The organism is Sphingorhabdus lacus (assembly GCF_009768975.1).
GTDB classification, from domain to species: Bacteria; Pseudomonadota; Alphaproteobacteria; order Sphingomonadales; family Sphingomonadaceae; genus Sphingorhabdus_B; species Sphingorhabdus_B lacus.
This window is the reverse complement of sequence record NZ_CP035733.1, coordinates 631,699-744,328: the sequence shown is the minus strand read 5'-3', so window position 1 is coordinate 744,328 and position 112,630 is coordinate 631,699. Positions and strand designations below refer to the sequence as shown.

The window sequence follows — 112,630 nt, the reverse complement described above, 5'->3', positions numbered from 1 at the left end:
ATTTTCATCGGCCCTTCATAAGCTGATTGTTTGTCCCACACATATTGGCCAGGCTTGAGAGAATCCGTCGGCCCCTTTTTCTTCACGACCTTCGGGGCGACAGGAGCCGCAGGCGCTGTCGTCGCTTTCGGCTGGTCAGCCGACACAGGATTTGTCGGTTGTGGCGCTGTCGCTGGTGGATTTGTACCAGGCACCATTGCCGGTGAAGATGGTGCCGGCGGCGTTTGGATTGTGGGCGTCTGGGGAACTGGCGCGTTTACAGGCGCCCCGGCTGCGGCTTGTGCCCAAAGGGGTGCTGATATCGACAGCAAAATGGTAGCCGATAAATTGCGAACACTCGCGCGGAACTGCATGTAAATGCCCCATGAAGAAAATTAGCTCGTTTCCACCAACGGTGGTTCGGTCTGATATAGCAAGCATTGAACGTAGTTTCGACAGGATTTTACCAATAGCCTAAAGGCAACATGGAAATAATCGCGCTTAACTGCCTAGTATTTGCGCCCAAACGCTCCGCGTAAGTCTTTTGGCAACTTACATCAGCCATTATCTAGAATGTTATGACACAGATGGGGCGCAGACAATTTTTTCATACGGCAGTCGCGGGGCTCGCAATGGTTGCCACGCCGTCGACGGCCGGGGATATCATCTTTCGCGCCGGTACCGGTCACACATCTGGTGACTCCCCTTCCCCGATATTGCTCAGCCGCGCCAAAGCTGCGCTAGACACGCATAAAGCGAGGGTCCGCAACCACGACCTTCTAGCGATTGCGGATTTCTCAAAGCCGTCGCGCGACCCACGTTTCTATCTGGTCGATTTGCGCAATGGCCATTCGACCTCATTTCTTGTTGCACATGGCAAAGGATCAGATCCTGCACATAGCGGCTGGGTACACAATTTTTCGAACACGCATGGTTCGGAAGCAACATCGGCTGGTGCGTATGCGGTGGGTGAAACCTACATCGGACAATATGGTGAGTCCCGCCGCCTGATAGGCCTCGAGCCTCAAAATGATCAGGCCGAGGCGCGCGCGATTGTCATTCACCCCGCGTGGTATGTAAACCAGACACTCATTCAGGAACAGGGCAAGATTGGCCGTAGCCAAGGCTGTTTTGCGTTCGCCCAGTCAGATATCGCTCAGATATTGCAGCGGGTAGCGCCGGGCACATTGCTTTACGCTGACAAAGTCTGACTCAGATCCGGTTTCCGGATTTGAAAACGCCGCAGATAATCCGCTTTCCGCTGTTTCCGCTGGGATCAGTTTTATAGTCGTCGGCTTTTTCATGGATGATGATTGAACCGCCATCATTGTCCAAAAACCCGCCTTCACCTTCGAGTTGCATATCCTGCAGCTTATATTCCAACGTCAACTTCTTGTCTGACCCCGCCACAACATTAGGCAGGTCACCGCTATGTGCACCCATCGGATTGTCAGCTCCGTGCTGCTTCATGGACGGGTTCCAGTGGCCGCCAGCACTCGCGAAATCAGGTGCTTCACATTTACCAACGGCATGCAGATGCATTCCGAAAGTACCCGGCTGAAGCGATTGTCCCTCAAGACTCAGAAATATCCCGTCGCTTCGTTTAGAAATTGTCGCAACACCGGCCCATGACCCATCAGCTCGTGCCAGATCGGCAGAAATAACTTCAGAAACCGTCTTTCCCGCCGAAGGAGTCATGCCCGCACAACCGGCCATGATAGGAACAAGAAGGAGGGGAAGGAATTTCTGCATGATATACTCCTGTTTATTCGCTGGCCGCTATGTGGTGAGATAACCTTTAAAGACGAAATTTGTTTCGGGGGTCAATATATCCATTCTGCGCGGGGAACTCCCTGTGCGTAGAGCAGTGCGGTCAAATCATTATGGCGCACCGCAAAGTTTACCTGTGCCGCTAGTAAGGGTCGCGGATGGAAGCCTACGCCCAAGCCACCTTGCTCAACTGCGGCAACTATCATGGGTATGTCATTAGCGCCATCACCAACTGCCAATACATTATCGGATGCGATGCCTTTGACTGTACCCGCGGATTGCAGAACATTACGCTTCGTGGTTGCGTCCACAATATCACCGACCAAAGCGCCCGTGAGCGCGCCATCGCGAATTTCCAACACATTGGCGTGAACCTCGGAAAAGCCCAGTATTTCGGCGACGGGGTCCGTAAAACGCGTAAATCCGCCTGACACCAAAACGGCGTGCGCGCCCCACCCGTTCATGGTGCGCACCAATATATCCGCACCAGGCATCGTGCGAACACGCTCAGCTAGACATTGGGCAATGACCCCTTCATTTAAACCTGCAAGCAATGCAACCCGGGCGGTCAATGCTTGTGCAAAGTCGAGCTCACCTGCCATTGCGCGCTCTGTAATCGCAGCGATCTCTGGCTTTATTCCGGCATAGTCGGCAAGTTCATCAATGCATTCCACCATGATCATAGTGCTATCCATGTCCGAGACCAAAAGCATCTTGCGGCGAGTGTCCGAGGATTGCACCGCAATATCATAGCCAGCCTCTAGCGGGCTCAATGCAGCACGGGCGTCAAACAATGGCCCTTGGAACTGTATATCGACAGCCTTGCCTGGCTCTATCCAAGCGACGTCACCGGTCACGCACCCACCTGACACCAATCGGTCGCAGGCTTCGGAAATTACTCCGCTTTCTGTCGAATCTGCTGCTATTAACGTGGCGATGGGCATTTCGAATCCTGAAAACAAACCGAAGCTCGCGCTTATTGCGGGTCCGACCGCAAGCGGCAAGACCGCACTCGCGTTGCGTTTGGCAAAAAAGCAGGATGTTTTCATCATCAACGCGGATAGTGCGCAGGTATACTCCGATTTGCCGGTGCTGAGCGCGCAACCCACTCCGGGGGAGATGGCAGCGGCTCCGCATCGTTTGTTCGGATATCTGGATGGCACCACTGCCTGCTCGGCCGCACGCTGGGCCAATGACGCAAAACGCGCCATTACGGAGGCGCATGACGCTGGTGCTCTACCCGTTTTGGTGGGCGGTACTGGGCTATATGTACGCACTTTGCTCGACGGGATCGCGCCAATACCGGAAGTGGATGCGCAATTGCGCGCGGCCGTCCGTGACTTGCCCGTGGCCGACGCCTATGCCGCCCTCACAAAAAAAGACCCGGAAGCTGCGGCCGCTTTGGCGCCCACAGACAGCAGCCGGATTTCCCGCGCTCTCGAGGTAATCGAATCTACAGGGCGCAGTATCCTGAGTTGGCGCCGTGACAAGGTTGGCGGGATTGGGGGCGATGTTAGCTTGCTACCCATTATATTGCTGCCCCCAAGGGACTGGCTTTATGAACGGTGCGACCGGCGATTTGACTTGATGGTCAAAAACGGCGCTGTGGAAGAGGTCGCGGCTCTGCTTGAACGGAAGCTTCCTGCCGATGCACCTGTGATGCGGGCCATTGGGGTGCGCGAAATAGCAGCAATGTTGGCAGGCTCGCTGGCGCGCGATGAAGCGGTTGCATTGGGCAAGATTGCTACGCGTCAATATGCAAAGCGGCAGTATACCTGGTTTCGCAACCAAGCCCCCGCGACTTGGTCGCGATGTGATGGCGATATTAATGGCGTAAAAATCGACGATATTGTAATATAATTTCAATCATTATGATTGACACAGTATATTCTAACAACTAACGACGCCGCTCTTGCCAAACCCCCTGTCGCGCAGCATGGCCCGCAAACCACGCTTCGCGGCGAATTCGACAAAATGGAACAGGACAAAAAAGTGCCCGAAAAATCCGGTGCAGAGATATTGATAGACTGCCTTATCGAACAGGGCGTCGATACCGTATTCGGTTATCCCGGCGGTGCGGTTCTGCCGATTTATGACGCGTTGTTCCAGCAGAAGAAAATCAAACATGTGCTCGTCCGTCACGAAGCTGGCGCCGCCCATGCGGCGGAGGGCTATGCGCGGTCGACCGGAAAACCAGGCGTCGTCCTTGTGACCTCCGGTCCTGGCGCAACAAATGCCGTTACGGGCATTGCCGATGCTTTTCTCGATTCCATACCAATGATCGTCCTGACCGGTCAGGTCGCGACGACGCTGATCGGTACCGACGCTTTTCAGGAAGCGGACACGGTTGGTATCACCCGTCATTGTTCCAAGCATAATTACCTCGTTAAAGATCCGGCAGATTTAGCCGCAACGGTTCGCGAAGCCTTCACCATTGCAACCAAGGGCCGGCCCGGGCCGGTCGTCATCGATATCCCGAAAAATGTGCAGGTCGCGACCGCACCGACGAATGTGGTCAACAACGCGCCCAAGCGGTTCCACCCGGCGGGTGAAGCTGACTATATCGCCATCAACAAGGCTGTTGAGTTGCTGGCCAATGCCAAAGCACCTATTTTATATACCGGTGGCGGCATCATCAATTCCGGTCCCGATGCCAGCGCTGCTCTGCGCGAATTGGCCGAGCTTAGCGGTGCGCCGGTCACATCAACATTGATGGGTCTTGGGGCCTACCCCGCCTCGGGATCAGCTTGGCTTGGAATGCTTGGCATGCACGGGACCTATGAGGCCAATATGGCGATGAACCAGTGCGACGTCATGCTCTGCCTTGGTGCGCGGTTCGATGACCGGGTTACGGGCCGTCTGGACGCCTTTTCGCCGAACAGCATCAAGGTTCATGTCGACATCGACCGCAGTTCGATCAACAAGACAATCCGGGTGGATTTACCCATCGTCGCCGACGTAGGCACTGCCATCCGCCAGATGGTCGATGTATGGAAAGGCCGAAAATACAAGGCGCAACCGTTGGATGAGTGGTGGTCGCGCATTAAGGGCTGGCGTGCGGTTGAATGCCTTAATTATCCGGCTAGCACAGCCGAGATCATGCCGCAGTTCGCCGTCGAGCGCCTGTTTGCCGCAACCAGGGATAAGGCGCCCATCATCACTACAGAAGTTGGCCAGCACCAGATGTGGGCGGCGCAGCATTTTCATTTCGACGACCCCAACAAATGGCTGACCAGCGGCGGCCTTGGCACCATGGGTTACGGCCTGCCTGCCGCAATTGGCGCTCAAATGGGTAATCCCGACGCATTGGTCATCGATATTGCCGGTGAAGCGTCCATTCAGATGAATATCCAGGAAATGGGCACCGCAACACAGTACCGCCTTCCGGTTAAGGTCTTCATCCTCAACAATGAATGGATGGGCATGGTCCGCCAGTGGCAGGAACTAACCTATGAAAGCCGCTATTCCGAAAGCTATTCCGACAGTCTACCAGATTTCGTCGCCTTGGCCGAAGCCTATGGCTGGAAAGGCATCCGTTGCGAAAAACCGGAAGAACTCGACGACGCCATCGCCGAAATGCTAGCCTATGACGGACCGGTTATGTTCGATTGCCGGGTTTCCAAGACCGCAAATTGTTTCCCCATGATCCCGTCCGGCGCCGCGCATACAGAAATGATCCTGCATTCGGATCAGGTTTCCGGCACCATGGATGACGAAGCGAAGGCGCTGGTCTGATGCATATCAAAGAAGAAATCTCCGAACGGCACGTCCTGACGCTGACTGTTGATAACGAAGCGGGGACCCTCGCACGGATTGCGGGCATGTTCACCTCGCGCGGATATAATATCGACAGCCTTACCGTGGCCGATATCAGCGAAGACCATACGACAAGCCGGATCACGATCGTAACCAAAGGTCCGCCACCCGTCATCGACCAGATCATTGCCCAATGCGAGCGTCTTGTACCGGTGCACAAAGTGACTGACCTCACGGAAGCGGGCCCGCATGTCGAACGCGAACTGGCGCTGGTAAAGGTCAACGGTACTGGGGACCAGCGCGTCGAGGCAATGCGCTTGGCCGATATTTACCGCGCCCGAGTCATCGACGCGACGGTCAGCAGCTTCATTTTTGAAATTACCGGCGGACCGGACAAGATCGACACATTCGTCACTTTGATGCGCGAAGTCGGCCTTGTCGAGGTTGGCCGCACCGGAATTGTTGGCCTGATGCGGGGCAGCGAAGCGAGTTAATATCAAGGGAAAGCTAATATCATGAAGGTTTATTACGACGCCGATTGTGACCTCGGCCTCATCAAGGACAAAAAGATCGCGATTGTCGGCTACGGCAGTCAGGGTCACGCACATGCGCAGAACTTGCGCGATAGCGGTGTAGCCGACGTTGCAATCGCGCTCCGCGCTGGTTCGGCGACTGCGAAGAAGGCTGAGTCCGCAGGCTTCAAAGTCCTTGCCAACGCCGATGCGGCTGCTTGGGCAGACATCTTAATGATCCTTGCTCCCGACGAGCATCAGGCCGCCATTTATGCGGACGATTTGCACGCCAATATGAAGCCTGGTGCGGCGCTTGCCTTCGCCCATGGTTTAAACGTCCATTTCGGCCTCATTGAACCGCGTGCGGACGTCGACGTCATCATGATCGCTCCCAAAGGCCCCGGCCACACAGTGCGTAGCGAATATCAAAAGGGCGGCGGAGTCCCCTGCCTGATCGCCATTGCGCAAAATGCCAGCGGCAATGCCCATGACATCGCCCTTGCTTATGCCAGCGGCGTTGGCGGCGGCCGCAGTGGCATTATTGAAACCAACTTCCGCGAAGAGTGCGAAACCGACCTGTTTGGTGAGCAAGCTGTTCTGTGCGGCGGCATCACCCATTTGATCCAGGCCGGGTTCGAAACCCTCACCGAAGCAGGCTATGCTCCTGAAATGGCCTATTTCGAATGCTTGCATGAAACGAAGCTCATCGTCGACTTGCTCTACGAAGGCGGCATCGCCAATATGCGCTATTCTATCAGCAACACCGCCGAATATGGCGACATCACCACTGGCCCACGTATCATCACCGATGAGACCAAGGCCGAGATGAAGCGCGTTTTGGCCGACATCCAGTCGGGCCGTTTCGTCAAGAATTTCGTCCTCGACAACCGTGCGGGACAGCCTGAGTTGAAAGCGGCGCGCAAAGCGGCGGCTGCGCATCCGATCGAGGCGACCGGTGCGAAATTGCGCGCCATGATGCCCTGGATTGCCAAGAACAAGTTGGTCGACCAAGAGAAAAACTAAACGCTTTCAGCGCTTGACAGTTTGAGGGGAGGCATCGACATTGATGCCTCCCCTTTTTTATCAGGAGCATCCCCCATGCGTAAACTTTTACTCGCCCTTCCCCTATTGGCGGCGGTGCCGTTGATGGCCCAAAGCGCACTGCAGTTGCCCGGCGTCGCTGATGTCAGCCGTGTAACTGCGGGCACCTACCAAACCGATCCCGGCCATACGTTAATAGGTTGGCGCGTTAGCCATTTCGGCTTCAACGACTATTTCGGAATCTTTGGTGACTCGACCGGCACCTTGACGCTCGACCCCAAGAATCCCAACGCCGCCAGCGTAGACATCACTATTCCGGTCGGGAAAGTCACAACCGCCAGCGCCGGCCTTACCGGCCACTTGCTGCGTGCCGGCAAGGATGGCGGTAACGCCGACTTTTTTGGACCCGCTCCTGCGGACGCCAAATTCGTATCAACGAAAGTTGAAGCCAGCGGAACTAAAGCCAAAATCTCCGGTAATCTGACGCTAAACGGCGTTACGAAACCGGTCGTGCTCGACGCGACGTTCACTGGTGCGGGTAACAACCCGTTCAACAAGAAGGCCACCGTCGGTTTCCATGCCACGACAACCATTAAGCGCAGCGAATTTGGCGTGTCCTATGGCATTCCGGTCGTGTCGGATGAAGTAGCACTCGACATTTCGGTGGCTTTCGAAAAAACGTCCTAACAAAAATGGGGGCAGATCCTTTCCGAACTGCCCCCACTCTAATCTCTTGATAACAATCGCGTGTGGGAGAACTTATCCCCGATACACCTTGTCCAAATGCGCTTTTGCCGCGCGATATTCGCTTTCGAGCTGGTCGACAAATTCACCCGCCGTCTGAACCTCTTTAATCGCGCCAATACCTTGACCCGACCCCCAAATATCCTTCCACGCCTTGGCTTCGCTGTTACCTCCAGAACCAAAATTCATGGTTGAGATATCGCCTTTGGGCAGATTGTTAGGGTCCATGCCAGCGCGCTCGATCGACTGGCGTAGATAGTTACCGCTTACGCCAGTGAACAGGTCGGAATAGACAATGTCTGCGGCCTTCGCTTCGACGATATTGTCCTTATATCCATCCACGGCATTGGCTTCCTTCGTGGCGATGAATGCGCTTCCAATGTAGGCAAGGTCGGCACCCATGGCTTGGGCTGCCAGAATGGACGCGCCATGTGCAATTGAACCAGAAAGCGCGACCGGACCGTCAAACCATTCGCGGATTTCACGCATCAGGGCAAAGGGCGAGGTTACGCCAGCATGGCCACCAGCGCCCGCAGCGACCGGGATCAGGCCATCAGCTCCCTTTTCAATAGCCTTATGTGCGAAACGGTCGTTGATAACGTCATGCAGGACGATACCGCCCCAACCGTGCACAGCCTTGTTCAATTCTTCCTGTGCGCCCAGTGAAGTGATGGTGATCGGCACCTGCCATTTGGCGCAGGTTGCAATATCTTCCTGCAGGCGGTTGTTTGATTTGTGGACGATTTGGTTGACTGCATAAGGTGCAGCAGGACGGTCTGGATTGTCGCGATTATGCGAGGCCAATTCTTCGGTTATCTGGTGCAACCATTCATCGAGCTGGCTAGCCGGACGGGCATTGAGAGCAGGAAAGGACCCGACCACACCTGCCTTGCATTGGGCGATGACCAGTTCCGGCCCCGATACGATAAACAGCGGTGAGCCGATGACAGGAAGACGTAGATTGTCAAAAATCGGTGGAAGGGCCATAGGTCGAATCCTCTTTTAACTGCGTATTTAAATATCGGTTAGCCACAGGCAATTGGTCCTGTCAAATGGCGGCTGCATGGGCCGCCATGACGTAAGGTCAAACTGCGCTACCGAAACCGTTATGCGCCATTTGCCGCGCTCAAGATCGCCCGGACGCTGGCCGTAGCGACGTCGCGGCTGATGCCAACCCCGAATAGCACAGGTCCGTCACCTACCCGGCATTCAACATAGGCCGCGGCGCGGGCGTCTGTGCCATGGCCGATGGCGTGTTCGCTATAGTCGATAATATCAAGCTGCCCGCCCAGTGCGCTTTCCAGTGCGTTGGCAAGGCTGGAAATCAGGCCATTTCCACGGCCACTGACACTTTGCTCCACGCCGTCGATGCGAATTTTGCCCGCGAATATGCGTTCGTCCTGTTGCTTAGGGCTTTGGCTTTCCTGAAAATCAATGAGTCGGAACCGACCATCTCCTTTCAGGTGATAGCGCTTCTCGAACGATTCCCAGATATCGGTGCTGGTCAACTCGCGGCCCGTGCTGTCAGAAAGCTCCTGTACGGTGGACGAGAAATTGGCCTGCATCTTCTTGGGCAATTTAAGACCATGGTCTTGTTCGAGAACCCAGGCAACGCCGCCTTTGCCGCTTTGCGAATTCACGCGGATCACCGCTTCATAGCTTTGGCCAAGATCTGCTGGGTCGATGGGTAGATAGGGCACCTGCCACAACTCGTCATTGCGCTGCGCCTGAGCGGCGAAGCCCTTTTTGATAGCGTCCTGATGCGAACCTGAAAAAGCAGTGAAGACCAGTTCGCCAGCATAAGGGTGACGCGGATGGACTGGCAATTGGTTACAATATTCGACGGTCTTGATCACTTCGTCGATATCGGAAAAATCGAGACCGGGGCTCAGCCCTTGGGTGTACATATTAAGCGCGACGGTGACTAAATCGACGTTGCCTGTCCGTTCACCATTGCCAAACAGGCAGCCTTCGACCCGGTCAGCACCCGCCAGTAAACCCAACTCCGTCGCCGCGACCCCGGTGCCCCGGTCATTATGTGTATGCAGTGAGATTATCACGCTGTCGCGGTTCGGGATGTTCCGTCCGAAATATTCGATTTGGTCAGCATAAATGTTGGGCATTGCGGCTTCGACAGTGGCCGGCAGGTTGAAAATGATAGGATGATCAGGCGTTGGCTTCAATATGTCCATCACGGCGCTGCACACCTCCAAACTAAAATCCAGCTCAGCAGTGGAGAAGGTTTCCGGGCTATATTCGAAATGCCAGTCGGTATCGGGCTGTGCGGCCGCATTATCGCGCAGCAGTTTTGCTCCTTCAATCGCTATCTGTTTGATCTCAGGCATGGTCATGTTGAACACGATTTGCCGCCAGGCAGGCGATACCGCATTGTATAGGTGTACAATCGCCGCGCGTGCGCCGCGCAGGCTTTCAAAGCTGGTATCAATCAGGTCTTTACGCGATTGGGTCAGCACCTGCACCATGACATCGTCAGGGACACGGCCAGTCCGCACGAGGCCGGAAATGAAGTCAAATTCGGTCGCGCCCGCGCTCGGAAAACCGACTTCAATTTCCTTGATGCCGACCTTAACCAAAAGGTCGAAGAAACGTTGTTTCTTTTCCGCGCCCATCGGATCGATAAGCGCCTGATTACCGTCGCGTAGATCGGTGGACAGCCAACGCGGTGCTTGCGTGATCGTTCGGCTGGGCCACTGGCGGTCAGGCAAATTCACTTGCGGAAAAGGTCGGTATTTACGGCTTGGGTCGGATAACATCATGATTTGCAACTTCGCTAAGACACGCAAGTCTGCGTGCTGTGGGGTTTCTTGGGCTGGCTGTAAACCCTTAGGCGGGTTGTTCCGGGCACGACCGGACTATTCACACGCCTAAGGGCGTGTAAGTCGTAGAAGAAGCAGGCAAGAAGCAGTCTTTGACATTATGTTGCGTCGATAGACGTATTGCGCAACATTCGTCCAGCCTTAATTTTGAAAGGCACTTATTTCCTTGCTCGAGATGGCCTTTAAATCTCGACCTGACTGCCCAGTTCGACCACGCGGTTGCTCGGTAGCTTGAAAAACTCCATCGCATTTGCGGCGTTACGCAGCATCCAGGCGAAGACTTTTTCGCGCCATATTGCCATGCCCGGAATTTTCGAAGCAATCAGCGTCTGCCGTGACAGGAAGAAACTGGTGTGCATCATTTCGAACTTCGGTCCACACAAGTCCACTTTGTCGAGCGTTGCCGGGACGTCGGTTTCTTCCAGAAATCCGAAGCGTAATTTCACGCGGAAGAAACCCTCTCCCAAATCCTTGCAGAACACTCGGTCCGCCGGATCGACAAAGGGCATATCTTCAATCTGCACCGTTAAGATGAGGACTCGCTCGTGCAGTATCTTGTTATGCTTGATATTGTGCAGCAACGCCGATGGAACCCCACTGGCAGATGATGCCATGAAGATCGCGGTGCCGGGCACGCGGGTCGCACTGTTAGCGGCCGATTTGATAAAGATTTCCATCGGCATGGTACTTTCTGCCATCCGCTCGCGCATCAATGCCCTGCCCCGCGACCACGTCGTCAGAAGGGTAAAAATTACGAGCCCGATCAGCAACGGCACCCAGCCACCCGATGGGACCTTAAGCAAGTTCGCGCCGAAATAGGCAAAGTCGACGATGAAAAATAGCGCAAGGATCGGCAAAGCTTTCCATTTCGGCCATTTCCAGAGTGTGACGAGAACAACAGCGATCAAGCAGGTATCGATGAACATCGCGCCCGTAACCGCAATACCATAAGCAGCTGCAAGATTGGACGATGACTGGAAGAACAACACGAGTAATAGAACCATGACCGCAAGGCCCCAGTTTATCGCGGGGATATATATCTGCCCCGCAGCTTTCTCACTGGTATGCTGGATACTCAGGCGCGGCATGAAGCCGAGTTGGATAGCCTGCTGCGTCAACGAGAATGCGCCCGAAATCACAGCTTGGCTGGCAATGATGGCGGCAAGGATGGTGAGTATGATGACCGGCGTGCTGATCATGTCGGGGACCATAAGGAAGAAAGGATCGCGGATCGCTTCCTGAGCCTCTGCCGGGGTCATAGTGAGGATCATCGCCCCCTGCCCCATATAGTTGAGCATTAGCGCGGGCAGTACGAAGAAAAGCCAGCTAAATTTGATTGGCCGGCGTCCGAAATGCCCCATATCTGCGTAAAGTGCCTCGGCACCCGTAACTGCCAGTACGACGGTACCCATCGCTACAAAGGCTGTAAAGCCATCGACGTAGAAGAAATAAAGCGCATTAAGAGGGTTCAGAACATCGAACACGATCAGCGGCATCTTGATCAGATGCATGATGCCAAGTCCGGACAAAGTCGCAAAATAGAGCAACATGATCGGACCAAACCATTGTCCGACTTTAGCTGTCCCGCGCGATTGGAAAGCAAAAAGCGCGGCGATAATTGCTATAGCGATCGGCACGATCCACGGATCGAAGCCGGTGCTGACATATTTCAGACCCTCGGCCGCCGACAGGATCGACATAGCAGGCGTAATCATGGAATCGCCGTAAAACAACGCCGTGGCAAAGACGCCGAGCATGACGATAGGCGCGGTCCATTTTGCGCCTGCCGTCTGCCGGTTAATGAGTGCGAGCAACGCAAGGCTGCCCCCTTCACCTTTGTTGTCAGCCTTCATGATGGTGAAGACATATTTAAACGTCACCACGATCATCATCGACCAGAAGACGAGGCTCAAAACCCCTTTAATATGCATGGGATCGGGGTCGATCGGATGGTGCCCGGCAAAGGTTTCGCGAAACGCGTATATCGGGCTGGTACCGATGTCGCCAAAGACGACGCCGATAGTTCCGACACAAAGGGCAAGAAGCGACCCCTGAGGGGCGTGGCCGTGATGCTGGTCCTGGTCGCTGTGACCAAAATCATCTGCTGCTTGCGAAGCGACCATTTAAAACCCCTGACACAAGGCCCGAAAATGCAATGAATATATAAGCACGGGCGGCGGGCGATAGCACGGCCTGCACCCCTTAACAACTGCGCATTAGTTCGTGCATTTAACGCATATTAAATATATAAATCAGTTAGTTGCTTTATCAACTTGCGGCACTGTCAGGGCCTGTGCTTGTAAAGCTTTCGCCGCCTGCAATTGCGACTCAAGCCGTGGCTTCCACTTCGCCTTCGGAGTAGCCAGCGTCAGAGCCTTTTCCCACAGCAAAATCGCTGAATTCAGATCACCGTCAAAAAGCCGCGATAGCCCTGCAAAATAATAAGGTGCCGGATAATTCGGCCGTATTTCCCTTGCTTTGTCGAAAGCCAATTGCGCGGGCGGGGGCATCTGCCCCTGACTTGCCAGCATCAACTGCAGGCCCAAAGCCGACCATAGATCGGGATCATTCGGGTTTTGCCGCAAACCGGCTTGGATATAGGATGCGGACAACTGGTAATCCCCCTGCTTTGCAAAAGAATCCGCCGTCACTAGCCAGCGCTTTGCGCCACCAAAACTCTGGTCCATATCCGCACGCATTTCGACCAACTGGACAGCTGCGTCCTCTTTCCCGCCCAAGGATTTGGCTGGTGAAGCTGGTACCGCGGGTCGGCCTTGCAAGGCATAGCCCGTCATACCGAGCAAAATAGCTGCAGCCGCAATCTGCCACAGTCCACCTTTAAACCGACCGATCGCCAACAAAGCGCCAAGGCTGAGAACCGCCAGCAGGCCAAGACTAACCCAACCGCTCATGATTTCCTCCGGAACAGACCGCGCGCCATAAACAGGCCAAGAAACAGCAAAAGTAATGGGGCCGCCCACAGCAGCAATCCCGAGCCCTTCATATCAGGTTCAAAGCTCACCCACTCACCATAGCGCTCAATCATCCATTGGCGGATGGCATCTGGCTTTTTACCATCCGCGATTTGCTGCCGCACTTCAGCACGCATGGTCGCCGCCATTGGCGCGTCGCTGTCAGCAATAGATTGTCCCTGACACTGTATACAGCGCAAGGCGTGCATCACTTGGGTCGCCGCCTTTTCCTGTGCTGGGTCGCCTAATTGACGATTGGCAAGTTCGGGCGTGGGACCACTGCCCTGACCAAACGACATTTGCGGGACCGCCGCTAATAGCAATGCACAAGCCACGAAGAACGAAAATCGCATCACTGCGCCTCCCGCAATTTTTCCAGAAGCATCGGTACGTGCTCGGCACGAATATCGCCGATATGCTGGTACAATATCGTCCCGTCACCGCCGACGACATATGTTTCCGGAACACCAGAAGATCCAAGTTTCAACTGCACCGCCATTTCACTGTCGGAACCGATACGCCGGAACGGATTGCCGAATTCCGCTAGAAATGCCGCCACGTCTTCTGGCTTGTCACGAATGGCAATGGCGTCGATTTCCGCCCCAGATTTCTTGAGCGCCTCCAGATAGGGGGCTTCCGCCTTGCAGGGGATGCACCAACTTGCGAAAATGTTCAGGAGTCGCGGTTTTCCATCTGCAAGATCACGGTTCGACAGCCCCTCAATCCCCACAGTAGCGGGCGGCAGCGCAAATTCGGGGAGCTTGCGGCCGACCATTGCACTGTGCACCATATCGTCTTTCGGAACGACTAATCCATAGATGGCAAGACCGCCAATAAAAGCGACCACGGTCAAAGGCAGCCAAAGGAGCCAGGGCCGGTTCATGCCCGCGCCCATTTATTAACAGCGGGCTTTTTCGGGCGGCGAAACATTCGGCCCAACAAAGCAATCGCGCCTCCAAGTGCGACGAGCAACCCACCGAACCAAATGAATGTCACAAAAGGCTTCCACCAAAGGCGAACTTGCCAGCGCCCATCACCATTTTCATCGGGCTGGGCAATGACCGCATAAAGTTGACCATTCCAGCGTGTCAGCAACGCCGCTTCGCTCGTTTGTTGTTCGGGGCGGTAAAATTGACGCGATTGCGGACGGAGCGTAAATTTCTTGCCACCCTTGCGGGCAATCAACTGCCCTTCAATAGCCACCCAATTGTCGCCCACAACAGGCCGCACATCATCCAGTTTGACTTGCCAGTCGGCGACCTTGGCGCTTTCACCAGGCGCGAGCGCCGTCAGGGTTTCACGGGAAAAACCGGATTCGGCAGCCATGCCAAACACGCTGACTGCAAGTCCAAAATGCGCGATTACCATGCCGAAGACCGGCAGAGGAGTGCGCAGCAACTTTCGGCCTTTGAGCGGTACCCAAGCGGCAACTGCCAAGGCCAGAGACAAGGCCAAACCCAAAATTGGGAAGATGCCAACACCGGGAACAAAGCGCCAAATGGCAACGCCGGTCCACAGGCTAATCGCGAAAAATCCCACAAGCCAATATTTATGCCGCTTCAAATCATCGCGCCGCCAGCGCAACATGGGTCCCAACAGCAAGGCGACCATTAAAAGCAATGCAATTGGCGCGGTAGCTTTGTTGAAATAGGGGGGGCCTACGGAAATCTTGTCCCCCATTGCCTCGGCCGCCAGAGGGTAGAGCGTTCCTATCAGAACGATAGCCAGTATGACGCTCAAAAAAATGTTATTGGCAACAATGCCGCCCTCGCGGCTGACGATCTGGAACGGTTCACCCTGCTTTACGGTGCCGATGCGGGTGGCAAAGACCAGAAAGGCAAGGCTGGTATACATCAGCATAAGTGCAAGAATGAAGGACCCACGCTCCGGGTCGACCGCAAAGGCGTGTACGCTGGTCAAGATACCCGAACGGACGAGGAAAGTACCAGCCATCGACATGGCGAACGCTACCAACGCCAGCATGATCGTCCATGCCCGCAATGCGTTGCGTGTGGCCAATACGCTGACCGAATGCAGCAGGGCTGTCGCGGCAAGCCACGGCATGAGCGAGGCATTTTCAACCGGATCCCAGAACCACCAGCCACCCCAGCCCAGTTCATAATAGGCCCAATAGCTACCCGCTGTGATACCGACAGTCAGGAAAATCCACGCACCCAGCACCCAAGGCCGCATGGCACGTGCAAAAGCTGGCCCGACCTGCCGGGTCAGCATCGCAGCGACGGCAAAGGAAAATGCGACCGACAGTCCTACATAGCCAATGTAAAGCGTTGGCGGATGGAATGCGAGACCGATGTCTTGCAGCAGTGGATTTAGCCCAGCCCCTTCGACCGGCGCGGGGACCAAGCGCTCGAACGGATTGGACGAGAAAAGCAAAAAGGCAAAAAAGCCAAGCGCTACAAAGGCCTGCACGGCCAACGTGGCGTTCAACGTGCGCGTATCAATCCGCTTTTCCAACAACGCAATCGCCGCACCCGACAGCGACAATACCGACACCCACAGAAGCATCGAACCTTCATGATTGCCCCAAGTTCCGGCCAGCTTGAAAATCAGCGGCTTGTCGATATGGCTGTTGCTGGCGACCAACAACACCGACAAGTCGGTGACATAAAATAGCCACATCAGCGATGCGAACGACACCACACACAACGCACCCTGCACAAGCGCGGCGGGCTTGATGAGCGGCGTCAACTTCCCTTCCCCACGCAATAGCGTCAAACCGCCAACCAATTGCAGCATCGCCATCGCGGCCGCCAGCCATAGCGCTGCCAATCCGGTTTCGGCGATCATTTCGAAAGGGTGTCCTTGGTGTGCTCGGCGGTGTTCATATCGATATCGGCCAATTCTTTGGGCACGTAATTTTCGTCATGTTTGGCTAAAAGGCTGTCAGCTACAAAAACGCCGTCCGGTCCAAGACGGCCATCGGCTACTACGCCCGATCCCTCGACGAACAGATCCGGTGTTATGCCGCGATAGGCGACCTTCTGCGTTGCGTCGCGATCCTGCACTATAAAGGTTATCGACACTCCGTCGGCGCCGCGTACGATCGATCCCTTTTGGACCATCCCACCCAGGCGGATGGCTTTACCCGGCTCAATCTTTGCCTTGGCCATGGTGGCGGGGGTGTAAAAATAGGATGCCTCTTCTTTCAGGGCAGCAGCGGCGATAAAGCCTGCCCCGATTAAGGCGACGAAAGCCACAAGGGCTAGCACCAGTCGTTGATGTTTGGGTTTCATGGTTGCTGCCTCAAATCATCAGCCAAAGCTTCTGAACGGCGCATGGCTAGATAGCTCGACACGGTCAGCCATAGCATGCCGACTCCCGTGACGGAAAAAGCGGCGATGATGAAAGGCAGATGGGGCATCAGTCGTCCGCCATGCGGCGCATTCGCGCATCGATACGCATTTCCGCGAGCGCTGCGCGCATCCGCATCAAAACTAACGCGCTAAACAACAGGCTGAAACCAGCTACCGCCACAAATAGGGGCGTCAGATACGCACCGTCGATTGATGATCCGCCCAGCGTAATGCTGGCCTTTTGATGCTGGCTTTCCCACCAAATGACGGATCGGTTGATAATCGGGATATTCACTGCGCCGATGATACCGAAGACGGCGGCTACTCGGCTCGTGTCGCCTTTCTCGCTGCTCGCATTGGCGAGCGCAATATAGCCGAGATACAAGAAAAACAGGACTAGCATCGACGTCAACCGACCATCCCAGACCCACCAAGTTCCCCAAGTGGGCCGCCCCCATATCGACCCGGTCATTAGGCAAATGGCGGCAAACGTCGCACCGGGAACAGCAATGGCACGCGCCGCAATACCTGCTAGCGGATGGCGCCAAACAAGCTGAACGAGACTGGCAATCGCAATACCCATCCATCCCCCCATGCCAAGCCATGCGGCAGGAACGTGAACGAAGATGATCTTGACCGTATCACCCATCAGCCGTTCGGTCGGCACCGCGAACAAGCCCCACAAACAGGCCCCGAGCGCCAAAACGAGACCCGGCCAGAACAGTGCAGGCGTCAGAGGCTTTGCAAGGCGCAGGAAACGGGCAGGATTGGCGAAGCGGTGCATATTATTTCCCGCCTCTAGCACCGCTTATGCGTTACGCCAATGGATTCACATCAACGGCCAATAAGCTTTTGCGCCATTTTGTCAGCGACTTCCGCAGGTGTGGAACCGCTGGCATCGCTTTCCTTCCAGATTTCTGAAAGACGGCCCGGAATCGCGTCGATGCGACGGTTGATTTCCACATCATCGGCGGAATCAATATGCCGCAAGACATTGATGATTCCACCTGCATTGATGACATAGTCGGGCGCATAAAGGATCCCGCGGTCTGCCAACATCCGGCCTTCGATTCCCTTCGCGAGCTGATTATTCGCGCCACCCGCTACGGCTTTTACGTTCAGTCCAGCGACCGAATCTTCCGTCAGAATTGCACCCAGCGCGCATGGGCTGAATATATCGGCCTCGACGCTCATGATCGCATCGGCAGCAACAGATACACCGCCAAGTTCGTCCGCAAGCGCCGCAGCACGCGCGGCATCCACATCGGCAAGCGTCAGTTTCGCGCCCTGCTGCGCCAGATAGCGGGCCAGTCCGCCTCCGACACTGCCCACGCCCTGAATGGCCACATGCACACCCTGCATATCTTCCGTACCGAACACATGTTTAGCCGCTGCCCGTACGCCCAGATAAACGCCGCGCGAAGTATAGGGTCCGGGATCGCCGCCTTGGTCGGGCAGGCCTGCAACATGGGCTGTTGTTTTCGAAAGGTGCACCATGTCGGCCTCGGACATTCCGACGTCTTGCGCTGTTATATATTTGCCACCCAGCGAATCAACCGCACGCGCAAAAGCATCGAGCAGTTCCGCTGGCTTGGCTCGTGACGGATTGGCAAGAATTACCGCTTTTCCGCCACCTGCGGAAAGACCCGCCATTGCATTTTTATAGCTCATTCCACGCGACAGACGCAGCGCATCCGTGATTGCCGACTGGCTATCGGCGTAATGCCAAAAACGAGTGCCGCCCGCAGCGGGTCCCAAATGGGTCGAGTGAACCGCAATGACAGCCTTAAGGCCGGTCGCACGATCTTCGAAAAGATGCACGGCTTCGTGCGAATCAAAATCAGGCAAATCCCAGATTGCGGGCATCACTCATTCCCCTTGTGGTCGCGCAGCCGGAGCCGAGAGACGGAATCAAATTGCGAAGCCGCGTAATAATATTACGCAAGCTGTTTGTCATCCTGAAATTCGAAGGAAAAATGGGGCGACCGAGGGGATCCGAACCCCCGACCTCTGGTACCACAAACCAGCGCTCTAACCAACTGAGCTACGATCGCCATAGCGCCACTAAGGCAGGCGCGTTCCTTAGGGGGTGCTCGCGTCCGGCGTCAAGCCTTGTCGACGAGTGCCCCATGGGGAACGGTCCCGAAAAGGACTTTTCCCTATGATGTGACGCGGGGAATAATCCCCACGCCCCCTTATTTCTTAAGGCTGAGTCCGCCGAAACGCTTGTTGAACTGTGCAACGCGTCCGCCGGTATCCAGCATACGACCCGAACCACCGGTCCAAGCGGGGTGCGAGGTAGGATCAATGTCGAGCGCCAGCGTGTCGCCTTCCTTGCCCCAAGTGGAGCGGGTTTCGAAGACAGTGCCGTCGGTCATCTGCACTTTGATCATGTGATAATCGGGGTGAATATCGGCTTTCATGTGTAATTCCTTTGTTCAGCCGCCGGTTTCCGACCGGAAGCCCTAAAATTCGGAAGCGCCGCCCTTAGCGGCACGTACCGCGCTTGGCAAGGTTGAAAAGCCCTGTCCCAGCGCAAACACTAGCATATGCTATCAGGCGGGCGGGTCGGCGATCATCGCCATAAACTCCGCTTCGGCAGCGACTGTCTCGCCCATCAGCGCACGCCCGGCAAATTTACACACTCGGGGACGCTTCTGAATAAAAGTTACATCAAGATGCAGGAGGCAGCCGGGTTCCACCGGAGCCCGGAATTTAGCATTATCGATGGCCATGAAATAGACCAACTTACCCGAACCGGCCAAGCCGAGGCTTTCCATTGCCAGAATACCAGCAGCTTGCGCCAGTGCTTCGACAATCAGCACGCCCGGCATGATTGGCCGTCCGGGAAAATGCCCCTGGAAAAAGCCCTCATTAATTGTGACTGCTTTGACCGCGCGGATTCGCTCGTCGACGACAAGCTCCTCTACGCGGTCAACCAAGAGCATGGGGTAGCGGTGCGGAAGCACCGCCATGACCCGGCGGACATCATAATTGCTGAAATCTGCCCCCGACATAGGGTTTAGCGGCTGTCGGGCTGCTGCGCAGGTGCGGCAGGCGCTGCAGCAGGCTGTTGCTGGCCAGCGGCGGCCTGTGCGGCTTGCAGGCGGGCTGCATTATCAAACAGTTGCTGGATTTGCTGGTAAAGCGCTGCGACCTGGCGCGAAGGACGCCAGTCAGCGGGAGGAGTGGTATTCGCCACAGGGATCGCCTTATCGAGTTCAGCCGTGATCGCCGACGTCACGTCAACGGCATCGGGTGCCCAGACAAAGGCATCGGGTGCGAGGATAACGTTGATCTTCTTTGCGGTGATGACTGCCTGCTGGGCGGCTTCATACTTCAGGGCGATCTGTTCGACCGTATACAACTGAGCCTTTATGATCGGGTCCTGAAGCTGGTTGATTTCCTTCTGCTTCGTATCGATCTGCGTGAGCAGCGGGCTTTTCGCCTTGATCGCAACATCAAGCTCAGCTTGCGTCAGCTCTTTGTCCTTATTGGTATCAAGTTGCGTATTGATATCGTTGATTTCTTTACGCTTTTGCTGGATCTGCTGTGCGAAGGAAGCATATTGCGTGCTGATCGACTGATATCCTGCACCAAGCGCCTTGGAACGGGCGATGGCAACCGAGGTATCTGCCGTGGCAATGCCGGCAACTTGTGCGCTAGCAGGTACGGCGATTGCGGTTGCAGCCAAAAGGGCAGCCGCAATTGCGGAGTTACGAATTTTCATTAGAATTGAGTCCCTACGTTGAATGTAAATAATTTGGTATCGTCGCCCGTCTCTTTTAATAATGCGCGGGCTATGTCGATCCTGAACGGACCAAATGGGGAGTTCCAGTTTACGCCGAAACCGACCGACAGACGGGGTTTCCACGTATCACCGAGGAAGCGCTCTTCAAACTGAAGGGCTGGCGTGCGTGCCGAACCGTCGGGATTAGTTGCTATTGTGCTGGTTTCCAACGTCGTCGTCGTTATAGGCGTCCCGCCAGGGGTTGTCGGCGGGTTCACCACAAATGCCCCGGTGTAGAACAACGGCGCGCCCGCAGAGAGGTCGGGTAAAACTTCGCGCCGTGGAACTGTTTGAAGAAGCGGCTTCGTTACGCCAAATACAGACCCGACATCCATAAACACCGAAGGACGGAGCCCCAGTTCTTTCGCACCGCTACCCAGCGGAATCTGGACCTCGGCACGGCCAAGATAATAGAAACGGCCACCGATCGCGTCATCCTGGATGCGGTTGCGCTCCAGAACAGGCACGTTAACTACTACGCCATTCTGCAACTCAGCATTGAACGTAACTCGCTGCACACGAGGTCCAATGCCGCGAATATCAAAGCCGCGCATTTGCGGTTCACCGAGATAGAAACGGTCGGTAAGACGAATATCGTCAATACCCAGCGCCTTCGATCCGCGATTTTCCAGCGGGTGGATGTAACCACCTTCTGCCGAAAGCCCCAGAATGAAGTTCGTGCCAAACAATCGCCAATATTTATCAGCATTTACACGCGTTTTGATATATTTTACACTGCCCCCCAGGCCAGCGAAATCTTGGCTGATGCCGAAACTTTGGCCACGGGTCGGTCGGATGCGGTTATCTCGGTTATCGTACAGCAGGGTATAGCCGACCGATGAGGTCAGACGGTTACCGATAGCATCACACAAGAAGCGTCCTGCGATAACGGGGTCACAGGCTGAAGGTAACGGGCCGGTGCCGTCTGGATCAGTGAAGAACTGGTTCCGATCGAGCGAAATATCGTCTTGGCTGATGCCATAGCGCCCTTGGAAATACAGGAATTCGTTAATCGGAACACCAACACGAATTTGCGCACCGGTGGTCGCTTGTTCGTAGGTGGTATTGCGTTGGTTATTAAAGAAGTTGAAGCTATTGAGATCGCGGCGGAAGATATCGCCGGAAATCGCAATCGAGCGGTCAAATAGATAGGGCTCGGTGAAGCCAATTTCTGCAGACTTGGAATAGGATGAATAGGAAATATTCGTCCGCAGTTCCTGACCCAAACCACGGAAGTTCCGCTGCTTGATCGAGCCTTGGAAAATGAAGTTTTCGATCGAGGAGAAGCCAGCGGATAGCGACAGTTCGCCGGTCGCCTTTTCCTCAACATTGGTGGTGAGCACGATCCGGTCGGGCGCGCTGCCTTGTGCCTGTTCGACTTCCAAATCTTCCTGAAAATAGCCCAACGACTTGATACGGTCCGCGGTACGCTTAACTTGGATGCTGTTGAAAGCATCTCCTTCATTCAGACGGAATTCGCGGCGCACAACCTTGTCCTGCGTCAGCGTATTGCCGTTAATATCGATACGCTCGACGAACACGCGCTGGCTTTCCGCAACGTCAAAGGTAATGCCCATGGTGAGCGTTTCTTTGTCGCGGTTAAAGTTGGGGTTCACATCGGCAAAAGCATAGCCAAACAGTCCGGCGGTTTCAGACAGGCTTTCCACCGTGTCTTCGACCATCTTCGCATCGTACCAATCGCCCTTTTTCATGCGAAGCGTGGCCGTGAGCTTTTCGGAGTCGAAATCGCGGATCTGGCTTTCGACCTTCACATCGCCAAACTTATAGCGGTCACCTTCTTCGACCACATAGGTGATGATGAAGTCCTGCTTGTCCGGGGTCAGTTCAGCAACGGCAGAGACCACACGGAAATCGGCAAAGCCTTGCGTCAGGTAGAATTGACGCAGTTTCTGCTGGTCGAAGGCGAGACGATCAGGGTCGTAGCTGGTGCCCGAGCTGAAGAAGCGGTAAAAACGCGCTTGTTTCGTCACCATTTCGCCGCGAAGGCGGTCATCGGAGAATTTGTCGTTACCGATGATGTTGATTTGCTGAACCTTGGACTTGGGCCCTTCCGTAATTTCAAAAACGATATCAACGCGATTCTGATCGAGCTGGACCAGCTTGGGTTCAATCGTGGCCGCAAAGCGACCTTGCCGCTTGTACAGCTCAACGATACGCGCCACATCGGCACGCACCTTGGACCGTGAATAAATCTGGCGCGGTGCGAGCTTGATTTCGGGCTCAATCTTGTCGTTCTTGAGCCGCTTGTTTCCTTCGAGGATAATGCGGTTCACAACGGGGTTTTCACGTACTTCAACAACAACCGCGCCGCTGTTGTTGCGGATTGCCACGTCGGCAAATAATTCGGTCGCGTACAGGTCCTTTAGCGCTTGGTCAGCGGCCACCTGGCTCCAATTTTGGCCAACCCTCAAACGCATATAAGAACGCACGGTATCGGCTTCGAGACGCTGTGTCCCTACCACCGTTATCGACTGGATCTGTTCGGCCTGAACCACGGGCGCAGGCTGAGCCGCTGCGGGCGTGCCTTGAGCAAATGCAGGCGTGACCAGCGTCATAGTTCCGGTCGCCGCCAAAGCGGTGGACCCCATCAAATATATGCCGAGAGCTTTGAAATTCATTGTCATCCGATCTGATGTCCGGCCCCCACCGGTGATTGGGCGCAGCGCCCGCTAGAGTAGATTGCGTCCCTGCCCCAAGCAGCCGCCGCAATCAAGTGTGCAGTGACCTCTATCCACCACCAAATAAGCCGAAGGATGCAAGGTCGTTGAACGTCACCATAATCATAAAGCCCACCAACATCGCAAATCCGGCCCGAAACGCCCATTCCTGCACTTGCGGTGTCGCAGGCCGCCTGCGGACCGCCTCAATCGCATAGAGCAGCAGATGGCCGCCATCGAGCATCGGAATTGGCAGGAGGTTGATGAACCCCAAGTTAATCGAGATGAGCGCGGCCAGGCTGATAAACGTCAAAATCCCCATGCTCATAGCTTCGCCGGAAACCTTGGCGATTTTCAGCGGTCCGCCGAGCTCCGATAACGGACGTCGACCGGATAAAATCTGCCCTAGCCCGATCATCTGCTGCCGCAAAATATTTCCCGTCTGGACCACAGCGGCCCAAGGTGCCTCCAAAAGGCCGACTTCCCGAACCTCGACCTCTGTGGCACCTATGCCAATGCGGCCAACGCGATATTCATTGCCGAAACGGTCGACTTCCTCGACAACGGCAACATCGGTTTCTTTTATCAACTTCTGGCCGTCACGTTCAATTTCCAGCACGGCACGCTGGCCAGGTATCATCACAATTTCGTTGGCCATCTCATCGAATGTCTCGATTTCACGGCCATTGAACGACAAGATGCGGTCGCCTTTTTCGATGCCTGCAATAGCCGCAGGACCGTTAGGCTGGAGAATATCCACGACCGGCGGCGTTACCGATTTTCCAAAGGCCAACAGAAACGCCATCGCAATCAGGATTGCCAGAAGGAAGTTAACTGCGGGCCCGGCGAAAACGATCAGCGCGCGCTGCCACAACGTCTTAGACTGGAAAGTCTGGTTCCGCTCGGCTTTCGGCAGGGATTTCCAGCTTTCGTCGGCTTGGCTCGACGGGTTCATATCGCCTGCAAATTGGACATATCCACCAAGCGGAAGCGCGCCGACGCGCCACAAAGTGCCTCGCTTATCGGTCCGTCCATAAATCTGCGGGCCAAAACCGATCGAAAATTTTTCCGCTTTCACCCCGAACCAGCGACCGACAAGATAATGGCCAAGCTCATGCACCACCACCAGCGTGCCGATCAGAATCAGAAACGCCAGCAAGGTGAGGAAAATATTGGGAGTTTCAACTTCCATATGCGACCTTTTCTAGTTGCTCCTGCGCGTAGCGCCTAGCTTCTGCATCAATGCTGAACAAATCATCAAGCGAGACCGGTGACGCGGGAACATAGGTCGTCATGGTCTGCTCAACCAACGTTACAATATCGAGAAACGCGATCTGTTCTTTCAGGAAGGCCGCAACCGCCACTTCATTTGCCGCATTCAGGATTGCGGGTTTTGCCCCGCCTTCGCCGATCGCTGCACGTGCAAGCCGTAGCGCCGGGAAACGCACGAGATCGGGCGCCTCAAATGTAAGTTGTCCAATGGTTGCCAAGTCTAAAGGCTGGCAGTTGGTGGCAATCCGTTCCGGCCAAGCTAACGCGCTCGCGATCGGAATTCGCATATCAGGCGAGCCGAGTTGCGCCAGTGTCGAGCAATCCTGATATTCGACCATCGAATGGATCACCGACTGCGGGTGCACCAAGATGTCCAAACGGTCGAGGCCAACGGGAAACAGATGATAGGCTTCGATCAGCTCAAGACCCTTGTTCATCATAGTCGCCGAATCGACACTGATTTTCGCACCCATATCCCAATTGGGATGCGCTACGGCCTGCGCAGGCGTAACATGGCGCATCGCGTCGTAGGACAGGCTGCGAAATGGCCCGCCACTTGCAGTCAGGGTGATCTTGCGTACATGTTCCAGTTTGCCACCGGCGAGGCATTGAAAAATGGCATTATGTTCGCTGTCCACAGGCAATAATGTGGCACCGGAACGCTCGACTGCAGCCATCATCAGATCGCCCGCCGAAACTAGAGCTTCCTTATTGGCAAGTGCGACTGTCCGGCCCTGTTCAATGGCCGCCATCGTCGGGGGCAGTCCGGCACAGCCTACAATTGAGGCCATGGTCCAGTCCACATCACGTTGTGCCGCTGCAACCAGTGCGTCAGCCCCTGCCGCCGCCTCGGTCCGTGTACCTGCGAGTGCCGACTTGAGTGCCGGATATGCTTCCTCTTCGGCGACTACCGCCAGATCGGCGTCGAATTCCTGTGCGAGTGCCGCAAGCTTTGCAGCATTGCCATTGGCGGTAAGCGCCACGACCCTGAACGAATCGCGATGCTGGCGAACAAGGTCGAGTGTGGAAAGGCCGACGGAACCGGTTGCGCCAAAGATCGAAATGGAGCGAGTCATGGCTGGCCTGTCATCTGTAATATCACGACAAGCAAGGCGGTCATGCACAAAACGGCGACCAGACCGTCCGCGCGGTCAAGAAGGCCACCATGGCCAGGAATCAGATTACCCGAGTCCTTGACCCCTGCCCGTCTCTTCATCCAGCTTTCGAAAAAGTCGCCTGCCTGCGCCACAACCGCTAGCCCCGCACCGGTCAGCGGCTGCCACAAGGCAAAGCCTTCGGTGTTGTGACCCAAAATGCTAAGAAAAAGCGCCGATGCCGTCATTCCACCCAACAGCCCAGACCAGGTTTTGGATGGGCTGATGGCCGGTGCGATTTTCGGTCCACCGAAAGTACGGCCCGCAAAATAGGCGCCTGTATCGGTCGAGATAACAAGGCCGATTAGCCCCAAAAGAATATAGATTTCGGCAAATTCGCGGAGAAAAACAAGGAAAGCTGTCGCCAGCCCCACATAGGCCAGACCACCCAATATCCAGAAAAACCGCGCAACAGGGTTAGGTGTTAGTTCTAGGACCAATTTAGTCCATTCGAATAATAATCCGACGGTAATCAGGGCTATGAAAATTGCAAAAACCGGTCCGCCGATCCAAATTGCCCCTGCGGCCACCAGCATCATTACCACGCCCGAAAGCGTGCGGATGCCGAGGTCGGAGCGCGGCTTTGGAATCGGCGCTTGAGCTTCGTTCATCGGCCGCCAAAACGCCTTTCGCGGCCGGCAAATTCGTCAAGAGCCCGTGCCAGTTCCGCTTTGGTGAAATCAGGCCAAAGCGTTTCAGTAAACCAGAATTCGGCGTAAGCCGCCTGCCACAACATGAAGTTCGACAGGCGTTGTTCGCCGGAGGTGCGGATCAAGAGATCTAAAGGCGGCATATCGGCAGTGTCGAGATTGGCCTCAATCGACTGAGCCGTAATTGCCCCTTGTGCGGCGGCAGCTTGCGCCGCGCGCACTAACTCGTCCTGTGATCCGTAGTTCAACGCCACTGCCAATGTCGTTCTGCTGTTCTTCGCTGTACGTTCCAGTGCATCGTCGAGCATATCGACAATATCAGGGGCCAACGCACGGTAATTGCCGATAATCTTTAGACGAACGTCGTTAGCGGTAAATTCGTCTATGTCGGATTTGATAAAGCTGCGCATCAGACCCATTAAATCACTAATTTCGTCCTCGGGCCGCTTCCAATTCTCACTGGAAAAGGCATAGAGGCTCAGCGCTTCCAAACCAAGTTCACCTGCCGCACGGACGATATTGCGCACGGTTTCGACGCCCTTTTTATGCCCCATAGCACGAGGCAACATCCGCTTTTTGGCCCATCGGCCATTGCCATCCATGATGATCGCGACGTGACGCGGCATCTGGCCGGTGCCTGCTTCAACGCGGGCCGTGGTGGTGGCGGCAACGGCGCCCATTACCCGGCCAGGCGTCCAAAAAAAGAGGAAGTTGAAGCCAAGATCACTGGCTCATGATTTCCTTTTCTTTGTGCGTCGCTGCATCGTCGACCGCTTTGATCATTTCATCAGTCATCTTCTGCACTTCGGTTTCGAGGCGCTTGCGCTCATCCTCGCTGATTTCCTTCTTATTCTCGTCGGTCTTCAGGCCGTCATTGGCGTCGCGGCGCACATTGCGGATCGCAATTTTCGCCTTTTCCGCATATTGTCCTGCGAGCTTTGCCAATTCACGACGGCGCTCCTCGGTCAGATCGGGAATCGGCAGGCGCAGCGTTTGGCCGTCGGTGATCGGGTTCAGACCCAGGCCAGCGGAGCGAATTGCTTTTTCGACTGGTGTGATGTTCGACCGGTCCCACACTTGGACGGTCAACATGCGGGGTTCCGGCGCGCTAACCGTAGCTACTTGGTTCAACGGCATGTTGGAGCCATAAACTTCAACGACGACTGGATCGAGCAGGGTCACATTGGCGCGTCCGGTCCGCAGACCGCTCAGATCGCTCTTTAGTGATTCGACTGCGCCCTTCATGCGACGTTCGACATCGGTTTTGTCATATTGCGGCATGATTTACTTTCCTTCGCTTTCTACCACTGTGAACGTGCCACTTCCGTCGAGCACTTTCAGAATATTGCCTTGCTCGCGGATCGAAAACACAACAATCGGAATGTCATTGTCCCGGCACAAGGCGACCGCGCTGGCGTCCATCACTTTCAGATTGTCTGAAAGCACGCGGTCGTAAGATAATGTTTCATAACGGGTGGCGGTTGCAACCTTCTTCGGATCGGCGTCATAGACGCCGTCGACCGATGTGCCCTTGAACAAGGCATCGCATTTCATTTCGGCTGCGCGCAAGGCAGCGCCGCTGTCGGTAGTAAAATAAGGTGCGCCGACACCGGCGGCAAAGATCACAATCCGCCCTTTTTCAAGATGGCGTTCAGCACGGCGGCGGATGACAGGTTCACATACCTTGTCCATCTCGATTGCCGATTGCACTCGCGTGGGAACGCCCAGCTGTTCCAGCGCATTCTGCATCGCGAGTGCATTCATCACGGTCGCAAGCATGCCCATATAGTCAGCTTGTGCCCGGTCCATGCCTTTGGCGGCGCCGGCCATACCACGGAAGATATTCCCTCCGCCAATCACAAGGCAAAGCTGCAGACCTGTGTCTTTGGCCGCCTTGACCTCTTCGGCAACACGCGCAACGGTGTCTGGGTCGATGCCAAAGGACTGCTCGCCCATTAAAACTTCGCCCGACAATTTCAGCAGGATGCGGCGATAGCCGGTTGCGCCCATATGATCCTCAATCCCCGATACGATAATGGCGTACAGCTATAGGAGCCGCACGCCACATCGCCAAGTGTATAAACCACCCAAATGCAAAAGGTGGACAGCCCTTGAAGGGACCGTCCTTATCCTTGCTTAGGCTCCAACAGCGGCTGCAACTTCGGCAGCAAAGTCGGAAACTTCCTTTTCGATGCCTTCGCCAAGCTGGAAGCGGACATAATCCTTCAACACGATCGGCTTGCCAGCTTCCTTGCCGGCTGCAGCAACAACTTCGGCAATCGCGGTCTTGCCGTCGATAACGAACAACTGGCTGAGCAGTGCGTTTTCTTTAGCAAACTTCTTCACGGCACCTTCAACCATCTTTTCGACGATATCGGCAGGCTTGCCGCTTTCCGAAGCCTTTTCGCGTGCAATCCCGCGCTCACGCTCCAGAGTGTCTACATCGAGGCCGCTTTCGTCCAGCGCCAGCGGGAATGCCGCGGCTATGTGCATCGCGAGTTGCCGACCGAGAGCATCGAGTGCCGACGCGTCAGCTTCGCTTTCAAGTGCCACAAGAACGCCGATACCGCCCATGCCGGGAGCCGCTGCGTTGTGGACATAGGAAACAACGCGGCCATTGCTAACCGACAGCGACTTAACCCGACGGATGACCTGGTTTTCACCGATGGTCGCGATATTGTTGGTCAGCTTTTCCTGAACAGTTTCGCCATTGCCATAAGGCGCAGCGAGAACGGCTTCGGGATCATTGGCACCCAGACCAAGCGCAACGCCGGTCACGGTGGTGACGAAATCCTGGAACTGTTCGTTCTTGGCAACAAAGTCGGTCTGGCTGTTGACTTCAACCGCGGTACCCTTTGTGCCTTCTACAGCAACGCCTACGAGACCTTCAGCGGCCGTACGGCTCGATTTCTTTGCAGCAGTGGCGAGGCCTTTTGCGCGCAGAAGGTCGACAGCGGCTTCCATATTTCCGCCGGTTTCTTCAAGCGCCTTCTTGGCGTCCATCATGCCAGCGCCGGAAAGCTCACGCAGTTCCTTGACGGCAGCAGCAGTAATTGCAGACATGGTTTTGTCCTTTCAAATAGGTGTAGCGGAGCACAAGGCCCCGGCTTTTAACACGTCATCCCCGACCGGGCGGGGTCCTTGGCCTGAAGACCAGCCTAATGCTGCCACTTCAGGCTTTGGGTCGCCGCACATGCGGCAATGACAAATTCGTGTTACGCTTCGGTTGCAGGTGCTTCTTCAGCAGCTGCTTCGGCAACGGGTGCTTCTTCGACCAACGCAGGTTCTGCGTCCGGTTCGACTTCCGCACCCAGATCAACGCCCTTGGCAACCTTAGCACTGACATTGCCCTTGCTCGATGCGGTGGCAATAGCTTCGCAATAAAGACGGATGGCCCGTGCCGCGTCGTCATTGGCAGGAACAGGGAACGCAATGCCGTCCGGCGAAACGTTCGAATCGAGGATCGCGATCACGGGAATACCCAGAACATTTGCTTCCTTGATGGCGAGTTCTTCCTTGTTGGCGTCGATTACGAACATCACGTCGGGAATGCCACCCATATCGCGAATACCGCCCAAGCTCATTTCAAGCTTGTCACGCTCGCGGGTCATCTGAAGGATTTCCTTCTTGGTGAAGCCATGCGTGTCGCCGGAGAGCTGCTCTTCAAGCGTTTTCAGCTTTTTGATCGAGTTGGAGATGGTCTTCCAGTTGGTGAGCATGCCGCCCAGCCAGCGATGGTTGACGAAATGCTGACCCGAAGCGCGTGCTGCGTCCGCGATCGGACCCTGCGCCTGACGCTTGGTGCCGACAAACAGAACCTTGCCCCCTGAAGCGACGGTCTGTGCGACGAAGTCGAGCGCGCGTGCAAACAAAGGCACAGACTGCGACAGGTCAAGAATGTGGATGCCGTTGCGCGCGCCGAAGATATACGGCTTCATACGCGGGTTCCAACGGTGTGTTTGGTGGCCGAAATGGGCCCCAGCTTCAAGCAATTGCTGCATGGTAACGACAGGTGCCGCCATGGTACTTCTCCTTCCGGTTGAGCCTCTGGGGGACGAGAACATCACACAACCCTAAAAGGGTGCGATCCGCACCGGTATGGTTGTCCCCCATGTGGAATGAGCGGGCCGTTAGAGAGCAATGCGGGATTCGTCAAGCGTTAAAGCCGATTAATAGGAGGTTCACCACCCGCAGCTACCTGCTGTTACCCCACCAAAAGGAGAATCACGATGGCCGTTTTAAAGTCCTTTCTAATGGCCAGTGCCTTTCTATCTTCGGGTTACGCGCTCGCTCAGGATGAGGTCGTTCCTTCCCCATCTGAAATGCCAGAGCGGATATCGTTTCTGGTCGCCATTGGAGACGAAAAATGCCGCGAACCGGAAGGTGATGAAATCGTCGTCTGTGCCACTGTACCGGAAAACGAACGTTACCGTATACCTGTTGCTCTACGTAGGAAGGAGCAAGTCGTCACGGACCGGTCCTGGTCGTCAGCGGTGAATGCACTTGACTCGTTTGCTGCAGACCTTCGGCCCAACAGCTGTTCGGTGAATGGATCGGGCGGATTTACTGGCTGCACACAAAAAATGTTGCAGCAGTGGTTTGCCGAGCGGCGGTCGAAACAACGTGCGAATTGAACCTTTTCCGTCGAACTTAGTTATCCACAGGTAATCCACATATTATTCCAGAGGATTACCGGGACATAATAGCGCTTGACAAAAAAGAACATATAGAGAACATAGAACGCAAGTCGTTCATAAAACAGCAAGCTAACCCCCTTTATAGACGACATGGGGGACAGAAAGGACCAGTGCCATGACCCTCATTGCTTCCCTCCTATTTGCTATCGCCCTTATTGCATCGGTAGCTGTAATCGTCCTCACCTTTTCGAAGGCAATGCCGCGTATAATCGAGGTGATCGATATGGAATTCGCTCCCTCAGTTGCCATTGAACGCCGCATTACATTCGGTGAAATCAGGGGCCGCAAGCCTCAACCAGCTGCAGAGGTAATTGCCTTTCCGCGCAAGGCAACCATGCCTGCGGATATTCTTCTCGCCGCCTGAGCGGGTACATTCCGAATTTTAAAAGAAGCGCCTTCGGGCGCTTTTTTTTATGCCCGTACGCCGCAGCACCATAAAGAAAAGGGCGGAAGCTTACGCCCCGCCCTCTTCTCCAAAAACAAAAAGTGAAGCTTAGTTCACTGCGTCCTTAAGAGCCTTGCCAGCCTTGAATTTGGGCTGGGTCGATGCCTTGATGGTCATCGGCTCACCCGTACGTGGGTTGCGGCCGGTCGATGCCTTGCGTTTTGCTACGCCAAAGGTACCGAAACCAACGAGGCGAACTTCTCCGCCTTTCTTCAGAGCACCGGTGATGGCGTCAAAAGTTGCTTCAACAGCTTTACCTGCATCCGCTTTGGTCAAACCGCTTGCGTCGGCTACTGCATTTACGAGATCTTGTTTGTTCATACTGGGAACCCCCCTCTCAAAAAGAATATGTAATAGACTCATTTATTGTTTAATTGAGTCGCGGCGTGGGCCGGTGGCGGGATAATGATGAGAATGTGCGCGCTGTCAAAGGAAATATCGGCATAAAACCGTCATTTTCTGTGAAAAACACGACGTTCTGACGTCACTTGCACTTCTACACCCCGGGAAGCGCCCTCAATGCGTTACCGATGCACCATTTTCGCCACCAATTGCCGGAGGCAAAGCCGCCGCCAATTCGTCTGCTTCGGTCCATTCGACAGCAATCAAGGGCGATACAAGTGCCCGTGCAAGCACCTGATCGACATGGCTTACGGGAATGATTTCCAGACCTTTCTTTATATTCGCAGGAATATCTGCCAGGTCTTTCTCATTTTCCTGCGGGATAAGGACGGTTTTGATACCACCCCGCAAGGCCGCAAGCAGCTTTTCCTTCAATCCACCAATGGGCAGCACCCGTCCGCGCAGAGTGACTTCGCCCGTCATGGCAACGTCACGGTGGACGGCAATACCCGTTAGTGTCGACACAATACAGGTCACCATACCGACACCAGCAGATGGTCCGTCTTTTGGCACAGCACCTTCGGGAAGGTGGATGTGCACGTCCTTGCGGCCAAACAAGCTGGGCTTAATCCCATAGCTTGGCGCGCGTGCCTTTACATAGGACAATGCAGCTTGAATTGACTCGCTCATCACTTCACCAAGCTTACCAGTCGTCTTGATCTGGCCTTTACCCGGAACGGTCACCGCTTCAATCGTCAGCAGTTCACCGCCAACTTCGGTCCATGCCAATCCGGTCACGGCACCGATCTGGTTTTCCTCCTCGCCAATACCATGGCGGTATTTCCGTACTCCTGAAAAATCGGCGAGATTATCCGGAGTAATTTCAACCTTTTCCGCCTTGCCTTCAAGGATACGCCGCAACGCTTTACGCGCCAGCTTGGCTATTTCACGTTCCAACGTACGTACGCCCGCTTCGCGAGTATAAAAGCGGATCAAGTCACGAAGCGCATCGTCGGTTACAGAGAATTCGTCGGCCTTCAGGCCGTGCGCTTCAACCTGCTTATCCAGCAGATGCCGCTTTGCGATTTCCAGCTTTTCATCCTCGGTATAACCTTCCAGACGGATAATCTCCATGCGGTCCAACAACGCCTGCGGCAAGTTCATGCTGTTCGCTGTTGTCACGAACATGACATCGGACAAATCCAGATCGATTTCCAGATAATGGTCGTTGAATTTGTTGTTCTGCTCCGGATCGAGCACTTCCAACAGTGCGGAGGCCGGATCGCCGCGGAAATCCTGTCCGAGCTTGTCGATCTCGTCGAGAAGGAAAAGAGGGTTCATCGTCCCCGCCTTTTTCAGATTGGCGGCAACCTTACCCGGCATCGAACCGATATAGGTACGACGGTGACCACGAATTTCAGCTTCATCACGCACGCCACCCAAAGACTGGCGGATGAATTCACGTCCGGTCGCCTTGGCAATTGATTTGCCGAGCGATGTTTTACCTACACCCGGAGGACCGACGAGACACAAGATCGGCCCCTTCAGCTTATTAGTGCGCGCCTGCACTGCCAGATATTCAACGATCCGGTCCTTGACCTTTTCGAGAGCAAAATGGTCCGCGTCGAGCACATCTTGTGCCTTTGCGATATCCCGTTTCAACTTGGACTTTTTACCCCATGGAATACCGAGTAGAGTATCCAGATAGTTGCGGACAACGGTCGCTTCAGCGGACATCGGCGCCATGCCACGCAGCTTCTTCAACTCCGCATTGGCTTTGGCCTTGGCTTCTTTCGACAACTTCAATGTGTCGATCTTCGTCTGAAGCTCGGCAATCTCGTCGCCGCCTTCACCTTCGTCATTGCCGAGTTCGCGCTGAATCGCCTTCATCTGTTCATTCAGATAATATTCGCGCTGGGTCTTCTCCATCTGCCGCTTTACGCGACCACGGATTTTCTTCTCGACCTGGAGTACGCCCAATTCGCCTTCCATGAAAGCAAAGGCCATCTCTAGACGACGCAGCGGGTTTGCTTCGACCAAAAGGGACTGCTTATCCGACACTTTCAGTTGAATATTGGCTGCCACCGCATCAGCCAGCGCCGATGGCGTTTCGATTTCCGACAGTTGCACCGCCGTTTCTGCAGGCATTTTTTTGTTCAGTTTTGAATATTGCTCGAACTGCTCGGTCACTGACCGCATCAGGGCGGTAGCTTCTGGACCTTCGGCGATCTGCTCTTCAATCAGGCGCACACCTGCTTCAACATAATCGCTGCCACGCTCGACGACATCGCGCAGTTCGGCGCGGCTTTTACCTTCGACCAGAACACGAACAGTACCGTCCGGCAATTTGAGAAGCTGCATGATGGATGCCGTTACACCGATGTCATACAGATCGTCCTTGCCAGGATCATCTTCGGCAGGGTCGAGTTGCGCAACCAGAAAGATTTCTTTGTTGGCGGCCATCGCTTTTTCCAACGCGACGACAGATTTATCCCGACCAACAAAAAGCGGCACAATCATGCCAGGGAATACTACGATATCGCGCAGCGGCAATAGCGGGAGATTTAGTTCCATATTAACTCCAATGAGCTGTCCCGAATGCGGCAACAAGCTGTGTTGAGGTGCAATATGTGCGCTTTTCCTCTGCTTTCAATGAATTTACGTTGAATGCCGCCGATTTGTTGGGGAAAAGCTTGGTTCTGCGCTAAAATTTGGCGCTGTCCAACTCTGCCGCCCACGAAATGTTGCAAGCGGCAGAGGGAAACTTCCGATCAAAAGGGCAATTTGAACCCCGCCGGCAACGGCAATCCACTCGACATCTTGCCCATTTCTGCATTGCTGGCGGCGTCTGCTTTATCACGTGCATCGTTGAAGGCAGCGGTGATGAGATCTTCAAGCATTGTTTTGTCGGCAGGTACGATCAAACTATCGTCAATCGCCACACCTAATATGCGTCCCTTGGCGGTCGCACGCACCTTGACGAGGCCGCCACCCGAGACGCCTTCGACTTCGATTGTATCGAGAGTTGCCTGCGCTTGCTCCATTTGTTTCTGGATATTCTGCGCTGCTTCCTGAGCAGCCTTAATCATGTCTTCCATGCTCTTCATGCACGTTTACTCCATTGTGATTCACTCTCGTCGCTGTCGAGCAGTTCAGCTTCGGGAAAAGCTGCAAATGCAGCCTTTACCAAGGGGGATTCCAATATTGCACGTCGGCCTGCTTCGGCTACCGCCTGTTCCTGCTCCAGCAGGCTAGGCTGGGCTTCGCCGCTTCTTTCTTCCAAATCCCACCGAGTGCCTGTAACCTTAGCTAAAGCGTCTCGTAGCTCCGGAACGAAAGACGGAGGTACTGGCCCCGCCAATTGATATGCGAGCAACGGCGGAGCATATTCGACCAACCGAATTACATCGCGCAAAGTCATTTCCAGACTGACAAATCCGTCGCGCGCCAAACGGTCCAGTAGCGCCGGAAAGTCGGCGGGTATCAGAGATGTCACATTAGGTGTCGTAGGGATATCGAGAGCGGTAGGGGCAGACGCCGGAGGCGCGGACGTAAAGCTGCCATGCGCCACCATTTTAGCAAGCTCACCCGGATCTGGAAGCGTAGCTGCGTGAATCACGCGAAGCAGAGCCATGTCGGCTGCATCCAGAGGAACAGCAGCCCGTGCCACCTCCTCCTGCCCCTTCAGCAATAATTGCCACAATCGGTGAAGAATCGGAAATGAGAGGCGGTCGGCCTGATCCTCGGCCAACGCGGAAGCCTCGGCGTCTAGTGCACCGTCGTGCGGCGTGCCGACCTTTGCCAAGGTCAACCGATGCACTTCAGATAAAAGCCCCGCAAACATCGCAAGCGGTTCGACGCCCAAATTATACTGGTTCTTTGCTTCCGCCAGCATCGCCTGTGCGTCGCCCGCCAATATCAGCGCAAACAGACGACGGATCGCACCTCGGTCCGAAAGGCCTAGCATGTCACGCACCTGTGCGGCGGTCACTTTACCGTCGCCATCCATATCGGCATGGGCAATTGCCTGATCCAATATCGACAAGCCGTCGCGCACCGAACCTTCGGCAGCCTGCGCAACTAAGGTCAGGGCATCTACCTCCGCCTCAACAGATTCCTTTTGCGCAATATCTGCAAAATGGCTGGCGAGCAGTTCTGTTGGAATTCGCTTCAGGTCAAACCGCTGGCAACGTGACAATACGGTGATTGGAACTTTGTTCACTTCGGTCGTCGCAAAGAGAAACTTCACATGGCCCGGCGGCTCTTCCAACGTCTTAAGTAACGCGTTGAACGCGTTTTTGGATAGCATGTGGACTTCGTCGATGATGTAAATCTTGTAGCGCGCGGACACAGCCGAATAGCGCACCGCCTCGATAATCTCCCGGACATCGTCAACGCCAGTATGGCTTGCCGCGTCCATTTCGATAACGTCGATGTGGCGCCCCTCTGCAATCGCGACACAAGGTTCACATTGGCCGCATGGGTCAATCGTGGGACCTCCCTGACCATCGAGGCCAATGCAGTTCAAGGCCTTGGCAATCAGGCGCGCGGTCGATGTTTTGCCTACCCCGCGCACACCGGTCATCAAAAAGGCATGCGCCAGACGGTCGCGCTTAATCGCGTTGCCCAGCGTTTGCACCATTGCATCCTGACCGATGAGTTCGGCAAATGTCTGTGGCCGGTATTTACGGGCTAGTACCCGGTATGCAGCGCCACCCATCGCCGCTGGCTTCTCAGGGGCAGGCACATCGAGCCCCAGACCCAAGGCATCATCGGGCATATCCGGGTCGCGCGCGGCGAGGTCAGGGGTGGTGGAATCAGGCATCGAAATAATGTTAGGCCGCTCTTTGCGGATTGTCGAAATGTTCTCAAGCGATTTGGAAAAATAGGAGCCGAATGACCCGCAGCGAATTCGTTGTGGCTGCTTCCGTCAGGATCTGACCAGGTTGGCGAGTGCCACGTCCATCCGACTCCCGCGGCGCATATGGCGGCAGATCGTCCGAAATGCAAGCGCGGCCCGCGCGAAAGATGGTAAATGGAGACTTTACCTTATGCCGGAACCCCTTGTTCACCCTGCCCGTCTATCGCCTATTATTCACAATGGGAGATTCGGATATGACCATCTCGCAAATATCGGGTCAAAATTACATGCGTTATGAAGACGCTGCACAGGAAGATCGCAGCGCGCCCCGCGTCAAACTGCACATTCCAGCACAAATGCGTCCTTCGGGGTCGCCGTCCTTCTCCGTAATTGTGAAAGACCTATCGCTTTCCGGCGTTGCCTGTGAGGCGCTGACCGGGATGTCCGCCGGCACTCGCATTTGGCTAACTTTGCCAGGTCTTTCGGCTTTGCAGGCGAAGATAGTCTGGAACGACGGCACCATGGTCGGTTGCGAATTTGATACGCTGTTGAACCTTGCCGTGATGGAAAATGTCCTCGCCCGTTTTCCGGTGCAGGGCTAACCTTTTCACTTGTTTCCAGCAGGGCTGTTAGGCGTTGCGGAGATACCAGTCATAGTCAATCGACGGCACTTGACCGAAATAACGGTCCTGTTCAACACGCTTGACGATCGTGTACATGTCGACGAACCGCTCCCCCAGATAGTCCCGCATCAGCACGGAACCATGGAACCGGTCCACGGCCGCAAACCAGTTGCTGGGTGGTTTGTCATCACCTGAACTGTCCCGGTCATAACCATTACCGACCACCGCAGGGCCAGGATCGATCTGGTTGGTTATACCGTGATGAATGCCGGCCAACACGCCAGCCACCGCAAGATAAGGGTTCGCGTCCGCTCCGCAGGCGCGATGCTCTACATGGCGGCTAGACGGAGGGCCTGCAGGAATGCGGAAGGACACGGTGCGGTTGTTGACCCCCCATGTTGGCGCAACCGGCGCATAGCTGTTCGCCTTAAACCGGCGGTAGCTATTGGCATGTGGCGCAAAAAGGGCAAAGCAGTCGCCCACAGCACCGATCATCCCGCCAATGGCGTGGCGCAACATCGGCGTGCCTTCGGGGTCTTCGGAAGCGAAAAGATTTTTGCCTTCGGCGTCATTCATCGACACATGGATATGCATGCCGCTACCCGCTTGCTCGGCAAAAGGCTTCGCCATGAAGGTTGCTTCCAGCCCATGCGCCTGCGCGACAGCTTTTACGACGCGCTTGTACATGATGGCATCGTCACACGCGCGCAGAACGTCCGGCTTATAGCGGAGGGTCAATTCGCATTGCCCTGGGGCGAATTCCGAAATGGCGGATTCGAGCGGCAGGCCCTGAATATCGCAGGCTTCATAAAGTTCGTCGAAAAAGGGACGGAAGTCGTCAAGTTCGCGGAGGCCATAAACCTCGACCATCTGCGGCGTGCTGCCGCTATATTCTGGCCGCGCAGGACGTACCGAGCCATCACGGGCGCGTTTTGGATCAAGTAGATAAAATTCCAGTTCCACTGCCAACGCTGGGGTCAGGCCCATTTCGGCAAAGCGATCGACAACCAATCCCAGCACATGGCGCGGATCCAGGTCGTGCGGCTGGCCATCCAACTCGTAAAAATCGACCATGAATTGTGCGGCATTGTCGCCTGCCCATGGGGTCCGCACCAAGGTGCCGGGAATAGGCTTCATCGAACGGTCGGCGTCGCCATCTTCCCAGACCAGTCCGGTTTCGACAGTATCCTGACCAGTGATGTCTACCACAGCTATCGAGCCAGGGAAGAAACGACCGATTTCATAAACCGAAAGCACTTCATGCTGCCGCAAACGCTTGCCGCGCGGCACACCGCCCATGTCCGTGTAGATCATCTCGACGGAATCGATATCCGGATTTTCCGCAAAAAAAGCTTCTGCCTCACTACGCTGGGCGATCTTTGCCGATGAAATGGCGCGTTTTGTCATGCTTTTATCTCCAAAAGCTCGCCTACACAGGAATCCAGCGCGTGCAAGAGGCGATCCACTTGCTCCGACTGCGTCACCGGGCTCAGCAGCATCATATTATGAAAGGGCGCGAGCAATATGCCGCGGTTGGTAAGGTAGAGATGAATCGCCGATTCAAGATCATGGTCCATCGCCGCACGTGCTTCATTTCCATTACGCGGCGGTTGGACAGCGCAGACAAATTCAACCCGAGCGCCGACATGACTAACATGCCAAGGCAAGCCATGTGCCTCAATAACTTGTCGGAGACCTGACACCAGCCTGTCCGCCATAGCGAGCATATGGTCGTAAGCCTTTCGTGTAATGACCTGCCCCAACATGGCATGCATGGCGGACATCGCCAACGCATTGGCCGAAAGCGTTGTGCCAATACCGCTATGCCCTGCAGGCCGCGCTTTGTTCAGGGCCTCCATGCGGGCCGATATTTGGGCCGTGAAGCCATACACAGCACATGGCACCCCGCCACCAATAGATTTGCCGATAACCATGATGTCGGGCATGGGTCCGTGGCTGTTGCTGTGCCCGCCATAGCCGGACGAAATGGTATGCGTTTCATCAAATACCAGCAACGTGCCTGTTTCGCTGCAGAGCCGCCGCAAGGTTTCGAGATAGCCCGGCGCATCGCGGATCATGCCGATATTCGTCATGACCGGTTCGGCGAGCACACAGGCAATATCACCATTTCGCAACGCGCTTTCCAAAGCCGCCACATCGTTGAACTCGATTGCGACCGTCGTCAGCAAAAGATCCTGCACTTGCCCGATCAAACTCGGACGGTTGACCGCAAGACCGTCGCGTAAATCAACAAAAACATCATCCACAGCGCCATGATAGCAGCCATTGAAGATCAGGATTTTGCTCCGACCCGTCAAACCCCGGCACCAGCGGATCACGGCCCGGTTCGCTTCACTGGCGGTTGTGGTGACCTGCCAATGTGGCAAGCCAAACATCGACGCCAGCATATTCCCCAATTCGGCACCCTCGATCGTGGGTAGCATATAGCTAAGCCCCTTCCCCGCTTGCTCCGCCAAAGCGGACGCGAGCGCAGACGGAGAATGACCGAACATGCTGGCGGTGTCGCCAAGGCAGAAATCGTCAAATGTCTGACCGTCCAAACTGGTAAGCGTTGCGCCTGTTGCACTGGCTGCGACAATAGGAAATGGGCTGGGCCAGTCTAGCATCCAGTGGAAAGGAACCCGCTGGAACCAGCCATTTGACCTTTCGAAATAATGTTTCGACTTCGGGTTAGCATTAACGAAACGCGTCAACTCCCGTTCGCGCAGTGCCAATATTGCCTTCGGATTAATCACAGCCGGTCTCGCAAGGCATAATAGAGAAGACCCAAGGTGGCGAGTGGCCGCGATAGAAATTTGCCACCGGGAAAGGGCTGGTGCGGAAGATTGGCCAATACATCGAAGCGTTCCATCGTCCCTGTCACTGCCTCCGCCAGTAATTCGCCCGCCAGCGTTGTAACCAAAGCACCATGACCCGAAAAGCCATGGGCGAAGTAGATATTTCCATTTCGGCCCAGATGCGGAAGACGGTTCATCGTCACCCCGACAGCGCCACCCCATGCATAATCGATAGGCGCATTGGCGAGTGACGGAAAGACTTCTGCAATATGCTTCCGGACAAACGAAGCTATATCGGCCGGCGGGGTCTGCACATATTTCTCCCCGCCACCGAAGATCAGGCGTTTATCGGCGGACAGACGGAAATAGTTGAGCACGAAACGGCTATCCGCAACCGCAGCGTCGCTCGGGAGAAAGTCCTGCCACGATTCCAATGGCGACGTTGCGATATTATAATTCATGATCGGAATGGTGTAGCGGCCGAGCCGTTGGTCAATATCCTGCGTCCAAGTATCGGTCGCGACGATTATGTTTTGGGCATCGACTTCTTCGGGCCGCACAAAACTATTCTCGAATATTTCAACTCCTGCCGCCTCTGCCGCTTCGGCAAGACCCAACGCATAGTTGAGCGGGTGAAAATGCCCGCCTTGTGGATCGTAAATCCCACCATGATAGCCGCCGCCCCGGATATGCCGCTCCATATTCTGCGGCTGCACGATCTGCGCTTTCCAGCCAAATTCGCGAGCGAGAAATTCCGCATCGCGCTGCATCGCGTCGAAATGTGCGGGTTTATATGCCGCCTCCAGATGCCCGTTTTTCAAATCACATTGGATGCCGTGCCGGTCGATCCGTTGTTTCACGCGATCCACAGCGCCATAGGCAAGATCGAATATCGCCTGTGCCCGCTCGCGTCCAAATTCTTCATCCAGTTCCCGCATTGACCAGCGCAGGCCCGGGATCAATTGCCCGCCATTTCGGCCCGACGCACCAAAGCCGATAGTCTTCGCTTCAATCAACGCCACCGTCAGGCCTTTTTCGGCACAAGCAAGCGCCGCGGACAGGCCGGTGAAGCCGCCGCCGATGACGATCACATCATATTTGTTAACTTGGCTGAAGCTTGGACGCGTTTTCCAGGACTTGGCGGTCGCGCGGTAATAGCTGTTGTTGAGGGGATCGGTCATGGCGCAGAAACGGAGTTAGCCCGCGTCTCCTTCCGGCGGTCCGAGGTCGATGACATAGAGCTTTCGCACCGGCGTCAGATTCTCCCAAACCCCTTCAAATCCGGGCTCGATCACCAGATTGCCGTCAGGACCAGCCTCCGCCACGCTGCCGTCGTCGCTGGTCAGGCGCACATGTCCTTCCAATATGCGGCAATATTCCCATTCGGAGTAGGATACGCGCCAGGCACCCTCGCCGCAGCTCCATTCCCCGAAATATTTCCGGCCATCCGGGGATTCATAGGCGTTGCGGGTCTCGCCATGCGGATTGCCGTGGACTATCCGGTCGGGTGCGGGGGAAAAAACCTCGGCTTCTGCGGTGTCGATGTGGATGCTACGCACTATCACCGGGCTATACCCGTAACAACAAATGCTCGCGTTCCCAGCTGCTCACCACCGACTGGTAGTTGAACAGCTCATAATCTTTCACCGCATAGAAAATCTCGAAGAAATCCTCGCCCAGCAAATTCCGCACCGGCCTACAGGCCGAAAAGCGATCCAGCGCCGCTTCCAAGGTACGCGGCAAGGTCCGCGCGCGGTTATAGGCACTGCCGGTAATAGCCTTCGACGGCACCATGCGTTCGACCATACCAATATAACCGCACACCAACGACGCAGCCATTGCCAGATAGGGATTGGAATCCGCACCCGGAAGCCGGTTTTCGACGCGGCGGTTTGCTTTGTCCGAGATAGGAACGCGAAAGCCACAACTGCGGTTATCTTCACCCCATTGCACGTTGATAGGCGCCGCGCTGTCCGGACGCATCCGGCGGAAGCTGTTGACGTTCGGCGCCCAGAGGGGTGAAATCTGCGGCATGAATTTAACCAGCCCCGCAATGTAGCTGCGGAACAGCGCGCTATCCTTACCATTAGCGTTGGAAAACAGGTTCTTGCCCGTTTCCGCATCGACCACCGATTGATGGATATGCATAGCGCTTCCCGGTTGGCCCGCCATAGGGTTGGCCATGAAGGTCGCATAAACGCCATGTTGTTTGGCAACAGCGCGCACGACACGCTTAAACAGGAACACCTGGTCGGCCAGCTTAAGCGGATCGCCGTGCAAGAAATTCACTTCCAACTGCGCAGCGCCCATTTCGTGGATCATCGTATCGATATCCAGACCCATCAATTCGCAATTGTCGTAGATATGGTCGATGATATCTTCATATTCATTCATCGCCTCCAGCCCGTAAGGCTGGCTTGCAGTTTCCGCGCGCCCGCTTGATCCAGTGGGCGGAACGAGCGGGAAATCGGGGTCGGTGTTTTGCGACACGAGGTAAAATTCAACCTCGGGCGCGATAATTGGTTTCCAGCCCTTGGCGGCATAAAGGCCGAGCACTTTTTTCAATATTGTGCGGGGAGCCAAGTCAACTTCCGTCCCGTCGCCATTATAGGCATCGGCAATGACAAATGCTGTTGGGGATTTGAACCCGGGTGCGACACAAATGGTGTCGGGATCCGCGATCAGGATTTTGTCGGGGTCCTTATCCCAGATGTCTTCGATATCTTCAGGATAATGACCGTCGATGGTGCAAATGAAAACACTTCCGGGGATGCGCAACGATTTGTCGCGGACCGAGGAAAGGAATTTCTTGGCCGGCAAAACTTTGCCGCGTTGAACACCATTAATGTCGGGAACGATACACTCGACTTCGTCGATTTTATGCTCTGCGATCCAATTCGCGAGATTGACAGACATTGTTTTCACCAGCTTTCTGTTCGCTGGATAAGGACATGCCGGGCTTGAAAGGTCAAGCCCGGCATGCAGATTCCGATAGGGAAATCCCTAGGAAAGTTACTTAAAAGAAGTAAGCGAGCGAGAAAACAACGCCAGCAGAACTGTCTTTGAACGCAAAGGTCGACTGACGGTCTGTATCAACATAGGATGCACCGAGGGTGAAACCGGCAACGTTGGCGGTCAAGCCAAGCGACCAGTCCAGTTTCGAGCTACCACCCGTGAAGGCGCCATCTTCAAGGCCAACTGAACCAACAATCGAAATGGGCGAGTCAGGCAACGCGATTGCAGCGTTGGTCGCAACATATATATTATCGGTATTGCCGGTGTTATCCTGGCTTGGAACATAGCTCAATTGACCACCGATGGTTGCTGGTCCAACAGTCGTTCCCAACTTGCCGGTGAACTCAACATAGTTGAAGCTCGAAATGCCGGGATAGACATAATAGGTTGCGCCGATGTCATAGGTGATGGTGTCGCCGCCCGAGAAACCGGCATAAAGATCGACTTCAATATCGTCACCAGCATTTGCGGCGAGGTTCGAACCCCATACGCCAACGTAAAAGCCCGATTCGTGCTTTACAGTAAGGGTTGGCTGGATCGCGAAATCCTTGTCCGAAAGCGAAACGCCGCGGAAACGATAATCCGAAACGCCGGTGATACCACCTGTGATGGTGATGGGACCGGATTCTGCTTCTTCTTCCTGCGCAAATGCAGGTGCGGAAACAGCGAGTGCGCTCATTGCAACGCTCATCGCAGCCAGTTTCAAAATCGAGTTACGCATAAAATTACCCCTTCTTTAGGTGCGCTATTAAGTTAGCCGAAGACAAGGCGTACACCACCGCCACCGGCACATGCCGTCCTCTTCCCGCTAAATCTAATGCGCGCGCTGTGGTTAATTTTTATTTACCAGCGCCTTTATTGTGCAGGTGCACACAAACATCAATGGAACGCGCAATCAAGCAATTTTATGTCAGTGCCGTTGTCCTTTTTGACAAATGTGACAATTACATCACAGTTTTATGCCAGAAAGAAGCGCAATGCCGGGGTCTAAACAAAGGCAATTCCTGCATTCAAAAAGGGTCAATTCTGATGGAAAGGCGACCCTTTTCAGGGTCGCCTCGCTTTGTCAGACAGAACCGCCCAAGGAAGTTCCGTTATTGAAGAAGGCGTGCACTTCTTCACCAATCGCAAGTCCTAACGGCACACCGCCGACATTGTCTGCCGGATCACGCGGCAGCCCATCGAACCGCCAGTGAACGCCGAGGAAGATACGGCTGACCGAATTTTCCCAGATCGGCCTGACATAATTATCAAAGCTGATCGGCGTCCGATACCGAACGGAACCGTCGGAATCGACTGCGATGCCGTCGAGTTCATCCGAGACAAAGGTGAAACTCTCACTTGCAACCAATCCCGCAGGTGCGGTTTCCTCGGCCACCACATCCGCCGTTGTTATCGGCCCGGCAGAACTGTTAAGTGCGAGACGTAGCGACTGAAACAACGCCGCGCCAAAGGTGGCATGGCCCGACGGATAAGCCGGGAAAGGTGGCGTAAAAGTTGAGCGCCCCAAAACATTGGTTTGCGGCGCACCCATTGGCGCCCAAAAAGGATCACCATCTGGTGCAGCTTCGGCACGGATACCGACCACTGGCCGCCACAGGTCATAGAGATATTTGTAATACCATGCGTCGATCCCGGCGTCCGCCATCGCGACATTGACCTGCGCAAACAATTCCGCTGTCCGCGCCACACTCAGATTCTTGCCGGCTACGATCTTCCGCGCAATTTGGTTATAGAGCCGGGGCGGGACACCGAGGTTCATGACACCATCATAGGCCCAGTAAACGCCGATCCTTTCCTGCTCAGCCGTGCGGCTGCGGCGGTCTTCGGCACCGTAGGCGACAACTTCGTCATAATCCGCCTTATAATCAGCATCCGCGAGCAAATTAGGCAGTCCTTGCCCCGGATATGGTGCCAGCGGCTTGTGCGCATTACCGGTGAAACGAGCTACGTTGCCCCATGCTGGCCCAAGACGGGCTTGCCCAGGCGCATAGGGATCAGCTCGATGCTGCCCGTAAACGGGAGAGACCACCTGAGGCGCGGTAAGCATCAGATCGGAACCATCATTGACCCGCGCCGCCAACAATGCATTGGCGATTTCCTCACCATAGTTGAAGCGAGCATTGTTCCCGCCGTCATAGCTATCATCGATGAAGTCACCATAGCGCGGGTACATGGCCTTTAACGTGGTTACGGCCGCGCCTGCCACAATATCGTCTACTGCGCCCGCTGGAGGAGCAGCTACGGTGTGTGCTATGCCTTTCTTGTTCAAATAAGCAGCACCGGGAACGCCATTTTTAAAAGCTATGGCATCGTGGATAGCCAAATGGACAATCGCCATGGCGCGGGATGTGCGTATCGGCCCGGGTTGCTGGCTATTTGCATAGCCACGGGTGAAGTCACGGCGCGAACATTCAAGTAATACGCCATTCCAGAAAAGAACAATATTCATGATATCCTCCGAAGCGGGATGAGCAAGATAGCCACGCGCCCGCATATCACGCATCGCGACCCGTGATTTCAGTGAAGATACTTCGATTAGTTTATAAGTAATCTGTCGCTTTAAACTGACTCATTTGAACCGCGACAACATCTTATTAGTACTGAATTTTTACAATTCATTGGACGTATTTATCATCAATAAAATATTAACGACATTTTACCGATAAATTTGCATTATTCGCCGCTAAATACTGTGCGAGGGCAATAGCGTCTACGCTACCCAAGCAATCTAGGGGGGACCGTACGGTTGACCACTTCGCGCAAGGCAAAAGCTGTTTCGATCCGGGCAACGCGAGGTAAGCGTGCGATTTCCTGGCGGTGGATGATTTCATAGTCCTCGATCGACGCCGCCCGCACAACCAAAAGATAATCGTTACGGCCGCTCATAAGGTGGCAGCGGATGATTGATGGGCCTTCGGCCACCGCCGCTTCGAACGCACCCATCGCCTCCTCACTTTGGCTGTCGAGCGTGATGGTGACCATTACTGTGGCACCCAGACCCAATTTACGTAGATTCACATCTGCGCGATAGCCCCGCACGATGCCGGCATCTTCCAGCGCCTTTTGCCGCCGTGCCGCCGCGCTAGGTGACAGCCCTGCCGCATCCCCCAACTCCTGCTGCGTCGCCCGGCCATTTGTGACCAAAGCGCGAAGTAATTTACGGTCAGCGCGATCGAGTTGCATATTTTCTTCGTCCTGTTAAATTTTTGCGCGGAATATATGCGTCATATAACCCATCTTGTCGAATCTTTGCGGATTAACCGCAGAAGGACAATGCTATTTCTCCGTCACAGAGACTCAAATCAGGAGAAGAGAAATGCGTGTCGGCGTTCCCAGCGAGATTAAGGTTCACGAATATCGGGTCGGCCTGACCCCCGGTGCCGTGCGCGAATATGTTGCCCGTGGGCATCAGGTTGTCGTCCAATCAGGGGCTGGCGCTGGCATTATGGCAACCGATGACGCCTATCGCGCTGCGGGTGCCGAGATAGCGGCCACAGCTGCCGAGATCTTCGCCGGATGCGACATGATCGTAAAGGTCAAAGAGCCCCAGCCTTCGGAATGGGTTCAGCTTCGCCCCGACCAGCTTCTTTTTACCTATCTTCACCTCGCGCCAGATCCTGAACAAGCAAAGGGCCTGATCGCTAGCGGCTGCACAGCCATCGCTTATGAGACCGTGACCGACGAAAAGGGCACCCTGCCCCTGCTCGCACCCATGAGCGAAGTTGCAGGCCGCCTCGCTATCGAAGCCGCTGGCGAAGCGATGCGTCGCAGCGAAGGTGGAGCAGGAATATTGTTGGGCGGCGTTCCCGGTGTTGCTGCAGGCCGCGTCTGTGTCATCGGTGGCGGCGTTGTCGGCACCCATGCTGCGCGCATGGCGGTCGGCCTTGGCGCGGAAGTCACCATCGTTGATCGTTCCATCCCCCGCTTGCGCGAACTGGACGAATTGTTTCAGGGCCGCGTACGCACACGTTATTCAACGCTCGAAACAATTGACCATGAAATCAGCATTGCTGACGCTGTCATCGGTGCAGTTTTGATCCCCGGCGCCAGCGCGCCGAAGCTTGTGACTCGTGCCATGTTGAAACATATGAAGCCGGGCTCGGTTCTCGTAGACGTCGCCATCGACCAGGGCGGGTGCTTTGAAACATCGAAGCCCACCACGCATGCAGAGCCTACTTATGTGGTCGACGGAATCATCCATTATTGCGTCGCCAACATGCCCGGCGCGGTACCGCAAACAAGCGCTGCAGCCCTGAATAACGCCACTTTGCCTTATGGTCTCGCGTTAGCCGAAAAAGGTGTCGGCGCTCTGCATGCCTTGTCCGATACAGGACGCGGCCTGCTTGCCGGACTCAATGTCCACAAGGGCAAGGTGACCAGCAAGGCCGTCGCGGACAGCCTTAATCTGGATTTTGTCGCGCCGGAGACTGCGCTCGCCGCGTGACTCCCGCGCGCCTTGGTGCTAACCGGCGCGGCATGGGCAAAGAGGGGCGGATTACAGCGCATCAGATCGCAGCGATGCTGGGGGTTTCGCAACCCACAGTGTCGCGTGCGCTGCGTGGCGACAAAAAAGTCAACGAAGACACCCGGGCGCGGATCGTCGCGCTGGCGAACGAGCTCAACTACTCGGTCGACCACAATGCCTTACGTTTGCGCACGCAACAGACCTTTTCGATCGCCCTCGTCATCCTTTGCCGAAGAGGAGAAAATAAGGCGAACATCAACCCTTTCTACCTCTCGCTGCTTGGCTGCATTGCTGCGTCCGCATCTGAACGGGGCTATAATCTGATCGTTTCTTTCCAGGATTCTCCTGCCAATTTCTTCGCCAATTATACCGGAAGCCGCCAGTCCGATGGCCTGATTGTTATCGGAAGCGGGCAAAATGTCGAAGGCTGGCAATATTTCGGGGAGTATGCCCGGCATAACACCCCCATGATCTGCTGGGGTGCGAGCAAGGAAGACCTGGTTTCGATCAAAAGTGACAATGCCATGGGTACTAGGCTCGCCATGGACCATCTGCGCACAAAGGGATGCCGCAACATTGCCTATATCGGCCCGATGAATAGTGAGCAGCCCCAATTTCAGGACCGCATCAATACCTATATGGCGGTGACACAGGAGCTTGGCCTGCCCGTCATCTGCCCTACTTTGCCCGAAAACGCGGTGCGCGAGGACCAGGGTTACGCCGCGGTCAAGGCTCTGTTGCGGGACAAGACAAACTTCGACGGTCTGTTTTGCGCCAATGATTTCATTGCACTAGGCGCACTCCGCGCGCTGGATGAAGCCGGTATTGCTGTAGGCAAGGACGTCCACGTAATTGGCTTTGACGGTATCGCCACAGGCGCATACGCCCAGCCGCCTCTAACCACCATCGAGCAGGATTATTACAAAGCCGGCGAAATGCTGGTGGAAGCGCTTATTGCGCTACTGAAAGGGAAAACGCCGGATACAACTCCAGTGCCGGTGCGCCTACTATTGCGCGAAAGTGCCTGATAGGAGCAGTTAGCCAGCACTGGTAACGCCACTGCGGAAGTTGGACGTGCCTGCTTAAACAACTGGTGCCCAATCTCAATTAGAACCATCGCACGGAAAGCCGCGCAAATTTACACTCTGCTGCCTTACAACCACTTGGCAGCCTGTCGACGTGTTAGGCAGAGCAAAATGCGTAACATAAGTGTCGTCCCACTAAGGAAGCGGCCCGATAGCGAAACGGCACTTGCCTGTCAGTGCCTCAAGTGGGAAAGGGACTGCTATCAACGCATTTTCTTTTTGGAACGCACCTCAACCATGTCTTCGCATAAAAGCCATCGCCGCCGTGGCGCAGCACCCGTCAGTGGTAATCCCAAATTCTATGGCCGTCACGCCGTCTATGCCGCGCTCGACAATCCTGACCGGCGGTTGATCAAGCTGTGGGGCACGCGGGAAGAGTTGGGAAAAATCGTAATTCCCGAAGGATTAGCAGTGCAATTTGCCGATGCCGCAGACTTGGCCCGTTATGTGCCAAAGGACGCCCCACATCAGGGTCTTGTGCTGGAAGTAGCGCCCATGGAAGATGTCTGGCTGACCGATGCGCTGGCGGTGGACGAAGACGACACGCGGCCGCTGCTTATATTGGACCAGGTAACCGATCCGCACAATGTCGGCGCCATTTTCCGCACAGCGGCAGCGTTTAATGCGGTCGCTGTAATAACACAGGACCGCCACGCCCCGCCCGAATCGGGAGCCTTGGCGAAGGCAGCGTCTGGAGCACTCGAGGTGACGCCATGGGTCCGCGTCGTAAATCTGGCGCGCGCGCTAGAGGAAATTGCCGAGGCAGGTTATTGGCGGATAGGCTTGTCGGGCCATGCCACAGCCACACTCGAACAGGCGCTGACTCCGGGGCGCAATGCTCTAGTATTGGGCGCCGAAGGTGACGGCATGCGGCATAATATAGAGGAGCATTGCGACCAATTGGCAAAGCTGCCAATCAGCGAGCAGATGGAGTCGCTCAACGTTTCCAATGCCGCCGCCATTGCGCTTTACGCGGCGACGGTACGCAGGGGCTGAATGCGAAGGGGAATCGCAATGCAAATAAGTCTGGTCACAACATGGGCAAAGGTGGCGGTGGCCACTGCCGCTTGTTTTTCACTCAGCGGGTGCCTGATCCTGCCCGGAGAATTTGTGTCGGCAATGACGGTGCGCAAAAATGGCGATTTCAATTTTACCTATAAAGGGCAAATCCAGCTGGTGGGCCTTGCCAATCTGTTGAACAATGACTTTTTGGGCAAAGAGGGCACAGCGGAGTTCAAGGCTGTCTGCTGGAACGAAACAATCGAACCTGCTGCTGACAATAGCGAAACGATGGAGATCGACCTGAAGCGCGACGATGTTGCTGCGGTTAGTGGTCCGGTGTTCGGGATTGTGCCTGCGTCGAACTGGCGGGCGAATGTGCTGGCATTTCAGGACGAGCAGAAAGCGCAAGAAGAAGATGCGAATGTCGCCGCCGAAGCCGCGGCGGCAGCCGCAGCCGATGCAGCTTCTGCCGCAGCAGATGCCGCCGCTGCCACGGCGGATGCCGCAGCGGACTCGTGGGAAAGCAACGAACGTGAATGCACCCCAGCCGAAATAAAACAGCAAAAGGCCGACTGGGACGTCGAACAAGCCGAAAAGAAAAAGCGTGAAGAACAAGGCCGTAAGATGGCCGAAATGATGCTTGGCGGAATTGACCCGGAGAATCCCGAAACCATCAAACGCTTTACGCGCGAAGTCGAACGGCTGGCCGCGTGGAACAAGGTGGAGCATTTGGGCAATGGTGTCTTCATGATTGATTACAGCACCAGTGGCAAACTTGCGGACGACTTCGCCTTTCCGGTAATACCGCGATATTCGCTAGGCGAACCGATGATCCATATAACCCGTTGGGACAATGGTCGCCTGCGCGTCGAAGCGCCGGCCTTCCGCACCGACCCCGAAATGTCGCTCAGTTCGCTGATCGGCATGGGCAGCATGGCGGCAGGTTTCATGGGCAAAGGCGGCGCTGACAAGATGCCGGCCGAACCCATTGCGATAAAGGGCACTTTTACCCTTACCACCGATGCGCGCATCCTCGCCAATAACAGCGAAGATGGACCAGAGGAGGCTGATGGCCTCCAGACCTTGCGCTGGGATGTTGGCCCTGCCCTCTACGGCGCGCCGATGGCGTTACTGAAACTGGTCGGCTGATGGGCATTTCGGCTGAAGGGTTAAAGAATGCGTTGGATTCGCTGGCTCAGATTGAGCCACGCTTTGCCGATGCGCTTACCGCCACGGGCTATCCGGAAGCACGGATTCGCGAGCCGGGATATGCAACCTTGTTGCGTACCATTGTAGGCCAGCAGGTAAGCGTCGCGGCAGCCGCCTCGGTATGGAACAAGCTGGAGGCATTGCTCGGCGAAGGCTGCGCTGCGCACAAGCTCATCGAGCAAGATTTTGACGCGTTGCGCTCCTGCGGCCTAAGCCGTCAGAAACAGGGATATGCCCGTTCGCTGGCCGAACTGGTCGTAACAGGTGAACTCCCTCTCGACGCCCTGCCCGCAGATGATGAGGAAGCCATCGCTTACCTCACAAAGGTCAAAGGCATCGGACGCTGGTCAGCGGAGATATATCTTTTGTTCGCGGAAGGCCGGACCGACATATGGCCTGCGGGCGATCTTGCCGTGCAGGAAGGCGTCGGACGCTTATTGAAGCTGGATTCCCGCCCATCCGAAAAGGAAATTCGCGAGATCGCAGAAAAATGGCGCCCGCATCGGGGAGCCGCGGCCATCTTCACATGGCACATTTATGCCAAGGGCTTTCAGGCGATCTAAAGCTTCAGTCCAGGATTGAGCTTCATCATTTCCAGGATAAAGCTTTTCGGCTTTTTGAAGTACTTGCTCTTCCGGTTCACGTTCAAGCCAAGCAATGCCGCCGCCTCCATCGCGAAATGGACGCAATTACGGCTGTTCAAGCTATAGCTTTTACCCGGCATACTCCGCCATTTCTCCACCAGCGCCATCAACTTTGCATATTCCGCATCCGACAATCGCAGTGAAAAATGCGGGTTGCTGCTGGCGATATATTTGTCCCCCTTTGTTTCGATCATGCCCTTTACCGACCCCATCAGGATCGCAGGCGAAACGCTGACAGCCGTGAAGCCATAATTGGTGTCGACCTGCTCTCCAGTCGAATCAACTTTGCCCTTCAGCTTCACAAAAGCGTGCGGGAAGTGATCCCCAAAGTCATGGCTGTAGAAAGTTGCAACAACCTCCGCCTTGGCCGCAACGGGGACCAGACTGACAAAGAGGAGGAAAAGCAGGGGGAAAATGCGAAACATATCTACTCCTTAGGAGCGCCGGATTTATCCAGCCTTTATGACGACGGCAAGAAACAGTTGACGCGAACGTCAAATTGATGTCGCTGACAAGAGTGTAAACGGGAGAGAGAGTCGCCGATATGGCTGAACAACAGAAAAGCATGTTTGTCACCGGAGCTGCATCCGGCCTGGGCCGTGAAGTTGCCCGCTATTTTGCCAATGTCGGCTGGTTTATCGGCCTCGCCGACGTTGACATGGCAGGGCTTGCCGAAACTGCGAAGATGCTACCCCCCGGCATGAGTTCGACGCACAAGTTGGACGTGACCGACCGGGCGCAGTGGACCAAAGCAGTTGCTGAGTTCGCGAAGCATACTGGCGGGCATATGACGGTGCTGTTCAACAACGCTGGAATCGGTACAGGTGGACCTATCCAGGACATGACCGATGAAGAAATTGACAAGATGATTGCGGTCAATTTGACCGGTGTGATCAGCGGCACACGCGCCTGCTTCGATCTTCTGAAGAACACACCGGACGCATGCGTCCTCTACACCAGTTCTGCAGCCGGCATTTACGGCTCGGCCGGGTTGAGCGTCTACAGTGCCACCAAATTCGCGGTGCGTGGTCTTGCCGAAGCGCATGACATTGAATGGCGGCACCTTGGAATCAAATCCCGCAGCCTGATGCCCGGTTTTATCGACACCAATATCATCAGCGCAGTCGACCCCGGCAGCAATATGTCCGGTAAGGACAAGCTCCAGTCCGCGGGCGTTGAAGTCAGTCCGGTGTCAATTATCGGCCCTGCGGCATGGGAAGCTATTCATGGCGCCAATGTCCACACCACGGTGAATAAAATGGCCAAGCAGCTCGCATTTTCTGCGCGCTGGTTCCCGAACCGGCTGCGCAAGTCATTGGGGTTGATGGAAGGTTTGGGCGACGTGGTTGGGACCAAGCCCTAAGCCGCGATCGCGTCAATCGCTTGTGCCAACGCAACATCGCGGTCGGACATCCCCCCGGCATCATGTGTGGTCAGCAGGATATCGACCCGGTTGTACACGTTGAACCATTCCGGATGGTGGTCGGCCTTTTCGGCCAAGATGGCGACGCGCGTCATGAAACCGAAGGCTTCGGCAAAATCCGAAAAACGCAAACTGCGCCGGATGCCCAAGGCTTCGGGATCATAGCTCCAGTGCGGCAATTGGCTCAAAGCCAATGCGCGTGCGGCGTCGTCCAACTTTAAAATGGCCATGTTTGATCCCGATTTTGCAATTCCTGATTTTCATGCCTATGTCGCAGCATGACATCCCGTCAAGCCTATGCCCCTTCGCTTCATCTGGAAAAAGTCGTCGTCGTCCGTGGAAACCGACTGGTGCTCAGCAATTTGAACTTGGACGTATCAGCGGGAGAATTAGTTTGGGTACGGGGGGCAAATGGATGTGGAAAATCAACTCTGCTGCGCGTTATTGCGGGATTGCTCGATGCATATTCAGGAAAGGTGAGCGCTGAGGGCAAGCTGGCACTGGCAGATGAGAATCTTGCCCTAGACCCTAATATGACGGTCGGTGCAGCGCTGCACTTCTGGGCGCACATGGATGGCGCATCGCTATCGGATCGTGATGCTGCGTTAGCCGCGATGGATTTGCTCACTCTTTCCGAAGTCCCGGTCCGCTACCTTTCAACAGGCCAGCGCAAGCGAGCATCAATTGCCCGCGTTCTGGCCTCAGGGTGCGCGATCTGGTTACTCGACGAGCCCTATAATGGATTGGACAGCGCCAGTTGCGCTCATCTGGATAAGGCAATTCTATCCCACATCGCTGCCGGTGGCATTGTAATGCTGGCCGCGCACCAGTCGCCGTCGATCAATGTCAGCGAAAGCCTTGTCCTAGACTCAACGGGACGCAGTTTATGAAAAGCTTCGTCTTGTTGGTCATGCGCGAAATCCGCTTAGCCTGGACCGGTGGCGGCCTTTGGTTGCCAGTGATTTTCTACCTCGCCGTTGCGACGCTTTACCCCTTTGTCACCGGCCCTGACAAAATGCTGCTGGCGCGAACGGGCGGCGGCATATTGTGGATTGCGGCATTGCTATCGACATTACTACCCATTGAGCGGCTTATACTACCGGACCGCCAGGCTGGTATACTCGACCAATTGGCGATACGTGGCTGGACGGATGAGCTGGTCGCGACAGTCAAGATCACAGGCCAATTGGTGGCCTTTGCTGTGCCACTACTGTTGGCATCCATCATCGCATCAGCCCTGATTGGGTTGCCCGAAGCGAAGTTGCTGACGCTGTTGCTCGGCCTTGCTGTTGCTTTACCTGCTCTAGCTGGCTTGTCGGTCACCATCTCCGCGCTGACCGCTGGTTTGAATGGCGCGAGTGCCTTGGGTGGCCTTTTGCTCATTCCGCTAGCCATTCCCATCCTTATTTTTGGCGCAGGCACCCTATCTGATAATCCTGGCAACGCCATGCAATTACTCGCTGCCACCTCGCTCGCCATTGCGGCACTGTCGCCCTTTGCGGCTGGCGCCGCGCTTCGCGCCGGGCGGGTTTAACCGCTGCTGTCTTTCGGCGCCATTTTTTGCGCATAGCCGTTCGCAACCATGGCTTCGACCATATCAAACAGTTGCTCGGGATTCTGGGCCCGCAAGACCGGAATATTGGCTTCCATGCCCTCTGCGATCACAATCTCGCGCTTGCCTTCGGCCACGGCTGTCCAGATGATCTGCGCGACCTCATTTGGATCAATACCATTATCGATTGCCGCATCGCTCGCCCCGCGCACGGATCCGTCTGCATTCAAAGCATTGCGTGAAACATTAGTCCGCACGGAGCCCGGGGCGACAACGAGGACTTTGACACCCTGCCCTGCAATTTCGCTACGTAATGCGTCGCTATATCCGACAAGCCCGTGCTTCGCGGCGCAATAGGCCGTGCGCAGCGGCACACCTGCTTTGCCGGCGACACTAGAGATCATGATTAACTGGCCGTCGCCATTCCCGAGCAAATGGGGCAACAATGCCTGAGTCAGTGCGATCGGTGCCATCAGGTCGACAGATACTATCCGTTCATAGACCGAGAAATCCGTATCGATTGCCAAGGAACGCTGGGAAATCCCCGCATTGTTGACTAAAATGTCGACCTTGCCTGTAAACGCCACTGCCTGTGCAGCCATGGACGCGAGTGCCGCAAAATCTTCCGTGTCGAAGGGTAATATGTGGCAACGTTCAGGCGCTTGTGTTTCTTTCGCGACCCGTTCCAATTCGGAAACGCGGCGACCGGATAATATAGCGGATCCACCGCCCGCTACAAAAGCTTTCACCAAGGCCTCTCCGATTCCAGACGAAGCACCCGTTACCCATGCTGTTTTCCCGCCTTGATCAACCATATTGTCCTCTCCATTCCTTTCCCACCGGATGACAGTTGCTTGTCCGCTGTCAAGGAAAACTCGCTTGCACTTTGACGCGCCGGGCACCACATACAGCGCATGTTGATAGAAACCGAACTCACACCGAACCCCGCGACGATCAAATTTCTTCCAGGACGAATGGTCATGGAAAGCGGAACCCGTGATTTTGCTGATCCCGAAGAGGCCGCCGCCTCGCCTTTGGCAGAGGCGCTATTCAATCTGGGTGATGTTACCGGCGTGTTTTTTGGGCGCGAGTTTATTTCGGTTACTGCAGCGCCCGGCACCGAATGGGCAACGTTGAAGCCCGATGTGCTTGGTATATTGCTGGATCATTTCAGCGCCAATATGCCGTTATTTCATGCTCCTGCTGCCGGTTTTTCGGTCCCATCTGCGGATGCCGATTATCCATTGGATGACCCCGCTGACGAGGACATCGTCATACAGATCAAAGAACTGATCGAAACCCGCGTGCGGCCGGCTGTTGCCAATGATGGTGGCGACATTGTTTACCGCGGCTTTCAGAAGGGCGTTGTGTTCCTACAAATGCAGGGCGCCTGTTCGGGATGCCCCTCCTCATCCGCCACTTTGAAGAACGGCATCGAGCAACTATTGAAACATTATGTTCCCGAAGTGACCGAAGTGCGCGCGGCTTAAACGGTACGTATCCAGAAAGTTATCCCGACCATGACCACCCCCTTATCCGACACGGCATTAGATCAACTGTTCCGCACGGCGCGCACCTATAATGGTTATCTCGACAAGTCGGTTAGCGAAGCGCAATTGCACGCCATTTGGGAACTTATGAAATATGGCCCGACCTCGGCAAACTGCCTTCCCGCCCGCATCATCTGGTGCGTGAGCACGGAAGCGAAAGAGAAACTGGCCGCGCTGAGCATGCCTGCGAATGGCGAGAAGATTTTGAAAGCGCCGGTCACTGCGATCATTGGCATGGATATGGAATTTTACGAGCAGCTTCCCGAGCTGTTCCCGCATACCGATGCGCGAAGCTGGTTCGTCGGAAACGCCGAGTTGATCGAGAAGACCGCTTTTCGGAATTCCAGCCTACAAGGCGGATATTTCATTCTCGCCGCACGCGCACTCGGTCTGGATACGGGAGCAATGTCTGGCTTCAATAATCAAGCGGTGGACGAAGCCTTCTTCGCCGGGACCAATATCAAATCGAACTTCATTTCCACTTTAGGCTATGGCGATCCCGCCAGCATTTTTGAACGTAGCCCACGTCCCGGATTTGAACGTTTTAACACTATCGTGTGACAACCTAATTGGTTTGCGTGCGGACATTGGTGATCGACACGGCAACGAAAGCCTGTTCCGTTGCCCTATTTGAAGGCGAAACGCTGAGCGCATCACGTTTCGAAGTCATAGGCAGAGGTCATGCCGAGCGTTTGTTGCCCCTAATAGCCCAGTTGCCAGAAAAAGGCAGGGCAGACCGGATCTTTGTAAATGTCGGCCCCGGAAGTTTTACGGGCATCCGGATCGGCGTTGCAGCCGCAAAAGCGCTAGGCCTAGCATGGAACATTCCAGTTCACGGCTATGGTTGCCTTGCTCTCGTTGCAGCAATGGCGCGCGACGAAACTCCGGATACGCTGCATCTCGACGTATTGATGACGGGCGGGCATGGCGAATATTTCTTTGGGGCTTTTGACGAGGCGAATGAGCCTTTGGGCGAAGTCATATCGATCAAACCTGGACAAATTGACGCCTATTCCCACGCGAGCGTTATTGCGGGTGATGTGGATTTAAGCGGAACCACCCGAAACTGGGTGGATCTGTTGCCTGATGCTCAAAAATGGCATTTGCTGCGTGACGCCACACCGCTAAAACCAAGCCCTGTTTATGGGCGACCGCCCGATGCAAAACCAGCATTGGTCGCGACATGATCATCGTCAATGAAGGCGAAGCTGCCCACATTGCTTCAATCATGCCTATTATGGAAAATGCATTTGACCCTGCATTTGGCGAGGCTTGGACCTCGGCCCAATGTCTTTCTGCACTCGCGATGCCCGATTGCCGCCTGTTGATTGCGCGGGATGAACAGATGGTTTGCGGCTTTTCTATTAGCCGTTGGGTATTGGACACTGAAGAATTACTTATGATTGGGGTAGCAAAAGAGCGGCAACGACAAAAAGTGGGCACTATTTTACTTCAACAAACTATCAAATTAGCCAGTGACGAAAACAGAACTCATCTCTTTCTAGAGTGCAGAGATGGTAATCGTGCAGTCGAATTTTATAGCAACATCGGTTTCAAGCCGATCGGGCGGCGCAAAAACTACTATAAAAGCCCCGATGGTATCCGTCCCGATGCAATCACGATGGCTTACGCACTATAAGTTTCAAAGCTTCTGGTCCCTTTGTTGACTCGTCTTAACATCACCGATACGTGATTTTACGCTAGGAAAACAAAAATAGGGTCCAGGAGGCTAATATGTCCCAAGAAAGCAATGATGCAGCAGAATTGCTCATCACATTAACTGCCGATATAGTTGCAGCGCATGTCAGTAATAATAGTGTTGCTGTGTCAGATGTGCCAACTCTAATCGGAAACGTGCATGCCGCACTCGCCGGTTTGTCAAACGAGGTAGCAGCACCTGAAGTCGTGCTTGAGCCAGCGGTGCCTGTACGGACTTCGATTAAAAGAGATTATATAATCTGTCTCGAAGACGGCAAAAAACTGAAGATGCTCAAGCGGCATTTGATGACACATTATGGTATGACGCCAGATGACTATCGCGCGAAATGGGGCCTTGCAGCCGATTATCCGATGGTAGCACCGGCTTATGCGGAGCAACGCCGCGTATTAGCGAAGGCCATTGGGTTAGGTCGCGCCCCCGGTTCGGGTCGCAAGAAAAAAGTGAAGTAAATCCACTTCTGAGGAGCCTTTGGCCTTTAGATGAATGTGTTGGAGACAGGCCGGGGTTAAATCCGGCCTTTTTCTTTGACGAATCATGCACTGGCACTAAACATCCGCACCAATGGACACTAAAATCGACATCGAAGCGCTCTGTCAGGAACGCGGGTTACGTATAACCGACCAGCGGCGCGTTATCGCACGCGTGATTTCCGATGCCACAGACCACCCGGATGTTGAGGAACTTTACCGCCGTTCATCCGCGATTGACCCGAAAATCTCGATTGCAACTGTGTACCGCACCGTTCGCCTTTTCGAAGAAGCGGGAATCTTGGACCGTCACGACTTTGGCGACGGGCGTGCCCGCTACGAAGCGTCACCTGAGGCGCATCACGACCATTTGATCGATGTTGAAACGGGCCGTGTTGTCGAATTCGTTGATCCCGAGCTGGAAGCACTACAAAAAATCATCGCTGAACGGCTTGGTTATCGTTTAGTCGACCATCGCATGGAGCTTTACGGCGTTGCCATCGACCGCAAGGATTGAACGGCGCAATCCGGCCGCTTTCCTAGCCGGGCAATTCATGTTTTTGCTCCGGCTTTTGGTGATGGCGTTTAGTCTGATCGCTGGTCTTGTACTTCACAATATTTGGCGCCTTTTAAAGCTGAATTCGCCATGGCCCCGCCTGTTCCTGCTATCGATTAGCTGGACCAGTGGCATCGCCACGGCCACAAAAGGGGTACGGATCCGCCGAAACGTCTTCTACGCGGCGAACCACCATAGCTGGATCGATATTCCAGTAATGTCTGGCGTCACCGGGTGCACTTTTGTTGCAAATGACGGGATTGAAGGCTGGCCACTGATTGGCTGGCTTTGCAAAATCAATAATACGATATTTGTCAGTCGCGAGAACAAATTGAGTGTTGGAAATCAGGTGGATGAATTGCGGGATGCAATGACTGGTGACCAGCCTGTCACTATATTTCCTGAAGGCACGACACATGATGGCTCCGGGCTATTGCCCTTCAAGCCCTCCCTCTTCGCCGCGCTGGTTCCCCCTCCTCCCGGCATGTTGGTGCAGCCTGTCTTTCTGAGCTATGGTCGGCATACCCATCGGATTGCCTGGGTTGGCGATGAAAAAGTGACGGACAATTTCTGGCGCCTCCTTTCCTATTTGAAGCCAATAACTGCCACGTTGCACTTTCTGGAACCCTTTGACCCAGCACATTATCCTGACCGCAAAGCCATTTCCGCCGAAGTGCGTGCCCGCATCGGTTCGGCGATGGAGGGTGGCGGCCAGAGCATGCCCTATGTATAGGCGCTCCGCATGAGTACCAAATCGCCTAAAACCTATTCGATCAAAAACTACGGCTGCCAGATGAACGTCTATGATGGCGAACGCATGGCCGAGTTGTTTGATGCCCAAGGCATGATTGCTGCCGACGACAAAAATGACGCTGACATCGTCGTTCTGAATACGTGCCACATCCGCGAAAAGGCAGCGGAGAAAGTCTATTCAGAAATAGGTCGCCTCGGAAAAACGAGCCGCGCCGAAGGTGGACCGATGATTGCCGTTGCTGGATGTGTTGCGCAAGCCGAAGGCAGCGAAATCAGCCGTCGCGCACCCACGGTCGATATCGTTGTAGGACCGCAAGCCTATCACAACCTGCCTCAGATGATCGCCGATGTGACCCAGGGCAAGCGCGCGGTCGACCTGGACCTGCCGGGTCTCGACAAATTTTCGCAATTACCTCCCAAGCGCAAGACAGGCGCTTCGGCATTCCTGACGGTGCAGGAAGGCTGCGATAAATTCTGCACCTATTGCGTCGTGCCTTACACGAGGGGAGCGGAGGTTTCACGCAGTTGGAGCGCCTTGTTGGATGAAGCCAAGGCGTTGGTGGACAGCGGTGCGAAGGAAATCACATTGCTTGGCCAGAATGTAAATGCCTGGTCGGGCGAGGATGACAAAGGACAGATGCAAGGACTCGACGGCCTGATCCGCGCACTCGACCGGATCGACGGCGTACGCCGCATACGCTATATGACCAGCCACCCCAACGACATGACCGACGGGTTGATTGCTGCGCATGGCGATGTCGAAAAACTGATGCCGTTCCTTCACCTACCGGTGCAAGCAGGGTCGGATCGCATTTTGAAAGCCATGAACCGCAGCCATAGCCGCGACAGCTATTTGCGAATTTTGGACCGTGTCCGGACAGTGCGTCCAGATGTCGCCCTGTCGGGCGACTTTATCGTCGGATTTCCGGGCGAGAGCGATGCCGACTTCGAAGATACAATGAGCCTTGTCCGCGCCGTCGGTTATGCACAGGCATTCTCGTTCAAATACAGCCCCCGCCCCGGGACGCCTGCCGCCGATATGGCAGACCAGATCCCGACATCCGTTATGGATGATCGGCTTCAACAGTTGCAGGCGCAACTGATGGCAGACCAGACCGCGTTTAACACACAGACCGAGGGTAAAATCTGCGAAGTCTTGCTGGAGCGCCCCGGAAAATTGCCCGGACAGCTAATCGGTAAATCCCCATGGCTGCAATCCGTGCATGTGCTTGCGCCGGGGCTAACTATCGGTGATATTGTCACCGTTACGATGAGTGAGTCTGGACCACTAAGTTTGAAAGGCGATCCGATAATGAGAGCAGCAGCCTGAATGGCAAAAAGGGCGCAAGCGCAAGCCGGAGATATGTCGCGGCTCGAAATGAGCTTTGACAAACCCCATCTGATCAATGCTGTTTTCGGGGAATTCGACCGAAACCTGGTCACCATAGAAAACCGTCTCGGCGTCTATATCTCCGCACGCGGTAATCGTGTGCAGATCGAAGGCGAAGCCGGAGCAACCGCAAGGACGCGGGATATATTGAACGATATCTACTCGCGTGTTCTGCGTGGAGAGAATATCGACGCTGAAGCTGTTCAATCCATTATCGCCATGACGGCTGAACCGACATTGGAAGGCATCGTCCGCAAGGAAGTGTCCGATGCGCCGGGCATCATGATCCGCACCCGCAAAAAGACGCTGGTGCCCCGCTCAGCAACGCAAATACCCTATATGGAAGCACTCGCCCGCGACGAGATTATCTTCGCACTTGGGCCGGCAGGCACCGGCAAGACCTATCTTGCTGTAGCGCAGGCTGTCGCGATGTTGATCACGGGCGCGGTTCAACGCCTGATCTTATCACGGCCCGCAGTGGAGGCCGGTGAGCGACTAGGCTTTCTGCCGGGCGACATGAAAGAGAAGGTCGACCCCTATCTGAGGCCGATTTACGATGCGCTTTATGATTGCCTGCCTGCCGAACAGGTCGAACGGCGCATTGCATCAGGTGAAATCGAAATCGCGCCCATCGCTTTCATGCGCGGTCGGACGCTTGCCGACAGCTTCATCATCCTGGACGAAGCCCAGAATACGACAGCCGCACAAATGAAGATGTTCCTGACCCGTTTTGGCATGAACAGCCGTATGGTAATTTGCGGCGATCCCCATCAGGTCGATATTCCTGGTGGCGAACGCATGTCCGGCCTGAACGATGCCGTCCAGCGGCTTGAAGGCGTCGAAGGCATCCAGACCATCCGGTTCAACAGCAGCGACGTCGTGCGACATCCCCTCGTCGGGCGAATTGTCGATGCCTATGAGGGCGGGAATGATTGATGTCGATCTGACGATCGGACTGGAATGGGGCAATTGCGATTTCGGGCAGGTTGAAGTTGAGAAAGCGGTAGATGTAGCTGTCCGCTTTGCTGCCTTGCCTGAACTTGCGGACCCTGTTGTTCCGGTCAGCGTCAGCATTAAACTGTCCGATAATGAAGAGGTGCACGCACTGAACCGTGAATGGCGGGAGAAGGATAAGCCGACTAACGTGCTCTCGTTCCCGATGCTCGACGATGACGAACTGGATGCTTTGATGGAGGGCACCTACGATGCGCCGGAGATCATGCTGGGCGATATCATTCTTGCGTTTGGAATTTGCAAGGCGGAGGCGGCAGAGAGGGGCATTCCGGTTGCACATCATGCGACCCATCTCGTGATCCATGGTATGCTGCATCTGCTCGGCTACGACCATATCGAGGACGATGAGGCTGAAGCGATGGAAGCGCTGGAGGTAAAAGCGCTTGCATCGATGGGCCTTCACAATCCATATAGCGACTAATTCAGGGCAAAAAGAGGTACCGATTTTCCCCAATGCCAGAGGGTGACAGTTTTAGCGGTGTCAAAACCGCCAGCGACGACGATAGCGACGGACGAATATGGCAGCGGTTAAAGACGATGTTCTTCGGCCGCGACCACGAACCGACACTACGCGAACAGCTTGAAGAAGCGATTGCCGAACATGAAGAAGACAGCGACGATCGCGGGGAGCCGGATAATGACGGTGATCTGACGGCCGTCGAGCGCACCATGCTGCGCAACTTACTGCATTTTTCAGAGCACCGCGTCGATGACGTGATGGTCACACGCAGCGATATCATTGCCATCGACGAAAGCGCGAGTTTCGCCGAATGCGTCGCCGCATTTGCAGAACATGGCCATAGTCGCCTGCCCGTTTACCGTGACAGTCTAGATAGCATTACGGGGATGATCCATATCAAGGATATATTTGCGGTTCTTGCCGAAGGCCGAGAAACTCCTGACAACCTCGAAGCGTTCATTCGTCAACCGCGCTTTGTTCCCCAGAATATGAGCGTTCTCGCGCTCCTTGATGAAATGCGCCGCACACGTACACATCTTGCCATCGTGCTCGATGAATATTCGGGCACCGAAGGTCTGGTGACGATCGAGGATCTCGTTGAAGAGATTGTCGGCGAAATTGAAGACGAGCATGACGACGAACCTGAAGAGATGCTCTTCCAAATCAACCCCGGCATGTGGGAAGCAGATGCCCGCGTCGAACTCGACGACCTCGCCGAAGCTATTGATGCAAAGCTTGCTGAGGTCGACGAAGATGTCGACACCCTTGGCGGCCTTGCCTTTGTTATCGCGGGTCAGGTTCCGAATACAGGACAGATGCTGCTGCACGAAGCAAGCGGCTGGCGGCTGGAAATCATAGAGGCCGACGACAAACGAGTCTTCAAAATCCGACTATTTGCCCCCACATCTCCGGAAGAAGACGAAAACGCATAACATTGCGGAGTTCCTACCGCAGAAGTTTCGCCGCCCTGCCCCGCCAACTCTCGGCAAGTGTCGATAAATCCCGAAGTGCCTTCAACTCTGTGGCGGCATCAGGCGAACGATGTCCGCCTCCGATCAGCAAATGAAAGACGTGTTGAATCGTCCAATCATGTGGGGCTTGCTCGACTTGCACGATCTGATCAGCAGGCGCGACCTCCCCTTCTTCGATGACTCGAAAATAGCCACCGCAGCGCCCCGTTTTGATGACCAATGCCGACAGTCCCAGCACCGAAAAATGATGGTCGATCTTCCAACATGGCTGACGCCCTTGCGAAATCTCGACCAAAGCTTTGCCAATTCGGTAACGGTCGCCGATCCGAACCTTTTCTTCGGTAAGTCCGGACGCGCTGATATTCTCGCCAAAGGCACCGGCTTTTTCCAACAACGAATGTGCCATGTCCTGCGCGGCAAAATGGGCTATCCATTTGGGATAATGCTCTGCAGGATAAAAGTGCACTGCCTTGTCTATGCCGCCATGCACCGTCGGATCCGCCACTTGGTCACCCTCAAAGCCCAATTTGCGTAGCATTACCGGATGGTCGACCGGATCGCGCGCCATGGCGCTTTTTGTGCCGTCTGATCGAAAGTCTTTCGGCCCGCCGATAAGCAGAGTGTCTATCTGGCTTAAAATCATGGCTCAAGATAGCGTGCAATTAAACAAACCAAAACTCCATTCGAACGTTTCGGGCGCGTGAAGGAAAATAATCTTGCACATTGGCAATCCGGAAAGCGCTGGCTAAAAGCCCAACGATGCATACGAGCAATCTTCGCATTGCGCTTTTCAGCGGCAATTACAATTATGTCCGCGACGGCGCAAATCAGGCCTTAAACCGTCTGGTTGGTTATCTTCTGCGTCAAGGCGCTCATGTGCGCATTTATTCACCGACAGTCGAAAATCCGGCATTTCCTCCGACCGGCGATCTCGTCAGCGTACCGTCGATGGCAATTCCCAACCGCCCCGAATATCGTATTCCTCTGTCGTTATCGCCAAAAGTGAAGCGCGACCTTGCGCAATTTGCGCCTAACGTTGTCCATATCTCGAGCCCAGACCGCGTTGCGCGACAAGCCGTGAAATGGGCGCAAAAACGAAACCTGCCTGTGCTATGCTCGGTACACACGCGGTTCGAGACATATTTCCGCTATTACAACATGTCGTTCGCGGAACCTCTTGTCGAAGCCTGGTTGCGAAGGCTCTACCGCAAATGTGATGCCCTGGTGGCACCGTCAGAGAGTTTTGCACAGGTTTTGCGCGAGCAGCGCATGAATTACGACATCGACATCTGGTCGAGAGGCGTGGACCGGGACATTTTCAATCCGCAACGCCGTGATCTTGAATGGAGGCGGTCGCAAGGTTTGACCGATGAACTACCAGTAATCGGTTTCCTCGGCAGACTTGTGATGGAAAAGGGCCTGGACGTTTTTTCCGATACTATCGACCAGTTGAACCGGCGTCAGGTTCCCCATCAGGTAATGGTGATCGGCGAAGGTCCAGCGCGCGGATGGTTTGAAAGTCGTTTGCCACATGCCCGCTTTGTGGGCTTCCAAGGGGGCGCCGATCTAGGTCGCGCGGTCGCAGCGATGGATGTGCTGTTTAACCCCAGCGTGACCGAAACATTCGGCAATGTGACGCTGGAAGCCATGGCCTGTGCTCTGCCTGTCGTTGCAGCAAAAGCCACCGGCAGCCAAAGTCTGGTCGAAGATAAAATGTCCGGGCGCCTCATCATCCCCGGTGCAATCAACCAATTTGCCGATGTTCTGCAAATCTACTGCACCGACGAAAATCTGCGCCAGAAACATGGGTCGGTCGGCGAGCAGCGATCCTTGGAATATAGTTGGGACGCCATAAACCAGACCGTTGCGGACACCTATGTGCGCCTGATACGGCAACGGGCTGCACGCGCCATGGCCGCTTGATGACCGATTTGTTCGGATCACAGGAACAACAAGATATTCCCAAGGCTAATGCGCCGCTTGCCGACCGTCTGCGCCCTGTATCGCTCGATGAGGTCATCGGACAGGAGCATCTCACTGGCCTGGATGGCGCAATCGGGCGCATGGTTGCGGCAGGTACATTGTCGTCCATGATATTATGGGGTCCACCCGGAACCGGCAAAACAAGTATTGCTCGCTTGCTCGCAGACGCCGTTGGCATGCATTACAAGCCTATTTCAGCGGTATTTTCGGGTGTCGCCGATCTGAAGAAAGCCTTTGCCGAAGCCGAGACGATGGCTCGCACCGGCAAACAAACGCTGTTATTTGTCGACGAGATACACCGCTTTAATCGCGCCCAACAGGATGGGTTTTTACCTTTCGTCGAAAGCGGGGTCGTGACATTGGTTGGCGCGACTACTGAAAACCCGTCCTTTGAACTTAACGCTGCCTTGTTGTCCCGCACGCAAGTCATGGTCTTGAGGCGCCTCGACGACGCAGCACTGGGAACATTGCTCGACCGCGCCGAAGCCGCTGAACAACGTGGGCTTCCAATTACCGTAGACGCACGCTCTGCCTTGATCTCCAGTGCCGATGGCGATGGACGATTTTTGCTGAATCAAGCAGCTACCTTGTTTTCCATTGTTCTGGAAAACCCCCTTGATCCTCCAGCGATGGCTGCACTCCTGCAGAAACGCATGCCCGTTTATGACAAGGATCGTGAGGGTCACTATAACCTCATCTCCGCGCTCCACAAAAGTCTGCGCGGATCAGACCCTCAGGCTGCTCTCTACTGGATGGCACGTATGCTCGTTGCCGGGGAAGAACCCTTATACGTCCTGCGCCGTCTTGTCCGCTTTGCGAGCGAGGATATTGGTCTGGCCGATCCACAGGCACTTGTCCAATGTCTGGCCGCAAAAGACGCCTATGAGTTTCTCGGCAGCCCGGAAGGGGAACTGGCGATCGTACAAGCCTGTCTGTATCTCGCGACCGCACCCAAATCCAATGCTGCATATAAAGCGCAAAAGGCTGCCTGGAAATTGGCGCGGGAGACGGGGTCTCTCATGCCCCCTGCCCATATCCTGAACGCTCCGACGAAATTGATGAAGGATATTGGATATGGCAAAAGCTATGCCTATGACCATGACGCTGATGATGGTTTTTCAGGCGCAAATTATTGGCCAGATGAAGTTCCTCCTGCCTCTCTTTACCAGCCCGTCGAGCGCGGTTTTGAACGCAAGGTCAACGAGCGCCTTATCTATTGGGATAATTTGAGGAAAAGCATTAAAGGTAATGGCTGATAAGGGCGAATTGTTGCGCAACATCGGTGCAGCACAGCAGCGAAAATTCACCCGCTTCGCTTGTGTCGATTGGTCAGGTGCGAAGGGTTTATCCCACCCGGGAATTGCGCTCGCCATATGCGGAATTGGTTCCGATGCACCCGTTCTTGTTGCTCCGCCGGAAAAACACTGGTCGCGAACCGGCATAGCCCAATGGCTTCTAGCACAGGAGGACGATCTCCTCATTGGCTTCGACTTCAGCTTCGCACCGCCCCTTGTAGAGCGCGGCAGCTATCTCCCCGGCGACAAAGTACCGGAAACAGGGCGTGCATTCTGGGATTATGTCGACTCTACATGTGCCGATCCTGATTTGGGCGCTGCATCTTTTCTGGAAACCCACCATCGGCGGCACTTTTATCTTGGCGCGGCAGACGGCCCGAAAGCGGCCTATATGCACCTGCGCAGATGCGAAGCCCGTTATAATTCCCAAGGCGGCGGAAAGCCTTCGACTGTATATGACGCGATTGGAGCGGCGCAGGTTGCCAAAGCAAGCTTTGCCGGCATGCGTCTATTAAAATTGGTCGGTGAGCGGCATCCGGTTTGGCCATTTGATCCTCTATCCCAAAGCGGCCCGCAAATCGTCGAGATATATACCCAGATAGCAGCGCGCGCATCAGGGCTCCGAAAGGGTTTGAGCAAGATTAGGGACGCCAACGCGCTGGATATGGCGCTAGCGAACCTCGGATGCGGTCCCCATGAGCCGTTGTCGCGCTACACCGATCACGCTACGGACGCGATCCTGACGGCGGCTTGGCTTCGCCAGAACGCTGGAAATGCGTTGTTTTGGGAGCCTGAGCCTCTGAATCCGCACATTGCGCAAACTGAGGGCTGGACCTTTGGCGTTGTTTGAGGCTAAGGGGCGCTCAGCGTGCCGGCTTAGCTCAGTTGGTAGAGCACCTGATTTGTAATCAGGGGGCCACGGGTTCGAATCCTGTAGCCGGCACCATTCCACCTACAATGCTATCGCGCCCGTCGACATCTGTCCGAACAATAGCGAACATTTTCCCAATCCTTCGCCCATTTTTTGCGCCAGGCAAACGGCTTTTGACACGCAGCGCATATCTTTTGGGGCAGGTCAGATTTTCGTACCATTTTCGGCATGCAGATGCTGTCTTTTCGGGGCTTATGGTTAATGTCTGCGTATCATTTTTATCGCACTTTCAACAATATTTTCACGCCGCAAACTAATAATTGCTGCGCAGCATTTGTGCGGTTATTAAATCACCAATGCTTCTTAGCAGCTCAGTGGGATGCTGGGGGCGATAAAATAAAAACATCCCCAAGAAAAGCCGGAATACCGGCAGATAAGTTTAACAGGAGAGAGATTATGAAATTGGGAAATAGGTTGATCAAAGCGACCATGCTGTCCACCATCAGCATCGCTTCGCTCGGGTTGGGGACCGTCGCTCATGCGCAGGATGCTGCGCCACAAGCCGAAGAAGAAGCTTCGGAAGATAATGTCATCATCGTGACCGCGACAAAGCGGGAGCAAACGTTGCAGGATGTGCCGATTTCGGTTTCGGTTACCAGCGCGGAAACAATCGAGCGTTCGCAAGTACGCGACCTGATCGATCTGCAAACCCTTGTACCTTCATTGAAGGTTGGGCAGTTGCAGAGCTCGGCAAACACCAATTTCATCATTCGCGGTTTTGGCAATGGCGCTAACAACTCGGGCATTGAGCCTTCAGTCGGCGTTTTCATCGACGGCGTCTATCGTTCGCGCTCCGCCGCTCAGATTGGCGACTTAGCCAACATCCAGCGCGTTGAGGTCTTGCGCGGACCGCAATCGACGTTGTTCGGCAAGAACGCGTCGGCAGGTATTATCAGCATCGTCACGAAAGAACCGCAATTCGAGTTCGGCGGCGGCGTTGAAGTTTCGTACGGCAATTATGATGCCATGGTTGTGAAGGCCAATGTCACAGGGCCCATTGCCGACACGCTCGCAGTGAGCCTTGAAGGCAATTACAACAAGCGTGATGGCTACGTGAACGTGGTCAATCTCGGCACCAAGTCAAACGACCGTGACCGTTGGGGCGTACGCGGCCAGATCCTTTGGGAACCAAGCGACCTTGTAAAAGTCCGCCTGATTGCGGACTATGACAAGATTAATGAAATCTGCTGCGGCGTTGCCAACGTGTTCAATGGCCCCACTGGCGCCGCTATCGGTGCGCTGGGCGGCAATATCGACCGCAACGACCCATTCAGCCTTGATACCTTCCAGAATTTTGAGTCGGTCAACGACATCAAAAACTATGGTTTCTCCGGTCAAGTCGACTGGGATCTAACCGATGGCCTGTCGCTCACCAGCATCAGCGCCTACCGCGCGGTCCGTTCGTTCACAAACCAGGATTCGGATTTCACCAGCGCCGACCTGATTGGCAACAACCAAGCCGATGCCGCGATCAACACTTATACGCAGGAACTGCGCATCGCGTCGGATTTTGACGGGATGTTCAACTTCCTGCTCGGCGGTTTCTACTTCAAGGAAGATATCGACATCGCGTCGCAACTGCTGTTTGGCCGTGACTTCCGCAACTACGCCAACCTGCTAAGCGGCGGCGCCTATGTTGCGAATGAACCGCTTCTGCGCCTTCTCAACGGCATTCCCGCCACGGTCGCACCGTTCGGATCACAGGGCTTGGGCCGTTTCGAAAATTTCGCTTACAAGAACACAGCCTGGTCCATCTTCGGACAAGTTGATCTGGAGCTTACCGACGGCCTGACTTTGACCGCTGGGTTCAACTATACGAAAGACCGGAAGGCTGTTGCTTCCAACAACTCCACAACCGATACGTTTTCGACGATCGATTTGATCCAGACAGCTGCCAATGCGGGTATTCCTGGAACAATACCCGCTGGTACATTCCCGGGCCAGACTGCGGCTCTTTTCCCACGGACCACGGCTTGTACAACAGGCGCACCTGCAGGGACTTGCAACCCGTTTCTCGGTTTCCGCCCCTTGCAATTTTTGCCAGCGTTCCTGAATTTTCCCAACGCGGTGGAAAGCGGCAAGACGCGTGATAGCGACCTGTCGTACACACTTCGTGCAAACTACAAATTCAGCGACCAGATCAGCGGCTATCTGACCTATGCAACAGGTTTTAAGGCAACGTCCTTTAACCTGTCCACCGACAGCCGCCCATTCCCTACCGACTTCATTGCCGGCTCGCCTGCTCAGGTCCCTGCACCTGCGGCATCGCCAATCCGGAGCGCAGGACTGGCTCTCAACAACCTTACCACAGGCACACGTTTCGCCGGTCCTGAAGATGCGGTTGTCTACGAGCTCGGCCTGAAAGGTCAGTTCGACGGATTTGGATTCAATCTGGCCCTGTTCAAGCAGGTCCTGAAGGGCTTCCAGAGCAACGTCTTCTCGGGAACCGGGTTTGTGCTTGGGAATGCTGAAAAGCAATCCACCACAGGTATGGAAATCGATGCAACAATCTCGCCGACACGTGATTTGAACTTCACAGTTTCCTACACCTATCTGGATCCGAAGTTTGACAAGTTCACCGGAGGCTCGGCCTTTAACGCGACCAACAATATCGCGCCGACCGACTTAACCGGACGTACACCAACCGGCATTTCGAAGCACAGTGTCTCCGTCGGCGGAACCTACAACATCGAAGTCGGTGGTGGTAACAAGCTGATCCTACACACGGATTACCAACTCAACAGCGCCTATCAGATTGCACAAGGTCTACCTTTCAAGGCAGCCATCGAATCGCTTAACGCATCGGTGTCGTTCGCGATGGAAAACGGACTTGAGCTCAGCCTGTGGGGCCGCAACTTGACCGAACCGAAATACAACCCGGTTATCTTTGCCTCTGTGGCACAATCGGGCAGCCTTTCGGGCTATCCGCCACCGCCACGTTTCTACGGCGCGTCGGCCAAGTTCAAGTTCTAAAGCTTAACTCTGGAGGGGAGAATGCCGGGGCAGCCATGCTGCTCCGGCTTTTTCTTTGCCCGTAACATTATCAATCAGAGCAGCCGAACCACATGTTTGATTCAGCGTAGACGATCGATTTGGAATGACACCAGAAAAGTGGTGCCCGAGGGCGGATTTGAACCACCGACACGCGGATTTTCAATCCGCTGCTCTACCCCTGAGCTACTCGGGCTACACGGCAAAAACCGCGTGGGAGCGCAGCCTATAGAGAGGCGATATACCCCTTGGCAAGCGCAAAATCAGTCTTGTGAAAAGCTATCGACACTATCTTCATAATCGGCAGGCGGACCCGGCACTCGATAGCCTTCATCCAGCCATTTCAGCAGATCCCGATCTTTACAGCCCTGACTACAAAAAGGCCGGAAATCGGGGCTTTGCTGCTTGTTGCATAGGGGGCATTGATTAGCTCTGCGCGACATGTACATGTCCATAGCCGCTGCACTTTTCATCCGCAACGACGGTAAGCGCGGCCCCGGCCAGTCGTTCACACTGGGTCCGGATTGACCGCCATTCCGGAGAAAGCATAAGGGTCGCTACCTTCGTGCTGGTGGTAATGGTGCGCAAGCCATAACCATTCGACCGTGCAGCTTCCCGATAGAGCCAGAAAGCCTTCGTTTCGTCCGAAAGCGCGCCTACATTGGTGCCAAAGAGATGATCCAGCACAGAGGGACGAGGCCGGCTGCGCACCACTTGCATCAAGCCGAAGCCATTGATGGCACTACGTTCAAATGGCCGACCATCAGCGCTAGCCGCTGCGTCGAATAATTCGGCGATTTGCTGGCGCTTTGCTTTTGATTCCATCGCTACAAAATCGATCATCACCATACCTCCGATTTGAAGCAGTCGCAAAAGCCGGGCTATTTCATCCGCGGCAGCGCTATTGATGGCAAAGGGATCGCCGGTTCCATCGATGTCGAACACAAGACCGGCCTTCGTGCGTTGAAAATGCACTATAGCGCTTTTGACAACTGAAAAGCCCGCACGCGCCACATCAAAGAGATCATCCATGGGCTTAGGTGCAGGATCAACTCCGGTGGCAAGACTCTGCAACCGCAATTGCCAAAGCCATTCTACGTCAACATCGGGTGATACGGCCTCGATGGCTTTTGCTTCCGCGATTTTCAACCGCCCAGGTTCGGCAATTTCCTCGCGGCTCACCTCAAAGTTTTGATAAGCACCTTCAGTTACGTCAATATGTCCGCGTATGAGGAGTTCCCGGCCAGAGCCATCCACCACATAGGCCCCTGCAGGCGTTTTTCGATCGATCCGGCCAGTCCCATGTTGGCCCAGAAGTGGCCGGAGGTCGCGCTGGAGATGAATTTCAACAATCTTGCCATTCTCGACCAAAGCCGCCCGCTGTTCGCCGGGGGCGCTATCAGTCCAGATTTCAATCAAGGTGATACCCTGATGCCCGCAACAGTGCGCGTGTTTCGTAGAGGGGCAAACCAATTACGCCTGAATGGCTTCCTGCCATCCAGTCGATGAGGGCCTCTGCCCTGCCCTGAATTGCGTAGCCGCCCGCCTTGCCAAGACCTTCGCCACAATCAATGTAGCTCTGAATTTCGTCATTACCGAGACGTTTGAACCGCACGATACTGTCGCAAATCCGGCTGCGCATCTTGCCCTCGGCATCAATCACTGCGACGGCGCTCAGCACATGGTGGCGTCGCCCACTGAGAAGTTCCAGAAAACCACGCTGCATTTCAGCATCGGCAGCCTGTGGCAAAATTCGGCGCCCCACCGCCACGGTCGTATCCCCCGCAACGACTATCTCACCATCATGGCGTGCCACAGCAACGGCCTTTTCCTCCGCCATCCGCAGTGCGTAAACGCGCGGCACTTCACCTTTGCGCGGATTTTCATCGATGTCGGGAGACGCGATCCGATCTGGCACCACGCCAAGACGAGCGAGCAAGTCCCGCCGACGCGGGCTGGAGGATGCCAGAACAAGTTTGGGGTCCAGACCCAAGGTCTGCGCCGCCTTATTTGAAGCGATAAGTGATCCGGCCCTTGGTCAGATCATAAGGTGTAAGTTCGCACAAAACCTCATCTCCCACCAAAACGCGGATGCGGTTTTTGCGCATTTTGCCTGCGGTATGGCCCAATACTTCGTGGCCATTTTCCAGCTCGACACGAAACATGGCGTTGGGCAGCAATTCGCGCACCGTGCCACGCATTTCGAGTAATTCTTCTTTTGCCATTCGGCCCCTTAAAATGCTTGAAAATCTAATGTTGCAGCGCCCTTAGCTTGTCTGCGCAGAAAAGGGAAGAGGCACCGCACAAAAGCGGTATTGCGACAAAATGCTACAAAGTTCAGCTTTCGTGCAGCATTCAAGTGTCTATTAACGCACATAACAAAATCAAGAATAGAGTTTCTCCCCCATGCGTATAATCCCCCTTAGCGCCTTATTACTTGCATCTACCGCAATGCCTGCGATTGCAGTCACGGAAGAACAACCTGTTGGCAGCACAGCCGGCATGGATGTTGCCGACGAAGAACAAAGCGAAGAAAATGCATCAGACGAAATCGTCGTCATCGCCGAACGGATCCGTGGGTCGGTCGACACCGACGTTCCTCCCGTCGAACAGTTGAATGAAGCGGATATTGCCGCGGTAGGCGCTTCCTCGCTGACCGATCTTGTGGCGGCTGTCTCCCCTCAAACGAATTCGGGTCGTGGTCGTGGCGGCGGGCAGCCTGTCATTTTGCTAAATGGCCAACGTATTTCAGGATTCCGTGAGTTGCGCGACCTTCCACCCGAAGCTGTGAAGCAGGTTCAGATTTTCCCGGAAGAGGTAGCACTCAAATATGGCTTCCGCCCCGACCAGCGGGTCATAAACTTCATCCTGAAAGATAATTTCTCGTCATTCGCCACCGAAGTCGAGCACGCCCAACCAGAAGATGGCGGCTTTGCAACCAATGAGTTTGAGGCCACGCTAACTCGGATTGGCGCCAAGACCCGTATAAATCTTGACGTGCAAATTGAACGCCAGACGCGCTTGACGGAAAGCGAACGTGACCTGATTTCCGCCGACGGTTCCCTGCTTGCACGGGGCGGCAATATTAGCGGGCTGGGTGCAAATGGCGAGATATCCCCAGCATTGTCGGCACTTTCGGGAGCAATTGTAAGCCAGGCAGGTGTCCCCGTCGGAGTATCAAACCCAACGCTAGCGCAATTTGCATCGACCGCGGGACAGCTAAATGATGGCGATATCAGCGATTTCCGAACGCTATTACCCGAAACGGAACGACTAGAAGTCAACGGGACATGGAGCAGGTCATTAGGCCCGCAATCTGTCGTCTCGATCAATGCAAATTACGCCTTGAACGGTAGCCGATCATTGCTTGGCCTGCCCGGTGCAAGCTTCGTTCTGCCCGGAAGCAGTGCATTTTCGCCTTTTGGAACGGATGTGACGGTTAGCCGCTATTTCGATAGCCCGCGACCTTTGGAGCGGGAAAGCGAAACGCATCTGTTCCAAACCGGCGGTACGTTGAACCATTTGATCGGTGGTTGGCGGTGGACTGTGACCGGAAATTACTCCCGCACCGACACCGAAACAACGACAACCCGGAATGTGGATTTTGCCGGTCTTCGTGCCGCAGTCCTAGCAGGAACAGCAAACCCCTTTGCTGCTGATTTCGGGAATGACCTTCTGTTTCTCGCACCTGATCTGGCCAGTAGCCTTATTCAAAACATCGACACGCGCAGCACCCTTGCAGGGTCACCCTTCGCACTGCCCGCAGGTGACGTGCAGATCACATTTGCCTCGGGCTTTACCCGTCAGATGCTTGACAGCGACACTTTCCGGTCGGGTGTCGTGACCGACGTTTCGTTACGCCGTAACATCATAAACCATTCGGTGAATGCCGAACTGCCGCTAACCGGAAGTGATTTCGGTGTAGGGCGTGCGATCGGCGAATGGGCTATCAACGGAAATATCGGATTTAGCGACCTTTCCGATTTCGGCCGGCTCACCGAATATGGTGCAGGTCTGCGCTGGTCCCCTGCAAAAAATCTTACATTTCAGGCTTCGATAACGGGTGACGAGAATGCGCCGGGAATCGGACAATTGGGCAATCCTCTCATCGTGACTCCCAATGTCGCCACGTTTGACTTTGTTACAGGGCAAAGTTCGTTCATCACCGTGCTTAGCGGAGGCAACCCCGCGCTTGTCGGGGAAAAGCGTCGTGACCTTATCTTGAACGCGAACTGGAACCCGACATTCATCAAAGACTTTGGGCTTCAATTCAGTTATTTCAAAAACAACAGCCGTAATACAACAGCGAGCTTTCCACTGTTAACGCCTGAAATCGAGGCTGCCTTTCCCGGACGGGTTACACGTGACGCGAGCGGCCAGTTGCTGAGCATTGACCAGCGTCCCGTGAACTTTGATCAGGAGAAATCACAACGTATTCGCTGGGGCTTCAATGTATCCGGCGCGATCGGTAGCCAGCCACAAGGAAGAGGCCCCATGGGTGGCCCTCCAGGCGCTGGCGGCCCCGGTGGCGGGCGTCCTCCCGGCGCCGGCGGTCCGCGTGGCGGCGGCGGCCGTGGCTTTGGAGGCGGCGGTGGCTTTGGTCCTGGCGGCGGGATGCCGAGCCGATGGAGCCTTGCACTTTACCATACCTACCGCATTGAAGAAGAAATCCTCATCCGGCCAGGCGTTCCGGTGCTCGATTTGCTAAATGGATCGGCGGTAAGCAGCAATGGCGGGGCGTCACGGCACGAGATCGAATTATCAGGCGGAGTGTTTCACAAGGGCTTTGGCTTGCGCCTTCAAGGGACTTATAAGAGCGGGACAACCGCGGATGGCTCCGGCTTGCCCGGAAGCAATGACCTTAGGTTCAGTGACCTTGCCGCAATCAATGCATTCCTGTTCGTCAATCTGGATCAACAAACCCTGGTTATAAAAGCAATGCCCTTTCTGAAGGGAAGCCGGATCACATTGCGCGTGGACAATATCCTGAATGATGTCATCGATGTGCGAGACCAGAATGGCGATGTGCCATTGGGTTATCAGCCCGCTTATCTCGATCCGCGGGGTCGGGTGTTTGAATTGAGCTTTCGTAAACGCTTCTAGATTGCCGCTGGTCAGGCGCTGCGCAATTTGCGCAATGCCCGCCAGGCAATCGCCTTCGCCTTGTTTTGCGTCGGGAATCGTCCCGGAGCCTTTGGCCGAAGTCCGACCTTGCGAAGCACATGGTTAAATGCCCGCGCATCGGCCTCGGCAAAACTCCAATCGCTGCGCCATGTAATGGAGAGAGAAATCGACACCGAGGGGCCATTTTTAACAAAGTGAGGAGCCATGACCGGCACAAACAGCCCTTGCCCTGGTGACAGGGCCCATTCGGTTCCACCATCGGCCAACTCTTCTCGCCAGACCAGGTTGCGGTGCCCCCCGGTATGATAGGCTTCATGTGTCTGATCCGGAGCGTAGCGGGCATCGCCTGCAGGAAATTGGGTCATCACCTTCGTTCCGACCAGCTGGAGCAGAATGTTATGCTCGGGATCAAAGTGATAGGGTGTCACTGCATCAGGGCTTGAGACGAAAATAAAACCTTGAGGCTTTAACATCCGACCCGTTTTGCTCTCTATATGGGGTTTCAACTCCGCGAGAAGCCCCATCAACATATCCGCATATTCGGGCATTTGTTCGATATTCTTCAAGACGGCCCAACTGCCGTTAGTCTCTGCACTGCGTATAGTTTCACCGATTGTCAGGCCATTAGCCGGGACGAGGTCCGGGTCGATCCCGACGGGCAAGTCCGCTTTGTTATATTCCACCGAGTGCGGAGGCAACGCGTCGCCCAACGCTGCGAGGGACGGAATGGTCAGCAATGGATGTTCGCGTAGGCTATGCATCAGAATGTGCGGTATTTCGGGATAGTTGTCGGCAAAAGTGCGCCGGGCCGCTGTGTCAAAAATAACTGTCATGACTCGTCTCCGGAATCAGATGCATCAACGGGTAACACTTTGCGTGTGGCGCTGCGTGCCAGTTCGGTTTTCAGAAATGCACCGAAGATTGTGCGTCGGCCGGAACCGCCAATTGCAATGGAATAACGCCCGATGCTTCGCCGACCGGTCCAGATGCTGTCGATCATGGGATGACCTTGCGCTGCGCAACTGTCGCACCACTGAAGGTCACTTCGTTCGAGCAAATCCAGATTTTCGATTTGCAACAGCACACCGGGCGAATAGCGCGCGAAATCCTCATCAAAAGCAGTCTTGAACGAAAAACTACCCGGCGACGCATGAAAGTTTACGAGCATGGCAAGCGGGCGGCCTTCCAGTCGTAGGTCCAACCGCTCGACTTTCCCCAAGGCAGCGCCCCCCGTGAGAACCTCTGCAAAAAGCGCGCGTGTTTCCGTAAAACTAGCTAGTGCTGAACCGTTGCGCCCTTTCCAGCCCCGCTTTTCGAGTGCCAGAAATTCCTCAATCCATTCCGCAAGACCGGTGGTGCTGTCATCACGTGTGAAGGTCAGCGCACCCTCTTCGGCCAACCGGCTCTTTTGTCGCCGCAGTTCCTTGCGCTTTTTGGAACGGACGGCCTGCTCGTAATAGGCTTCGGGTGTCATTCCATGTTGCAGCAAGGCGCGGTCGGTTTGCTGAACAAGCGCCCAACGGCGTCGCTGATTTTCACAAAGGCTTTCTAATGCAGTGGCGACGTCACTGCCGATCGTCAGGCTGTTTACATGCAGGAAAAGCCCCTGTCCGGGGTCAGCATCGAGGCCAGCCAGCAGTTCACGCCAGAAGTATTCGGCATATCCCGTGCGAACGAGTGGTGTCCCAAGAAATGCATTATGGTGAAGCCAGTTCTGGATATGTGGCATAGGCCAGCGGCCATAACGTGGAAGAGTCGAAAGGGGCATCAGACCACATAATCGGTCGCCGTCCCACAGGGTGAACAGCCGCACCCGCTCCATTGCGTCAAATTGCTCGAGCGCGGGGCGCAAGAACCAGCTTTCCGAAAATATATTTGGTTCGGCGGAAGACGCAGCTAGATCTTCCCATGCAGCAATGAAGGCGGCATCCGCCATCGCCCGCCAGTTCGAAAACTGATGGTGGATGTCCCCTGCCCTGTTGGCGGCATTCAATGCCCGTGTCGCCATTTCGCTCTTTACCCCGAAATACGGAGACGGGCATAACAGGAAGCTGGAAACAAATTGCTAATAGGGCAATGAAAAAGGCCGCCCGGTCAGGGCGGCCTTTTTTCTACTCTACGCGCCTTATTTGGAAGCGAGTGTTACCGATACCGGTGGTGCTTTATCGGGGTCGGATGCGATATAGGCTGGGTTGAAGCGTTCAGCCCATGCCTCTGCTTCCTTAAGCCATTCGATGTGCACATCTTCATAGGGAAGATTATGGGTGCCTTTGGGTTGTTCCACATAGCGGAAGTCGACACCTTCCTTCTTACCAGATCCCTTCAAACGCGACACAAGCGTGCGCGACTGTTCGATTGGAATGCGGGCATCGCGCAGACCAGCAACGATCAATATGGGTGACCATGGACCGTCGGTATTTCGTGCAGACGAAATGCCGATTAGGTCATTACTGGTTGCCTGGAAATTCGCGCCAAAATCACCAAATGCGCGCGTGTCATATGCTTTCATCATCGGGAAATCATAAACACCTGCGCCAGCAATCGCACATTTCCATTTATCCGGATCACGCTGCGCGCCACGCGCAGTTGCATACCCTCCATAGGACCATCCCATGATGCACGCCCGCTTGGGATCGATCAGACCAGATTGGCCAAACCATGTGAGCACGTCGTTCAGATCATCCTGCATGCGCAAACCATATCCATTAGGTTTACGACCTTCCTTGACGAACTCTTTGCCATAGCCGCCGGAGCCGCGGTAATTGGGCTGAATGACGACGTAACCCAATTCGGCCATCGCCTGATGCCATGGGAAAAATCCGAATTCTTCCTGATCCCGAACGCCAAACGGTCCACCATGAGGCATGACAATAACAGGTAAATTCTTGCGGTGTGGACGATGACGGGGGTAGGTCACAACCGCCTCTATTTCCATACCGTCGGATGCCTTGTACCGGATGGAATCCATCGGATTCATCTCATAATCTTTTAGCACCGGATGATACCAACCGAGCAGATTTAAATTACCGGTTTCGGTATCGAACAAATAATAGCCACCTGGTTCGTTGACCTTTGCGACGTATAACAGGATTTTTGTGTCGCCATCGTTGGTAGAAATGATCTGGGCGTTACCTTTACCAAAATCTTCATCCATCAATTTCTGCACTTCAGCCAACCGTGGGTCAAACCAGCGAGTGCGATCGCGCGTGCTGGTATAAGACACACCAGCAAGGTTGTTACGCTGTTCATTGGAGATCAAACCGCCCACGTCATAGCCTTTGACGCCAAAAATCGGTTCTCCCACAATCTGCATGGTTTTCAGATTGACCTTATAGACTTTGCGATAGCCATCCTTGTTACTGGTGGCATAGGCCATGTCCGGTTCATCGAGGAAGATGTCCGGAATGATTTGCGTTCCGGTAAATGTAGAATCGGCCTCATTAGCAACAGTTTTCATGGTACCATTTGCATCCGAACGATACATTAGGCGCTGTTTGCCGCTATCACCATCACCACCGACGCCTGCACGAACCACACCTTTGCCATCAACCAACCAGCTGCCGACTTCTACGTTGGGGCGCATGATCGTCTTGACCTTACCGGTCCGAACTTCAACTTCGACTACTTCGGGGTTGGGGCTGTATTTCATGTCTTTTAGAACATCACGTTCTACAAGAAGTTTCTCATTTTCATCGTCGATGAACAAAAGGGTCGCGCCATCGCCACCGGCGCCGTCCCATGCCAGCGGGCTCACTTTCTTTGTTTCCAGATCGTAGGAAACCAGACGACGAACATCTGAGCGGCTACCACCCAAAATTTCACGAGACAGTACCGTGAACACAATGGTCCGGTTTCCGACAAAACGCCAAGAGCCGATGGTCCGGTCACCAGCTTCGCGAAACTCTTCAGCCTGCGCAAAGAACACGGGAGCCGAACCGGGCTTTGTGACGTCGATATAACCCAGATTATCCACGCCATCCTTGGTCATCATGACTGCAATTTTGCTACCGTCGGGAGACAAAACAGGTGAACGCATGAAGGGACGTTTGCCAAAAACCGCAGTGTCTACCTTGCCACGTGGCGCCTTGACTACAATGGTGCGACTATCAACATTTCCGGTTGCTGCTTGCGCGGCATTGAGAGCGGAACTTACCGACGCATCCTGGTCGCCCGCCACAACTGCGGTGGATGCTACCGAAAAAGTACCCACAAGCAACGCATTCAAAATCTTGCTCTTCATCAATATTGCTCCCCAGCAAATAATGGTTGTGAATCGGGTTATAGGCGGGACAAAATGAGACGCAAGCAGGACGAAATATAATTACGGACCTTTTTGCGGAACATGCGCAATTTTGACAAAAAGAAACCCCGCCAGAATTGCTTCCGACGGGGTTTTCCCTTTAAACGAAGTGCGAAGCTTACATTCCGCCGTGCGCCAATGCGGCGAGGAGGAGCAAGGCCACGATATTCGTGATCTTGATCATCGGGTTCACAGCAGGGCCGGCAGTGTCCTTGTAGGGATCGCCGACCGTGTCGCCGGTTACGGCTGCCTTGTGGGCTTCCGAACCTTTACCGCCATGATTGCCGTCTTCGATATATTTCTTGGCATTGTCCCAGGCACCACCGCCCGAAGTCATCGAGATGGCGACAAAAAGGCCGCCTACGATAACACCCAGAAGGAGCGCTCCAAGTGCGGCAAAGCCTTCGGCTTGACCAGCAACCGCGGTAATGATGAAATATACCGCAATTGGTGCCAAAACCGGCAGCAACGACGGGATGATCATTTCCTTGATGGCGGCCTTGGTTACAAGGTCAACCGTGCGAGCATAGTTGGGCTTCGACGCGTAGGTCATAATGCCCGGATCGTTCGCAAACTGGTCACGAACGTCCTTCACCACTTCACCAGCAGCACGGCCCACAGCGGTCATGCCCATCGCACCAAAAAGGTACGGCAGAAGCGCGCCGAGTAGCAGCCCGACGATGACATAGGGGTTTTCAAGGCTGAAATTGACCTGCAATTCCGGGAAGAATTCCCGCAAGTCGGTGGTGTAGGCCGCGAAGAGAACCAGCGCTGCCAGACCTGCAGAACCAATGGCATAGCCCTTGGTCACTGCCTTGGTGGTGTTGCCCACAGCATCCAGAAGATCGGTCTTTTCACGAACCGATTCATCCAGACCTGCCATTTCGGCAATACCACCTGCGTTGTCGGTCACCGGACCATATGCGTCCAGCGCCACAACCATACCAGCCAAGGCCAGCATCGCGGTTGCGGCAAACGCGATACCGATCACACCGGCCAGCTGGAACGCGATAATGATACCGGCGCAGATGACGAGTGTTGGCAAAGCTGTCGATTCAAGGCTGATCGCCAGACCTTGGATCACGTTCGTGCCGTGCCCCGTTTCCGAAGCTTTTGCAATGGAACGGACCGGACGATAATTGGTCCCGGTGTAGTATTCGGTGATCCAGATAATCAGACCGGTTACGATCAGGCCGAGCAGCGAGCAGTAGAACAAGGTACGACCGGTAAAGCCGCCGACGTTCACTTCCATGCCGCCCAAAGCGGTGCTGATGGCGAACCATATCGCGGGTACCGACAAGATCGCCGTGACAAGGAAGCCCTTATACATCGCGCCCATAACATTGGTGCCACCGCCCAGACGGACGAAGTAGGTTCCGATGATCGAGGTAATCACGCAGACGCCACCAATCAGGAGCGGAAGGCTCATTAGGTTGAGGAACAGACCGGCATCGGTCACGCCCTTCACCAGCAGAGCGATCAGCACCATGGTCGCGCCAACGGTCACCACATAGGTTTCGAACAAGTCAGCGGCCATACCGGCGCAATCGCCGACATTGTCGCCCACATTGTCGGCAATAACGGCCGGGTTGCGTGGATCATCTTCCGGAATTCCGGCTTCCACCTTGCCAACAAGGTCTGCGCCGACGTCTGCAGCTTTGGTAAAGATACCACCGCCTAGACGAGCGAAGATCGAAATAAGCGATGCACCGAAGGCCAATGCGACAAGCGCATCGACAACGGCACGGTCATTTGGTGCAAACCCGCGAATATCGGTCAGATACCAAAAGAATACGGCGATTGCGAGCAAAGCCAGACCAGCGACAAGCATACCGGTAATGGCCCCAGCGCGAAACGCCATGGTCAACCCAGCTTGCAAGCCGGTCTGTGCAGCAGCAGCGGTGCGAACGTTGGCACGAACCGAGATATTCATCCCGATATAGCCTGCAACACCCGAAAGCACGGCGCCGATAACAAAGCCGATGGTTGGAATAACGCCTAAAAACAGCGCTACCAAGATCGCCACGACGACACCGACGATAGCAATCGTGCGATATTGACGGCCTAGATAAGCCTGTGCACCTTCTTGAATGGCGGCAGCGATTTCCTGCATTTTTTCATTGCCGGCAGATGCGCTTAGCACCTGACGGCTGGTTACAAAGCCGTACACAACGGCCAGTAACCCGCATAATATTGCGATTACTGTCAGAGACATGAAATGTCCTCTCCCCTCTTAGTTTGCTGGAACAGCATAGAATGGCACCCTCCTCCCAGAAGATGCAAGCCGCACGGCTATAGGGCGGCTTCAAGCGGGAACGCAACCCTTAAAAGCGGCCTTTCGGGCCGACTTGCTCACTGATGCTGATAGCCAAGTGACGGCGGCAAAGCTATTCGTCGCTCCCCTTCGTAAAGGGAAAGGCCGGTGCCTTCACCCACATGTCCGACCTGGGTGGCGGCAACTGGCAACTCTATTTCGGGCGAAACCGCAAAAAGCAGTTGGTAATCATCCCCCCAACTTGCCGCTTGCATCCGGCTTTCCAAGGCATCGCCACGATAGCTGATATAAGTCGGCGACAAAGGTATGCGGGCAAGGTCTATCGCAATCTCGACTTTACTCGCCGACGCCAACCGTTCGGTGTCAAGCAAGAGCCCATCCGATACATCCATCATTGCATGTACCTTAGGTGCTAATCTCTGTCCTTCGCACAGTCTGGGCTCTGGTCGATTATAGGCAATAGCCAAAGGTCCGACTTCATCAAATCCGGCCTCGATCAGTTCAAAGCCGGCCAACCCATCGCCCAAAGTCCCTGTCACGTAGATAAAGTCACCTGGCCGCGCACCGCTGCGCGAGGGAACAGGGGTGCAGGTTGCCGCACCGATGGCGGTCAGCCCCAAGGCCCGTTTGTCACCGCGATTTGTAACTGTATCACCGCCCAACAAAGGGACATCGAAATGAACTAACGCAGTTTGGAGGCCTGCCGCAAATTTACGATCCCAGGAATCATCGCCCAACATGAATCCCAGCAACACGCCCAAAGGTCGGGCACCTTTGGCAGCAAGGTCCGAAAGGTTTGAAGCAACAAGCTTCCAAGCCACATCGGCTGGATCGGCGCTCGACAACCAATGAACATCTTCCGCCATCATGTCATGGGTCAGTATGAGTGTATCCGAACCAAGATTGATTACCGCACAATCGTCGAGCAAGTCCCGTGCCGCAGGGTCACTTGCCATTGCGCGCATAAGGTTGATGAAGGTGGATTCGGTGGTCATTGGGGAACACTAGCCCAAGCTGTACGTATCCAGAACCGGTTTAAGCGCAGCAAATGACGCCGCGACTTCGCGCAAATTATCCGCGAACGTCTTTTGCGACCGCGTCGAGTAAGCCGTTGACGAACTTTGCATCCTTCTTGTCGAAAAAGGCATGTGCAACATCCATATATTCATCGATAACCGCACCCGTGGGGATGTCGGCGCGGGCAATCAGCTCATAGGTGCCGCAACGCAAAATTTGCAGCATCGTCTTGTCGAGCCGACCCATCTTCCACATTTCGCCCAACTTGCCGTCAATCAAAGCATCGATTTCCGCGCGCCGTGCGTTTACGCCAGCCACGACATCATCGAAAAAATCGACCTCGGCCTCCGCATATTGCGCGTCTTCGATCTCGGCCCCTAGACGGTGCGCATGGAATTCGTCGAGCAGGCGGGCCAACCCCACTTTTTCCATATCCATTTGATAAAGTGCTTGCACAGCAGCCAGACGCGCAGCCGAGCGGGATTTTGAATTGCGGGATTTCATAATCTTTTCCTGACGCTTGCGGCGTGTGCGGGCAAGCCTTCGGCATCGGCCAAGGTTGCGGCTGCCGGTCCAATGGCTTTAATGGATTGCGCATCGAGCGCGATAAAACTGGTGCGCTTCATAAAGTCGAGCACAGATAGTCCAGATGAAAAGCGTGCACGGCGACCCGTCGGTAGAACATGGTTAGGGCCTGCAATATAGTCGCCGATCGCTTCAGGTGTCATACGCCCGAGAAAAACCGATCCTGCATGGCGGACGAGATCAAAAAGCGCTTCGGCGCGGTCGTCATCGACGGCAAGTTCAAGATGCTCGGCCGCCAACCGGTTCACGAGCGGCATTGCATCTTCAAGATTTTTGACAACGATGATCGCGCCATTGGCCGACCAGCTTTGCTTCGCCACTGCACCGGTTGCCAATCCGGCAATTTGAGCATCGACCGCCAAGGCAACCTTATCTGCAAAGGCTGCGTTATCGGTGAATAGGATCGATTGGCTGGTCGGATCATGCTCTGCCTGGCTGAGCAGATCAGCCGCAATCCATTCAGCTTTATTTTTGGCATCCGCGACAACCACAATTTCGGAAGGTCCGGCGACCATATCGATGCCGACCACGCCATATAACTGACGTTTCGCCTCAGCAACCCAGGCATTACCAGGACCGGTGATCACGTCGACAGGCCGGATCCGGTCCGTTCCATAGGCAAGCGCGGCAATCGCCTGCGCTCCGCCAACGCGCCATATCTCATCGACGCCAGCCAAATGCGCTGCCGCCATTACCGTTGGATTCACCTCGCCACCAGGCGTTGGTGTAACCATGACAAGGCGTTCGACACCCGCGACCTTGGCAGGAATGGCGTTCATTAAAACCGAGGACGGATAGGCCGCACGGCCACCGGGCACATAGACACCCGCTGCATCCACAGCCGACCAGCGCGCACCAAGACGAACGCCCGCCTTGTCTGTATAATCGCGGTCTTTGGGCAATTGTGCCTTATGATATGCTTCAATACGCTTGGCCGCCAGATTCAGAGCGTCACGCAAATCGGGGGCGAGGCCGTCAAATGCGGCCCTGCACGTGCTGGCATCGACTTGCCAGCCTTCCTTGTTCAAATCGAACCCGTCAAAGCGTCGGGTCATTTCCAGCAGCGTCACATCGCCGCGTGCGCGCACATTACGGATGGTCTGCTCGACGATGCTCGACACATCGGAATCGGTTTCGCGCCGATCGTTGACCAGTACGTCAAAAGCTTCAGCGAAGCCCTTGGTCGAAGAATCAAGCCGCCGCACGTTCGCCTGACAGTAACCGGAAGCGTTCAACTAATGCGGGCAAAGTCCCGCTCATCATCTTGTAAGCAGCCCTGTTGACTATCAGCCGGGCGGACACCTGTGAAATGATATCTGTTTCAACTAGGCCGTTTTCAGCCAAGGTCTTGCCCGACGATACAAGGTCGACAATCCGTCCTGCAAGTCCGAGCGAAGGCGCAAGCTCCATCGCTCCGTTCAGTTTCACACATTCGGCCTGAATGCCCCGCGCCTGGTAATAACGGCTTGTCGTGGTCGGATATTTGGTCGCTACGCGTATATGCCCACCGTTGGCAGCTTCGTCCACACCCGAGGGCATTGCTACCGATATTCGGCAGCGACCGATGCCCAGATCAACGGGAGCATAAAGTTCGGAGTAATCGAACTCGTCTATCACATCCGAACCGACAATACCGATATGCGCCGCACCATGTGCAACAAAGGTCGCGACGTCAAAAGCGCGCACGCGAATGATGCTCATATTCGGGCTATTCGTAGCGAAAAGCAGCGCCCGGCTGCTATCGTCAAAAAAGGCAGATTCCGGCTCGATACCTGCGCTCTGCATCAGCGGCAGCGCTTCGTCCAAAATCCGTCCCTTGGGGATTGCAAAGATGATGCGTTCGGTCACAATGGGCGCGCTTTAGGGGCCGAAGGCGGAAAGGGCAATATGGCAGACTCATTCGGTAAAGGTGTTTTGGATGACCAAAGGGTCGCCGAAGGCATAAAGTTTCAAGCAGAGCACTGCCGTCGAAACGGTGCGCCGGTCACCGCCCGCATCGTTGAAGCGCAGTTGGCATTGATGGCAAGCGATACCTTATGCGGCAAACGGATCGCACATTGGCCTGGCTTGCCCTTGGAGGACGCGATGCCTTTAAGACTTGCCGGCGGCTTCCACCATTTGCTGCTAACTGGCGCAGATTCCCGCCTTTTACCTGTTTATAGCGGGCATGTTTCAAATCAGGTGGAGGTGGACGCCATCGTTGTTGCTGTCACCAGCGATCATGATCAGCGGCTTTTACCTTGGCTGGATGGACCGCCCCAGACCAACGAAGCAGGCCGATCGGCGAGCTTCATGGCAGGCCTGCTTTGGCTTTCAGATAAAATCGGGTCGCGCTTCGAACTCAACGAGATCGGAGCGAGCGCTGGCATCAATACAATGATGGAGCGATACCACTATAATCTGGGTGGCGTTGAAGCCGGTCCGGAATCCTCACCTATGCGAATCAAGCCGGAATGGCGGGGCTCACCGCCTCCGAAGGCCGAGGTCGAGATTGTTCATATATCGGGTTGTGACCAATCCCCAGTTGACCTGTCCGATTCTGACGCCGCATTACGTGTCAAAAGCTATGTTTGGCCGGAAAATGCGGGAAGGCTGGAGCGAATGGACGCAGCCATCCTGCTCGCTGCGCAGAAACGACCAGATGTTGTCAAATCTGATGCGCTAGACTGGGTTTTGAAAAGGCTATCGGCACCTCAGGATGCGGGTGTGGCGCGCGTTTTCAACCACAGCATTGTCTGGCAATATATCCCAGCCGAACGCCGTGCCGCTATTACCGACGCGATTGAAGCCCATGGACGGAACGCAACAGCCGAACGCCCGCTCGTTTGGATGATGCTGGAAACGAACCGCGAAACATTCAAACATGAACTGCAAATACGCTATTGGCCCGGGCCGCCGCAGTGGCATCTTCTTGCCGAAGCCCAAGCCCACGGCACGTGGGTCGAGTGGCTAGAAAATTAGACTTAAGCTAAAAACCGTTCCATTGCGGCATTAACCGCCTCGGGTTTTTCCCAAATTACGAAATGGCCGCAATCGTAAACGGGCTCGATCTCAACAGCGGGAACAAGTTTTTCAATCCCCTCTATATTGCTCGCGGGCAAGGCAAGGTCGTCCATCGCCCACACCACTAGGGTCGGGATAGTCAATTGCGGAAATGCCCCAGCGGCGAAAGCCGGCAATTCCGCATCTTCATCCATTGCCGGAACATAAAGTGCAGATGCACGATACCAATTGAGCATGCCGAAACACGCATCCCTGTCTTCCCAATCCGCAAGCAAGGCCGCGCGTTCGCTAGGCTCCATAGCGCTGGGCTTATCCCATTTAATGGTCTCGAGCAGAAGCCCCGTCAGTCCTTTTTCACGCACCAGCGCGTCGTTGGCGGGGTCCCGGAAAGCTCGGATATACTGACTTGCAGCGCGCTGGGTCATGTCCGTGATCATCAATCGCTGAAACAGATAGGGATGCGGCGCGTTGGCAATAATCGCCCGCGTCACCCTACCGGCCCACGCAGGATTAAACCCACCTGCTTGACCGTTAAGCGCGACACTCCATGCAATGGCACCGCCCCAGTCGTGCCCTGCAATGATAAAGTTCTGCACCTCTAGCGCGTCTGCCAATGCGAATATGTCTGCAGTCAACTTATCGGCAGTATAGGCATCAACGTCCTGCGGTTTGGAGGTGCCACGATAGCCGCGTTGGTCCGGCGCAATACAGTAAAACCGGTCCGAAAAGGCCCCAATTTGATGCCGCCATGTACGATGCGATTCGGGGAAACCATGAAGAAATATAATCGCCGGGTTTGACGGATCGCCTGCGGTATAGGCATCCATTTCTATGCCCGTCGACAAAGAAAGACGGCGGTGGGAGAGTTCGGTCATTCGGGTTTTAACCTTCTGTAAGCGATAGGAAATCTGCATCGCCATAACGCTTCAAACAGAATTATGTCCATTTTGATTGTAAAAAATCGGCAACTCAGCTGCTTCTGGTCAAGGGAACTTCAGGAATAGGAATGGATTCCTTATCGTCACCGGGAACAAGCGGGAAGTTACCGGCTTTCCAGTCGGATTTGGCTTGATTGATCCTGTCGCGTGACGACGACACAAAATTCCACCACACATGCCGCGGAGTGGCAAAACCTTCGCCGCCTAAAAGCATTACGCGGCAATCGCTGTCCGCGCGCAAAGTCATCGGCTGGCCCGGCTGCAAAACATACAGACTGCGCGGCTCCAAGGCTTCACCGTCGAGGCTGGCATGTCCCAGAGCGACCAGAATAGCACGCTCGTCCGCTTCAGCATCGATAGGAATCGTCGCGCCCGCGTTCATCAAAATGTCTGCGTAAATCGTTTCGGCATGCTGGGTCGTGGGTGCCGTTGCACCCCAAAGAGACCCCATGATAACCCGCGCTGACACATTGTCAGTCTCCACGAGGGGCAAATTTTCTTTGGCTATATGCTCAAAGGCCGGATCAATTTCCTCCTTGCCATCAGGCAAGGCCAGCCATGTTTGCATTCCCGAGATGGGCGATCCGGTGGAGCGTTCGGGTGATGGGGTACGCTCGCTGTGCACAATTCCTCTGCCCGCCGTCATGAGATTGAGCGCACCCGGGCGAATAGTAGCAAATGTGCCTAAGCTGTCCCGGTGATCAATCGCCCCTTCGAACAGATAAGTAACCGTTGCCAGATTGATATGCGGATGCGGACGTACATCCATCCCGGCACCGATATCGAAGTGCGCAGGCCCGAATTGGTCGACGAAGATGAAGGGTCCAACCATCGTGCGCGCTTTGCTCGGCAGTGTTCGGCGGACTTCAAAAGCACCAAGATCGTGGGTGGTCGGTGTGATTGTCAGCATAACCCTAGGATGCTGTGACCTGCCCTGAATTGTCAAGTCGGGATGGTCAATGCGACCCGACCCCTAATCTTCATACCGGCTTTCTTCACGCAGCTTTAAGCCGGCAGTTTGCAATGGTGTTGCGGCATTGGCAAACACCCGTGGTGTCATCCCCGTATATCGCCGGAATTCCCGGTTCATATGCGATTGGTCATAATAGCGCAGCGCACCTAACTCAACCTCACTCGGGCTACTGAAACCGCGCAATGCGGTTGCGGCATCCAAAAAACGGCTACGCCGAAGGATGGCCTTTGGCGAAAGGCCAAAGGCAGCGAGACAACGTCGTTCCAGTTGACGGGCCGACAACCCCAGTTGAGCCGCGGCATCCTCGATCCGAATGGTACTATCGGTACGCGCAATGATTTCAAACTGCGCCATCTGAGGGTCGGGCAAATGGCCCGGAAACATTTTTAGCCGCTCACGGATACAATTTTCCATGGCATCCAACTGGCCTTTGTCGTCAGTCGCCTGCACTACACCTTCAATCATCTTGTCGGCCAGATCACCCCATAATTGTTGAAGTGGGCGCATATCGTCAGCGAGCAGATTATGCGGATCCGGAAACAGAGCATGCCATCCGCTCGGACGAATAGCGAAACCTGTGACAGCAAAGCCGCCTTTTACACGCACTTTCAATGGGCCGCTGTTGGCACCAAAAAAAACGATATTTCCAGCTGTGTTCCATTCACCGGGCTTGGTTTCGGCCGACCAGTCACCGCGCAAAAGGCATCGGACAAATGCGGTTTCCGCGAGCAGGAAATCTTCGACAACGGCCCCGTCGGGTAACGGCGCCTCAAATACATAAAAGCGGCGGATATAGGGTGCCAGATCAGCTGACGGCCGATAGGTGCGCGAAAGCATCAACCCCCCCATTTCCCCGGCTGCGACCCTAGTCAGGACAAGCCTGCTAATCCGGATAACTGGAGACTATGCCAAGAAAGCCTTTATAAGCAAGGGCATTCCGTTACATGGCGTGACATTCAATCGTCAGGCGCCGTCGCTTTGATCGCAAGGGCGTGCACACGTGTGCCCGGAATATCCCCCAATGCCTTATTGACCATTCTCTGTCGCATAACCCGGCCAATCCCGGAAAATGCTTCACTTTGAACTTCAATCGTAAAATGCGATTCTCCTGACCCATCGTCCCCGCTGTGGCCGTGATGCTTCGCGCTATCGTTCGTCACGACAAGGAGTGTGGGTGAGAACGCTGCGGTCAGCAGCTGCTCCATTTCCAATTGTGCAGGTCCTTTTTTCATTCCGAACTCTTCCCATATGGGACGTTTTTCGCCAAGGGAAATCATGGCTTCCGATCGATCGCACGACAGATTCCACGGCCGCGTGCGCGGGTCACGCCGCCCTTGTAACTATCCTGGCTGTAACGAAACCGGCGAATTTCGCGCGCCAAACCCATATGGACAAGCTGCATCGCCCAACGGCCCGGGCGACTATCAATATCTCTGCCTCGACCATGTTCGCGAATTTAACGCAGGCTACAACTGGTTTGACGGAATGACGATGGAGGAGATTTTGGAGGCACAAAGCCCGCTTAATGTCTGGCCGTCCGAAACGCGGGCATTCCGCGCAACTGCCGGAGCCGATTCGCCACCCAAATGGGCCGACTTCAAAGACCCTCTTGATGCCATTTCCGCTCGTTTTCGCGAACGCATGCCGAAGGAGCGCGCCGATGGCCAGATACTCTCCCCGCAAGACCGAAGCGCGCTAAAGACGCTAGGGCTTGGCGTAGATGCCGACAGGCGTGCATTGCGTTCAGCCTATTCCGAAAAGGTGCGTGCCTATCACCCTGACAAAAATGGCGGGAACAGGTCTTATGAAAAGGCTTTGCAAGACGTGATTGCGGCCTATACGCACCTTAAAACATCTCCTGCTTTCATTTGACGAGAATTTGCATGACCGACATTCCTAATATCCAGCCTGACAGCCGCGATGCGACCATTCTTGCTGCACCCGATAAAACAATCAGCGTGCGCGAAATGTTTGGCATCGATGTGGATATGGAATGCCCCGCATTTTCCGTTGCGGATGAACGTGTACCCGACACCGACGACAGCTATGTATTTGATCCCGACACAACCTTGGCGATTTTGGCGGGATTTGCACATAACCGCCGTGTGATGGTGCAAGGCTATCACGGCACAGGAAAATCGACCCATATCGAGCAGGTGGCTGCTCGCTTAAAATGGCCGTGTATCCGGATCAACCTTGATGCGCACATCAGCCGTATCGACCTGATCGGTCGCGACGCAATTGTTTTGCGCGACGGCGTGCAGGTTACCGAATTCCGCGAAGGTTTGCTGCCATGGGCGCTTCAAACGCCCACCGCATTGGTATTCGACGAATATGATGCAGGACGTCCAGACGTCATGTTCGTAATCCAGCGTGTTCTCGAAACCGAAGGCAAATTGACCCTTCTCGACCAGAATCGGGTCATCCGGCCTGATCCTTATTTCCGGCTTTTCGCCACGGCAAACACGGTCGGCCTTGGCGATACGAGCGGCTTGTATCATGGCACGCAGGCAATCAACCAGGGCCAGATGGATCGCTGGAACATCGTGGTCGGTCTCAACTATTTGCCGGCGCAGGTCGAAAGCGAGATTGTTCTTGCCAAGGCATCGGGTACCGACGCGGAAAGCGTGGCCAATATGGTCAAGGTCGCAGAACTGACGCGTCAGGGTTTTATCAACGGCGATATCTCGACTGTCATGAGCCCTCGGACCGTCATCACCTGGGCCCAGAATACAGCCATTTTTAAGGATGTCGGCTTTGCGTTCCGCCTATCCTTCCTGAACAAATGTGACGAAGCGGAACGTGCTCTCGTTGCGGAATATTACCAGCGTGTTTTCGGCAAAGATTTGCCGGAAAGCGTGGTTGGTAAATCCAGCTAGTTTAAGGGGCATTTCCCCCAAGAGTTGCTTCAGGAGCAAAACATGAAACGTCTCGCCCTCATTATCGCCCTCACCCTCGTAACCGCACCTGCTTTCGGCGCATTAAAACCTGGTGTGCGTGCAACGGACTTTACCACACAGGCTGTTCTCGCGGGCGATACCTACACCTATAATCTCAACAAGGCTTTGAAACGAGGACCGGTGGTCCTTTACTTCTACCCCAAGGCATTCACTTCGGGCTGCACAGTTGAGGCACATGAGTTTTCCGAAGCAGCTGACGATTTTGCTGCCTATGGGGCGTCGATCATTGGTATGTCTGCCGACAAGATCGATACATTGAAGAAATTTTCGGTGGAGGCCTGCCGTAACAAATTTACGGTGGGTGTCGCGTCCAAGCCAGTGATCAAAGCCTATGACGTCAGCCTACCGGTTATGGGTGGTTCGAACCGCACAACCTATGTGATCGCGCCGGACGGCAAGATCCTGTTTGCCTATTCGGAACTCAGCGTCAAAGGCCATGTATCCGGTGCATTGAAGGCCGTAAAAGATTGGCGCGCGGCAAATCCAAAAGGAAAATGATGGGGCGCTTTTCAGCCATTTTACTCGCACCGCTGGTGCTTTCGGGCTGTGGCGTTGCTGTCGAATATGGCGACATTCCACATAGCCAATTGGTAGAGAATCCGCGCTGCAATCCTGACAAAAGCGACGCTGGTGCGATAGCGGGCAAGGATTATTTCGCGGTAACAAGCCGCCTGCCGGATTGCCTTGGCGAAAATGTGTCGTTGACAAATCACCGCACTGACCGGGTCCGTTACGCACGTTTTGCGCCGCCCGAGATGATCAAGCCATCAAAGGGCAAAAAGCAGACAATTGTTCCGTTGGCATTCCAACCCGAAGCGGACTGGTGGAGCGGACTGCGCGACGCGGCTAATCTACGGAAAGGACGTGTGCTCCTCTATGTGCATGGCTATCGGGAGACTTTTCCCTCGACAGCGAAGGACACGGTACAGATTGCCGCCCTTTCGCAATTTGACGGGCCGATCATCCAGTATAGCTGGCCTTCGCAGGGCGAATTGCTCAGCTATGCGGTGGATGAAACCAACATGTATTGGGACGAGCGTAATTTCCGCAATTTCCTCACCAAGTTGGCAAGGTTGGAGTGGGTGAAGGAAATCGTCATCGTGTCCCACTCCCTCGGCGCGCGATTGGTGATACCGGCGGTAGAATATGTCGACAGGACCTCGACCAATGCCGACGCCAGCAACATTTCCAATATCATCCTCGCCTCACCCGATATTGATCGTGAAGATTTTGAACGCGATATTGCCGAAGAGGTTCTGGCCGCCCGGCGCGTGAATAATGACCGGCGTATCACCGTTTACGCGTCGCTCAACGATAAGGCGCTGGCCGTGTCGCGTGCGTTGCACGGCTACCCGCGTCTTGGCTCGCCCTATTGCTTCAACCCGTTTGAGGCGAAGGAACTCGTGGCAAAAGGTCAAGCCGCGCGCTGCTTTGCCACCAAAACAAAATATGAAACGCAGCCAAGCAAAACCGGTTTCACGATCATCGACACCACCGATGTTACGAGCGGAGGCAGTGGTCACAGCGATTTTCTCCGCAGCATCGCTGCGTGCGAAGACTTCGCCGCCGCCGTCAACGGAGCACGAACACGCAGCGAGCGCATCGCAACACCAAACGCGCATGTGTTTCAGCTCAAATCCGTTGGAAAGGTCACCAAAGAACAGGTGGCAACAGCATGCAAACGGGTGGTTGAATAATGGCAAACGAATCCCCGCTGGAACAATTCAAACAGGTGCTGACCGGCACAGCGCGCGCCATCGCGCATGAGCCGGAGGTCGAGCTTGCCTTTACCGCCGATGCGCCGACCCAGGCTGGCAAAAATTTCAAGGTTCCGATGCCCGGCCGTCTTTTGCCGCCGGAACAAGTGGCCGAAGCCCGTGGCTTTGCAGACAGTTTTGCGCTGAAGCTCAAGCACCATAACGCCGCCCGCCACGCAGCCTTGCGTCCATCCGAAGCCATTGCCGGGGCGGCTTTTGACGCCGTAGAAAACGCCCGGGTCGAAGCTCTGGGTTCGCGCAATATGGCGGGTGTGGCGGCAAATCTTGCCCATTCTCTCGACCTGAAGCTCCGCACAGACCCGATCAGCCGCGCGCAATCGGCGGACGAAGTGCCAATTTCCACGGCGCTGTCGCTCATCGTGCGGGAACGGCTGACCGGCGCAGCGGTGCCCGAAAGCGCCGCGCCGGGTGTCGACATGCTCCGTGGCTGGATCGAAGAAAAGGCGGGCGGCGATCTTGATGCCCTCGGCCTCGCACTCGACGACCAAACCGCCTTCGCCGCACTGACACAAAGCATGCTGGAGCATCTCAATCTCACCGAAGGCGACATCGACCCGTCCGATGCCGACGACGGCGGCGATGATTCCGATGACCAGCAGGAGCAAGACGGGGAAAGCGAAGACGATGGCGAAGGGGAAGCCGGCCAATCCGAAGCCCGCGCGCAACCCCAGGACGGCGAAGGTGAAGAATCCGAAGCTGACTATGACAGCCAGGACATGGACGACCAAGACAGCGCCGACGGCGAAATGGGCGACGACGGGATGCAGCCCGTCACCCCGCAACGGCGCAACTGGGACCATCTGCCGCAGAGCGACTATAAAATCTGGTCGACCAAATATGACGAGACGATCACCGCGACCGAACTGGCCGACGAAGAAGAACTGAACCGCCTTCGTGCATATCTCGACCAGCAATTGTCGAACCTGCAATCGGTGGTCACCAAGCTCGCGAACCGCCTGCAACGCCGCCTGATGGCGCAGCAAAACCGCAGTTGGGACTTCGATCAGGAAGAGGGCATGCTGGACGCCGCGCGTCTGGCCCGTGTCGTTGTGTCCCCGGGAAGCTCCCTATCGTACAAGGTCGAGCGCGAAACCGATTTCCGCGATACTGTCGTGACCCTGTTGCTCGACAATAGCGGATCGATGCGCGGCCGTCCGATAAGTATTGCCGCCATCAGCGCCGATATCTTAGCGCGCACACTTGAACGTTGCGGCGTGAAGACGGAGATATTGGGCTTTACAACCCGCGCGTGGAAAGGCGGACAAGCCCGCGAAGACTGGCTCGCCTCGGGCCGCTCGCCCATGCCGGGCCGCCTCAACGACCTGCGTCACATCATCTACAAAAAAGCCGATGAACCATGGCGCCACGCCAAGCGCAACCTCGGCCTGATGATGCGCGAAGGGTTGCTGAAGGAGAATATCGACGGCGAAGCCCTGCTCTGGGCCCACAACCGCCTGATCGCCCGCGCCGAGGACCGCCGCATATTGATGGTGATATCCGACGGTGCGCCGGTCGACGACAGCACCTTGTCCGTCAACCATGGTGGCTATCTGGAACAGCATCTGCGCAAGGTCATCGAAATGATCGAAACACGGTCCCCTGTGCAATTGGTCGCAATCGGCATCGGCCATGACGTAACGCGCTACTACCGCCGCGCCGTGACCATCATGGACGCCGAACAATTGGGCGGCACCATGATCGAGCAACTAGCCGGGTTGTTTGACGAGGAATAGGCTTGCCTTTCGCGACACACATGGCATGAATTAATCGACCGATTAAATCATTGGAGCAATTGCCATGAACGTAACCGAAGCCGTCGCAACCCGCCGTTCGATCCGGCAGTTTCTTCCCACAGCCGTGCCGCAAGATGCCCTCCAGCGCGTACTTCAAAAGGCGCAGCGATCACCATCCGGCGGCAATACACAACCCTGGAACGCCGTCATCCTTACCGGGCAGCCGCTTGCTGACCTGACCGCCAAGATCAAGGCAAAGGCAGCGACCGCTCCCATGGGCGAAGGGCATGAATATGATATTTACCCCAAGAGTCTGGAAGGCCGTTACGAGGATCAGCGCCGCGGTGTCGGAAAGGCCATGTTCGACGCCCTGGGCCTTGCACGCGAAGATGGCGCAGGCCGTGTCGCGCAGATGATGAAAAATTGGGACAGCTTCGACGCACCCGTGCAGTTATTCACCTACACTCGCAAATATATGGGTCCGCCCCAATGGTCAGACATGGGTATGTGGTTACAGACCGTGATGCTGCTGCTTCGGGAGGAAGGCCTGGACAGTTGCGCGCAGGAAATCTGGGCTATGTACGGCACCTATATGCGTGAACTGCTGAATATTGACGACGACCATATTTTCTTCTGCGGTATGGCTATCGGCTATCGCGATGCCGACGCCCCAATAAACAACTTCACAGTTCCGCGCGTGGAGATCGGTCAGGCCATCCGTTGGGAAGGTTTCTAAATACGAAAGCTGTCATGCTGAACTTGTTTCAGTATCTTATTGTTCACCGTCGCTGCAAGCCAAACAGGACCCTTAAACAAGTTCAGAGTGACGGTGGGTTGACCTATTCATGTAATTCCAGCATCGCCACCCTATGACTGAATTGCGCCTCTTCAATAGCCTCACCCGGCAACTTGAACCCTTTGTCCCCGTCCATTCTGGCGAGGCGCGCGTGTATACCTGCGGCCCTACCGTCTATAACTATCCCCATATCGGCAATATGCGCGCTTATGTGTTTGCAGATACTCTGGGCCGCGTGCTGACCTATGCCGGCTATAAGCTGACCCATGTCATCAACATCACCGATGTCGGCCATCTGACCGACGACGCGGACGCCGGTGAAGACAAAATGGAGAAGATGGCGGCCGAGAAAGCCCAATCCATCTGGGATATCGCAAAGCATTATACCGAAGCCTATTGGGCAGACATCAAAGCGCTCAATATCCGGCAGCCTGCGCACTGGTCGATTGCCACCGACTATGTGCCCGCGATGATCGAATTCGCGAAAAGCATAGCGGACAAGCATTGCTATGAACTGGAAAGCGGCCTCTACTTCGATACATCGACGGTCGCCAATTATGGCGCTCTGGCGCGCGCCAAAACCGAGGACGGCGAAGGTCGCATCGAAGAAGTCGAAGGCAAACGCCACGCCGCCGATTTCGCCATCTGGCGCAAGACGCCCGCCGGGGAAACGCGGCAGATGGAATGGGACAGTCCTTGGGGCAAAGGCGCGCCGGGCTGGCACCTGGAATGTTCGGTCATGTCCGAAGCGTTGTTGGGTCTGCCCTTTGACATTCACACCGGCGGCATCGACCACCGCGAAATCCACCACCCGAACGAAATTGCGCAGAATCAGGCGCGGTGCGGCGGCGACCACAGCGGCGCAAAGATCTGGATGCACAATAACTTCCTGATCGAACGCAGCGGCAAGATGTCCAAATCATCAGGCGAGTTTTTACGCGTGCAATTGCTCATCGATAAAGGCTTCCACCCCCTCGCTTATCGCCTGATGTGCTTGCAGGCACATTATCGCAGCGAGTTGGAGTTTAGCTGGGAAGGATTGCAAGCGGCGTTTGTGCGGTTGAAGCGGATGGTGATGGCTAGCTCGACACTGCAAGTCGAACAACCCGCAACAACCATAGATGACAAGCGGATTAGCGATCTATTCGAAAGGTTCACCAACGCCATTTCGGAAGACATCAACACAGCCCAGGCCCTCACGGCTCTAGAAGACCTGCTGGCTATGAAAAAGGTCGATACAGGACAAAAGTTGTTGGCACTCGCTCAGATGGATAATGTGCTGGGCCTCGCACTGCTGACAACGAAACGCGCCGATCTTCGCGTTCGCCCAAAATCCACCCTCATCACCGAAGAGGAAATCGAAGCCGCCCTCACCACCCGCAAAGAAGCCCGCGCGGCCAAGGACTTCGCCCGCTCTGACGCGATCCGCGATGACCTGATTGCAAAGGGCGTGGAAGTTATGGACGGCGACCCCCTGGGGTGGGATTGGAAGCTGGATATATGATGCTGAAGATTGCATGGCTTGTTCTTGCTGCGGTGCATGCCACGCCCGCCCTCGCATTTTTCAGGCCGGCTACTCTCACAACATTATATCGCCTGGACAACTCCGATCCGCTTTTCCTTTTAATGCACCACCGCGCCGCGTTGTTCGTTGCAGTATTCGCACTCTGCCTTTGGTCGGCGTTCGACAACCAACCACGGCGTGCCGCCGTGGTGGTGACCGGCATTAGCATGCTCTCCTTTCTTGCACTCTATTTCCTGAATGATAGCCCAAAACCGTTGAAGACCATTGCAATGGTCGATCTGGTGGGCATCCCGTTCCTTTTCTTCGTGGCATGGAAGGCTTTCTGGCGTTGACCAAAACCAAACTCGTAATGGCTGGCCTCGTCCGTCCATTGATTGAACCCCGCCTCCCTGAATGGGTGGAGCCGCACTGGTTCATGTCCAAAGACGAGGCATTGGAATTGGCTCCTATGGCCGAAATCGGATGGTTCGACATGTATGACAAGGCCGATATGGCCGCTGTTATCGGGGCCGCCACGCAGATGAAATGGCTCAACTCCATCTATGCCGGTGTCGATGGCATGCCTTTGGCCCAACTTAAGAAACAAGGCTGCATGGTCACCAACGGCGCGGGCATTAATGCGATTACCATTGCCGAATATGTGGTGATGGGAATGCTGACGGTGGCGAAGGGTTATCGAGACGTCGTCCGTGCGCAGGAACGCCACGAATGGTTGCAAGATTCGCCGGGCAAGGTCGAACTCTATGGCTCCAAGGCGTTGCTGCTGGGCTATGGCGCGATCGGCAAGTTGATCGAGGAGCGACTAAGGCCTTTTGGGGTCGATGTCACCATCGTGCGCCGTACACCGGGGCCAACGAGCCTTGCACCCGACGCATGGCGTGCGCGTTTGGGCGAATTTGACTGGGTCATTCTTGCCGTTCCTGCCACCGCAGAGACCGACGATATGATCGGAGCGGACGAGTTGGCAGCGATGAAGCAAAGCGCTGTCCTTATAAATATTGCCCGTGGCTCAGTCGTTGAACAAAATGCGTTGGTAAAGGCGTTGCAGGACAAACAAATCGCCGCCGCTTTCCTCGACGTCACGACGCCGGAACCCTTGCCCGCCGATCACATCTTATGGACGCTCGACAATGCCCATGTCACAATGCATCTTTCGGGACGAGCGCAGGACAAGATGTTTTTACGATCAGCCACACGCTTTTTCGAGAATCTGGAACGCTACCGAAAGGGCGAGAAGCTGGAACCCCTCGTAAATCTGGATCTGGGATATTGAATATGGCGCATAACCCGGCTGAAATCTGGCACAAGGTTGCCCTATCGCGCGATGTCGACACGATCGCGGCAATCCTGCATGACGACTGCATTTTCGAAAGCCCGGTGGTTCACACACCGCAATTAGGCAAAGCGATCACCGCCAAATATCTGGCCGCCGCCGGGCATACGCTTGGCAACAGCGATTTTGCCTATGTCGGGGAATGGCATCGTGAAAACTCGGCTATCCTCGAATTTCAAACGGTCATTGACGGGATTGCGATCAACGGAATCGACATGATCAGTTGTGACGACGACGGACTGATCACCCATTTTAAGGTGATGGTCCGCCCGTTGAAAGCGGTGAACATGCTCCACCAGAAAATGGGCGAAATGCTGATGAAGATGTCCGGCTGAACTGTGCAGCCGGAACGCACCTTTTCCTTTCGATTATTTGTACCCAAAATGGCGGGGGCCCGCCTGAATGATCGGCTGATTGCCTGTTTGGGTGCTGGACTAGGAGTATTCATCGCGGCAATTGCTGGGCTGGGTGTTCAGAATATGTGGCCCGCCCTCCCATTTCTTATTGCGCCGATCGGGGCATCTGCGGTTCTGGTCTTTGCCGTACCCGCAAGCCCCTTAGCGCAGCCTTGGCCCGTGTTTGGCGGCAATGTCCTGTCGGCAGCGGTTGGCGTAACAGTGGCGCATCTCGTTCCCGATCAGATGCTAGCTGTTGGTTTAGCGGTCGCTGTAGCCATATTGGCCATGTCGCTGCTGCGCTGTCTCCATCCGCCAAGCGGAGCGGTTGCTGTTACCGCTATTATTGGCAGTGATGCCGTGATCGCCGCAGGCTATATGTATCCTGTAACACTTGTTGCGGCCAATTCCGCGGCACTAGTGCTTGCTGGATATCTGTTCCATCTCATTTCTGGGCATAGCTATCCCCATCGCGTGATTGAAACCCCAGCCCCATTACCGACAGCATTGTTCCGTGAAGATATCGAGCTGGCGCTTGCGCACACAAATGAGACATTTGACATAAGCCCTGCCGACCTCGAAACCTTGTTGATGACGGCGGAAAGCTTCGCTTCACAACGCCGAAGTACAGGCGGCTGATACCCTATTTCCCGATATTGCAACGCCCTAAGGCGTCAGGATGATTATGGTTTTGAAGGATTTTGATAGCGCATTGTTCCTGCGCGATTACTGGCAGAAAAAGCCGTTACTGATACGTAATCCATGGGATGCATGGCAAAACCCGCTTGAGCCGGATGAACTAGCAGGTCTGGCTTGTGAAGCGGAGGTAGAATCCCGTCTGGTGGTGGGTGCGCAAGGAAGTTGGGCCGTAGAACATGGCCCCTTAGCCGAAGCGCGTTTTGCCCGGCTCGGCCAGGAGCCTTCAACCTTACTGGTACAGGCGGTCGACCATCATATCCCCGAAGTTGCAGCCCTGATCGCGCCGTTTCGCTTCATTCCCAACTGGCGGATCGACGATGTCATGGTCAGCTATGCCACCGATGGCGGAGGAGTCGGGCCGCACTATGACCAATATGACGTCTTCCTGATCCAGGGGAACGGTTGCCGACGCTGGCGCGTCGGCCAGTTGTGTGACGACCAAAGCCCGCTCGTGCCGCATGATGAACTGCGACTTCTGGCAGAATTTCACGCGACCGACGAATGGTTGCTGGAACCGGGCGACATTCTCTATGTCCCGCCCCGCATTGCGCATGATGGCGTTGCCGTGGGAGATGACTGTATGACCTATTCCGTCGGCTTTCGCGCACCTTCACGCAGCGAATTGCTCACCCATTTTGTCGACGATCTGGTCGCGGAAATGGAAGATGATGACCGCTACGCTGATCCCGAACTGGCAACTCAGGAAAATCCAGGAGAAATTTCAAGCGCTGCTTTGGATAAGTTACATCGGCTGGCCATCGAAAAACTGCAGGACCGGTCGTATTTTGCCCGTTGGTTTGGCAGCTACAGCAGCACCCGCAAATATCCCGAAATTGACTGGTCGCCGGAAGATCTGGTGAGCGAAACAGATATATCCGCTCAACTGAAGGCGGGGGTTTTCGTGTCGCGCAATCCGGCAAGCCGGTTTTCGTTTCTTAGGCAAGATGACGCAACGATTTTGCTATTCGTCGATGGCACTTCTTTCCACTGCGAAGATTCATGTGCAACCTTTGCAGAGAATTTGTGCAGAGCCGACACTACAGAATTGCCTGCCCAAGAAGTTCCCAACGAGCCGTTACAGCAGCTTATTACCGCGCTGATTAATCAAGGTAGCATCGCGTTAGACGGACGGGAACAAAGTTAAAATGCGCACGCGGCTAAGTGTGTGTATAAGAAAGAGAAGCTTTCATGCGCAAGATGATGCCCAATCCGCATCGCTTAAAGGCGGCGTCCCATTGCGCATCTACCGATGCGACCGATGTGGCGCGTATCATCTAACAAGCCGGACTAAAGGAAAACGTATTCCCCGCCCGATCGTCTAAACCTCTATAACGCGGGAAAGACCCTGTCCCAGTCCTTCCACTGACCAGTCTCCGATTGACCAGCGGATGAGCCTGAGTGTTGGAAATCCAACAGCTGCAGTCATGCGCCGAACCTGCCGGTTTCGACCCTCGCGAATGGTCAGGCTTATCCAGCAATCAGGAACGGTCTTGCGAAACCGCACCGGCGGATCACGCGGCCATAGGTCAGGGTCCGCAATCTGCTCCGCTTCGGCGGGACGTGTTACCCCATCTTTCAACCGTACGCCGGACCGCAATGCGGCCAAAGCTGCATCGGTGATAATGCCTTCGACCTGAACCAGATAACGCTTCGGCATTTTGAATTTAGGATCCGAAATGCGGGCCTGTAACCGACCGTCATCGGTCAACAACATCAGTCCTTCGCTATCCATATCGAGGCGACCCGCTGGGTAGACGCTGTCAATGTTGATATAGTCGGACAATGTGGGGCGTGAGGACCCGGCCAACCCGTTGTCGGTAAACTGGGGCAAAACACCGAAGGGCTTGTTGAACAGGACAAGGCGGGACATGTGTGAAGCTCTATCTTCAAATCAAGCCATTGTCTTGGAAAAGCGCAAAGCGAAGGCGGGGATGTTTTGCCCCGCCCTGCTTGTTCTAAACCACGACCTGCCCGCCGAGCGCGACGATTCTGTTGGATGGTATGTGGAAAAACTCCGCAGGATTATGTGCATTGCGTTGCAGGAAGATCAGAATAATATCTTGCCAGAACGGTAAGCCTTCGTCTTTCGATGCGGAAAGCACGTTCCGGCCTACGAAATAGCTAGTGGTCATATCATTGATCGGTGCGTCCGACTTCGGGATTGCGCGGGCGAGCGCCTGCGGTACGTCCGGAGCATCCATGAAACCATAGCGAAGCACAATACGGGCGAAATTTGCATCGACCTTTTCGTACGAAGACCGTTCTTCCTCCGGAACATGCGGGACCCCAGCAGTGCGAACGGTGAGGACCAGATTGCGCTCGTGTAGCACTCGGTTGTGCTTCAGATTGTGTAATATCGTGCCGGGCACGCCTTCAGGATTTGCAGTCAAGTATACCGCTGTACCCTCGACCCGAGCGACATTGCTTTTAGAAAGCGACTTGCCAAGTTCCGCAAGCGTCATAGCGCCTTCATTTTCCTTCGTATCGATCAGACGTTTACCGCGAACCCAAATCCAGATCACAAGGCAAATCAGTGCACCTACAGCAAGCGGGACCCATCCTCCGTCGACGACACGCAAGACATTGGCGCCAAAAAAGATGATGTCGATCGCAAGAAACGGTACGATCACAAACAGGGATCTTAATAGGCTCCATTTCCAAAGCTTATGGACCACAACAAACGCCAGACAGGTGGTTACGACCATCGTCCCTGTTACGGCGATTCCATAAGCCGACGCCATGGCGGAGGAATTGCGGAACTGCACAACCAACAGCCACACGCCGAACAAAAGCATCCAGTTTATAGCCGGAATGTATATCTGCCCCGCACTACCCGGCGAGGTTTGAACGATTTTCATACGCGGCAGCAAGCCGAGCTGTATTGCCTGTTGAGTTAGCGAATAGGCGCCGGTGATTACCGCTTGGCTCGCAATAATAGTTGCGAGACCAGCCAGAACGATCATCGGAACGCGCACCGCTTCGGGAGCCATCAGGAAAAACCAGTCTTGGGTCTCCAAAGGCAAACCTGCAACACGCGCCTGCTCCAAAGCCGCCATCGCAAAGGCGCCTTGGCCGAAGTAGTTTAGGGCAAGCGCAGGAAACACCAGCAGGAACCAGCCCAAGCGGATGGGAAAGCGTCCGAAATGACCCATGTCGGCAGTTAACGCTTCCGCACCAGTCACGGTCAGGAATACAGACCCCAACACGATCAAGCCGACCATCCCATTGTTCACTAGAAAGCTGATCGCGTGGTGCGGCGACAGGGCACCGATGATGCCTGGATAATCGGAAATGTGCAAAAGCCCCAAGGCACCGATTGCCACAAACCAGAGAACGCATATTGGACCAAAAAGTTTAGAAACCATCGCGGTCCCGCGAAATTGGATCGCAAACAACGCGACCAGTATGACCATGGTGATGTTGATGATTGTTTGCTGGGAAATACCCTCGCCGATGCCGGGAATAGTCTTCGTTCCCTCAACGGCAGAAAGCACTGAAAGTGCGGGAGTGATTATTGCATCGCCGTAAAAGAGAGCCGCGCCTATCGCGCCAAGAGCCAAGACAGCTCCCTTTCGGCCGCCAATGCCCCTGCCCGCCAGTGCCAGCAAAGCAAGAACTCCGCCTTCGCCGTCATTATCGGCGCGCATAAGAAAGATCACATATTTTATGGTAACGACCAATATGAGTGACCAAAGCGCCAAACTGAGCACGCCGAATATCGCTGCCTCCTGTATGCCTCCGGTTGGCGCGCTATGATGAAGTGCCTCACGAAAAGCATAAAGTGGGCTGGTTCCGATATCGCCGAATACCACACCGATCGCGCCAATAGTTAGTGCGGCAAGTGAATGTTGATGAATGTTTTGAGAATCAACTGAACCCGAATGCACATTTTGCATGACCGGAAACCTCTGTTGTGGGGCGGCGGCGAATACGCTTTTTATTTTGCAGCGCAATAGGTAATTTAATTCAAATTATATTTATATATATCAATATTATATGTCGTACTATTTCTCAATTCGTCAAATTGAGAAAGCCCTTATTCGCAATCGCACAATCGCGACTCATTTTTTATCACCGCGAATTATGTCGGTATGAGATAGAAAAAGGGTCGGAAAGTTTCCTCTCCGACCCTTCTCATTTGTCTCGCCGAAGTGGTTGGACTTAGAAGTCCATGCCACCCATGCCGCCCATACCACCGGGCATGCCGCCCATGGCTGGTGCCTTATCTTCAGGAGCGTCCGAAATGGTCGCTTCGGTGGTGATCAACAAGCCAGCAACCGAAGCGGCATCTTGCAGAGCAGTACGCACAACCTTGGTCGGGTCAACAACACCAGCCGCTACCAGATTTTCATAGGTATCGGTTGCAGCGTTGAAGCCCTGGTTCTGGTCACCGACGCGTAGCAAGTTGCCAGCAACAACAGCGCCATCATGGCCCGCATTTTGCGCGATCTGACGCAACGGAGCTTCAATCGCCTTGCGAACAATGTCGATACCACGGGTCTGGTCGTCGTTTGCGCCCTTCAGGCCGTCAAGAGCCTTGGTGGCGTATAGCAAAGCTGTGCCGCCGCCAGGAACGATGCCTTCTTCAACCGCAGCGCGAGTTGCATGAAGCGCATCGTCAACCCGATCCTTACGCTCCTTAACTTCAACTTCGGTTGCGCCGCCGACCTTGATTACAGCAACACCGCCGGCAAGCTTTGCCAAACGTTCTTGCAGCTTTTCACGGTCATAGTCGCTGGTGGTGGTTTCGATCTGCGCGCGGATAGCTTCTACGCGGCCTTTGATCGCTTCGGCATCACCCGAACCATCTACGATGGTCGTGTTGTCCTTATCGATGGTGACCCGCTTGGCTTGGCCGAGCATTCCAATCGTGACCGACTCAAGCTTGATGCCCAAATCTTCGCTGATCATTTCACCCTTGGTGAGGATCGCGATATCTTCAAGCATCGCCTTACGACGATCACCAAAGCCAGGAGCCTTAACGGCGGCGATCTTCAGACCGCCGCGAAGCTTGTTGACGACGAGGGTTGCAAGAGCTTCGCCTTCGACGTCTTCAGCGATGATCAGCAATGGACGACCCGACTGAACAACGGCTTCGAGGATCGGCAACATGGCTTGCAGATTGCTGAGCTTCTTTTCGTGGATCAAAATGTAGGGATTTTCCAACTCGACCGACATTTTTTCGGTGTTGGTGATGAAGTAAGGCGACAGATAACCGCGGTCAAACTGCATGCCTTCCACGACATCGAGTTCAAACTCGAGGCCCTTGGCTTCTTCGACGGTGATAACGCCTTCCTTGCCAACCTTGTCCATTGCTTCAGCGATTTTCTCGCCTACTTCGATGTCACCATTGGCTGAAATGATACCAACTTGGGCGATTTCTGCCGAACCGGTAACGGGCTTCGAACGCGACTTGAGGTCTTCAACAACCTTGGTCACGGCGAGGTCGACGCCGCGCTTCAGATCCATCGGGTTCATGCCAGCCGCAACCGACTTCATGCCTTCGCGAACGATAGCTTGTGCAAGCACAGTCGCCGTCGTGGTGCCATCACCAGCAGCATCATTAGCCTTGGAGGCCACTTCGCGGATCATCTGTGCGCCCATATTTTCGAACTTGTCTTTCAGTTCGATTTCCTTGGCGACAGTAACGCCGTCCTTAGTGATGCGAGGAGCGCCGAAGCTTTTGTCGATAACAACGTTCCGACCTTTGGGGCCGAGCGTAACTTTTACGGCATCGGCAAGGATGTCTACGCCGCGCAGGATGCGTTCACGCGCATCGCGGCCGAATTTCACGTCTTTAGCAGCCATGATATTATTCCTTTAAATAAAGCGCAGAAATCTGCGCATGTTCACACTGGTTTGGCGTTAGCCAACAATCCCGAGAATATCCGATTCCTTCATGATCAGCAGGTCTTCACCGTCGATCTTGACTTCGGTGCCCGACCATTTGCCGAACAGAATGCGGTCGCCAGCTTTTACGTCGAGCGGAGTTACGGTGCCGTCTTCAGCTTTCGAACCCGACCCAACGGATACGACTTCGCCTTCTTGCGGCTTTTCCTGAGCGCTGTCCGGGATGATAATCCCACCAGCAGTTTTTGCTTCGGCCTCGACCCGACGGACGAGGACACGGTCATGCAACGGACGAAATGCCATGTTGAACCTTCCTTTTATAGTTTCGCCATCCCGCCACGCCCACTTGGAAGCGGGGGACGGCAATGAATGTCAGTTAGCACTCAATTAGGGTGAGTGCTAACGAAGCCCAAATAGGAGCTTTTTGTGACGGGTCAAGGACAAGCCCATAAAAAAATTCATGCTTGTAACCATTGTCGCGGCCCTATCGAACCGGTGTTATGCGCGACAAGCCTCGTGTCCTGAAATACCACTATGGGTTAGAAGAATATATACCCGCCACGACGCAGCCCATTCAAAAGCTATCGAGTGCCAAATTGCAGATATACCAGATTCTCTACCATTGTAGTTCGCGGCTCCAAACATCGTGATTGCGCGTGAAGAAACAATGCGCGATTTGATGCGCCTCGCCCAATCGGGCGACAAGCAGGCGTATGCTGTGCTTCTGGAACAGGCGGGACGTTGGCTTAAACGCTTCTTTGCCTATAAAATCGCAGAAGATGCTGTGGACGATTTGGTTCAAGACACCTTGATTTCCTTACATCGCAAGCGGGCCAGCTACGACCCATCTCGCCCTTTTCTACCTTGGCTTGCCGCCATAGCACGATATCGCTGGGTCGACCGTTTGCGACAAACTTACCGTCACGCCGCCGATGAACTGCTGGACCAGCACAGCGAAGGCAGCCATGAGGATGAAGTAGGTGCCAAAATAAGTATCGACAGGCTTCTCCATAAACTGCCAGAGGCGCAGGCCTTAGCCATCCGCCTAGTCAAGATTGATGGCCTTAGCATTAGCGAAGCTTGTGCGCGATGCGGTCAGTCTGAGCCGCTCGTAAAAGTGAACATACACCGTGGACTCAAAAAGCTGGCCACGCTGATCGAGAGTGAATAACATGTCTAGCAACTTCAATATTTCCGCACTTGTGCAGGACCTTGAGCCAGTAAAGCCGCTTCGCCCAAGGGTTCCACTCTTAGTCTCTGCGTTGCTGACCGTGGTGGCCGTTACGGTTGTGATTTGGTCTCAAGGTATGCGTGCCGATCTTTTAGCCGGGAAACCGGATGAGATGTTTTTGATCCGTGCCGGAGTATTGCTACTTTTGGGTGGGGCAACCGCACATTCAGTCGCCTCAATGGCCAGCCCTGCCGTAGGACGCAGCCAAAATGGCTGGCAAATGGCACTTGCGGCCGCGGTCCTTTTCCCACTGGCGGCTATAATTGTGGCAACTACGGGTGACGTCGGGCCAGCCTTTACGGCAATGGATTCCGGCATGCGGTGCATGGGATATAGCCTGGTCGGTGGACTGGCGACAGCAGTGCCCATGATATTCTGGTTGCGAAAGGGGGCTCCCACTTCGCCTGAGCGTGCAGGTTGGTTGACTGGGTTAGCTTCCGGCGGGCTCGGGGCCTTTGCCTATAACATACACTGCCCGTTCAACAATGTGGTGTATATTGGCCTGTGGTATAGCTTGGCGTTGATTATCTGTGCCGTGCTCGGTCGACTAATTGTTCCACGATTAATACGCTGGTGATCAACCGCGCGCCGGCAAACCTGCCGAACGCAGCGCAGCATGCGCTTCCGCAATGCTGTGCTGGCCAAAATGAAATATCGAAGCTGCCAACACTGCACTAGCGTGCCCCTCGCGGACACCTTCGACAAGATGATCCAGATTCCCTACCCCGCCGCTGGCCACTACCGGTACATTCACGGCATCAGCGATCGCCCGGGTCAGTTCCAAATCATAGCCATCGCGTGTTCCGTCGCGGTCCATGCTGGTCACCAGCAGTTCTCCTGCGCCAAGATCGGCAAGTTTAACCGCGTGCTCCAATGCATCAATGCCAGTCGGCTTACGGCCGCCATGGGTAAATATTTCCCAGCGATCTCCGCTGCGCCGCGCATCGACTGATGCAACCACGCACTGGCTTCCGAAGCGTTCAGCAATATCGGCCACCACTTCCGGACGGGCAACCGCTGCACTATTTACCGCCACTTTATCCGCACCCGCCAACAGCAAAGCTCGGGCATCGTCCGCACTTCTTACACCTCCGCCCACGGTCAAGGGCATAAAGCAGACTTCTGCGGTTCGGCGAACGACATCAATGATCGTGCCCCGTCCTTCGTGGCTTGCACCGATATCGAGAAAACATAATTCGTCGGCACCAGCCAAATCATAGGCTTGCGCCTGCTCTACCGGATCACCTGCATCGCGAAGGTCTACAAAATTTACGCCCTTTACGACGCGTCCATTTGCCACATCGAGGCAAGGTATGACACGTATACTGACCGTCACGTCCGGCTCGCCATCGCGATCGCAGTCGCCAGATCAAGGCGTCCGTCATAAATCGCGCGTCCTGTAATCACGCCTTCAATACCGTCCTTGGCATGCAGCGAAAGCATATGAATGTCGTCAATGCCCTTAACCCCGCCACTTGCGATAACTGGTATCTTCACGGCCCTTGCCAGATCAACCGTAGCTTCGATATTGCAACCTGTGAGCATTCCATCTCGGCCGACATCAGTGAACAGGATCGATGCAACGCCAGCATCCTCGAACCGTCGCGCGAGATCAACCACAGGCATGTCGGATGTCTCGGCCCAACCTTCAGTCGCCACAAATCCGTCGCGCGCATCAACAGCGACGACGATGCCATTTTCGAATTCGCGCGCCATATCTTTCACAAACTGCGGGTCTTTAAGCGCCGCTGTTCCAATGACGAGGCGTGCAACGCCCATGTCAAACCAGCGCTCGACAGTTTGCACATTGCGGATGCCACCACCGAGTTGAATATAACCTGGGAAATTTTCGATTATTCCCTCAACGGCTTCGGCATTTTCGGGACGTCCGGCAAAGGCTCCATCAAGATCGACAACATGCAAAAACTCTGCGCCCTGTTCCGCGAATAACAAAGCCTGTGCTGCTGGATCGTCGGCGTAGACGGTGGCGCGGTCCATATCGCCTTCGGCTAAACGCACAACTTCGCCGCCCTTCAGGTCGATTGCTGGAAATACGATCATGCTAAATCTCCCGTCACGGGCGCCACTCTAGAAAGCGTTTGAGGAAGTTGATTCCATAAGCTTGGCTTTTTTCGGGATGGAACTGCACCCCTATAATATTATCGCGGCCGACGGCAGCGACTAGTTCGCCACCATGATCTGTTACCGCGCAAATATCCGCCTGATCCGTTACATCGAAATGATAGCCGTGCAGAAAATAGGCCTCGCCCTTGTCGATTAGAGGCGCGTCAGTGGCAGGCGATACATCGTTCCAGCCCATGTGAGGCACTTTAAGATCAGCAGATGGTTCAATCGCGCGCACCGTGCCGCCAATCCAGCCCAAACCTTGGGTCGTCCCATGTTCGACGCCAGCATCGGCCAATAACTGCATACCGACACAGATACCTAAAAAGGGCGCAGTTTCGTGCCGGACCCGACTTTCCAGAGCCTCAATCATCGATTCAATGGCCGAAAGCGCTTCCATACAATGTGCAAACGCGCCGACACCCGGTAACACTATGCGCTCTGCTTTGGCGACCACTCTGGGATCGGCTGTGACTTCGATGTTCATCGCGCCCGCTGCCTTCAACGCGTTATGCACCGAATGCAGGTTTCCCGCGCCATAATCAATTAGCGCAAGGGACACGGTCTAGAGCTTCCCCTTGGTAGATGGTATCGCGTCGGCTTTACGGGGATCGATCTCCACCGCCTGCCGCAAGGCACGGGCCAGCGCCTTGTAACAACTTTCCACTATATGGTGGTTGTTGGATCCATACAGATTTTCGACATGCAGGGTGATACCGGCGGCGGTTGCAAAACTGTGAAACCAATGCTCGATTAGCTCGGTGTCCCATTCGCCCAGCCGCGGCATGCCCAATGAAACCTTCCAGACGAAATAGGGTCTACCGGAGATGTCGAGTGCGCATCGCGTCAATGTTTCATCCATAGGCGCATAAGCCGTGCCGTAGCGCGTAATCCCGCGCTTATCACCCAAAGCCTGAAGGACTGCCTCGCCAATGGCAATGCCGGTGTCTTCGGTGGTATGGTGCTGGTCAATATGCAAATCACCAACGGCGGTGACCTTCAGGTCTATCAACGAATGCCGCGATAATTGTTCCAGCATATGATCCAGAAAACCGATACCGGTCGAAACCGCATATACTCCGCTGCCGTCGAGATTAACCTCGACTTCAATCGACGTTTCGCTTGTCTTGCGGCTGATGTTCCCGGTGCGCATGGCCGCCGCTATACGGATAATATCGCGCTTGGCAAGTTGACATGACAACAACAAGCATCTTGATTTCAGCCGCTCCACGGTCCACCAAGCGCGCATGACCGATGAGCATATCGACAGCCTGATTCCCTATGACGACGTGGTGCAAGAGGCGCTTCGTGCTGTGGTAGGGCGCGTTCTTGGCGATGTCGCGGTCAATGGTTTGCCCGGCGATCACCATTTTTACATTACTTTCAAAACCCAAGCACCAGGTGTTGCGATTCCTGTGCACCTGCACGAACGTTTTCCGGACGAGATGACGATCGTTCTTCAGCACAAATATTGGGATTTAAAGGTCGAATCGGATCACTTTGAAGTGGGGCTTTCATTCAGTCAGATTCCGTCGCATCTGGTTATTCCCTATTCCGCCATTACCGCTTTTGTGGACCCTGCCGTCGATTTTGCTTTGCAATTCCATGTCGACGCGGGTGAAAGCGGCCCTGAGCCCCATGAGGAAGCGGGCAATGACGAACCCACTGTTCTTGTAGAGGACGGCTCGAACGTCGTCAGTGTGGATTTTGGACGCAAAAAGTGACGGGAAGCACCCGTGCTGAACATGACAGTTTCGGCGCAATAGACGTACCCGCAGACGCATATTGGGGTGCGCAAACCCAACGCAGCATCGCAAATTTCCCCTTCCCTGCTCATGAACGTATGCCTTTGGGGATTGTTTACGGCCTGACCCACGTTAAGCGTGCTGCCGCCCGCACGCACAAGTTATCCGGCGCGCTCGCGTCGGATATTGCAGACGCGATCGTGGTTGCAGCAGACCGGATTCTAACGGGTGAGTTTGACGATCAATTTCCGCTGGTCATTTGGCAAACAGGCAGCGGCACGCAATCGAACATGAACGTGAACGAGGTGATTGCCGGCATAGCAAATGAAGCCCTTTCAGGTGTGCGCGGCGGCAATGCACCTGTGCATCCCAATGACCATGTAAACAAGGGACAGTCTTCCAACGACAGCTTTCCTACCGCCATTCATGTTGCTGTCGCACAAGCAACCCATAGAAAACTGCTTCCCGCCCTTGCGATTCTCACCGAAGCGTTAGGGTCCAAGTCCGTCGCTTGGGCCGAAATCATAAAAATCGGTCGCACGCATTTACAAGATGCAACACCGCTGACGCTCGGCCAGGAATTTTCAGGCTATGTAGCCCAACTGTTCGCAAACCGGGCCCGTATCGAGGGCACGGTCGTACATAATGTCCAAAAACTGGCGCAGGGCGGCACGGCGGTCGGCACTGGACTGAACGCGCCGAAAGGGTTTGATCTAGCGATTGCTGACGACATTTCGGCGTCTACCGGGATCGCATTCCAACCAGCGCGCAATAAATTTGAGGCGCTAGCGTCCAATGACGGATTGGTTCAGATGTCGGGCGTGCTGAACACACTCGCCGTCAGCCTCACAAAAATCGCCAACGATATACGCTTACTCGGATCCGGACCGAGGTCAGGGCTTGGAGAGCTTTTGCTTCCCGAAAACGAGCCGGGAAGCTCGATCATGCCGGGTAAGGTTAATCCGACGCAGTGTGAGATGCTGACAATGGTTGCCGCGCAGGTTATCGGCAACCATCAGGCAGTCACCGTTGGCGGGATGCAAGGCCATCTAGAGCTAAATGTTTTCAAACCTCTCATTGGTGCAAATGTGCTGAGGTCGATAGAATTGCTCAGCATCGGCATGGACACATTTGCCAAAAACTGTGTCGATGGCCTCGAGCCAGATCGGGCGCGTATTGCAGGGCTTATGGAAAACTCGCTCATGCTTGTGACTTCTCTTGCGCCTGTCATCGGCTATGACAATGCCGCCAAGATTGCAAAGCAAGCACATTCCCACGGAACCACATTGCGCGAAGCGGCTTTAGCATCGGGACTGGTTGACGAAGCCACATTCGATACCCATGTCAGACCCCAGGATATGGTTTAGGAGACCCGAAATGTTGAAGTCCATTGCAGGAGCCGTTGTCGGCGAAGTTATCGGTCGCAAGCGTGGAAATGGGTTGCTCGGTGCGGGCATCGGGTTGGTTGCCACGCGTATCGCCACTCGTTCGATACCCGGACTTTTGCTTGTTGGCGGCGCGATTGCAGCGAA

At 54.9% G+C, this 112,630-nt stretch carries 119 protein-coding genes, 3 tRNA genes and 1 other RNA gene (2 of these 123 running past the window's edge); 53 read left to right on the top strand and 70 right to left on the bottom strand.

Features of this window, described 5'->3' with window-relative positions; translation table 11 throughout:
- Positions 1-86, bottom strand: partial view of a L,D-transpeptidase family protein gene (locus tag EUU25_RS16530; protein ID WP_281347001.1) — the start only. Its footprint begins 457 nt before the window's first position; only the first 86 of its 543 coding nucleotides appear in the window; the start codon lies at positions 84-86; its stop codon lies off the left edge, out of view.
- Here EUU25_RS16530 and EUU25_RS16525 point away from each other — a divergent pair.
- Entirely contained in the window at positions 55-357 is a 303-nt protein-coding gene (locus EUU25_RS16525) for a hypothetical protein (protein ID WP_246162887.1), read from the top strand. The genes EUU25_RS16530 and EUU25_RS16525 overlap by 32 nt on opposite strands.
- Positions 358-611: 254 nt before the next feature.
- Positions 612-1,190, top strand: a complete 579-nt coding sequence (locus tag EUU25_RS03445; protein ID WP_246162885.1) for a murein L,D-transpeptidase catalytic domain family protein — start codon at positions 612-614, stop codon at positions 1,188-1,190.
- A 1-nt stretch (position 1,191) separates the two neighbouring features.
- Here EUU25_RS03445 and EUU25_RS03440 read toward each other — a convergent pair whose 3' ends face one another.
- Positions 1,192-1,731, bottom strand: a complete 540-nt coding sequence (locus EUU25_RS03440; RefSeq protein ID WP_158898309.1) for a superoxide dismutase family protein — start codon at positions 1,729-1,731, stop codon at positions 1,192-1,194.
- 71 nt (positions 1,732-1,802) lie between these two features.
- Positions 1,803-2,693: a phosphoserine phosphatase SerB gene (gene serB, locus EUU25_RS03435; RefSeq protein WP_158898307.1), complete on the bottom strand. Its 891-nt coding sequence runs from the start codon at positions 2,691-2,693 to the stop codon at positions 1,803-1,805.
- Between serB and miaA the strand changes: the two genes are divergently transcribed.
- The 5 genes from miaA (at position 2,686) to EUU25_RS03410 (ending at position 7,745) form a co-directional block, all read left to right on the top strand.
- Complete coding sequence (miaA, locus tag EUU25_RS03430) at positions 2,686-3,609, top strand: tRNA (adenosine(37)-N6)-dimethylallyltransferase MiaA (RefSeq protein WP_158898305.1); 924 nt, start codon at positions 2,686-2,688, stop codon at positions 3,607-3,609. The genes serB and miaA overlap by 8 nt on opposite strands.
- A 114-nt stretch (positions 3,610-3,723) precedes the next feature.
- Positions 3,724-5,484 carry an acetolactate synthase 3 large subunit gene (locus EUU25_RS03425; protein WP_158903081.1) on the top strand — a complete coding sequence of 587 codons (1,761 nt, stop codon included), beginning with the start codon at positions 3,724-3,726 and terminating at the stop codon, positions 5,482-5,484.
- Complete coding sequence (gene ilvN, locus EUU25_RS03420; protein WP_158898303.1) at positions 5,484-5,999, top strand: acetolactate synthase small subunit; 516 nt, start codon at positions 5,484-5,486, stop codon at positions 5,997-5,999. Before EUU25_RS03425 ends, ilvN begins: the two co-directional genes overlap by 1 nt.
- Positions 6,000-6,020: 21 nt before the next feature.
- On the top strand, positions 6,021-7,040 hold the full coding sequence (gene ilvC, locus EUU25_RS03415) for a ketol-acid reductoisomerase (protein WP_158898301.1): 1,020 nt from the start codon (positions 6,021-6,023) through the stop codon (positions 7,038-7,040).
- 75 nt (positions 7,041-7,115) lie between these two features.
- Positions 7,116-7,745 carry a YceI family protein gene (locus tag EUU25_RS03410; protein ID WP_158898299.1) on the top strand — a complete coding sequence of 210 codons (630 nt, stop codon included), beginning with the start codon at positions 7,116-7,118 and terminating at the stop codon, positions 7,743-7,745.
- 72 nt (positions 7,746-7,817) lie between these two features.
- Here the strand turns inward: EUU25_RS03410 and EUU25_RS03405 are convergent, their stop codons facing one another.
- From EUU25_RS03405 to rpsB, 24 genes are all read right to left on the bottom strand, one after another.
- Entirely contained in the window at positions 7,818-8,789 is a 972-nt protein-coding gene (locus tag EUU25_RS03405) for an NAD(P)H-dependent flavin oxidoreductase (RefSeq protein ID WP_158898297.1), read from the bottom strand.
- Between the two features lie 119 nt (positions 8,790-8,908).
- Positions 8,909-10,579 (bottom strand): 2-isopropylmalate synthase, encoded by a 1,671-nt coding sequence (leuA, locus tag EUU25_RS03400; protein WP_187351290.1) that lies wholly within the window; start codon positions 10,577-10,579, stop codon positions 8,909-8,911.
- A 242-nt stretch (positions 10,580-10,821) separates the two neighbouring features.
- A complete protein-coding gene (locus tag EUU25_RS03395) occupies positions 10,822-12,762 on the bottom strand; it encodes a potassium transporter Kup (RefSeq protein ID WP_158898295.1) in 1,941 nt (646 codons plus the stop codon).
- Positions 12,763-12,891: 129 nt separating this feature from the next.
- Positions 12,892-13,551 carry a tetratricopeptide repeat protein gene (locus EUU25_RS03390; RefSeq protein ID WP_158898293.1) on the bottom strand — a complete coding sequence of 220 codons (660 nt, stop codon included), beginning with the start codon at positions 13,549-13,551 and terminating at the stop codon, positions 12,892-12,894.
- Positions 13,548-13,964: a cytochrome c-type biogenesis protein gene (locus EUU25_RS03385; RefSeq protein ID WP_158898291.1), complete on the bottom strand. Its 417-nt coding sequence runs from the start codon at positions 13,962-13,964 to the stop codon at positions 13,548-13,550. Before EUU25_RS03385 ends, EUU25_RS03390 begins: the two co-directional genes overlap by 4 nt.
- Entirely contained in the window at positions 13,964-14,494 is a 531-nt protein-coding gene (locus tag EUU25_RS03380; RefSeq protein WP_158898289.1) for a redoxin family protein, read from the bottom strand. The genes EUU25_RS03385 and EUU25_RS03380 overlap by 1 nt, the downstream gene beginning before the upstream one ends.
- A complete protein-coding gene (locus EUU25_RS03375; RefSeq protein ID WP_158898287.1) occupies positions 14,491-16,419 on the bottom strand; it encodes a heme lyase CcmF/NrfE family subunit in 1,929 nt (642 codons plus the stop codon). Before EUU25_RS03375 ends, EUU25_RS03380 begins: the two co-directional genes overlap by 4 nt.
- The gene (gene ccmE / locus EUU25_RS03370) at positions 16,416-16,865 is read right to left on the bottom strand and encodes a cytochrome c maturation protein CcmE (RefSeq protein WP_158898285.1); all 450 of its coding nucleotides are present in this window, start codon (positions 16,863-16,865) and stop codon (positions 16,416-16,418) included. The genes EUU25_RS03375 and ccmE overlap by 4 nt, the downstream gene beginning before the upstream one ends.
- Positions 16,862-16,993: a hypothetical protein gene (locus EUU25_RS16615; protein ID WP_281346871.1), complete on the bottom strand. Its 132-nt coding sequence runs from the start codon at positions 16,991-16,993 to the stop codon at positions 16,862-16,864. The genes ccmE and EUU25_RS16615 overlap by 4 nt, the downstream gene beginning before the upstream one ends.
- Positions 16,993-17,709, bottom strand: a complete 717-nt coding sequence (gene ccmC / locus EUU25_RS03365; RefSeq protein ID WP_158898283.1) for a heme ABC transporter permease CcmC — start codon at positions 17,707-17,709, stop codon at positions 16,993-16,995. The genes EUU25_RS16615 and ccmC overlap by 1 nt, the downstream gene beginning before the upstream one ends.
- A 50-nt stretch (positions 17,710-17,759) precedes the next feature.
- A complete protein-coding gene (locus tag EUU25_RS03360) occupies positions 17,760-18,791 on the bottom strand; it encodes a Leu/Phe/Val dehydrogenase (RefSeq protein WP_158898281.1) in 1,032 nt (343 codons plus the stop codon).
- Between the two features lie 111 nt (positions 18,792-18,902).
- A tRNA-His gene (locus EUU25_RS03355) sits at positions 18,903-18,979 on the bottom strand.
- A gap of 141 nt (positions 18,980-19,120) precedes the next feature.
- A complete protein-coding gene (rpmE, locus tag EUU25_RS03350; protein WP_125230382.1) occupies positions 19,121-19,348 on the bottom strand; it encodes a 50S ribosomal protein L31 in 228 nt (75 codons plus the stop codon).
- Positions 19,349-19,480: 132 nt separating this feature from the next.
- Positions 19,481-19,942, bottom strand: a complete 462-nt coding sequence (fabZ, locus tag EUU25_RS03345; protein WP_158898279.1) for a 3-hydroxyacyl-ACP dehydratase FabZ — start codon at positions 19,940-19,942, stop codon at positions 19,481-19,483.
- Between the two features lie 5 nt (positions 19,943-19,947).
- Positions 19,948-20,655, bottom strand: a complete 708-nt coding sequence (locus EUU25_RS03340; RefSeq protein ID WP_158898277.1) for an OmpH family outer membrane protein — start codon at positions 20,653-20,655, stop codon at positions 19,948-19,950.
- Complete coding sequence (bamA, locus tag EUU25_RS03335) at positions 20,655-23,354, bottom strand: outer membrane protein assembly factor BamA (protein ID WP_158898275.1); 2,700 nt, start codon at positions 23,352-23,354, stop codon at positions 20,655-20,657. The genes EUU25_RS03340 and bamA overlap by 1 nt, the downstream gene beginning before the upstream one ends.
- Positions 23,355-23,463: 109 nt before the next feature.
- Positions 23,464-24,585 carry an RIP metalloprotease RseP gene (gene rseP, locus EUU25_RS03330; RefSeq protein WP_158898273.1) on the bottom strand — a complete coding sequence of 374 codons (1,122 nt, stop codon included), beginning with the start codon at positions 24,583-24,585 and terminating at the stop codon, positions 23,464-23,466.
- Positions 24,575-25,741 carry a 1-deoxy-D-xylulose-5-phosphate reductoisomerase gene (locus EUU25_RS03325; protein WP_158898271.1) on the bottom strand — a complete coding sequence of 389 codons (1,167 nt, stop codon included), beginning with the start codon at positions 25,739-25,741 and terminating at the stop codon, positions 24,575-24,577. Before EUU25_RS03325 ends, rseP begins: the two co-directional genes overlap by 11 nt.
- Positions 25,738-26,430 carry a phosphatidate cytidylyltransferase gene (locus tag EUU25_RS03320; RefSeq protein WP_158898269.1) on the bottom strand — a complete coding sequence of 231 codons (693 nt, stop codon included), beginning with the start codon at positions 26,428-26,430 and terminating at the stop codon, positions 25,738-25,740. Before EUU25_RS03320 ends, EUU25_RS03325 begins: the two co-directional genes overlap by 4 nt.
- Entirely contained in the window at positions 26,427-27,149 is a 723-nt protein-coding gene (uppS, locus tag EUU25_RS03315) for a polyprenyl diphosphate synthase (RefSeq protein WP_158898266.1), read from the bottom strand. The genes EUU25_RS03320 and uppS overlap by 4 nt, the downstream gene beginning before the upstream one ends.
- A 43-nt stretch (positions 27,150-27,192) precedes the next feature.
- Positions 27,193-27,750, bottom strand: a complete 558-nt coding sequence (gene frr / locus EUU25_RS03310) for a ribosome recycling factor (protein WP_158898264.1) — start codon at positions 27,748-27,750, stop codon at positions 27,193-27,195.
- Between the two features lie 3 nt (positions 27,751-27,753).
- Positions 27,754-28,479, bottom strand: coding sequence for a UMP kinase (gene pyrH / locus EUU25_RS03305; RefSeq protein WP_158898262.1), 726 nt, complete (start codon positions 28,477-28,479; stop codon positions 27,754-27,756).
- Positions 28,480-28,605: 126 nt separating this feature from the next.
- A complete protein-coding gene (gene tsf / locus EUU25_RS03300) occupies positions 28,606-29,532 on the bottom strand; it encodes a translation elongation factor Ts (RefSeq protein ID WP_158898260.1) in 927 nt (308 codons plus the stop codon).
- A 152-nt stretch (positions 29,533-29,684) separates the two neighbouring features.
- A complete protein-coding gene (gene rpsB / locus EUU25_RS03295; protein ID WP_158898258.1) occupies positions 29,685-30,491 on the bottom strand; it encodes a 30S ribosomal protein S2 in 807 nt (268 codons plus the stop codon).
- A 207-nt stretch (positions 30,492-30,698) separates the two neighbouring features.
- Between rpsB and EUU25_RS03290 the strand changes: the two genes are divergently transcribed.
- Together EUU25_RS03290 and EUU25_RS03285 are read left to right on the top strand one after the other, a co-directional pair.
- Positions 30,699-31,103 (top strand): hypothetical protein, encoded by a 405-nt coding sequence (locus tag EUU25_RS03290; protein WP_158898256.1) that lies wholly within the window; start codon positions 30,699-30,701, stop codon positions 31,101-31,103.
- A gap of 178 nt (positions 31,104-31,281) precedes the next feature.
- On the top strand, positions 31,282-31,530 hold the full coding sequence (locus EUU25_RS03285; protein WP_158898254.1) for a hypothetical protein: 249 nt from the start codon (positions 31,282-31,284) through the stop codon (positions 31,528-31,530).
- A gap of 129 nt (positions 31,531-31,659) precedes the next feature.
- Here EUU25_RS03285 and EUU25_RS03280 read toward each other — a convergent pair whose 3' ends face one another.
- The 5 genes from EUU25_RS03280 to ffs form a co-directional block, all read right to left on the bottom strand.
- Positions 31,660-31,932, bottom strand: a complete 273-nt coding sequence (locus EUU25_RS03280) for an HU family DNA-binding protein (RefSeq protein WP_143775716.1) — start codon at positions 31,930-31,932, stop codon at positions 31,660-31,662.
- Positions 31,933-32,127: 195 nt separating this feature from the next.
- Positions 32,128-34,527: an endopeptidase La gene (lon, locus tag EUU25_RS03275; protein ID WP_158898252.1), complete on the bottom strand. Its 2,400-nt coding sequence runs from the start codon at positions 34,525-34,527 to the stop codon at positions 32,128-32,130.
- A 197-nt stretch (positions 34,528-34,724) separates the two neighbouring features.
- The gene (locus EUU25_RS03270; protein ID WP_158898250.1) at positions 34,725-35,060 is read right to left on the bottom strand and encodes a YbaB/EbfC family nucleoid-associated protein; all 336 of its coding nucleotides are present in this window, start codon (positions 35,058-35,060) and stop codon (positions 34,725-34,727) included.
- The gene (locus EUU25_RS03265; protein WP_246162971.1) at positions 35,057-36,673 is read right to left on the bottom strand and encodes a DNA polymerase III subunit gamma/tau; all 1,617 of its coding nucleotides are present in this window, start codon (positions 36,671-36,673) and stop codon (positions 35,057-35,059) included. Before EUU25_RS03265 ends, EUU25_RS03270 begins: the two co-directional genes overlap by 4 nt.
- Positions 36,674-36,835: 162 nt before the next feature.
- Positions 36,836-36,930: signal recognition particle sRNA small type (gene ffs / locus EUU25_RS03260), an RNA gene on the bottom strand.
- 138 nt (positions 36,931-37,068) lie between these two features.
- Between ffs and EUU25_RS03255 the strand changes: the two genes are divergently transcribed.
- Positions 37,069-37,416, top strand: coding sequence for a PilZ domain-containing protein (locus EUU25_RS03255; protein ID WP_246162883.1), 348 nt, complete (start codon positions 37,069-37,071; stop codon positions 37,414-37,416).
- A 27-nt stretch (positions 37,417-37,443) separates the two neighbouring features.
- Here the strand turns inward: EUU25_RS03255 and EUU25_RS03250 are convergent, their stop codons facing one another.
- The 8 genes from EUU25_RS03250 to EUU25_RS03215 form a co-directional block, all read right to left on the bottom strand.
- A complete protein-coding gene (locus tag EUU25_RS03250) occupies positions 37,444-38,844 on the bottom strand; it encodes a glutamine synthetase family protein (protein ID WP_158898246.1) in 1,401 nt (466 codons plus the stop codon).
- The gene (locus EUU25_RS03245) at positions 38,841-40,193 is read right to left on the bottom strand and encodes an aspartate aminotransferase family protein (RefSeq protein ID WP_158898244.1); all 1,353 of its coding nucleotides are present in this window, start codon (positions 40,191-40,193) and stop codon (positions 38,841-38,843) included. Before EUU25_RS03245 ends, EUU25_RS03250 begins: the two co-directional genes overlap by 4 nt.
- A complete protein-coding gene (locus EUU25_RS03240) occupies positions 40,190-41,416 on the bottom strand; it encodes an NAD(P)/FAD-dependent oxidoreductase (protein WP_158898242.1) in 1,227 nt (408 codons plus the stop codon). Before EUU25_RS03240 ends, EUU25_RS03245 begins: the two co-directional genes overlap by 4 nt.
- Positions 41,417-41,431: 15 nt before the next feature.
- Positions 41,432-41,794, bottom strand: a complete 363-nt coding sequence (locus EUU25_RS03235; protein ID WP_222848823.1) for a cupin domain-containing protein — start codon at positions 41,792-41,794, stop codon at positions 41,432-41,434.
- 10 nt (positions 41,795-41,804) lie between these two features.
- Complete coding sequence (locus EUU25_RS03230; protein WP_158898239.1) at positions 41,805-43,151, bottom strand: glutamine synthetase family protein; 1,347 nt, start codon at positions 43,149-43,151, stop codon at positions 41,805-41,807.
- 100 nt (positions 43,152-43,251) lie between these two features.
- The gene (locus tag EUU25_RS03225) at positions 43,252-43,971 is read right to left on the bottom strand and encodes a TorF family putative porin (RefSeq protein WP_158898237.1); all 720 of its coding nucleotides are present in this window, start codon (positions 43,969-43,971) and stop codon (positions 43,252-43,254) included.
- 345 nt (positions 43,972-44,316) lie between these two features.
- Positions 44,317-45,702, bottom strand: a complete 1,386-nt coding sequence (locus EUU25_RS03220; RefSeq protein ID WP_158898235.1) for a vanadium-dependent haloperoxidase — start codon at positions 45,700-45,702, stop codon at positions 44,317-44,319.
- Between the two features lie 266 nt (positions 45,703-45,968).
- On the bottom strand, positions 45,969-46,436 hold the full coding sequence (locus EUU25_RS03215; RefSeq protein ID WP_158898233.1) for an Lrp/AsnC family transcriptional regulator: 468 nt from the start codon (positions 46,434-46,436) through the stop codon (positions 45,969-45,971).
- Positions 46,437-46,569: 133 nt separating this feature from the next.
- Here EUU25_RS03215 and ald point away from each other — a divergent pair, with 133 nt between their 5' ends.
- From ald to EUU25_RS03190, 5 genes are all read left to right on the top strand, one after another.
- Positions 46,570-47,697 (top strand): alanine dehydrogenase, encoded by a 1,128-nt coding sequence (gene ald, locus EUU25_RS03210; RefSeq protein ID WP_158898231.1) that lies wholly within the window; start codon positions 46,570-46,572, stop codon positions 47,695-47,697.
- The gene (locus EUU25_RS03205) at positions 47,694-48,746 is read left to right on the top strand and encodes a LacI family DNA-binding transcriptional regulator (protein ID WP_158898229.1); all 1,053 of its coding nucleotides are present in this window, start codon (positions 47,694-47,696) and stop codon (positions 48,744-48,746) included. The genes ald and EUU25_RS03205 overlap by 4 nt, the downstream gene beginning before the upstream one ends.
- A 294-nt stretch (positions 48,747-49,040) precedes the next feature.
- Positions 49,041-49,799, top strand: a complete 759-nt coding sequence (gene rlmB, locus EUU25_RS03200; RefSeq protein WP_158898227.1) for a 23S rRNA (guanosine(2251)-2'-O)-methyltransferase RlmB — start codon at positions 49,041-49,043, stop codon at positions 49,797-49,799.
- A gap of 18 nt (positions 49,800-49,817) precedes the next feature.
- Positions 49,818-50,954 carry a hypothetical protein gene (locus EUU25_RS03195; protein ID WP_158898225.1) on the top strand — a complete coding sequence of 379 codons (1,137 nt, stop codon included), beginning with the start codon at positions 49,818-49,820 and terminating at the stop codon, positions 50,952-50,954.
- Positions 50,954-51,577 carry a DNA-3-methyladenine glycosylase family protein gene (locus EUU25_RS03190; protein WP_158898223.1) on the top strand — a complete coding sequence of 208 codons (624 nt, stop codon included), beginning with the start codon at positions 50,954-50,956 and terminating at the stop codon, positions 51,575-51,577. The genes EUU25_RS03195 and EUU25_RS03190 overlap by 1 nt, the downstream gene beginning before the upstream one ends.
- Here EUU25_RS03190 and EUU25_RS03185 read toward each other — a convergent pair.
- Entirely contained in the window at positions 51,574-52,083 is a 510-nt protein-coding gene (locus tag EUU25_RS03185) for a hypothetical protein (RefSeq protein ID WP_158898221.1), read from the bottom strand. The two genes, EUU25_RS03190 and EUU25_RS03185, sit on opposite strands and share 4 nt — an antisense overlap.
- 119 nt (positions 52,084-52,202) lie before the next feature.
- On the opposite strand from EUU25_RS03185, the gene EUU25_RS03180 reads away from it, so the two are divergent.
- The gene (locus tag EUU25_RS03180) at positions 52,203-53,021 is read left to right on the top strand and encodes an SDR family oxidoreductase (RefSeq protein WP_158898219.1); all 819 of its coding nucleotides are present in this window, start codon (positions 52,203-52,205) and stop codon (positions 53,019-53,021) included.
- Here EUU25_RS03180 and EUU25_RS03175 read toward each other — a convergent pair.
- Entirely contained in the window at positions 53,018-53,311 is a 294-nt protein-coding gene (locus EUU25_RS03175) for a 4a-hydroxytetrahydrobiopterin dehydratase (protein ID WP_158898217.1), read from the bottom strand. The genes EUU25_RS03180 and EUU25_RS03175 overlap by 4 nt on opposite strands.
- A gap of 48 nt (positions 53,312-53,359) precedes the next feature.
- Here EUU25_RS03175 and ccmA point away from each other — a divergent pair, with 48 nt between their 5' ends.
- Entirely contained in the window at positions 53,360-53,971 is a 612-nt protein-coding gene (gene ccmA / locus EUU25_RS03170) for a heme ABC exporter ATP-binding protein CcmA (protein WP_158898215.1), read from the top strand.
- Positions 53,968-54,615 carry a heme exporter protein CcmB gene (locus tag EUU25_RS03165; protein WP_158898213.1) on the top strand — a complete coding sequence of 216 codons (648 nt, stop codon included), beginning with the start codon at positions 53,968-53,970 and terminating at the stop codon, positions 54,613-54,615. Before ccmA ends, EUU25_RS03165 begins: the two co-directional genes overlap by 4 nt.
- Here the strand turns inward: EUU25_RS03165 and EUU25_RS03160 are convergent.
- Positions 54,612-55,448: an SDR family NAD(P)-dependent oxidoreductase gene (locus EUU25_RS03160; RefSeq protein WP_158898211.1), complete on the bottom strand. Its 837-nt coding sequence runs from the start codon at positions 55,446-55,448 to the stop codon at positions 54,612-54,614. The two genes, EUU25_RS03165 and EUU25_RS03160, sit on opposite strands and share 4 nt — an antisense overlap.
- A gap of 99 nt (positions 55,449-55,547) precedes the next feature.
- On the opposite strand from EUU25_RS03160, the gene EUU25_RS03155 reads away from it, so the two are divergent.
- The 11 genes from EUU25_RS03155 to EUU25_RS03105 all read left to right on the top strand — a co-directional run bounded on the left by EUU25_RS03155 (position 55,548) and on the right by EUU25_RS03105 (position 63,475).
- Positions 55,548-56,123, top strand: a complete 576-nt coding sequence (locus EUU25_RS03155; protein WP_158898209.1) for a NifU family protein — start codon at positions 55,548-55,550, stop codon at positions 56,121-56,123.
- A 30-nt stretch (positions 56,124-56,153) separates the two neighbouring features.
- Positions 56,154-56,744 carry a malonic semialdehyde reductase gene (locus EUU25_RS03150; RefSeq protein WP_158898207.1) on the top strand — a complete coding sequence of 197 codons (591 nt, stop codon included), beginning with the start codon at positions 56,154-56,156 and terminating at the stop codon, positions 56,742-56,744.
- A 29-nt stretch (positions 56,745-56,773) separates the two neighbouring features.
- The gene (gene tsaB / locus EUU25_RS03145; RefSeq protein ID WP_246162880.1) at positions 56,774-57,370 is read left to right on the top strand and encodes a tRNA (adenosine(37)-N6)-threonylcarbamoyltransferase complex dimerization subunit type 1 TsaB; all 597 of its coding nucleotides are present in this window, start codon (positions 56,774-56,776) and stop codon (positions 57,368-57,370) included.
- A complete protein-coding gene (locus EUU25_RS03140; protein WP_158898203.1) occupies positions 57,367-57,822 on the top strand; it encodes a GNAT family N-acetyltransferase in 456 nt (151 codons plus the stop codon). Before tsaB ends, EUU25_RS03140 begins: the two co-directional genes overlap by 4 nt.
- Before the next feature lie 95 nt (positions 57,823-57,917).
- Entirely contained in the window at positions 57,918-58,352 is a 435-nt protein-coding gene (locus EUU25_RS03135; RefSeq protein WP_158898201.1) for a Ros/MucR family transcriptional regulator, read from the top strand.
- 112 nt (positions 58,353-58,464) lie between these two features.
- Positions 58,465-58,887 carry a Fur family transcriptional regulator gene (locus EUU25_RS03130; RefSeq protein ID WP_143775744.1) on the top strand — a complete coding sequence of 141 codons (423 nt, stop codon included), beginning with the start codon at positions 58,465-58,467 and terminating at the stop codon, positions 58,885-58,887.
- A gap of 37 nt (positions 58,888-58,924) precedes the next feature.
- Entirely contained in the window at positions 58,925-59,659 is a 735-nt protein-coding gene (locus EUU25_RS03125; RefSeq protein ID WP_158903075.1) for a lysophospholipid acyltransferase family protein, read from the top strand.
- Between the two features lie 9 nt (positions 59,660-59,668).
- Complete coding sequence (gene miaB / locus EUU25_RS03120; protein WP_158898199.1) at positions 59,669-61,009, top strand: tRNA (N6-isopentenyl adenosine(37)-C2)-methylthiotransferase MiaB; 1,341 nt, start codon at positions 59,669-59,671, stop codon at positions 61,007-61,009.
- Positions 61,010-62,005 carry a PhoH family protein gene (locus EUU25_RS03115; protein ID WP_158898197.1) on the top strand — a complete coding sequence of 332 codons (996 nt, stop codon included), beginning with the start codon at positions 61,010-61,012 and terminating at the stop codon, positions 62,003-62,005.
- Complete coding sequence (gene ybeY, locus EUU25_RS03110) at positions 61,998-62,504, top strand: rRNA maturation RNase YbeY (RefSeq protein ID WP_158898195.1); 507 nt, start codon at positions 61,998-62,000, stop codon at positions 62,502-62,504. Before EUU25_RS03115 ends, ybeY begins: the two co-directional genes overlap by 8 nt.
- A 32-nt stretch (positions 62,505-62,536) precedes the next feature.
- Complete coding sequence (locus tag EUU25_RS03105; RefSeq protein WP_158898193.1) at positions 62,537-63,475, top strand: hemolysin family protein; 939 nt, start codon at positions 62,537-62,539, stop codon at positions 63,473-63,475.
- Positions 63,476-63,488: 13 nt separating this feature from the next.
- Here EUU25_RS03105 and EUU25_RS03100 read toward each other — a convergent pair whose 3' ends face one another.
- A complete protein-coding gene (locus EUU25_RS03100; RefSeq protein ID WP_158898191.1) occupies positions 63,489-64,157 on the bottom strand; it encodes an MOSC domain-containing protein in 669 nt (222 codons plus the stop codon).
- 116 nt (positions 64,158-64,273) lie between these two features.
- Here EUU25_RS03100 and EUU25_RS03095 point away from each other — a divergent pair, with 116 nt between their 5' ends.
- The 4 genes from EUU25_RS03095 (at position 64,274) to EUU25_RS03080 (ending at position 67,738) form a co-directional block, all read left to right on the top strand.
- Positions 64,274-65,437: a glycosyltransferase family 4 protein gene (locus tag EUU25_RS03095; RefSeq protein ID WP_158898189.1), complete on the top strand. Its 1,164-nt coding sequence runs from the start codon at positions 64,274-64,276 to the stop codon at positions 65,435-65,437.
- Positions 65,437-66,753 (top strand): replication-associated recombination protein A, encoded by a 1,317-nt coding sequence (locus tag EUU25_RS03090; protein WP_158898187.1) that lies wholly within the window; start codon positions 65,437-65,439, stop codon positions 66,751-66,753. Before EUU25_RS03095 ends, EUU25_RS03090 begins: the two co-directional genes overlap by 1 nt.
- Complete coding sequence (locus EUU25_RS03085; protein ID WP_158898185.1) at positions 66,746-67,642, top strand: hypothetical protein; 897 nt, start codon at positions 66,746-66,748, stop codon at positions 67,640-67,642. The genes EUU25_RS03090 and EUU25_RS03085 overlap by 8 nt, the downstream gene beginning before the upstream one ends.
- 20 nt (positions 67,643-67,662) lie before the next feature.
- Positions 67,663-67,738 (top strand) — tRNA-Thr (locus EUU25_RS03080).
- A 14-nt stretch (positions 67,739-67,752) separates the two neighbouring features.
- Here EUU25_RS03080 and EUU25_RS03075 read toward each other — a convergent pair.
- A complete protein-coding gene (locus EUU25_RS03075) occupies positions 67,753-67,893 on the bottom strand; it encodes a DUF2256 domain-containing protein (protein WP_143775753.1) in 141 nt (46 codons plus the stop codon).
- A 226-nt stretch (positions 67,894-68,119) separates the two neighbouring features.
- Between EUU25_RS03075 and EUU25_RS03070 the strand changes: the two genes are divergently transcribed.
- On the top strand, positions 68,120-70,696 hold the full coding sequence (locus EUU25_RS03070) for a TonB-dependent receptor (protein ID WP_158898183.1): 2,577 nt from the start codon (positions 68,120-68,122) through the stop codon (positions 70,694-70,696).
- Positions 70,697-70,835: 139 nt separating this feature from the next.
- Here the strand turns inward: EUU25_RS03070 and EUU25_RS03065 are convergent.
- The 5 genes from EUU25_RS03065 to infA form a co-directional block, all read right to left on the bottom strand.
- Positions 70,836-70,910 (bottom strand) — tRNA-Phe (locus EUU25_RS03065).
- A 67-nt stretch (positions 70,911-70,977) separates the two neighbouring features.
- A complete protein-coding gene (locus EUU25_RS03060) occupies positions 70,978-71,157 on the bottom strand; it encodes a DNA gyrase inhibitor YacG (RefSeq protein WP_158898181.1) in 180 nt (59 codons plus the stop codon).
- A complete protein-coding gene (locus EUU25_RS03055; RefSeq protein WP_158898179.1) occupies positions 71,141-72,133 on the bottom strand; it encodes a ribonuclease E/G in 993 nt (330 codons plus the stop codon). The genes EUU25_RS03060 and EUU25_RS03055 overlap by 17 nt, the downstream gene beginning before the upstream one ends.
- Positions 72,126-72,701, bottom strand: a complete 576-nt coding sequence (locus EUU25_RS03050) for a Maf family protein (RefSeq protein ID WP_158903073.1) — start codon at positions 72,699-72,701, stop codon at positions 72,126-72,128. Before EUU25_RS03050 ends, EUU25_RS03055 begins: the two co-directional genes overlap by 8 nt.
- Before the next feature lie 19 nt (positions 72,702-72,720).
- Entirely contained in the window at positions 72,721-72,939 is a 219-nt protein-coding gene (gene infA, locus EUU25_RS03045) for a translation initiation factor IF-1 (RefSeq protein WP_125230427.1), read from the bottom strand.
- Positions 72,940-73,120: 181 nt separating this feature from the next.
- On the opposite strand from infA, the gene EUU25_RS03040 reads away from it, so the two are divergent.
- The gene (locus EUU25_RS03040; protein WP_158898177.1) at positions 73,121-75,817 is read left to right on the top strand and encodes a TonB-dependent receptor; all 2,697 of its coding nucleotides are present in this window, start codon (positions 73,121-73,123) and stop codon (positions 75,815-75,817) included.
- A gap of 11 nt (positions 75,818-75,828) precedes the next feature.
- On the opposite strand, the gene EUU25_RS03035 is transcribed toward EUU25_RS03040, so the two are convergent.
- From EUU25_RS03035 to hisG, 8 genes are all read right to left on the bottom strand, one after another.
- Positions 75,829-76,671 carry a cupin domain-containing protein gene (locus tag EUU25_RS03035; protein WP_158898175.1) on the bottom strand — a complete coding sequence of 281 codons (843 nt, stop codon included), beginning with the start codon at positions 76,669-76,671 and terminating at the stop codon, positions 75,829-75,831.
- A complete protein-coding gene (locus EUU25_RS03030) occupies positions 76,668-77,846 on the bottom strand; it encodes a GNAT family N-acetyltransferase (RefSeq protein ID WP_246162878.1) in 1,179 nt (392 codons plus the stop codon). Before EUU25_RS03030 ends, EUU25_RS03035 begins: the two co-directional genes overlap by 4 nt.
- Before the next feature lie 117 nt (positions 77,847-77,963).
- Entirely contained in the window at positions 77,964-80,078 is a 2,115-nt protein-coding gene (locus EUU25_RS03025; protein WP_158898173.1) for an alpha/beta hydrolase family protein, read from the bottom strand.
- Between the two features lie 178 nt (positions 80,079-80,256).
- On the bottom strand, positions 80,257-82,353 hold the full coding sequence (locus tag EUU25_RS03020; protein WP_158898171.1) for a sodium-translocating pyrophosphatase: 2,097 nt from the start codon (positions 82,351-82,353) through the stop codon (positions 80,257-80,259).
- Between the two features lie 137 nt (positions 82,354-82,490).
- A complete protein-coding gene (gene thiL / locus EUU25_RS03015; RefSeq protein ID WP_158898169.1) occupies positions 82,491-83,408 on the bottom strand; it encodes a thiamine-phosphate kinase in 918 nt (305 codons plus the stop codon).
- Positions 83,409-83,484: 76 nt separating this feature from the next.
- On the bottom strand, positions 83,485-83,934 hold the full coding sequence (gene nusB, locus EUU25_RS03010) for a transcription antitermination factor NusB (protein WP_158898167.1): 450 nt from the start codon (positions 83,932-83,934) through the stop codon (positions 83,485-83,487).
- Positions 83,931-85,220 carry a histidinol dehydrogenase gene (hisD, locus tag EUU25_RS03005; RefSeq protein ID WP_158898165.1) on the bottom strand — a complete coding sequence of 430 codons (1,290 nt, stop codon included), beginning with the start codon at positions 85,218-85,220 and terminating at the stop codon, positions 83,931-83,933. The genes nusB and hisD overlap by 4 nt, the downstream gene beginning before the upstream one ends.
- Positions 85,207-85,863, bottom strand: a complete 657-nt coding sequence (hisG, locus tag EUU25_RS03000) for an ATP phosphoribosyltransferase (protein ID WP_158898163.1) — start codon at positions 85,861-85,863, stop codon at positions 85,207-85,209. The genes hisD and hisG overlap by 14 nt, the downstream gene beginning before the upstream one ends.
- A 39-nt stretch (positions 85,864-85,902) precedes the next feature.
- On the opposite strand from hisG, the gene EUU25_RS02995 reads away from it, so the two are divergent.
- The gene (locus EUU25_RS02995; RefSeq protein ID WP_158898161.1) at positions 85,903-86,976 is read left to right on the top strand and encodes a DUF2332 domain-containing protein; all 1,074 of its coding nucleotides are present in this window, start codon (positions 85,903-85,905) and stop codon (positions 86,974-86,976) included.
- A 2-nt stretch (positions 86,977-86,978) separates the two neighbouring features.
- Here EUU25_RS02995 and EUU25_RS02990 read toward each other — a convergent pair whose 3' ends face one another.
- From EUU25_RS02990 to EUU25_RS02975, 4 genes are all read right to left on the bottom strand, one after another.
- Positions 86,979-87,893, bottom strand: a complete 915-nt coding sequence (locus EUU25_RS02990) for an alpha/beta fold hydrolase (RefSeq protein ID WP_158898159.1) — start codon at positions 87,891-87,893, stop codon at positions 86,979-86,981.
- A 94-nt stretch (positions 87,894-87,987) separates the two neighbouring features.
- Positions 87,988-88,866 (bottom strand): pirin family protein, encoded by an 879-nt coding sequence (locus tag EUU25_RS02985; RefSeq protein ID WP_158898157.1) that lies wholly within the window; start codon positions 88,864-88,866, stop codon positions 87,988-87,990.
- Between the two features lie 63 nt (positions 88,867-88,929).
- Positions 88,930-89,766, bottom strand: a complete 837-nt coding sequence (locus tag EUU25_RS02980) for a helix-turn-helix transcriptional regulator (RefSeq protein WP_158898155.1) — start codon at positions 89,764-89,766, stop codon at positions 88,930-88,932.
- Between the two features lie 119 nt (positions 89,767-89,885).
- A complete protein-coding gene (locus tag EUU25_RS02975; protein WP_246162876.1) occupies positions 89,886-90,161 on the bottom strand; it encodes a BolA family protein in 276 nt (91 codons plus the stop codon).
- A 43-nt stretch (positions 90,162-90,204) separates the two neighbouring features.
- Between EUU25_RS02975 and EUU25_RS02970 the strand changes: the two genes are divergently transcribed.
- The 12 genes from EUU25_RS02970 (at position 90,205) to EUU25_RS02915 (ending at position 101,292) form a co-directional block, all read left to right on the top strand.
- The gene (locus tag EUU25_RS02970) at positions 90,205-90,801 is read left to right on the top strand and encodes a J domain-containing protein (protein ID WP_158898153.1); all 597 of its coding nucleotides are present in this window, start codon (positions 90,205-90,207) and stop codon (positions 90,799-90,801) included.
- A gap of 11 nt (positions 90,802-90,812) precedes the next feature.
- Positions 90,813-91,808, top strand: coding sequence for a cobaltochelatase subunit CobS (cobS, locus tag EUU25_RS02965; protein ID WP_158898151.1), 996 nt, complete (start codon positions 90,813-90,815; stop codon positions 91,806-91,808).
- 42 nt (positions 91,809-91,850) lie between these two features.
- The gene (locus EUU25_RS02960; protein ID WP_158898149.1) at positions 91,851-92,387 is read left to right on the top strand and encodes a peroxiredoxin; all 537 of its coding nucleotides are present in this window, start codon (positions 91,851-91,853) and stop codon (positions 92,385-92,387) included.
- A complete protein-coding gene (locus EUU25_RS02955) occupies positions 92,384-93,586 on the top strand; it encodes an alpha/beta hydrolase (protein ID WP_158898147.1) in 1,203 nt (400 codons plus the stop codon). The genes EUU25_RS02960 and EUU25_RS02955 overlap by 4 nt, the downstream gene beginning before the upstream one ends.
- Positions 93,586-95,400 carry a cobaltochelatase subunit CobT gene (gene cobT, locus EUU25_RS02950; RefSeq protein WP_158898145.1) on the top strand — a complete coding sequence of 605 codons (1,815 nt, stop codon included), beginning with the start codon at positions 93,586-93,588 and terminating at the stop codon, positions 95,398-95,400. The genes EUU25_RS02955 and cobT overlap by 1 nt, the downstream gene beginning before the upstream one ends.
- A gap of 64 nt (positions 95,401-95,464) precedes the next feature.
- On the top strand, positions 95,465-96,136 hold the full coding sequence (locus EUU25_RS02945) for a nitroreductase (protein WP_158898143.1): 672 nt from the start codon (positions 95,465-95,467) through the stop codon (positions 96,134-96,136).
- A 133-nt stretch (positions 96,137-96,269) separates the two neighbouring features.
- Positions 96,270-97,700 (top strand): cysteine--tRNA ligase, encoded by a 1,431-nt coding sequence (gene cysS, locus EUU25_RS02940; RefSeq protein WP_158898141.1) that lies wholly within the window; start codon positions 96,270-96,272, stop codon positions 97,698-97,700.
- Positions 97,697-98,053, top strand: coding sequence for a hypothetical protein (locus tag EUU25_RS02935; RefSeq protein ID WP_158898139.1), 357 nt, complete (start codon positions 97,697-97,699; stop codon positions 98,051-98,053). Before cysS ends, EUU25_RS02935 begins: the two co-directional genes overlap by 4 nt.
- Entirely contained in the window at positions 98,050-98,994 is a 945-nt protein-coding gene (locus tag EUU25_RS02930) for a D-2-hydroxyacid dehydrogenase (protein ID WP_246162874.1), read from the top strand. The genes EUU25_RS02935 and EUU25_RS02930 overlap by 4 nt, the downstream gene beginning before the upstream one ends.
- A 2-nt stretch (positions 98,995-98,996) precedes the next feature.
- Positions 98,997-99,389, top strand: a complete 393-nt coding sequence (locus EUU25_RS02925) for a nuclear transport factor 2 family protein (RefSeq protein ID WP_158898135.1) — start codon at positions 98,997-98,999, stop codon at positions 99,387-99,389.
- Between the two features lie 48 nt (positions 99,390-99,437).
- Positions 99,438-100,088 carry an HPP family protein gene (locus EUU25_RS02920; protein WP_158898133.1) on the top strand — a complete coding sequence of 217 codons (651 nt, stop codon included), beginning with the start codon at positions 99,438-99,440 and terminating at the stop codon, positions 100,086-100,088.
- Between the two features lie 46 nt (positions 100,089-100,134).
- Positions 100,135-101,292: a cupin domain-containing protein gene (locus EUU25_RS02915; RefSeq protein WP_158903067.1), complete on the top strand. Its 1,158-nt coding sequence runs from the start codon at positions 100,135-100,137 to the stop codon at positions 101,290-101,292.
- Between the two features lie 174 nt (positions 101,293-101,466).
- Here the strand turns inward: EUU25_RS02915 and EUU25_RS02910 are convergent, their stop codons facing one another.
- From EUU25_RS02910 to groES, 4 genes are all read right to left on the bottom strand, one after another.
- Complete coding sequence (locus EUU25_RS02910; protein ID WP_158898131.1) at positions 101,467-102,018, bottom strand: pseudouridine synthase; 552 nt, start codon at positions 102,016-102,018, stop codon at positions 101,467-101,469.
- Between the two features lie 85 nt (positions 102,019-102,103).
- A complete protein-coding gene (locus EUU25_RS02905; RefSeq protein ID WP_158898129.1) occupies positions 102,104-104,044 on the bottom strand; it encodes a potassium transporter Kup in 1,941 nt (646 codons plus the stop codon).
- Positions 104,045-104,309: 265 nt separating this feature from the next.
- A complete protein-coding gene (gene groL, locus EUU25_RS02900; protein ID WP_158898127.1) occupies positions 104,310-105,956 on the bottom strand; it encodes a chaperonin GroEL in 1,647 nt (548 codons plus the stop codon).
- 57 nt (positions 105,957-106,013) lie between these two features.
- Positions 106,014-106,301: a co-chaperone GroES gene (groES, locus tag EUU25_RS02895; protein WP_158898125.1), complete on the bottom strand. Its 288-nt coding sequence runs from the start codon at positions 106,299-106,301 to the stop codon at positions 106,014-106,016.
- Between the two features lie 343 nt (positions 106,302-106,644).
- Between groES and EUU25_RS02890 the strand changes: the two genes are divergently transcribed.
- Complete coding sequence (locus EUU25_RS02890) at positions 106,645-107,169, top strand: sigma-70 family RNA polymerase sigma factor (protein ID WP_158898123.1); 525 nt, start codon at positions 106,645-106,647, stop codon at positions 107,167-107,169.
- Position 107,170: 1 nt separating this feature from the next.
- Positions 107,171-107,806, top strand: a complete 636-nt coding sequence (locus tag EUU25_RS02885; protein ID WP_158898121.1) for an NrsF family protein — start codon at positions 107,171-107,173, stop codon at positions 107,804-107,806.
- On the opposite strand, the gene hisF is transcribed toward EUU25_RS02885, so the two are convergent.
- The 4 genes from hisF to hisB are packed head-to-tail and all read right to left on the bottom strand — an operon-like array spanning position 107,807 to position 110,506.
- Positions 107,807-108,565: an imidazole glycerol phosphate synthase subunit HisF gene (gene hisF, locus EUU25_RS02880; RefSeq protein ID WP_158898119.1), complete on the bottom strand. Its 759-nt coding sequence runs from the start codon at positions 108,563-108,565 to the stop codon at positions 107,807-107,809.
- A complete protein-coding gene (gene hisA / locus EUU25_RS02875) occupies positions 108,562-109,290 on the bottom strand; it encodes a 1-(5-phosphoribosyl)-5-[(5-phosphoribosylamino)methylideneamino]imidazole-4-carboxamide isomerase (RefSeq protein ID WP_158898117.1) in 729 nt (242 codons plus the stop codon). The genes hisF and hisA overlap by 4 nt, the downstream gene beginning before the upstream one ends.
- A gap of 13 nt (positions 109,291-109,303) precedes the next feature.
- The gene (hisH, locus tag EUU25_RS02870; protein WP_158898115.1) at positions 109,304-109,915 is read right to left on the bottom strand and encodes an imidazole glycerol phosphate synthase subunit HisH; all 612 of its coding nucleotides are present in this window, start codon (positions 109,913-109,915) and stop codon (positions 109,304-109,306) included.
- A gap of 3 nt (positions 109,916-109,918) precedes the next feature.
- Entirely contained in the window at positions 109,919-110,506 is a 588-nt protein-coding gene (gene hisB, locus EUU25_RS02865) for an imidazoleglycerol-phosphate dehydratase HisB (RefSeq protein ID WP_158903065.1), read from the bottom strand.
- Positions 110,507-110,600: 94 nt separating this feature from the next.
- On the opposite strand from hisB, the gene EUU25_RS02860 reads away from it, so the two are divergent.
- The 3 genes in view from EUU25_RS02860 to EUU25_RS02850 are tightly spaced (at most 10 nt apart) and all read left to right on the top strand, a layout consistent with a single transcriptional unit that may run on beyond the window.
- Positions 110,601-111,077 carry an SspB family protein gene (locus EUU25_RS02860; protein ID WP_158898113.1) on the top strand — a complete coding sequence of 159 codons (477 nt, stop codon included), beginning with the start codon at positions 110,601-110,603 and terminating at the stop codon, positions 111,075-111,077.
- A complete protein-coding gene (gene fumC / locus EUU25_RS02855) occupies positions 111,074-112,465 on the top strand; it encodes a class II fumarate hydratase (RefSeq protein WP_158898111.1) in 1,392 nt (463 codons plus the stop codon). The genes EUU25_RS02860 and fumC overlap by 4 nt, the downstream gene beginning before the upstream one ends.
- Positions 112,466-112,475: 10 nt before the next feature.
- Positions 112,476-112,630 carry the 5' portion of a hypothetical protein gene (locus EUU25_RS02850; protein ID WP_158898109.1) on the top strand. It continues 37 nt past the right edge of the window, so the window shows 155 of its 192 coding nt (coding positions 1-155); its start codon is at positions 112,476-112,478; its stop codon lies beyond the right edge, outside the window.

What these genes read in the sequence shown, in the direction of transcription:
- EUU25_RS03445 (WP_246162885.1), top strand. Translation starts at nt 612, where the DNA reads ATGGTTGCCACGCCGTCGACGGCCGGGGATATCATCTTTCGCGCCGGT.
- EUU25_RS03440 (WP_158898309.1), bottom strand. Translation starts at nt 1,731, where the DNA reads ATGCAGAAATTCCTTCCCCTCCTTCTTGTTCCTATCATGGCCGGTTGT.
- miaA (WP_158898305.1), top strand. Translation starts at nt 2,686, where the DNA reads ATGGGCATTTCGAATCCTGAAAACAAACCGAAGCTCGCGCTTATTGCG.
- serB (WP_158898307.1), bottom strand. Translation starts at nt 2,693, where the DNA reads ATGCCCATCGCCACGTTAATAGCAGCAGATTCGACAGAAAGCGGAGTA.
- EUU25_RS03425 (WP_158903081.1), top strand. Translation starts at nt 3,724, where the DNA reads ATGGAACAGGACAAAAAAGTGCCCGAAAAATCCGGTGCAGAGATATTG.
- ilvN (WP_158898303.1), top strand. Translation starts at nt 5,484, where the DNA reads ATGCATATCAAAGAAGAAATCTCCGAACGGCACGTCCTGACGCTGACT.
- ilvC (WP_158898301.1), top strand. Translation starts at nt 6,021, where the DNA reads ATGAAGGTTTATTACGACGCCGATTGTGACCTCGGCCTCATCAAGGAC.
- EUU25_RS03410 (WP_158898299.1), top strand. Translation starts at nt 7,116, where the DNA reads ATGCGTAAACTTTTACTCGCCCTTCCCCTATTGGCGGCGGTGCCGTTG.
- EUU25_RS03405 (WP_158898297.1), bottom strand. Translation starts at nt 8,789, where the DNA reads ATGGCCCTTCCACCGATTTTTGACAATCTACGTCTTCCTGTCATCGGC.
- leuA (WP_187351290.1), bottom strand. Translation starts at nt 10,579, where the DNA reads ATGATGTTATCCGACCCAAGCCGTAAATACCGACCTTTTCCGCAAGTG.
- EUU25_RS03395 (WP_158898295.1), bottom strand. Translation starts at nt 12,762, where the DNA reads ATGGTCGCTTCGCAAGCAGCAGATGATTTTGGTCACAGCGACCAGGAC.
- EUU25_RS03390 (WP_158898293.1), bottom strand. Translation starts at nt 13,551, where the DNA reads ATGAGCGGTTGGGTTAGTCTTGGCCTGCTGGCGGTTCTCAGCCTTGGC.
- EUU25_RS03385 (WP_158898291.1), bottom strand. Translation starts at nt 13,964, where the DNA reads ATGCGATTTTCGTTCTTCGTGGCTTGTGCATTGCTATTAGCGGCGGTC.
- EUU25_RS03380 (WP_158898289.1), bottom strand. Translation starts at nt 14,494, where the DNA reads ATGAACCGGCCCTGGCTCCTTTGGCTGCCTTTGACCGTGGTCGCTTTT.
- EUU25_RS03375 (WP_158898287.1), bottom strand. Translation starts at nt 16,419, where the DNA reads ATGATCGCCGAAACCGGATTGGCAGCGCTATGGCTGGCGGCCGCGATG.
- ccmE (WP_158898285.1), bottom strand. Translation starts at nt 16,865, where the DNA reads ATGAAACCCAAACATCAACGACTGGTGCTAGCCCTTGTGGCTTTCGTC.
- EUU25_RS16615 (WP_281346871.1), bottom strand. Translation starts at nt 16,993, where the DNA reads ATGCCCCATCTGCCTTTCATCATCGCCGCTTTTTCCGTCACGGGAGTC.
- ccmC (WP_158898283.1), bottom strand. Translation starts at nt 17,709, where the DNA reads ATGCACCGCTTCGCCAATCCTGCCCGTTTCCTGCGCCTTGCAAAGCCT.
- EUU25_RS03360 (WP_158898281.1), bottom strand. Translation starts at nt 18,791, where the DNA reads ATGCCCGCAATCTGGGATTTGCCTGATTTTGATTCGCACGAAGCCGTG.
- rpmE (WP_125230382.1), bottom strand. Translation starts at nt 19,348, where the DNA reads ATGAAAGCCGATATTCACCCCGATTATCACATGATCAAAGTGCAGATG.
- fabZ (WP_158898279.1), bottom strand. Translation starts at nt 19,942, where the DNA reads ATGTCGGGGGCAGATTTCAGCAATTATGATGTCCGCCGGGTCATGGCG.
- EUU25_RS03340 (WP_158898277.1), bottom strand. Translation starts at nt 20,655, where the DNA reads ATGAAAATTCGTAACTCCGCAATTGCGGCTGCCCTTTTGGCTGCAACC.
- bamA (WP_158898275.1), bottom strand. Translation starts at nt 23,354, where the DNA reads ATGAATTTCAAAGCTCTCGGCATATATTTGATGGGGTCCACCGCTTTG.
- rseP (WP_158898273.1), bottom strand. Translation starts at nt 24,585, where the DNA reads ATGGAAGTTGAAACTCCCAATATTTTCCTCACCTTGCTGGCGTTTCTG.
- EUU25_RS03325 (WP_158898271.1), bottom strand. Translation starts at nt 25,741, where the DNA reads ATGACTCGCTCCATTTCGATCTTTGGCGCAACCGGTTCCGTCGGCCTT.
- EUU25_RS03320 (WP_158898269.1), bottom strand. Translation starts at nt 26,430, where the DNA reads ATGAACGAAGCTCAAGCGCCGATTCCAAAGCCGCGCTCCGACCTCGGC.
- uppS (WP_158898266.1), bottom strand. Translation starts at nt 27,149, where the DNA reads ATGGGCGCCGTTGCCGCCACCACCACGGCCCGCGTTGAAGCAGGCACC.
- frr (WP_158898264.1), bottom strand. Translation starts at nt 27,750, where the DNA reads ATGCCGCAATATGACAAAACCGATGTCGAACGTCGCATGAAGGGCGCA.
- pyrH (WP_158898262.1), bottom strand. Translation starts at nt 28,479, where the DNA reads ATGGGCGCAACCGGCTATCGCCGCATCCTGCTGAAATTGTCGGGCGAA.
- tsf (WP_158898260.1), bottom strand. Translation starts at nt 29,532, where the DNA reads ATGTCTGCAATTACTGCTGCTGCCGTCAAGGAACTGCGTGAGCTTTCC.
- rpsB (WP_158898258.1), bottom strand. Translation starts at nt 30,491, where the DNA reads ATGGCGGCACCTGTCGTTACCATGCAGCAATTGCTTGAAGCTGGGGCC.
- EUU25_RS03290 (WP_158898256.1), top strand. Translation starts at nt 30,699, where the DNA reads ATGGCCGTTTTAAAGTCCTTTCTAATGGCCAGTGCCTTTCTATCTTCG.
- EUU25_RS03285 (WP_158898254.1), top strand. Translation starts at nt 31,282, where the DNA reads ATGACCCTCATTGCTTCCCTCCTATTTGCTATCGCCCTTATTGCATCG.
- EUU25_RS03280 (WP_143775716.1), bottom strand. Translation starts at nt 31,932, where the DNA reads ATGAACAAACAAGATCTCGTAAATGCAGTAGCCGACGCAAGCGGTTTG.
- lon (WP_158898252.1), bottom strand. Translation starts at nt 34,527, where the DNA reads ATGGAACTAAATCTCCCGCTATTGCCGCTGCGCGATATCGTAGTATTC.
- EUU25_RS03270 (WP_158898250.1), bottom strand. Translation starts at nt 35,060, where the DNA reads ATGAAGAGCATGGAAGACATGATTAAGGCTGCTCAGGAAGCAGCGCAG.
- EUU25_RS03265 (WP_246162971.1), bottom strand. Translation starts at nt 36,673, where the DNA reads ATGGGTGGCGCTGCATACCGGGTACTAGCCCGTAAATACCGGCCACAG.
- EUU25_RS03255 (WP_246162883.1), top strand. Translation starts at nt 37,069, where the DNA reads ATGACCATCTCGCAAATATCGGGTCAAAATTACATGCGTTATGAAGAC.
- EUU25_RS03250 (WP_158898246.1), bottom strand. Translation starts at nt 38,844, where the DNA reads ATGACAAAACGCGCCATTTCATCGGCAAAGATCGCCCAGCGTAGTGAG.
- EUU25_RS03240 (WP_158898242.1), bottom strand. Translation starts at nt 41,416, where the DNA reads ATGACCGATCCCCTCAACAACAGCTATTACCGCGCGACCGCCAAGTCC.
- EUU25_RS03230 (WP_158898239.1), bottom strand. Translation starts at nt 43,151, where the DNA reads ATGTCTGTCAATCTCGCGAATTGGATCGCAGAGCATAAAATCGACGAA.
- EUU25_RS03225 (WP_158898237.1), bottom strand. Translation starts at nt 43,971, where the DNA reads ATGCGTAACTCGATTTTGAAACTGGCTGCGATGAGCGTTGCAATGAGC.
- EUU25_RS03220 (WP_158898235.1), bottom strand. Translation starts at nt 45,702, where the DNA reads ATGAATATTGTTCTTTTCTGGAATGGCGTATTACTTGAATGTTCGCGC.
- EUU25_RS03215 (WP_158898233.1), bottom strand. Translation starts at nt 46,436, where the DNA reads ATGCAACTCGATCGCGCTGACCGTAAATTACTTCGCGCTTTGGTCACA.
- ald (WP_158898231.1), top strand. Translation starts at nt 46,570, where the DNA reads ATGCGTGTCGGCGTTCCCAGCGAGATTAAGGTTCACGAATATCGGGTC.
- rlmB (WP_158898227.1), top strand. Translation starts at nt 49,041, where the DNA reads ATGTCTTCGCATAAAAGCCATCGCCGCCGTGGCGCAGCACCCGTCAGT.
- EUU25_RS03195 (WP_158898225.1), top strand. Translation starts at nt 49,818, where the DNA reads ATGCAAATAAGTCTGGTCACAACATGGGCAAAGGTGGCGGTGGCCACT.
- EUU25_RS03190 (WP_158898223.1), top strand. Translation starts at nt 50,954, where the DNA reads ATGGGCATTTCGGCTGAAGGGTTAAAGAATGCGTTGGATTCGCTGGCT.
- EUU25_RS03185 (WP_158898221.1), bottom strand. Translation starts at nt 52,083, where the DNA reads ATGTTTCGCATTTTCCCCCTGCTTTTCCTCCTCTTTGTCAGTCTGGTC.
- EUU25_RS03180 (WP_158898219.1), top strand. Translation starts at nt 52,203, where the DNA reads ATGGCTGAACAACAGAAAAGCATGTTTGTCACCGGAGCTGCATCCGGC.
- EUU25_RS03175 (WP_158898217.1), bottom strand. Translation starts at nt 53,311, where the DNA reads ATGGCCATTTTAAAGTTGGACGACGCCGCACGCGCATTGGCTTTGAGC.
- ccmA (WP_158898215.1), top strand. Translation starts at nt 53,360, where the DNA reads ATGACATCCCGTCAAGCCTATGCCCCTTCGCTTCATCTGGAAAAAGTC.
- EUU25_RS03165 (WP_158898213.1), top strand. Translation starts at nt 53,968, where the DNA reads ATGAAAAGCTTCGTCTTGTTGGTCATGCGCGAAATCCGCTTAGCCTGG.
- EUU25_RS03160 (WP_158898211.1), bottom strand. Translation starts at nt 55,448, where the DNA reads ATGGTTGATCAAGGCGGGAAAACAGCATGGGTAACGGGTGCTTCGTCT.
- EUU25_RS03155 (WP_158898209.1), top strand. Translation starts at nt 55,548, where the DNA reads ATGTTGATAGAAACCGAACTCACACCGAACCCCGCGACGATCAAATTT.
- EUU25_RS03150 (WP_158898207.1), top strand. Translation starts at nt 56,154, where the DNA reads ATGACCACCCCCTTATCCGACACGGCATTAGATCAACTGTTCCGCACG.
- EUU25_RS03140 (WP_158898203.1), top strand. Translation starts at nt 57,367, where the DNA reads ATGATCATCGTCAATGAAGGCGAAGCTGCCCACATTGCTTCAATCATG.
- EUU25_RS03135 (WP_158898201.1), top strand. Translation starts at nt 57,918, where the DNA reads ATGTCCCAAGAAAGCAATGATGCAGCAGAATTGCTCATCACATTAACT.
- EUU25_RS03130 (WP_143775744.1), top strand. Translation starts at nt 58,465, where the DNA reads ATGGACACTAAAATCGACATCGAAGCGCTCTGTCAGGAACGCGGGTTA.
- EUU25_RS03125 (WP_158903075.1), top strand. Translation starts at nt 58,925, where the DNA reads ATGTTTTTGCTCCGGCTTTTGGTGATGGCGTTTAGTCTGATCGCTGGT.
- miaB (WP_158898199.1), top strand. Translation starts at nt 59,669, where the DNA reads ATGAGTACCAAATCGCCTAAAACCTATTCGATCAAAAACTACGGCTGC.
- EUU25_RS03115 (WP_158898197.1), top strand. Translation starts at nt 61,010, where the DNA reads ATGGCAAAAAGGGCGCAAGCGCAAGCCGGAGATATGTCGCGGCTCGAA.
- ybeY (WP_158898195.1), top strand. Translation starts at nt 61,998, where the DNA reads ATGATTGATGTCGATCTGACGATCGGACTGGAATGGGGCAATTGCGAT.
- EUU25_RS03105 (WP_158898193.1), top strand. Translation starts at nt 62,537, where the DNA reads ATGCCAGAGGGTGACAGTTTTAGCGGTGTCAAAACCGCCAGCGACGAC.
- EUU25_RS03100 (WP_158898191.1), bottom strand. Translation starts at nt 64,157, where the DNA reads ATGATTTTAAGCCAGATAGACACTCTGCTTATCGGCGGGCCGAAAGAC.
- EUU25_RS03095 (WP_158898189.1), top strand. Translation starts at nt 64,274, where the DNA reads ATGCATACGAGCAATCTTCGCATTGCGCTTTTCAGCGGCAATTACAAT.
- EUU25_RS03090 (WP_158898187.1), top strand. Translation starts at nt 65,437, where the DNA reads ATGACCGATTTGTTCGGATCACAGGAACAACAAGATATTCCCAAGGCT.
- EUU25_RS03085 (WP_158898185.1), top strand. Translation starts at nt 66,746, where the DNA reads ATGGCTGATAAGGGCGAATTGTTGCGCAACATCGGTGCAGCACAGCAG.
- EUU25_RS03075 (WP_143775753.1), bottom strand. Translation starts at nt 67,893, where the DNA reads ATGCCGAAAATGGTACGAAAATCTGACCTGCCCCAAAAGATATGCGCT.
- EUU25_RS03070 (WP_158898183.1), top strand. Translation starts at nt 68,120, where the DNA reads ATGAAATTGGGAAATAGGTTGATCAAAGCGACCATGCTGTCCACCATC.
- EUU25_RS03060 (WP_158898181.1), bottom strand. Translation starts at nt 71,157, where the DNA reads ATGTCGCGCAGAGCTAATCAATGCCCCCTATGCAACAAGCAGCAAAGC.
- infA (WP_125230427.1), bottom strand. Translation starts at nt 72,939, where the DNA reads ATGGCAAAAGAAGAATTACTCGAAATGCGTGGCACGGTGCGCGAATTG.
- EUU25_RS03040 (WP_158898177.1), top strand. Translation starts at nt 73,121, where the DNA reads ATGCGTATAATCCCCCTTAGCGCCTTATTACTTGCATCTACCGCAATG.
- EUU25_RS03035 (WP_158898175.1), bottom strand. Translation starts at nt 76,671, where the DNA reads ATGACAGTTATTTTTGACACAGCGGCCCGGCGCACTTTTGCCGACAAC.
- EUU25_RS03030 (WP_246162878.1), bottom strand. Translation starts at nt 77,846, where the DNA reads ATGGCGACACGGGCATTGAATGCCGCCAACAGGGCAGGGGACATCCAC.
- EUU25_RS03025 (WP_158898173.1), bottom strand. Translation starts at nt 80,078, where the DNA reads ATGAAGAGCAAGATTTTGAATGCGTTGCTTGTGGGTACTTTTTCGGTA.
- EUU25_RS03020 (WP_158898171.1), bottom strand. Translation starts at nt 82,353, where the DNA reads ATGTCTCTGACAGTAATCGCAATATTATGCGGGTTACTGGCCGTTGTG.
- thiL (WP_158898169.1), bottom strand. Translation starts at nt 83,408, where the DNA reads ATGACCACCGAATCCACCTTCATCAACCTTATGCGCGCAATGGCAAGT.
- nusB (WP_158898167.1), bottom strand. Translation starts at nt 83,934, where the DNA reads ATGAAATCCCGCAATTCAAAATCCCGCTCGGCTGCGCGTCTGGCTGCT.
- EUU25_RS02995 (WP_158898161.1), top strand. Translation starts at nt 85,903, where the DNA reads ATGGCAGACTCATTCGGTAAAGGTGTTTTGGATGACCAAAGGGTCGCC.
- EUU25_RS02990 (WP_158898159.1), bottom strand. Translation starts at nt 87,893, where the DNA reads ATGACCGAACTCTCCCACCGCCGTCTTTCTTTGTCGACGGGCATAGAA.
- EUU25_RS02985 (WP_158898157.1), bottom strand. Translation starts at nt 88,866, where the DNA reads ATGCTGACAATCACACCGACCACCCACGATCTTGGTGCTTTTGAAGTC.
- EUU25_RS02980 (WP_158898155.1), bottom strand. Translation starts at nt 89,766, where the DNA reads ATGCTTTCGCGCACCTATCGGCCGTCAGCTGATCTGGCACCCTATATC.
- EUU25_RS02975 (WP_246162876.1), bottom strand. Translation starts at nt 90,161, where the DNA reads ATGAAAAAAGGACCTGCACAATTGGAAATGGAGCAGCTGCTGACCGCA.
- EUU25_RS02970 (WP_158898153.1), top strand. Translation starts at nt 90,205, where the DNA reads ATGGCTTCCGATCGATCGCACGACAGATTCCACGGCCGCGTGCGCGGG.
- cobS (WP_158898151.1), top strand. Translation starts at nt 90,813, where the DNA reads ATGACCGACATTCCTAATATCCAGCCTGACAGCCGCGATGCGACCATT.
- EUU25_RS02960 (WP_158898149.1), top strand. Translation starts at nt 91,851, where the DNA reads ATGAAACGTCTCGCCCTCATTATCGCCCTCACCCTCGTAACCGCACCT.
- EUU25_RS02955 (WP_158898147.1), top strand. Translation starts at nt 92,384, where the DNA reads ATGATGGGGCGCTTTTCAGCCATTTTACTCGCACCGCTGGTGCTTTCG.
- cobT (WP_158898145.1), top strand. Translation starts at nt 93,586, where the DNA reads ATGGCAAACGAATCCCCGCTGGAACAATTCAAACAGGTGCTGACCGGC.
- EUU25_RS02945 (WP_158898143.1), top strand. Translation starts at nt 95,465, where the DNA reads ATGAACGTAACCGAAGCCGTCGCAACCCGCCGTTCGATCCGGCAGTTT.
- cysS (WP_158898141.1), top strand. Translation starts at nt 96,270, where the DNA reads ATGACTGAATTGCGCCTCTTCAATAGCCTCACCCGGCAACTTGAACCC.
- EUU25_RS02935 (WP_158898139.1), top strand. Translation starts at nt 97,697, where the DNA reads ATGATGCTGAAGATTGCATGGCTTGTTCTTGCTGCGGTGCATGCCACG.
- EUU25_RS02925 (WP_158898135.1), top strand. Translation starts at nt 98,997, where the DNA reads ATGGCGCATAACCCGGCTGAAATCTGGCACAAGGTTGCCCTATCGCGC.
- EUU25_RS02920 (WP_158898133.1), top strand. Translation starts at nt 99,438, where the DNA reads ATGGCGGGGGCCCGCCTGAATGATCGGCTGATTGCCTGTTTGGGTGCT.
- EUU25_RS02915 (WP_158903067.1), top strand. Translation starts at nt 100,135, where the DNA reads ATGGTTTTGAAGGATTTTGATAGCGCATTGTTCCTGCGCGATTACTGG.
- EUU25_RS02910 (WP_158898131.1), bottom strand. Translation starts at nt 102,018, where the DNA reads ATGTCCCGCCTTGTCCTGTTCAACAAGCCCTTCGGTGTTTTGCCCCAG.
- EUU25_RS02905 (WP_158898129.1), bottom strand. Translation starts at nt 104,044, where the DNA reads ATGCAAAATGTGCATTCGGGTTCAGTTGATTCTCAAAACATTCATCAA.
- groL (WP_158898127.1), bottom strand. Translation starts at nt 105,956, where the DNA reads ATGGCTGCTAAAGACGTGAAATTCGGCCGCGATGCGCGTGAACGCATC.
- groES (WP_158898125.1), bottom strand. Translation starts at nt 106,301, where the DNA reads ATGGCATTTCGTCCGTTGCATGACCGTGTCCTCGTCCGTCGGGTCGAG.
- EUU25_RS02885 (WP_158898121.1), top strand. Translation starts at nt 107,171, where the DNA reads ATGTCTAGCAACTTCAATATTTCCGCACTTGTGCAGGACCTTGAGCCA.
- hisA (WP_158898117.1), bottom strand. Translation starts at nt 109,290, where the DNA reads ATGATCGTATTTCCAGCAATCGACCTGAAGGGCGGCGAAGTTGTGCGT.
- hisB (WP_158903065.1), bottom strand. Translation starts at nt 110,506, where the DNA reads ATGCGCACCGGGAACATCAGCCGCAAGACAAGCGAAACGTCGATTGAA.
- EUU25_RS02860 (WP_158898113.1), top strand. Translation starts at nt 110,601, where the DNA reads ATGACCGATGAGCATATCGACAGCCTGATTCCCTATGACGACGTGGTG.